The sequence below is a fragment of the Acinetobacter sp. ANC 4973 genome, assembly GCF_002135275.1.
Taxonomy (GTDB): domain Bacteria; phylum Pseudomonadota; class Gammaproteobacteria; order Pseudomonadales; family Moraxellaceae; genus Acinetobacter; species Acinetobacter kyonggiensis.
Map to the genome: position 1 here is coordinate 345,529 of NZ_NEGM01000001.1, position 115,343 is coordinate 460,871.

The following is a 115,343-nucleotide window of genomic DNA, read 5'->3' on the forward strand; positions in this document are numbered from 1 at the left end:
GGGAAACTCGTTTTTAGTGTGCCGTCATTCTGGCGTTTTACAATGACTCGTTCAGTTAAAGGAAAAGTAAGTGATAGATCCACCGTGTTGTTATTCAAAATAACGGTTTCAAACTTAAATGCATCTTTGCTTTTGTCCAAATTCATCAGCAGTTCAGATTGATTAACGCGCACCCAGTCCAGCAATGGAATCATAACGGCATCTAATTCCCCTGAATATTCAGTCAGAATAAAATTAAGGTCATAGACGTATTCAAAGGAAAGTCCTCTTGAACCGGTACAACGGACATTGCCTTTGTCAGTAAAAATCAGCATGCGGTCAGGATCCCGCTGCAGTTCCTTTACTGCAGCAAGAATATGGGTTCGAAGACTATCGGGCTTTTTCATGCTGCTTTTTTCTCACCATAAATTGGTTCCAAGTGATCCCATTCTTTCTGGAACTTCGCCTGGTAACCGAGTTTTTTATAGTTTGATCCATTATATAAAGTGAATACGGCCTCCCAATTTTCTGCACGCAATGCATCAATTAAAGCAACTTTTTTGCCGTTAAAAGTGCCAGTTTTCCATTCGATGAAACGGATAAAAGCTTCCAGCTGTAAAGATTCACTTGTCTGCATCTGTTCTACGAAATCAAATACCGATGGATAACCCAGCTCTTTCCAGTTTTCGCCCATGATCTGGAACTGTCCCCAACTGCAAGACATGAGTGCTGCTTCAGCACAAATATTCTTTGCCAAGCTTAAACGGACATATTCAGCTTCATTTCCTTTGTAACCGCCCGTGGCCGTGTTCACCAGATTTGGATATTGCTTCATCTGGGCGTTTGCAAATACTTTGCCTTTTAATTGCACCAGGTAGAAATTCATGCGATGACGTTCAAACAGGATTTTAGCCTTACCATTTTTAAGGAAACCAACACCACGACCTTCCGTCGCACCAAATACCCGGATTGCAAGTTCAGATACTTTTAGGCGTTTAGCTGCAGCAATATAGTCACTGTCTTTTAAAAATTTGGAAACACTTTGGCCAGCCAGTGATGCTCGTGTTTTGTCGCCCACTTTACCGTCGGCTAAAATGCCTACGCTTTTTTGAAACTGAAGTACTGCATATTCAGTACTTACACCAAAGTCACCATCGGGTTTTAATGCTTTGCCATCTTTGCCTTTGAAACCCAGGTTAATCAGTTGCTTTTGTATGATGATGACCGCATCACCACGTGAACCAAATTTAATAATCATGCTGGACTCCAGAGAAGTTTGGCCACATTGCCTTTTGTTTTATAAATAAGTACTGCAAGTAGAACAGCAAAGAATGCATCCCAAACGGTGACAGGATCCTTAAAGAACAGGATGTGGACTGCTTGACCAAGACATGAAGCAATAAGCATAGCTGCAAGCCATGCATAGCCACGATGAAAATCGGCACCATTGCGGTTATAGCAAATGATGCGAAATGCACAGAACAGGTATGCGACGAGGGCAATAGCCTGAAATAAATGTTCGATCATGATGTTCCCCCATTTTTAATCGCTTTCCAGATTTCGGATAACTTTGCTTTTTTGATCCAGTCCACGGCTTTTACCAAGATGAATAATGAAAATATTGATGCTAACAATGCTGCAGTTGCGTCACTGGTGATCATGGTTCGGCTGGTAATTTCAGGTGCAAGTAGATAGCCAATGCCGGTAGATAAAAGCATGCTGCGTAAACGCTGCCAGGCTGTTAAATCTTTTTCAGTCGTCGCAATGAAAGCTGCTCCAAGCACCGCCCCGAGTAATGCATTTCCGTTAATAAACGGAAGAAATGACATTGCACTTAGGGTTCCGACTGTTGCTGTAGTTGCGGTTGCTGGTTCTGCCATTTTTTATTAATCCCATAGCTGGATGGTTTGTTTAATTTGTTGTGCTGTTTCAATATCCGGCAGAAAAACTTCAGTTCCCATTGGAAGAAAAACTCCGAGTTCGGCAAGTTTTGGATTAGCTTCAAGTACTTTTTCAACTATTCCAGAGCTTCTGCCGTATTCTCTCCAGCAGATCGCATCCACTGTGTCGTATTGCAAGGCAATAATGGTTTTGGCCATTGTTTCTTATTCCTTACAATCTAAATTTTCAGTAATTAAAATTCGACAGGAATAAGTAGTGGGGTTTATTCCATTTGAATTAGAAGTGATTCTGGATTCGACTTGTAAATTGTTTTTCTCTAAATCTAGACCCAATTCTTTAGCCACTTCTGACAAAGCTAATCGCTCTAATTCCTTTTGATCAAAGGTATAACTATGCGAACGCTGATGTTTTTCGATTGAAGAAATATTCATTTTCATATCAGTTCCACCACGGAATGGTTTTCACCCAACAATTGCAGAATTGCCCATTGTTTGTTGCGTCTGTAATCATCGACTGTGTATTCCGCTTCTTCTGCTTTTTTGGCACCTGAATTGGAACTGTCATAATTTCGATAATTTTCATTGATCTTGGCTGCAACACCATTTGCCACAGCAGACAGATATAAATAATCGGTCTCTGGCTTATCATTAATTTCTGTGGTTGATAAATCTGAAAGTGCTGTCGCTTTGCCTTTCAAAACTTTTAGCAAGCGGTTGACATCAATGACTTCTTCAATGATGGCCTGTTGTAAGCGTAGGTTTGTGACGGCTCCGTCGATACGGACGATTTCTCGGATGTGATCCAAAGCAATAGACGGATAAAATAGGTCACTTTTGATGTTGATTTGACTTGGTGTGTTATTGCCATTTGCAATGAATCCCATAATGTCCCCTGCCTTTGTTTTTATTGAATATTTGGTGCATGGGTGGGAACAATGGTTTTAATGTGTATTACATTGTAATGACATCACCATTGTTCGCCCATGCGGTGCGTGGGCACTTGGTTAGGTCGTTTTGAACTGCAGGTCGCCCTGGTCATTTACGACTTGTGAACCATTTAAATTAAGCAATGGTTCAGCTTGTTTTGGTGTTTGTGGGGGGAACTTTTTCAACAATATTTCGACTGTTTTTAAGTCCTGTTTGCCACCACATTTGTCATCCAGTTCAATTGCTCGTTCAAGATAGGCTTGGGCATCTTGTGCGAAACCAATGTCTGACTGACTTGGTTCATCTTTACTTTGGATCTTTTTGATTGTTGCTTTGCCCAATGCAACTAAAAGTTTTGCTTTGACTTGGTCAGGCATGTCTAACACTTTTTCATCGAATTCAGTGTGTAGAACGAGCTGTTCAAGCTGCTGCAGTACTTCAATTTCAACTTCAGCATTGGTTTTAAGCTGCTTCAAAAATACGTTAGCAATTTCTTCAGTCACTAAGGTTGCCGTTTTACGTTCAAAGCGATCTGGCATGATCATGTTATGCGTAAGTGCAAATTCAGCCATTTCTAATGCTTTGGCATAGTTTTCAACATCGATGCACCAAACGAGTAGCGTCATGAATACGTCATCTTGAACTGATTTATTGGCTTCAATAATTCCGTCCACATACGGTAAATAAGTGGGTACTAATGCTTTTTTAAGCTGAATTTTCGCTTCAGTAGATTGGATCTGCTTTAAGCGATGGCGGTCATTGTTAAGCTGGGCAAGTTGCAATTCATAAAATGATTGATCTTGCATAGTGCCGAATTCAGCAGCCGTTTCAGCTGCTGCTTTAGCACTGTATTTTTGAAAATGTTGACGTGCTAATGACATAGGCTTATACCAATTCGATTTTTTCTGCTAATGCAGCAAGACCCAAATCTTCAATGTAGTAATCTTCATTCGAAGATTCATAATTTTCGATTTGGTCACGTTTTGGATTGTCGATGACGGTACGACGACGAGCACCTTCTTGTACGTAAATTGATAAGTTATCAAAAGTCGTTACAAGGATGGCGTCTTCTGGGAAGAACGGCACCGCATAGACAGGTAAGTTACCCATGCGTTTCTGGCTGATAATAATGTCAGCTGCCAATTTTTCAGAGTTGTCCTGATCTTTGTTGACCAATGGGAAGTACTTGTCTGCAACCGTTTTTCGATTACACAGCACAACTAGATCCGGATTGTCTTGGTGAACTTCATCAATCATTTCATTGGTCAACTCCATCACCAATGCATCAACGTTTTTATAGTCCCCAGCTGCACCGATTGTGATTTTTCCAACTGTTGCACCAGAAGACAAAACACGTGCAGGATTTTCTTCACGCATTTTTTGCAGCCAGCCTTTGTTGACATCCTGCAATTTAGGGTTGGCCACAATGTCTGTTGTTGTTGCAATTGATGTGCCGTTAAAGCCGATCATGATGCGGTCAAGACCTTGACGTTTTTGGATTTGACCAGAAAAACGTGCATAGAAATCTTTGAACTTCGCCCACTGATCTAATTTTGCATATTTGATGGCTGTATCAAAGTCTGTTTTACGGCAGAAATAAAAACGTTCATCCATAGATGTCGGATCTGTTGCCTGACGATCAGTAGTACTTGTATTAGTACGTGATGCAGTCGGACGAGAAATACCAAGACCCACTGCAGAACCTGATTGTTCCGGAACGTGGAAAACATTGATTTTTTGTAAGAATGCAGAAGATAGTTGAATTTTATCTTCAAGCTTTTGTTGAACGGATGGTGCAACATTGAACTTTTGGGAAACTTTTTCAACGTTGTTTAATTTAGCCAGTTGCTTCATTACGGCATTATATTTTAAACGTGTTTCGTTACGCATGATGTGTACTCTTTTTAATTCTGGAATGGATTAGCGAACTGAATTAGCAGTCAACCACTTCATTGAAATTTGAATTACCAGATTTAGGACGAGGATCTGAATCAGGTTCACCATCCAGTTTGGTTTTCAATTCATTAAAATCGGTTTTCAGCTGCTCATGTGCTGTATTCAAATCGGTGAAATCAGTCTCAAGTTTTGAAACTACCTGACCTTGATTTGCTGTTTCTTGCGCAATTTCAACAATGGCTTGTTCTTGATCAGAAAAAGATTCCACAGACTTTTTTTCTTGTGTTTTAAACATATTTTTGACTTTATCGAGTAAGCCTGCGGAATAGGATTGCGGTTCTTTGATTTCTTCAAATTCAAGAGCCACTTCTTGAGCAGCAGTAAACAGATTTTCTGGACGCTGTTTTTTGTCAGAAAATGGATTCACTTTTGCACCAGCAGCAAATTGCAACATTTCAGTACCCAGTGATGCTGGGCTATCAGTTACAGCCAAACCGATTAAATATGCTGAACCTTTATTTGCAAAGTTTTCATCAACTTCAATGGATGTATAAACTTTTTGTTTTTTCTGATTCAGTGCAATCAGACTTTGTGTCGGTTCGATCTGAGCAAACAGTGCATCTTTTTCTTCACCATCAATGGTAACTTTTTCAGTTTTTAATGCCAGAACATCGCCATAAGCACCAAAAACACCATCTGGATAAATACTGCGGAAATGCTCGATATTGATGCGCGCACCGTATTTTTTCGGATCATAACTCTGCGCCATCTGGATAATCCAATCGGCTTGAATTTCACGACCATCAGTGGTGTCACCAGCTACAGCTATACGAAACCATTTTGATTTGTATTTTTTATCTTCTTTGCTCATTTGCAAACCTATTCGTTAATTATGAACGGATATAAATCACGATTTTGAATAAGTGCAGAATGGGCAATCTAGCGCATTCCCTGCAATTGAATAGGCTTGTATATGAGCTATATACAAATAGGGTCGACTGATAATTAAGTCTTGTACTGCCAATGTTTGCACATTAAATCAAGCAACCTCTGGCAATGAATGACTTATCCCCTATAGCAAATTTGCACCTCATTATGGACAACAAACTTAAAGCCAAATTTCTGTACTGGCTTGGGTGGAAGATTGTCGATATTGCAGAAGTTCTGAATGAAAATGAAAGAACAGTCCAAGCTTGGAAAACACGAGAAGATTGGGAAAAAGAAAAGCCCGAAAATCGGGTAGAAAATGCTTTAACTGTCCGTTTGATGGTGCTCATTCTTAAAAATAAAAAGACATCGGGCGATATTAAAGAAATTGATATGTTGATGCGGGCTTATAAAGAATTTGCCCGGATTGAAAAATATCGTAACGATGGTACTGAAGCTGACCTAAACCCAGAGATCCGTAAACGTAATTCTGCGCCACGTAAAAAAACCCCCAACCATTTCACTGAAGAACAGATTGAAGAACTGGTTCTGGCATTTGAAGAAAACCTATTTGATTATCAATGGACTTGGTATCGTGCAAGCGATCAGCGTTCACGAGTAATTTTAAAAAGCCGTCAGATTGGTGCGACATATTACTTTGCACGTGAAGCATTGATTGATGCCCTAAAGACAGGACGAAATCAGGTTTTCTTATCTGCATCCAAAGCTCAGGCACATATTTTCAAACACTATATAAAAGCCTTTGCAGCGGATGTATGTGGGGTTGAACTAACTGGCGACCCGATTGTTCTTTCCAATGGTGCAGAACTTTTATTCTTAGGTACTAATTACCGTACTGCCCAAGGTCACCACGGTAACTTTTATTTCGATGAATTCTTTTGGACCCATGGCTTCAATGAACTTGAAAAAGTTGCATCGGCAATGGCTCTGCAGAAAAAATGGCGTAAAACCTATTTTTCTACACCATCAACAATTACACATGAAGCTCATCCTTTCTGGACTGGCAGCCGTTTTAATAAAGGTCGTCCAAAGAACAAGCAAGTCACTATCGATGTCAGTCATGATTCTTTAAAAAATGGTCGTGTTTGTGAGGACAAGATTTGGCGACAGATTGTCACCATTTTAGATGCAGAGGCTGGTGGCTGCGATCTGTTTAATATTGATGATTTACGTTTTGAATATTCTGCAGATGATTTTGAAAATCTGTTGATGTGTGAATTTGTTGACGATGGCCAATCCATGTTCCCACTTAATATGCTTATGCATTGTATGGTGGATAGCTTAGAGCTTTGGTCTGACTTCAAAGTTTGGCATGCTCGTCCTTTTGCGAATAAACCTGTTTGGGTTGGTTATGATCCGGCTTTAAGTGGTGATAATGCCGGTCTGGTAGTAGTTGCACCTCCAGCTGTAGCCGGAGGCAAGTTCCGAGTACTTGAACGCCATCAATTCAAAGGTGATGACTTTGCCCAACAAGCTGAACATATCAGAAGCATCACGAAAAGGTACAACGTAACTTATATCGGTATTGATACAACGGGTATGGGGGTTGGTGTTGCAGAATTGGTACGTCAATTCTTCCCTGCAGTACATTCCTTCAAATATTCACCAGAAGTTAAATCACAGCTCGTATATAAAACTTTAGATGTGGTCCGCAATGGACGACTTGAATATGACGCTGGCGATAAAGACCTGACTCAATCATTGATGAGTATTAAGAAAACTATTACTTCAAGTCAAAAACAAATCACTTTCACTGCTGGACGTTCAGAAGAAATTGGCCATGCGGATCTGGCATGGGCACTTATGCATGCAATTTATAACGAACCTTTGGCCGGCATAACAGAAACAAATACATCTGTATTGGAGATTTATTCATGAACCCTTTTTCAACAGCTAAAAGTTTGATGAACTCGGCTTTAAGCTATTTACCTCAAACACAGCAAGTACTTTCACAAAAAACTGAAGCCTTTTCATTTGGTGATGCAGTACCTGTGCTTGATGGAAATGATTTAGCAAATTATATGGAATGTTGGTTCAATGGTCGTTGGTATGAACCGCAAGTGAGTATGGAAGGATTATCTAAAAGCTGGGGATCCACACCATATTTGAGTAGCGGAATTATTTTTAAACGAAACTTTCTGGCCAACTTATTTATTCCACATCCTCGTTTAAGTCGTAAAGCATTTGAACAAGTTTCTTTAGACTTCATTTGGTGTGGAAATACTTATGTTGAGGACATTAAATCTAGACTAAAAAATACAATCGAGTATAAGCCGGCATTGGCAAAGTACACCCGTGCTGGGGAACATGCAGGTCAGTACTTTTATTTAAACCATGGTAACCGTGGGTATGAAGAATATGAATTTGCTCAAGACCGTATTTGTCATATTAGAGAAACGGATATTAATCAGGAAATTTATGGCACACCAGAATATATGTCTGCACTTCAATCTGCATGGCTGAATGAATCTGCCACTCTATTCCGTCGTAAATATTACAACAATGGATCTCATGCCGGTTTTATCTTATATGTGAACGATCCAGCCAGTGATCCAAAAGATATTGATGCTTTACGAACTGCATTGAAAGAAAGTAAAGGACCAGGGAATTTTAGGAACTTATTCTATTACAGCCCAAATGGGAAAAAAGATGGTATCCAAATCATTCCAACTTCTGAAATTGCAGCAAAGGATGATTTTACAAATATCAAATCTATTACTCGGGATGACATACTTGCTGCATTGCGGGTTCCACCTCAGCTCATGGGTATTGTTCCAAGTAATGCTGGTGGTTTTGGTGATATTAAATCTGCCACTGAAGTTTTTTATCACAATGAAATTGTTCCCCTTCAATCACGTCTACTTCAGTTTAATGAATGGGCCGAAGATGAAGTTATTAAGTTCAAAGAGTATAGATTAATACAATCAAAATAAAATTAACTTGGTCGCGTTTCAAACGCGACCAAGCCAAACTCTTGAAAATTTGAAAATAAAGCCTGCAATTGCAGGCTTTTTTATCGGATTAAGTACAAATGAGAATAATTACCACCTACTCCACCCATGCCCTAGCCACGCGCAGTTGCCCCACCCCACCTGCCCGCTCTAAATGTGGCTGATTTACTGCAGGGACAAGCAAAAGAAAAATTCGAGGAAATGTGTGCCGTTATTAGGATGTTTCAAGGCTTAGGCTAATTTTCTAATACTACATTTCACTGCAAAACTGCACATTTGCATCATTTGCCTAAAAATCAGTCTTAAACAACTCAGAATAATTATTTCACCGTATTTATTTACAGCACATTATTCGATGCGTTCCCAACTTTGAATCACATAAAAATGTATTTTCTAGGTAATGGCTTTCATTTTAAGTAATAAAGTAATAAGTTTTTGCAAGTGACTGAATTTAAATAATTAAATACATTACTTTCAAAGGTAATTTTTTGTAATTTTTGAAGTAATATTTTATAAGTTATTGATTTAATTAGATGCGTAAATAAATAAAAATCACTTTTTTACACAGTAATTTATTACTTAAATATTACCCTTAAATTACTTTTTAAAAACTACATAAGTTATTGTATTAAATATGATTATAGAAAAATATTACTTTATTACCTCAAAAAAACGCTAGTCCCCAAATATTTTTTATTTCCACAAATAAGGGGTTTTTAATGTTTTTCACTCAATTCTTTTTATTTACGTGGGAACAACTTGGGAATTTTTCTTATCAAAAACCCATTTAAAAACACTTGTATATAAATTTAAGTTATTGATAATTAACAATAAATTGGTACGGCCAGCGGGACTCGAACCCACGCCACAGGCTTCGGAGACCTGTACTCTATCCAGTTGAGCTATGGCCGCTTCTTTCGGATTGCGCACATCATAACAAAAAAAACCATAAGGTAAAGCAACTATCTCTAAGTCATCATTTTTTGTGCTCATACTTTAAACAATGTTCCATAATTGCAACACAGAATTCCTCCTTATTGACTTGGTTTATTACCCAAGATCACTCACAATACTCATACTATTCACCATGTGAGAATTTCATGACTGATGCATTGACCTTGAGAGACGTATCTAAAACTTATCGAAATGGTTTTCAAGCGCTAAAAGGGATTAACTTGAGCGTACCTGAAGGTGAGTTTTACGCCCTCCTTGGACCCAATGGCGCAGGTAAATCAACCACCATCAGCATCATTAGTTCACTCACAAAAAAAACTTCAGGTACTGTTGAAATTTTTGGGCACAATCTAGACACTCACCCTTCAGAAGCAAAACAATGCTTAGGTGTTGTGCCGCAAGAGTTTAACTTTGGGCAATTTGAAAAAACATTTGATATTCTAGTCACTCAAGCGGGTTATTACGGTATTCCCAAAAAAATTGCAGAACAACGTGCTGAACAATATTTAGAAAAATTGGGGCTTTGGGACAAACGCGCGGTTCAAGCTCGTATGCTATCTGGTGGTATGAAACGCCGTTTAATGATTGCTCGCGCCATGATGCATCAGCCGAAACTGCTCATTTTAGATGAACCGACTGCGGGTGTAGATATTGAATTGCGTCGTTCAATGTGGGATTTCCTCACTGAAATGAATGAACAAGGCACTTCCATTATCCTCACAACCCATTATTTAGAAGAAGCTGAAATGCTCTGTCGCCGCATTGCCATTATTGACCGCGGCGTGATTAAAGAAGATACCACCATGAAGTCTTTCTTAAATCAGCTTAGTGAAGAATCCTTTATTTTCGATTTGGTCGAACCGATTCAGCCTATTCATATCGACATTATTGGTGTACGTTTCAATTTAATCGATCCCGTTACCTTAGAAGTGACGATGGACAAAGCCCACACCCTAAATGAACTGTTTCAGCTTTTACAATCACAAGGCATTCAAGTCGCGAGTATGCGTAATAAATCGAATCGTCTAGAAGAACTGTTTGTGAAAATGGTGGAAAAAAATCTTGAAGGGGCTGCGCAATGAACTTTAATCAATTATGCGTTGCACTCTATACGCTTGTGCATAAAGAAGTACGTCGCTTTATGCGCATTTGGCCACAAACATTATTGCCCCCTGCCATCACCATGAGTTTATATTTCGTGATTTTTGGAAATTTGGTCGGTTCGCGTATTGGTCAAATGGGCGGCTTCAGCTATATGCAATTTATTGTGCCAGGCTTAATCATGATGGCGGTCATTACCAATAGTTATGCCAACGTCTCTTCGAGTTTCTTTAGTGCTAAATTTCAAAAAAGCATTGAAGAATTGATTATGAGTCCAGTGCCTTTACATATGATTCTTTGGGGCTATGTGATTGGTGGCGTGTGCCGTGGTGTTTTGGTCGGCATTATTGTCACCAGCATGAGCATGTTCTTTACTGACTTATATATCACTAACTGGTTTGTGACTATATATACAGTATTAATTACCTCCCTCTTATTTTCGCTTGGGGGACTTATTAATGCAGTGTATGCCAAATCTTTTGATGATATTTCAATTATTCCAACATTTGTACTTACACCACTGACATATTTAGGTGGGGTATTCTATGCGATTAGCGCTTTAAGCCCTTTTTGGCAAAATCTCTCTTTAATTAACCCAATCGTATATATGGTAAATGCCTTCCGCTTCGGCATTTTAGGGCATAGTGATGTCAATGTTTCCGTTTCATTAAGCATCATTACCTTATGCTGCGTTGCGCTTTACGGCATAGCTTACTATTTACTTTCTCGTGGTTCAGGAATGCGTGAATAATGACTGTAGAACTCTCCTTATTAGGTAAAGACACCAATTATCCAACAGAATATCAACCCGATATTCTGTTTCCTATTGCACGTGCACCAGCACGTGAACACTATGCCCATGTTGAAGGCATTCAACAAGGGCAGGATTGGTGGCATGTTTTTGAAATATCTTGGTTAAATGCTGTAGGCATTCCACAAGTTGCCATTGGTCGTATTGCTCTACCCGCATCATCACCCAATTTAATCGAATCAAAATCTTTAAAGCTCTACTTTAATAGCATGAACTTCACTTCATTCGAATCAAAAGAAGCTTTTATTGCTACTGTAGAAAAGGATTTATCCGCAGCCGCAGGTGCACCTGTCACCCTCAGCCTATTCCAAGCCGACGATTTAGATATTGCCAAACCTGAGGGCATTTGTGTTGATGACTTCAGCCCTGAGCGCTTAGAAACGCATCCAGATGCAACTTTATTAAAGTTAGACACAGAAAATACTGGAACTGTCGATATTCAACTGTATTCACATTTACTACGCAGTAATTGTCCCGTCACAGGACAACCCGATTGGGGCACAGTTTTTATTCGCTATCAGGGTAAAAAACCTTGTTATCGCAGTATTTTAGCTTATATTATTTCTTACCGTCAGCATAATGGGTTCCATGAACAATGTGTGGAACAAATGTTCGCCGACATCTGGCAAAATTTTGCCCCAGAAAAACTGATGGTCTATGCAACCTATACACGTCGGGGTGGATTAGATATTAATCCTTGTCGTGTGTCGGATCTCACATGGATGCCCCGCCCCATTCGTTTGGCGCGACAATAAAATGAAAAATATTGAGGTTTTTTGACATGCCATTTTTTGGTTTTATTCCTTCTGCAGAATTATTAACAAGCATTCAGACAGGTCAGGAAAAGAAAAATTCGAGCGAGCCGCTTTACCCTTTACGTGACAAAACAGCACTACTGATTAATGATGAAATCATTGATGGGATTTTGACTGAACTTGTCCGTCGTTTTCCACCTAGCGATAAACGCGATACAGCAGAGAAACTTGCGGGTTATATCAAATCGACTGTTGCTGTTTTATTAAAACAGCTCATGGGTAAATCCTCAAATGACGTTGTTAAGCAATCCATTGAGTTTTCTGAAAAAAGTTTATTTAAAGATGCAGAAGGCAACTTCCGCGTTGGTGAACTTCTAGATGCAACTTTGGTGACAAATCTCAAAAATAGTTATGCTGAAATTAAAGCGGGCAATGAAGTCAATAAAGCAGCGCTAGCTGAACTTTATAAACAATTTGCAGACGCCACAGTCCATCATTTTATGAATGACTTTAATAAGACGCTAGATCTAGGCATGATCAAACGTAAAGCTGCGGATTTCGGTTCTGCTGCTGTCATTAAAGCGGTGCATATTGCTGCGGATAAAATCATCCCCAATCTCAATAAAGATGAGCTGCTGGCACTCGCGGAATATCATGATACTTTATTTCATGTTTAAGCTTTTTTAAAATGCTCAAAAACCTAGCTTTTGCTAGGTTTTTTTATTGCAAAATATTGATATATATTGTCTAAATGCAAGTTTATGTTAGCATCGCCTTTGCATTTATCCACCCCAAAAAGTCATGTCAACCAACCTGCATTCTAGATTTCTTAGTCAAACTCCACACAATGCTGCAAGCACAGCAAGATTGCCCTCTAAATGACAACCTTTACATTGTATTGATCCTGATTATTTTATGTTTCGTCATTATTCTTAAAACGATGCCAATTAGACTGAATTGTTTTTATCAGTCTGGTCACTTACTGGTGGGCGGTCTAGGTTTGTCGTTTTTTGTATATGTATTTGTTAACGCTGGCATGGTCAGTGTTATCTTAGCTATTACAGCACTTCTTTTTGTAAGTTATAGCGGTACTGCAATAATTGCTTTAATGGCTGCTTTTAGCGTTGTGATGTCTACCCATACACACAAATGATATTTTTTGGAACTTTGAGCAATATGTTAAACATCCACTTTTATAACAAAATGAAACGTCTCCCTTTACTTATTGGTGCGCTTTCCATCACCAGCTTCTGCCAAGCCAATGATTTTTACAACCATCCTGGTTATAGCAGTTTTAAACAGAAAACCATGCAAACCTATGGTTTAAGTGCAGAACAAATCGATTGGGCCATGAATGGTTCAAAAAACCTGCCGAATATTATTAACATTATGAATCGCCCCGGGGAAAGTAAACCGTGGTACGAATATAAAACCAATTTTATGGCTGAAAGTACCATTCAACGTGGCGTGCGTTTTAAAAACCAATATGCCGACACCTTAAACCGTGCCGAACAACAGTTTGGTGTCCCTCAATCGGTGATCTTAGGCATTTTAGGTGTGGAAACAGGTTTTGGTGCCAATAAAGGCAATTTCGTCACGCGTGATGCATTAGCAACCCTAGGGTTTGGTTACGAACGACGCGCACAATATTTCCAAGATGAACTTGCCGCACTCATTGCATGGTCATACAAAGATGGCGTTCCAACCCATTCAGTGGTTGGTTCTTATGCTGGTGCAATTGGCTACCCTCAATTTATGCCAAGCAACATTCCTAAACTCGGTGTGGACTACGATGGAAATGGACATATTGACCTGAGAAATTCTGCGGTCGATGCCATAGGTTCAATTGCGAACTATTTAGCTCAACATGGATGGCAACGCAATCAACCTATCGGTTTTGCGGCTCGCTATACAGGAAACAATCCTGAATCCATTATTGCCAAAAATTTGGAACAACCAACACCCTACGGAGCCCTAAAGAATCAAGGGATTACACCAACAAATCCGATTGTTAAAATAGATGACTTAGATCTGGTCAATGTGATTCAACTTCAAGAAAGTTATGCACCAATCTATTATATTACTTACCCTAATTTCCAAGTGATTACGACTTATAATAAGAGCCGTATGTATGCGACTGCCGTATGGCAATTGGGCACTGAAATCGCTAGTCGTTGAGACTAGCTTTTACCACAAATATAAAAAGTCAAGATTTTATTTTACAAAATAGTGTACAAAACACACTTTTTAAATAATATGTTACAATATTGATTATTTTTTAATCAAAAATTGATATATTTTCACCCTTTTTGTAATTATTTCAATTAAAGAGTAGACAGCTTTAGCCTAGCATGAATATTATCCATCTCGTCAAATGTAGTTGCAAAAGAGAATTAACAGACTTGATTGCCGATATTTCAATCGTTTAGATGAAGTTAAGCACATGGTCTTTAGGAGTTTAATAATGCAGTCTTCGCTTAAGTATATTTTAGCTTTAACCACCACTTTTGCCCTGAGCCAGTCTCAAGCAGAAATGGTTCAGTCATCATTCAATACCGATAATGACAACACTCGCCTAGCTACGCGTGTGTTAAACAAAGATGCTCAAAAGTTTAATTCACACTTTTCAAATTTAAATAGCCTTTCAATCACTGAGCGTTCTGGCGATAAAATCCGTCGTGAAACGATTGCAGCAAAAATTGAAATCCCTGAAGACGAGCCTTCAGTGATTGAAAAGTTAAACACTGTTGCATCCAATACTGTTCGTAAGTTCAGTCAGACTGGTGCAGCATCATGGTACGGTCGCCAGTTTCATGGTCGTAAAACAGCAAGTGGTGAAACATTTGATATGAATGGATTAACTGCCGCTCACCGTAGCTTGCCATTGAACTGCTATATTCGCGTCACGAATAAAACCAATGGTAAAAGTGTGGTCGTAAAAGTAAATGATCGTGGTCCATTCCATGGTAACCGAGTTCTAGACTTGTCTTACGGTGCTGCTAAACAATTGGGTATTACCAACGCTGGTACAGCCAAGGTTAATATTGAACGTGTAGATGGCCCAAGTTCATAAACACATGCAAAACTTCTAATACGTTTGACTTAAAAAGCCACTTAATGTGGCTTTTTTAATACCTTAAAAAACTTTGTTTTAAGCATCATCTTAGTGTTTAATAAATACAGCATATAAATTATAAAGAATGATAAGCATTGAGGATGAACATCATGCTAAAAACCCAAAAAACTTATACATCGAACTTGATAGCCAAATGCATCGTTTCATCACTACCCTTCACTTTACTTGTTGCCTGTTCTAATTTACCCACATCACAACATGATTCACTTCAAACAAAAGCCTCAAATACACTATTAATTTATGGCGGCCCCATTTTGACTATGGAGGGAATGCAACCTAACTATGTCGAAGCATTATTGATTCAAGCAGGTCATATCGAATTTAGTGGGAAACTTGAACAAGCGCGAAAAATTGCCCCGCGCGCACAGCAGCTTAATTTAGAACAACGCACAGTCATTCCCGGTATCATTGATGCACATAGTCATGTCAACAGTGTCGGCTTACAACAAACGGTTGCGAATCTTTATTCTCCCCCAGATGGAACAGTGACAGATATTAATTCTCTAATTGCTGCCATGAAAAGCTGGCAGCAGAAAAACCCCGAATTTATTCAGGCAACATCAGGCTGGATTATGGGCAACGGTTATGATGATGCTCAACTCAAAGAAAAACGCCATCCAACAGCAACAGAACTCGATCAAATCTCTAAAGATCAGCCAGTCTTAATTCTTCATCAATCTGGACATCTAGCATCGGTAAATCATAAAGCTTTAGAAATACTCAACATCAATGCAAAAACACCCAATCCATCTGGTGGCGTGATTCGTCGGATGAACAACTCCATGGAGCCAAACGGTGTACTTGAAGAAAGTGTTGTTTTTAGTGCCATGATGCAGGCTTTTAAAAGTGTTCCACCCGATATTATGCAGAAAATGGCGCTCACGGCTATTCAAACTTATATCCAAAATGGCTACACCACCGTTCAAGAAGGTCGTGCGGATGCTGGAACCAGTGAATTATGGCGAAATTTAGCCAAACAAGGAAAATTACCCATTGATCTAGTGTCCTATCCAGACATCATTAATGAAAAAGCATACATGCTTAAGCAGGGTACGAGTCGAAACTATGATCATCATTTTCGCATAGGTGGCGTTAAAATGAGTTTGGATGGCTCACCTCAAGGCAAAACAGCTTGGCTGACTCAACCGTATTTAATTCCACCAGAAGGCAAAGCAAAGACCTATTCAGGCTACCCCGCCTTTCCTGAAAACAAAACGGTACAAGATGCAATTAATTTAGCCTTTGAACAGAAATGGCAAATACTGGCCCATGCCAATGGTGATGCTGCAATTGACCAATATTTAAATGATATTGATACCGCAACCAAGCACTATCCAAAATTAGACCGACGTAATGTCATTATTCATGCACAAACTATGCGTGAAGATCAGTTAGACAAAGCTAAATCTCTCGAACTCATTCCATCCTTCTTTTCATTGCATACCTATTATTGGGGCGACTGGCATCGGGAAGAAACCTTGGGCGTAGAACGAGCAAATCGTATTTCGCCAACTGGCTCCGCTTTACGCAAAGGCATTTTATTTACCGAACATCATGATGCGCCTGTAATTCCACCCCGTAGCATGATGACTCTAGATACCACTGTAAATCGCGTCACACGCAGTGGCAAAATACTGGGGGCTGAACAACGCGTCAGCCCTTATATTGCATTAAAGTCGCTCACAGACTGGGCTGCTTATCAATATTTTGAAGAAAATAGCAAAGGAACCCTAAGCAAAGGAAAACTGGCTGATTTTGTTATACTAAGTGACAACCCACTGACCATCCCAAGCAACAAAATTAAAGATATAAAAATATTAGCCACCTACAAAGAAGGTCAGCAAATTTATCAAAACCCAAACCTAAAAAACATAGAACTCAAAACATCACCATGAACTTATGGTATCGCGAGTTCTTTAATGGGTCATTCAGCCGATTTAAAGTGAATGACTCAAATCGACTACGGGATACTTTGCCCCATAACTGCTTCTGGTTTATATTTTCAGCATATAAAAATAAACACATGAATCAACATCCAACAGGAGTGATGATGAAAACAATGAACCAATGGTTTGATGAATATAGCGAAAGCCATCAAAATAAAACCAATAAAGCAATTCACTGGGCTTGTGTACCTGCAATCCTTTTTGCCATTATCGGTATACTTGCTCATTTCAGTGCCTTATTGACCGCTTTGCTTCTCGTGCTCAGCTTCGTTTTTTATGCTCGACTTGATTTGGTTCTCGCTGTAGCGATGGCTGCACTTTTAGTGGTCATGGCATGGTTGATTTACACATTACCTGTAGGTGTTGGGTTTTATCTGGGTGTTTTTGTTTTAGCTTGGATTGGTCAATTTTATGGTCACAAAGTCGAAGGCAAAAAGCCTTCATTCTTTAAAGACCTCCAATTCCTCCTCATTGGCCCAGTATGGTGCATGGACGCCTATCTAGGTAAATTGATACCTAAATGGAAAACTCGCCAAAAACTCGCTTTTTAGCGCATTTTAGCGTGGGATCAATATTTCTGACATATTTTATCTATTTCTTAAGAACTAAAGATAAAAATAAGCAGATAAAAGCACAGCAAACTGACAATCAAATTCGGAAGAAGCCTTTTAAATAGTAAGGCCAAAACAATACATATGCCTGCTGCAATAAAATATGGATCTAAAGGAATTGATCTTAAAACCTCCCCTTGATAAAAAATGATAGGGGCACAAATTGCTGTCAATAAACAAGGAGCAGAATATTGCAGCATCTCTTCAACCCAATGAGGCAATTTGAGGCAAACTCGAGGCTCTAAGAACAAATAACGGTTTAAAAAAACAATCGCAGCTAAAGTCAATAACAATGCCCAAGTCATTTTTTCGCACCTTGCCATTTCTGTAAAAGCAGTGCTGTGATCATCCCCAATAAACCAGAAAGAATCATACCCATTTCAATTTGAAAATATTTGAATATCAAGGTCGCAATTAATGTGCTTATCACCCCCATCAAAGTCACTAAATTTTTAATCATTGGAACAATAATTAATATAAATATGGCGACAATAGAAAAATCTAAATGTAAACGCTCTAAGTTTGGAATGGCATTGGCTAAAAAAATTCCCAATAAACTAAAAAGACACCAAGCAAAATAGAAACAAATCCCTGCACCAAATAAATAAGCAAAACTGCGCTGAGCCTGATGAGTAACTCCTATTGCAAATAATTCATCCGTCAGTAAAAAACCAACTATCAATCTTTTATACACAGGTAAACAACGAATATCTTTACGAAAATTCAATGCATAGATCAAATGCTGGCTTGTTAAAAAAACTACAGTAATGACTATAGTAAATAGTGATGCACCAGACATGACCAACCCCAGACTAACCAATTGAGCCGCGCCTGCAAAAAAAATTGCAGACATCGCAAAAGACTGGGCAAAGCTTAATCCAGCATTAACGGCCATTGATCCCGCCAAAATCCCCCACGGCAAGACAGCAATAGAAAGCGGTAAAATATCAACAGCCCCTTTGAGAAAGGCCTGTTTATTGAGCGCGTTCTTTTGCGTTTTCTTTTCTAAATTAGATAAGGCGTTTATAGGTAAATTCATCATAAGCTCAGCGATATTGCTATTAATCGCACTATGAATGAATCATCGTCCTATGAATTGAACAAAATTGCGCAACTTTCATTTCAGATGAATAATATATTGTGATGGAGTGACTCCCATCGCTTTCTTAAAATGTCGAGTCAAATGACTTTGATCAGAAAAACCACAATTTTGTGCTGTCATGGCAATAGAATGGCCATATTTTAATAGCTGCCGTGCCTTATGTAATCGTATTTGTACCAACCAACTGTGCGGTGGCAATCCTGTACACTTTTTAAATTCACGGAGAAAGTGCCAAGGACTCAATCCTACATAATGAGCCAACTCCGTTAAAGAAAAATTCCTCTCAGGAAAACTTGCCAATAGCTCTTTTACAAGTTCAATTTTTTTACATGCTTCAGGCAAGTTTAAAGGCGTAACTTTTGCCCGACCATATTTACCAATTAAACGCGCTAAAGTAGACAAATACATACTTTCCTTTAACAGCGTATTTTCTTTTTGCTCTAATAAATCAAATAGTAAGCTAAGTTGTTGCGCCAGTCCGATATCGTGAATTACTGCGTTTGTAAACCACGGTACACTATTTTTAATGGTAAAAAAATCTTGGCTTATCTCCAATAGCATTTCAGGAGTCGGATAAATCGCACGATACCCCCATCCCGACTCTACAGCAGATGAGCCAGTGTGAATTTCATCTGCATTCACCAAAATAATGTCACCTTTGGGAGCCGTATGTAGCTGCCCTGTTCTGAAAAAACTTTGGGCACCCTCTTCAATCACACCAATACAATAGCCTTCATGAACATGTTTAGAAAATTGTTTTTGATGATAGCGTGCCTTGAGCAACTCCAAACCACCCAATTCTTGTAAATGAAGATAATCTGCCCACTCTTGCATATTTGATAAAGTCAAAATATAAACGCACTTCACCATAACATGATCAAAAAAAAGGGATAGAACAAAATTGCTATCCTCTATTTTTTAATTATGCTTTAATCATTTCCTCTTCAAACACTCATAATCCACGAACTAAAATTTAAACAATTCATAAAACGATAATCATCCAAAAATTTATTTTACTATTGCTTCTTCCTTTTGTTCTTTGACTTAAAAATAATATCACTCAATATTTTTAAGCTGATTGTGATTTGAACGATGAACCCCTTAAGCTTTCCATGGCTACACACCCTCTAATCGTCAAAATTTTATAATTTTTATTCACAATTTTATTTTCCTCTTCACAAGACAATGATTTATATTACCGCTGTATTTCTTTAGATTTATTCTTGCATGTTAGCTTGCCAACAGTTTCGTGATCATCTGATTGCCGTTTTCCCAGAACTCCAACCTACCGATTTTCCACCGATCAACCACTCTCAAGATATAGATACTTGGATTACAGATTGGTTATCTGAATACCCAGTTAGCCGAGAATACCTCTTAGAATGTGATTATGAAGACTGGTCAAATAGTTTAGATCTTAAACTTCATTTTTTAAAAGCCAATGAAAACAACCCTATTCCTATCGATAGCGTTCTTGATGACGTTTATGATTTCTTTGAACCAGCATTGGATTTTGACGAACTTAGCAACCTTGAAATGGATCATTTTGAAATAGATAATCTTGCAGTAGAAGATCTTGAAGTAAATGACCTTGAAGTAGAAAACTTTGAACAAGATGATGCTAATGAAGATGACTCTATCCTTGTAGAAGCTGAAAATATTCTGCTCGATAATATTCTAAATTGCATTCTAAGAAATGGTATTGATGTCATTTTTATTGATTTACCTGTTAAATTTCAGCTAATTTTAAGCCGCAATCCAGATCGCTCAGCCCTACAAGCACTGGCTGCTTATTTAACAGAACACAGCGATCCGAGCCACCCAGTCCGCTACTATTGCGCACGTAGCTATAGCCATCACCTTTTCCCATATCTGATTGGAAAACTTTAAAATACTCACATAAAAAAAGCCCCTAAAGGGGCTTTTTTCACACAATACTTTTACTTATACAGTAAAATTATTGAGCAGCAGCTTGAGCAGCAGCAACTTCTTCAGCGAAGCTCATTTCTGCTTTTTTCTCAATACCTTCACCTACTTCAAAGCGAACGAATTGAGCTACAACTGTAGCAGTTGCTTTTAATACATCAGCAACTTTTTTGTCGTTGTCAATAACGTACATTTGACGATCAAGAACAACTTCATTTAAGTATTTTTCAACTGAACCAGTCACCATTTTTTCAACGATGTTTGCTGGTTTACCTGATTCAATTGCTTTCGCTTCAGCAATTTCTTTCTCTTTAGCGATAAGATCAGCAGATACGCCTTCAGCATTTACAGCAACTGGATTGAATGCAGCAACGTGCATTGCAATACCTTTACCTGTAGCAGCATCACCAGTGTAAGATACAACTACACCAATTTTTAAACCGTGTTTGTAAACTGCAAGGTTTTCACCTTCAACAATTTTCGCACGACGAACTTGGATGTTTTCACCGATTTTTTGAACAAGTGCAATACGCGCTTCTTCTACAGTCGTACCATCTTCAAGTTTTAATTCAGCAATTTTAGCAGCATCAGTTTCGTTTGCAGCAAGTGCAGCAGCAGCAACTTTAGCAGAGAAACCAGCAAAGTTTTCGTCTTTAGCAACGAAGTCAGTTTGACAGTTTACTTCTAAAAGAAGTGCTTTGTTGCCTTCTTGAGCGATAGTGATCGCGCCATCAGCAGCAATGTTACCAGCTTTTTTAGCTGCTTTTGCTTGACCTGATTTACGAAGGTTATCAATCGCTAATTCAACATCACCATTCGATTCTGTTAATGCTTTTTTGCATTCCATCATCGCAAGACCAGTACGGTCACGTAATTCTTTTACCATGCTCGCTGTAACTGCAGTCATGTTGTTCTCCTAAATACGGTAGAAAATTCAATCTGTTCAACAAAAACGGCCCAAAGTGTTCTCTGGGCCGTTCTGCTTTCTTGACGCTTAATTTGCCACCATTACATGTCGCAAAAATGACAACCTTGCGTCAAAACGCATTAAGCCTCTGGAGCTTCTTTAGCAACTTCTTCAACTTTAGCTTGAGCGTTTGCTTGTGATTGAGCGTACTCTTTACCAGCAAGAATCGCATCAGCCATAGCAGAAGCGTAAAGTGTAACCGCACGGATTGCATCGTCATTACCCGGAATAACGTAGTCTACGTTGTCTGGGTTAGAGTTTGTATCAACGATACCGATTACAGGAATACCAAGGTTTTTAGCTTCTTTAATCGCGATTGATTCGTGGTCAACGTCAATTACGAATAATGCGTCAGGTAAACCACCCATGTTTTTAACGCCGCCTAAAGCACGTTCAAGTTTTTCCATCTCACGAGTACGCTCTAAAGCTTCACGTTTAGTAAGCTTAAGGAAAGTACCGTCTTGAGATTGAGTTTGAAGGTCTTTCAAACGGTTGATCGATTGACGAAGAGTTTTCCAGTTCGTCAACATACCACCTAACCAACGGTGATCAACATATGGTTGACCAGCACGTTGCGCTTGTTCACGGATGATGTTAGAAGCAGCACGTTTAGTACCAACGAACAATACTTTGTTCTTTTTGCTAGCAAGATTGTTAACAAAGTTCAAAGCATCATTTAACGCAGGAACAGTGTGTTCAAGGTTGATGATGTGAATTTTGTTACGCGCACCAAAGATGTATTCACGCATCTTTGGATTCCAGAAACGAGTTTGGTGACCAAAGTGCGCGCCTGCTTGAAGAAGGTCACGCATGCTTACGTTGTAATCTGCCATTTTCTTTATACCTTAAAGTTTGGGTTAGGCCTCCATATATCCGCATTCTCCACCCCAAAGGGCACCCAGAGAAATGTGTCGATATATGTGCGGATTTTGTTGCCCCATCCAACAAAGCCCGTGAAATATATTCACGAAAAAGCATTTGATAAAATGGGCGGCTATTTATACCATAGTCACATATAAATTTCCAAAAGTTTTTAGAGATCATGAACAGTACTTACCAAGCGCCACGTCGACTTATTAAAACCCCAGATGAAATTGAAAAAATGCGTGTGGCAGGACGACTGGCGGCTGAAGTTTTGGATATGATCAAACCGCATATCAAACCAGGTGTCACCACACTTGAGCTTGATACGATTTGTCACGACTATATTGTCAATGTTCAAGATGCCATTCCTGCATGTTTAGGTTATGGCGCAGCTCCTGGACGCCCTGCGTTCCAACATGTCATTTGCACATCGGTCAACCATGTGGTTTGCCACGGCATTCCTTCTGACAGTAAAAAACTGAAAAAAGGTGACATCCTCAATATTGATGTCACTGTGATTAAAGATGGTTATCATGGCGATACCAATATGATGTATATCGTCGGTGGCGAAACATCCATCTTGGCTGACCGTTTATGTAAAGTGGCTCAAGAAGCGATGTATCGCGGTATCGAAACCGTTAAACCAGGTTCAACCATTGGTGACATTGGTCATGCAATTCAACAATATGTTGAGTCGGAACGCTTTGGTGTGGTTCGTGAATACTGTGGTCATGGTATTGGTACAGTATTCCATGATGAACCACAGGTACTGCACTATGGTCAAGGCAATAGCGGCATGATCCTTGAAGAAGGTATGACTTTTACCATTGAACCTATGGTCAATGGTGGAGACTGGAAAACCAAACTTCTAGGTGATAAATGGACAGTCGTCACCAAAGACCATACTTTGTCTGCTCAATATGAACATACGCTTTTGGTCACAAAAACTGGGGTTGAAGTACTCACTGCTCGCCCTGAAGAAGATTTATCGCGCTTTATGAAATAAAAATTCAAGCATCTATTTTAAAATAGGCTACTTCAATGTGGCCTTTTTATTTTTTTACTTTTAATACGCAGTTTTTAGCTTACACCCATACAATTTCTCATTGATTTTTAAAACTTTTTAACCATACTGGCAGGTATCCCAATTCATTTTCAGTTCAGAGCCTTCTATGTCCGATTTTAGTAATGTCACAGTAACCCACAATGATGATGACTCTGTTTCATTGTTAATTGATCAAAAGCCTATTTCTGAACGTTATGGCATGAATTTTAGCGCAACGATTGTCGATGAACTAAAAGCACTCACTACAGGTCAAAGTCTCAAACTATTCGAGCAATTTGTCTTTTCACATACCGATTTAAACTTTGAACACAGCTATCGTTACGTGACCTGCGTAATTAACCAAGAATCTGGTTACATCACCTCATCTAATTTCGTTTATAAAATTACTGCTGTAGATCAACAACCGATAGAACATGTCATTACTAAGCAAGGACAAGCGATGACCGCAGAAGATGTTCGTGAATTCATTAATGCTCATCTACAAAAATCTCTAAGCGATTACACAGACTTAAAATACGCTTATTAAAGTTTAATTAAATTATTTCATCATGTTGGGCACAATCATTAGCACTATTTTTTCATTCAAATGCAGTGCCCACAACATCCTACAAATCTTTGCTTAAAACCTCAATTTTAGACCCGACTTATTGCCACAAACCATATTCCGATTTCACTACCAATAAAGCCATCAGCTTTTATAGCGCTATATAAACCATCAATTAAACAAAACAATGTACTTTTTCTATTGTTGGCGCATTCTGTCTCCCCTTTCTTGTGTTTTTTAGGCTAAAATAATCTGCTTTTTTATTTTCTAATCCCCATAAGAAGGAATACTGCCGTGGACGTACGTCTCTCTGATCGTGTAAATGCCATCAAACCGTCCCCTACACTTGCTGTTACCAACAAAGCTGCTGAACTTAAAGCTGCTGGTAAAAACGTAATTGGTTTGGGCGCAGGTGAACCAGATTTTGACACCCCACAACACATCAAAGATGCAGCAATTACAGCAATTAACAACGGTTTTACCAAATATACCGCTGTTGATGGTACGCCAGGTCTTAAAAAAGCGATTATCGCAAAATTTAAACGCGACAATAATCTTGATTATGCAGCAAACCAAATCTTGGTTTCTTGCGGTGGCAAACAATCCTTCTTTAACTTGGCACTTGCTTTGTTAAACAAAGGTGATGAAGTCATTATTCCTGCACCTTATTGGGTAAGCTACCCAGATATGGTGATCATCGCTGAAGGCGTTCCAGTTGTTGTAAAATGTGGTGAAGAACAACGTTTCAAAATCACACCTGCTCAATTAGAAGCTGCAATCACTGACAAAACGCGTTTAGTCGTGCTTAACAGCCCATCTAACCCAACAGGCATGATTTACACTAAAGCTGAATTAGAAGCTTTGGCTGAAGTCCTTCGTAAATACCCAGAAGTTTATATCGCTTCTGATGATATGTACGAGCCAATCCGTTGGGATGATGAGTTCTACAACATCGCAACTGTTGCGCCTGACCTTTATGACCGTACAATCGTATTAAACGGTGTGTCTAAAGCCTATGCAATGACTGGCTGGCGTATTGGCTATGCAGCGGGTCCTGCTAAATTGATTGGCGCAATGAAAAAAATCCAATCTCAATCAACTTCAAACCCAACGTCTATTTCGCAAGTTGCTGCTGAAGCTGCATTGAATGGCCCTCAAGATGTTCTTGAGCCAATGATTGAAGCATTCAAACGTCGTCATGACTTAGTGATGGCTGGTTTAAATGACATCAACGGTATTTCTTGCCTACCTGCTGATGGTGCGTTCTATGCTTACGCAAACATCAAACCACTTATTCGTGCGAAAGGCTTAAAATCTTGCACAGAGTTTTCTGAATGGTTATTGGAAGAAACGGGTGTTGCCGTGGTTCCTGGTGATGCATTCGGCTTAGGTGGTTTCATGCGCATTTCTTACGCAACTGCTGATGAAGTACTTGTAGATGCACTTGCTCGTATTAAGAAAGCTGCTGATTCAATCGAAGGCGTAGATGCTGCAATTGCTTCAATTGCTGCTGAAAAATAATCTGCTTTTTATAAAGCTAGATTAAAAAAACCCGCAATTTTCGCGGGTTTTTTTAATTAAAAATAAATACTTAATATAAGAAAGTGACTTACTTATTTTCTTCAACGCTATTTTTTCCTGCATAAATCACCAAGAAAATCCCCAATAAAACAATCACGGTTGATAAAACAAGACGTAGCCCAATGGTTTCACCAATAAAAAGTGAACCACCTAGAATTGCTAAACATGGCACACTCAACTGTACAGTGCTCGCATCTATACGGTCTATACGCTTAACAATGGAATACCACAGCACATAGGCTCCACCAGAGGTGACTCCACCTGAAAGCATGGCAAGAACAACGCCTTGAGTACTCATATTTGCACCTTGATGTAACATAAAATAGCTCAAGATCACAAAAGGAACAGCCAGCAAGAAATTCCCCAAACTGCTTGCTAAAGGACTCAGCATCTTCTTACCTAAAATACTATAAACAGCCCAAGCTAAACCGGAAATCATCATAATGATGGCATAACTCAAACTCGGTGCACTGGCCCCCGGTAAAAGTAAAATGACAATCCCCATTAATGCAAGGATTAAACCAAAACCACGTTTTAAATTTAGTTTTTCACCATGAAAAACAGCATAAAAAACCATTATCAATTGTACCATTCCAAAGAGTAAAAGCGCCCCAACACCCGCATCAATCTGGATATAAGCATATGAAAATGCCACAATATAAATTGCCAAAGCCAACGCACTGTATAAATTCCATTGTATTGCCTGTCGCGTTTGACTCAGCAACCACAGCATTAACAAGACCACAGCACCACTACAGACACGAATTACACTAAAACTTAACGGATCTATTTGCTGTCCAGCCAAAGCCAAACGACACAACACTGAATTCGCAGAAAAAGCGATCATTGCCAAAATTATTTTAAATAGCATTGTTGAGCATCCATATTCAACGACGTACCAATTCAACCTTTAAATCCAAAGTGACCCCATACTTAAACTTAATCACTTTTTTAAACTATCAAATTACTCTTACTTTCAAATTATTCTTGATTTCCTCCACCAAATAACGCGACAACATCTGCCTCTGTCAGTTTTTTAGTCTCATTTTTAAAACTATAAAATTCAGGTTTATTATCAATATAAATTTCCATATTAAAGTTAAGGTCTTCAGGCTGCTCATTTAATGCAAAGACATTAACATTACAATAACTTTGATCTTTAGTACGCCAAAATAAAGTTGTCGCACATTGATTACAAAATCCACGCTCACCCCATTCTGAAGATTGATATATAGACAAATAATCTTGCTTGATAAATTGCAAACTTCCTTGCTTAATATCAACAGTCATAATGACACCACTGGTTTGCCTACGACAAATAGAACAGTGACAGGCATGTACATCATGATTTTTTAGCTGCACATTAAAAGTCGTTTGACCACATACACATTGACCATTCATTTAAGTTTTCCATCATTTTTCTAATATTTATTACAAGCTTAATTATTCACAAACCAAAAGGTTCATTTCATTCATTGTACTATAGCGCTGTATTTTTACAGAATTCTACATACATATTTATGCTATACAAAAAATTTTAAACAAAAATAAAATAGTAAAATCAAGCAAATAATTTTACACTTTAATTAGACAATACATTAAATACTCTGATATTTATGCGCTATAAAATTATTGATGTCTATCCTCAACAGAATGTAAAAAGATATATTGCGAAATGTTTAAAACAGCAATCACCTCAATTTATTGTTATAGAAAGTGCCCGCACTTTATGTAAAGAACTCGATATTATTGATGTTAATCATCAATCTGCACAAGCAACATGGGCAACAGGTGAAAAAATTGCTCTGAATATTGTAGAAAGTTCAGATAGCTTAGATAAAATTTATGAATTAGACACCTAATTCATTTATTGCAATTTTCAATATTTATCATTAATTTATTAAACAATTTCCTATGTATAACTTAATAATTATTAAGGATAAAACATGAATCATCTTAAAGAAATGACAGGACTACAACTTTTACAAGCCATGTGCGCTGGAAAAATCCCAGCTGCAAGCATTAGTGAAACCATTCCTATGCAGCCATATGAAGTTTCTGAAGGAACAATCCGCTTCAAGGCTAAAGCAGATAGCCATCATTTAAACCCACTGGGTGGTGTTCATGGCGGTTTTGCAGCAACAGTACTCGATTCTGTCACAGGCTGCGCTGTACACAGCATGTTAGAGGCAGGTGTGGGGTACGGCACCATCGACCTAAACATTAAAATGTGCCGTCCTATCCCGCAAGATCAAGAACTTCTTGCAATTGGCACAGTCATTAACATCAGTAAAAACTTAGGTATTTCGGAAGGTAAAATCATAGATGAAAATGGCAAGTTATATGCACATGCCACTGCAACCTGCATGATTATTCGTTAATTTCTATACCTTAAACTGTTTAAGCCCAGTATTTTGGCAAACCAATCAAAGGTTTGCCATTACGACATACTTTTCTGTTTATATGGCTGTTTTAAAATTTTTAATCAGGCTGCCCTGAAAAATACTCGGACGATGTGTACCTTTAAAAATACACAAATACTTAAATACACTATCTAAAGATACGGAAAGCTTTTTTTGCTCAGACACAGACCAAACTTTCGAATTGTTTCGTCCTGATAAAGCACTGCCATTTAACTGATAAAGATATAAATCATGATCACGCTGTAACGGTTTTTTACGGCCATTAGAATAACTTTCTAGTAGCAGTTGACATGGCGAGTTAATCAACCATTTATCACTAAACCAAAGCTGTAATAAATCACCAAGATAAAGCTGTTCAGTGCCCACTGGCCACACTTGAATATAAGCGTCTTCTACCGCAGTTCGATACTTTACAGAATCTTGAATAATTGAAAGGTAGTTGTCTTGATAAAAAGATAAATTTGAAAAAATTTCGGCAATTGTCAGCGTATGCATTCGCTTTCTCCTGTTTAGCCATTTTAGTGCTGGCAAGTTGGTTTTAAATCCACACTGTTTGAATGTTCATTCAAACGCTCTGTTATGGATTTAATCTAGCAACTCATTTTTGGCTGTGCAAGTTTTTTTAACTATTTTGATTTATTTGTCTAAATAAAAAGCATACAGTGCAAAAATGAAGGAAAGGTGACAACTTTAGCTTGACCCTCTGAAAAATCCCCTTATAATCGCACTCAGATTCTCCAATAGCTCAGTCGGTAGAGCGACGGACTGTTAATCCGCAGGTCCCTGGTTCGAGCCCAGGTTGGAGAGCCAAATATTAAAAAGCCCAATCATTTTGAATTGGGCTTTTTTTATGCCTATATTTTAAATATACTGCGCCAAATCATTCTCTTAAAAATAAAAAATGCTGATTAAAACAGATTTAAAATCCAATCAAGCCGCATTGCTACGCGCTAAACTCGCCACTTTCGTACTTCTATTTTTAAGTATTCCCTTTGTCATTTACTTAGTGAGCTGCTCACCAAAAACTCAGCTTGAAAAACTAACCAATGCCGCACCACAGCTCTACGATAGTCAAACCAATCAAGCCATTCCCAGCACTCAACAATTGCTCATTCCCACTGATCAAATTCAGGATAATAAATTTCAGCCGAATAACAACCTTCCCGCACTTGAGCAGATATCAACAGAAAAACATTGGATAAGTCCAGCAGTCCCTTTCAACAACACTACGGGTCGCTTTTACCTGCACGTTGATTTTGCAGGGCAACAACACAACTGCAAAGATCTTGAAATTACAGTACTGCCAATCTGTGAGCTACAAGGCAAGTCAGCACCTTGCCGTAAAACCAATCTAAATAATCAGGGATATTTCTTTAATGTCTCAACCAATCAACAAACAGAATATCAAAGCCTAAAAGCCAATCAATCTTGGTTATTTTACGGACATGATTTTGAAGAAAGCTACAGTATTCCCCACAATACACCATCGTTAAAATTTATAGTGAAAGCCAATATTCCTGAGGGCCTAAGCATCAACTGGTTAAGATTAAGCATTAGTGAAAATCCTATCACCTTTACAACAGACCAGCATCATGTTAGGCAGCAAATATATACACTGGTTTAAATATGCCTTGATATTTCTTCCTGTGTTAGGCTTTTTGCTGTTTCATTTCAATCAAGGTTTTGAGAGCGGTAGAGCATTAACCATTGGCTTGCTCAGCAGCTTACTTTTTACAATACATACCGCTGTTTGGGACATCAATTACATGGTGTTCGGATGCCTACTCTTATCCTTGGCGAGCGTTTTATACTGCTTTGGCAATTCGCTCTATCGCCTGCTGTATTTAACAGGCTTTCTAGTTATTGCAGGGTATGCACAACAAAAATTTGGTGGCTTTAATCACGCATTTTTCACTCAAACCACACTGATTTTGATTATTGGTTTAGGTTTGTATTTTGCAGAATCCAAAGACCAATAAGCATCGCAACCAGAATAAAAATGAACGTGGATTACAGCACTTCAAATCACCTTAATAACAGCCATGAATTCGGCCAAATCTAAATAATCACTCTTAAGATAAATTCCCACATTTACCATTGTCTTATTATCAATACTTAAAAATGATCGTGCAAATAGATAGAAAATAAATCTCTATTGCACCTCATCTAAGAATCTAAAAAATAAAAAAGCGCATCGAAATGCGCTTTTTCTAGTCAAATTATCTAAATAAAAATCAGATTTTTTTTAACGCTTCGGTAAAGGAATATACTGTGAACTATTATTCTGCGCTTTACGCTCAGCCACAATCACATCAAGCATTAATGGTTTTTCATCTCGAATAACAGCAATTTTGATACTGCTATTTGGAGCCTGTAAAGCCACATAGTTAATCAGGTGAGAAGCTGAAGTAATCGGCTCACCATTAACCTGAATAATCTTATCGCCTTTTTTAATTCCTGCATTTGCCGCTGGCCCTTTAGGCAGTACATCTGCCACCACAACACCTGCTTGCTTAGGTTCAAGAAAATTTTCTTGTTGTACAGGCATCAGGCTGATCCCTAACCAACCCCGAACCACACGACCATCTTTTAAAATTGAATTCAATACTTGCTGACAAACCTTAGCAGGAATTGCGAAGCCGATACCCAATGAACCACCTGATTGAGAAAATATGGCCGTATTTACCCCAATCAAATTACCTGCAACATCAGTCAATGCACCACCAGAGTTACCCGGATTAATTGCAGCATCTGTTTGAATAAAGTCTTCATAGGTATTAATCCCCAAATCTGAACGATTGGTTGCAGAGATAATCCCTTGCGTTACTGTTTGCCCAACACCAAATGGGTTACCAATCGCAAGGACAACGTCTCCAACCTCATTACCACTCAACTTAAAAGGCAAAACAGGCAGCTTATCTAATTCAATTTTAATTACGGCAAGATCAGAATCTGGATCAGTACCAATAATTTTTGCAAGTGCACGACGACCATCATTTAACGCCACCACAATCTGATCTGCTTGCGCAATCACATGATTATTAGTCAAAATATAGCCATCAGAACGAACAATAACACCTGAACCTAAACTGTTTTCATTTTGTTCTTGACCCAGTTGATCTGGAATTTGATCACCAAAAAATTCACGAAAAGCAGGATCATTTAATAAAGGATGTTCGGCTTTGTTTACTTTTTGTGTGGTAAAAATATTCACTACTGCCGGAGCTGCAACTTTGACAGCAGCACTATAAGAATCAACCCCACCCGTTTTGGTCGTATTGACCAAAGACTCCACTTTCTCTGCTGGCATTTTTACACCATCAGCGGCAATAGGCGCTTTAGGTTTCTGATATTGTTGCCATGAAAGAAAACCGAGAGTCACTAGAATGAGTAAAACCCAAGGTAACCATGAAAATGTGCGACGCACTTTAATTTCCTCTAATAAATATTTTAATTCGTTGATGACTAAGTAATTTATGAATCATTGTAAGATGAAATACATCAAGAAACATAAAATAGTACAAGAGTTTTGTCATGCTTTAGTTACAATTTAAAATATGTGTTGTTGATGTTAAATATTTAGACTTTTGAGAAATTTATGGCAAAACTTAATGAAATTATTCAGTGGTGCAATCAAACCCTGAAATCACATGAATTTAAAGACTATGCACCAAATGGTTTACAAATTGAAGGGAAACTAGAGGTAAATAAAATTTTGTGTGCGGTCACTGCATCACAAGATGCCATTGATGCAGCGATTGAACAAGGTGCTGACCTACTCCTAGTGCATCATGGTTATTTTTGGAAAGGTGAACCCTACCCTATCACAGGAATGCGTGGTAAACGTATTAAGAGCCTCATTCAGCATGATATCTCCCTTGTAGGCTACCATTTACCGCTCGATTCGCACCCAAGCCTTGGCAATAATGCAGCCCTCGCGGAAATTTTAGGTTTACGCGATATCGAACCGCTAGATTCCAATGAACGCTACCCGATTGGTAATATTGGTTACTTAAACCAACCTATGTCTGCGGCAGCATTTAAACAGTATTGTACTGATCGTTTAGGTTTTAACACCATCCACTTACCTGCCGAAAAAATCAGCATCCAAAAAGTGGCATATTGTACTGGCGCTGCACAAGACTTTATCAGCAAAGCGGCTGAACGTGACTGTGATGCCTATATTTCTGGGGAAGTCAGCGAGCGTACTTATTATGAAGCACGCGAATTAAACGTGAATTACTACGCCTGCGGTCATCATGCAACTGAGCGTTATGGTGTTCAGCGCCTCGCTAAAGCTATTTCAGAACAGTTCAATATTGAGTATAGTTATTTCGAATTAAACAATCCGATTTAATTTTAAAATCGCTTGTGTTTGGCATTTTTCTTTATACATATAAATTCAGGCTTTATTCTGTATTGTTATTTATAAGCAATGCGCAATTTTCCCTAAGAATCTATTACAATAAAGCCACTTAATGTCAAAACCCAGCAAAATGCAAGGAATTGAAAACATGACAACGATTACTTTACCGGCACTTCCATACGGTTATGAAGATCTTGCTCCACACATCAGCAAAGAAACTTTAGAATACCATCACGACAAACATCACAACACTTACGTTGTGAACTTGAATAACCTGATCAAAGGTACTGACCTTGAAGGTAAAACTTTAGAAGAAATCATTACAGCGACTGCTGGTGATGCAACTAAAGCGGGTGTATTCAATAACTCGGCTCAAGTTTGGAACCATACATTCTACTGGAACTGTATGGCTAAAAATGGTGGTGGTAAAGCAACTGGCGCTTTGGCTGCTAAAATTGATGAAGCTTTCGGTTCTTTTGAAAAATTTGCTGAAGAATTTGCTGCGGCTGCAACAACTCAATTCGGTTCAGGTTGGGCTTGGTTAGTTGCTGATAAAGTAAATGGCAACCTTTCTATCCTTAAAACATCAAATGCAGACACTCCACTTGCTCACGGTCAAGTTGCAGTACTCACAATTGACGTTTGGGAACATGCTTACTACATCGATTTCCGTAATGCACGTCCTGTTTATATCAAAACTTTCCTTGATAGCCTAGTAAACTGGGATTATGCAAATGCTAAATATGCGGGTCAAGCTGCTGGCGTAGAAAAATAATTTATTATTTTTGCATAAAAAACCACCCATTATGGGTGGTTTTTTTATTTTTAAGACATTTCTGCATAATTATAAGGCAAATGATTCACTTCTTTATCTTTACATGTTGACGAGCCAGACTTTCATCCCTAAAATGCGCATCAGATTCTCCAATAGCTCAGTCGGTAGAGCGACGGACTGTTAATCCGCAGGTCCCTGGTTCGAGCCCAGGTTGGAGAGCCATCTATTCTTCCATAGCTCAGTTGGTAGAGCGACGGACTGTTAATCCGCAGGTCCCTGGTTCGAGCCCAGGTGGAAGAGCCAGATTCTAAAAAGCCCACTCATAATGAAGTGGGCTTTTTTATATCCGTATTTATGAGCTATTCAATAAATAATATCCACGCGCTCAACTTATCAAAACATAAGCATCAAAAGCACCAAATTTGACCAGAATGATGATAAAAAAAGCAGTTAAATCAACATTTAGCTTTTTTTATCAAAACTAACTTGACCAAAGCACTTTAGGTCAATAGAATCCGTTTCAGATTCTCCAATAGCTCAGTCGGTAGAGCGACGGACTGTTAATCCGCAGGTCCCTGGTTCGAGCCCAGGTTGGAGAGCCAAAATTCTAAAAACCCACTCTTTTGAGTGGGTTTTTTCTTATCTCATTGAAAGACAAATATTGTGGTTAATTTAAGCCAAATTACATTTTTAATTATTGGGTGTATCGCAAGCCTTGCCATACTCATCATCATCAATCTTGAAAAAATTAAATTTAAACGTGACACTCAAATTAGCAGTACTAAAAAAGAATATTACGCTAAGCCTGTCATTAGTAATTTTGAAATTAAAATGTTTGAACGCTTAAAAAAAGCTTGCCCAGAGCATCATGTTTTAGCACAGGTCGCCTTTAGTGCATTAATGACCAGTAACTACATGGCAACACGAAATAAATTTAATCGGAAAGTAACTGATTTTGTCATCTTAAACCACCATCTTGATGTGGTGTGTATTATCGAATTAGATGATCCAAGTCATGTGGGCAAAGAAAATGAAGATGCAAAACGTGATGCAATGCTACAAGAAGCTGGCTACACCGTAATCAGATACACCAGTATCCCCACTGTTCGCCAACTTCAAAAAGATATTCATTGAAAAAGGAGCCGAAGCTCCTTTTTTAATTCATATTTATTTTGCTGGCATATATTGCTGAATAAATGCCACCAACTCTGGGTTCTTTTTAACAATCGCTTGAGTATGTGTTGCATCAACAACAGGTAAAAATTTCACGTTTGTCCCTTGCGCTAACATCGCTTTATACATTGCTTCAGTCACAGGATATGGAACACTCATATCCGCAGTGCCCTGAATAATCAAAATTGGTTTATCAATTTTCACTGTCGCAGGCTGACTATCCTTTAAAAATTTTTGTATTGAAGTACTTGCATAGAACTTATCCTTATTCAAACCAGGATAATCTAATAAACCCTTAGTTGGATTCTCCGTCAGGAATGCCACAATGTCTTTGGTAAAGCGGTAGCGTAAACTATCTTCAGGATGGTTAGTTGGATCAGAACTACTTAAACACAAACCATTGTCACCTGTTGTTCCTTCTGCCAGTGCCGCAATATTTTGTGAACGTACATCGTTAAAAATTTCGCGATAATCAAAACGAGGGTCAGAAGCTTTAATCCCGACAGCAGCAAATGCAGCATAGCTTAATAGCGTTGCATAGGCTCCAATTGAACCCTGTTCGCGTTCAGCCAGTGTCGCACCAGCTTTCAGCTCTTGATTTTCAACAGCTAACAAAGCAGGCGGTGCAATATCAAATATAATTTTATCCAAACTTGATGCTGGTGCCCCTGCTACTGCACCTTTATAGTTTAAGTCTGTATTCGCATATTGTGCTGTTCCTAATGATGCTTGCCCACCTTGTGATTGACCAGCAGACATCCATTGTTTATTCAAAGTATTACCATAATGATCTTGTGCTGCCTTAACTGCGGATATTGCAGATTTAGCTTCACTTTCAAGATGTAAATACGGATGAATACCAGATGCACCCATCCCCTCATAATCAGGCGCAATAATGACATAACCAGCAGCTAAAAGACTTTTGGCTAAAGGATCTTTAAAATTAGTACCTAAAATATTATTTGTTGGCGCACAACCATCTGCAACACCTAGTGTTCCATGCTCCCATACTACAACTCGATAACCATCTTTCGGTTGTGCAATAATAGGAAATAAGACCATCGCAGTTGCTTTTGCGGTCTTACCTTGTACATTCACCATGTTATAAGTCATAACTTTGATAGATGCCGCTTCTTGCAAACTTTTATCAAATACGTAATTTTTTTCAGAAATAAACGTCTGAGTTGGTGTTACTCCAACGTAATCATCACCACCATCATTACACGCTGTTAAAAAGAAAATTGCAGAACAACTGATGGCCAATAATGATCGTTTAAGTACATACTTCATTTCAACATCCTATTTTTGTTAGTTTTATGCTCTCTCCTTGAGAGCCATGTAATAAAAACACAATTCAACACATAAGACTATATTGAAGCTAAGTTATTAAATTAAAATATTTTTATTTAATAATTTTTATTCTGTGAATAGTTACAAATATTAAGAAAATTGATTGATGAATTGCTCATTTTAATTCGCAAGATGCTCTAACGCTAAGACAATTTCAAAAATATAAAAGAAATAAAAAAAAGCATCTGACTAGGATGCTTTTTACCAAAGATTAAAATTTATAGAAATGAAACGAATATACCTAAAAAAATAATTACACCAATCCAACGGTTATGACGGAATGCCCAAAAACAACGTTGTGGATCTCGGTCATTGGTTTTTATCCATTGGTAGATAAAATCAGCAATAGCCACAAATAAGGCAATTAACCCATAAGGAAATAATAAATTTTCTAAATACAATGCACAACCAATCAATAACACACTCACCGCTTGTAACATTGAAATAATTTCAATGTCATATCGACCAAATAAAATCGCTGTAGATTTCACACCAATTTTTAAATCATATTCACGGTCAGTAATAGCATATTGAGTGTCATAAGCCACAGTCCACGCCAAATTACCAAAATAGAGTAACCAACAGGTTAAATCTAGGGGCTTGCCCATGGCCGTAAATGACATCGGAATTCCCCAAGAAAAGGCCATACCCAATACCACCTGTGGCAAATGCGTATAACGCTTCATAAATGGGTAAATAAATGCAAGTAATAAGCCACCCAGAGCACAATAAAATGTTGCGATAGGTAGAAAAAATAAGGTACAAGCACTTGCTGCAATTAATGCTATAAATACCCAGACAGCCTCTTTAGCTGAAATAACCCCTGTCGCCAATGGACGATTTTTAGTTCTTTCTACTTGCCCATCTACTTTACGATCAGCAAAATCATTAATAGCACAACCAGCAGCGCGCATGAAGATAGTACCCAATACCATCGCAATCAATATGGTGAGATTTGGAATCCCTTCTGCCGCAATCCATAATGCCCACATGGTTGGCCAAAAAACCAATTCCGTTCCAATCGGCTTATCAAAACGACATAAATAATAATATGCTGCTAAACGCTCACGCCATGTAGTTTGTTGCGCAATGTCCATGACTATCCTTAACTTACGTTACTGTTTAATATTTTGCTGAATAAATTGCTCAAATGCAGACAAAAAAGTTTCTTGAACAATAAATTTACAACCATGCCAAGTATAGCAACTTTGCCGCGTCCAACCATCTTCAAGCAGAATGACACGACGTTGACACTGCGGATTAGTGCGTTGAAATAGGAACCATCCTATGGGCTTTTTACCAATATGCTGAAATATCCGTGCTTTTGCTTGCAGACTTAAAATAGGAAAGATACTTTTTGCTTTGACCCAAGGCTGCGCTTCAGAGCCATACAGATAGCTTTCACGTACCCATGACGTATGCCAATGTGGCATTTGCATCCATTGTGCATCGCTAAAATTAAGACGTTTAAAATGTTCTTTAATAGGTTTAACCCTAAACTCACCATCCGCTAAATCTGTAAGCTGTTGTGTTAACGAACCTGATGCATATAACCATGTTTTTAATTCAGGAGAAAGTTGCGCCTTCTGTACGTTACATGCCTGCTTATTTCGCATATACCCACTACTCTTTGAAGATGATTTTTTTGAATCTCATTTACTGTAACTGAATTGATTCATGCTTTTGTCACGGCTTCGCCTAAATACACCCTGTTGCATTTACCTAGAGCGACAAAATACCAAAGCATCAGCACTTATCCGTTTTTGCAATCACTTCAAATTTACCACTGGCCGTTTTGTGTAAAATCAAACCATCAGAACTTAGAAAAAAATGTTCAGGATAAGCATAATCTAAAGCCAATGCTGGATTTTTCAAACCAATGAATTCAGCCTGCTTATACCCTTCAGTTGTACGCCCAAGCTCCAAGTAAATGACCGTGGAAAAATTCATTTTAAAACCTTTACCATGATCTTTAACATCAACCCAAGGATAAAAGCTGGTTTCTTTTTTACGTTGTGCCATAAGTTTTCATAAAATTTTCTAATTCAAAAGCAATGATACAAAAAAACCCGCTACATGAGCGGGTTTCTTTTTGCTTAAATTCGCGTACGAATTACAAGCTGTAGTACATATCAAATTCAACTGGGTGAGTTGTCGTGTTCAAACGACGAACTTCTTCAGTTTTAACTTCGATATACGCATTAAGCATATCTTTAGTGAACACACCACCTTTTAATAGGTAATCATGGTCAGCTTCAAGCGCTTCAAGTGCCATATCTAAGCTGTGTGCAACTGTAGGGATTTTCGCTTCTTCTTCAGGAGGAAGATCATACAAGTTTTTATCAGCAGCTTCACCCGGATGGATTTTATTTTGAATGCCATCTAGACCAGCCATCAACAATGCCGCAAAACCTAAGTACGGGTTCATCATTGGATCTGGGAAACGCGCCTCAATACGTTTGCCTTTAGGGCTAGAAACGTAAGGAATACGAATAGACGCTGAACGGTTACGAGCCGAATATGCAAGCATAATTGGCGCTTCGTAATGTGGCACTAAACGCTTGTACGAGTTAGTAGATGGATTGGTAATTGCATTTAGCGAGCGAGCATGCTTAATCACACCACCAATGAAGTACAACGCCATTTCTGAAAGGCCTGCATATTCATCACCAGCAAACAAGTTCTTGCCATCTTTAGAGATCGACATATGAACATGCATACCAGAACCATTATCGCCAACCATTGGTTTAGGCATAAACGTAGCAGTTTTAGCATATTGATGTGCAACGTTCCAAACAGCATATTTAAACTGTTGTACTTCGTCAGCTTTACGAACCATCGTGTTGAAGCTCACACCAATTTCTAATTGGCAAGATGCAACTTCATGGTGATGTACTTCTACACGACCAGGGCCCATGATGTCTTCGATTTTTGCACACATTTCTGCACGCATATCATGTGAAGAATCTACTGGTGGAACTGGGAAGTAACCGCCTTTAACACGTGGACGGTGACCAGAGTTACCGCCTTCGTAGTCTTTGTTTGTTGACCAAGCAGCTTCTTCTGCGATTAATGTATGGCGAGCGCCAGACATATCGATTTCCCATTTAACTTCGTCAAATACGAAGAATTCTGGTTCAGGACCGAAGAATGCAGTATCACCAATACCTGTTGATTTTAAGTATTCTTCTGCACGGCGAGCGATTGAGCGTGGATCACGTTCATAACCTTGACCAGTAGATGGCTCGATTACATCACAAGTTACAACAACTGTCGCTTCAGCAAAGAACGGGTCAAGGAAACATGTTTCAGCATCTGGACGTAAAATCATGTCCGAAGCTTCAATGCCTTTCCAACCTGTAATTGAAGAACCGTCAAACATTTTACCGTCTTCAAATGTATCTTCGTCAATCGTATCTGCTGGGTAAGTTACGTGCTGCTCTTTACCCTTAGTATCAGTAAAGCGAAAATCGACCCATTTTGCGCCACTTTCTTGGATGAGTTGAAGGACCTTGTTCGCCATGCTCATTTTGCTCCGATGATTTTTTGTTGCACCTGCTAAGTGCGTGTTAGTAGTTGGTATCTATTAAGCAATTCTCATACCAACTTTTAAAAACAAAGATAAAATATTGAATTCTTTATCAGAATAGAAGATTTAACCACTTTGATTTGAAGCTATTATACTGTGTGAAAATGTAAATGCACCATATTCAAACACTCTTCATTACTTTTGATTAAAAAGTTTCTCTCATTGTATCAAAATGGTGCAAATTTATTTTTAAACCGTGTAAAAGATCCTTTTTTCGAACTATTTAACTTTAAAGTAGCCTCTTTATTTCAAAATCAATTTTTAAAATTTATTTTTATGCCATGTTAATGATTTAATTGCTGAATATTTCAGCCATTCAATATAAATTAATAAAAATAAATTTACTTTGATCAAATTATTAGCGGGTTATTGTGGTGCTATTTTATGCTTTTACATTAAATATGCAAATATTTCACTCGACCAAATAATTCAAACTCTATGCGCTATTTTGGTGACAAGAGTTCTAACCCTCATTCCATCTGATAAATGTACACTGATAAAGCCAATCTTCAACCATTTAAATTCCAATATAAAACCTTACTTATAGTTAGTCTATTACTTAAAGTTAAAAATATTTTATTCTAAACTGCCTTTTAAACCTGAATAAAACCCTTATATTATTTAAGCTTATTTTAGGTTTTAGCAATCTAAATAATTAAAACTGATGCAGCATAACATGCAAATAAATCAGCTTATTCCTCTGCTGAGATCCCTCTAAAATCATTATCATGGAAATAGTTCAGCCGAAAATGCTTATTTTTTGCTATGATTATTCACACTCCATTTTTTACTTATTTTAAAGCCCCTCATTTATATTAGGTCAGCTCTAAAAAAATAAGCACAATGTGAGTATTCTTGGACTATTCGAGCACATACACGTGCGTAAATTTCAACAGGTTAGCTCATGCTTTTAATGATCGACAACTATGACTCTTTTACCTACAACATCGTGCAATATTTTGGCGAGTTAAATCAGGAAGTAAAAGTCGTCCGTAATGATGCCGTGACCTTGGAAGATATTGAGCGATGGCAACCAAAGTACCTCGTGATTGGTCCTGGTCCTTGTTCCCCTTCTGAAGCGGGTATTTCTATTCCTGCTATTCAGCATTTTGCAGGGAAAATTCCATTACTGGGTGTGTGTTTAGGTCATCAAGCGATTGGTCAAGCTTTTGGCGGTGACATTGTTCGCGCAAAAACCGTTATGCACGGTCGTTTGTCTGACATGTATCACAGTAACAAAGGTATTTTTAGCAATCTGCCTTCTCCATTTTCTGCAACGCGCTATCACTCCTTGGTGATTGATCAAGCGACTTTGCCAGAATGTTTAGAAGTCACCTGCTGGACCAATGAAGCCAATGGCGCAATGGAAGAAATCATGGGTGTAAAGCATAAGACATTGCCTGTAGAAGGCGTGCAGTTTCATCCTGAATCAATTTTGAGCCAACATGGTCATCAAATCTTCCAAAACTTCTTAGAAATTTATGCATAGTGAACACAATGAATATTCAACAAGCTTTAAATAATATTACCAAGCAAATTCACCTGACTCAGCCACAAATGGAAGATGTGATGCGAGCAATCATGTCAGGTGAAGCAACGGATGCACAAATTGGCGCACTAATGATGGGCTTACGTCTTAAAGGCGAAAGTATTGATGAAATTACCGCTGCTGCCCGTATTATGCGTGAATTTGCCATTAAAATTGATGTCAGCGATATTCCATATTTAGTTGATATTGTGGGTACAGGTGGCGATGGTCAAAACCTATTTAATGTCTCAACAGCATCTAGTTTTGTAATTGCAGCGGCTGGTGCAACCATTGCCAAGCATGGTAATCGCGGTGTATCGACTAAATCAGGTTCATCTGACCTATTAGAAAAGGCGGGTATTAATCTTGATTTAAATATGCAGCAAACTGAACGCTGTATCCGTGAAATGGGGGTTGGTTTCTTATTTGCACCGAACCATCATAAAGCCATGAAATATGCCGTTGGCCCTCGTCGTGAATTAGGTATTCGCAGTATTTTCAATTTACTTGGCCCGCTTACGAATCCGGCTGGAGTAAAACGCTTTGTGATTGGTGTGTTCTCGAATGAACTTTGTCGCCCGATTGCTGAAGTCATGAAACAACTCGGTGCTGAACATGTCATGGTGGTTCATTCTAAAGATGGACTAGATGAAATCAGTCTTGCATCGCCAACCTATGTTGCCGAACTTAAAAATGGTGAAATCACGGAATGGATGATTACACCAGAAGAAGTTGATATTGAATCCCAAACATTAACCGGTTTAATTGTCGATGGTTCTGCTGAAAGCCTAGCTTTAATTAAAGATGCTTTAGGTAAAAAGAAATCAGCCCTTGGTGAGAAAGCAGCAAATATGCTGGCGCTCAATGCTGGCGCAGGGATTTACGTTTCTGGTCTAACCAATGACTATAAACAGGGTGTTGCTTTAGCCCATGATATTATTTATGGCGGACAAGCTTTAGAAAAAATGAGCGTTTTGTCTGAATTCACCAAAACACTCAAAGAATATGAAGCTTAAACAGATACAGGAATAACAATCATGGTAGATATCGCAAATACAATTTTAGGTAAAATTGTTGACCGTAAATACGAAGAGTTTGCTGCACGTTTAAAACAACGTAGCTTAAAAGATGTCGAAGAGCTGGCAAAGGCTGCGACACCTGTACGTGGTTTTGCCAATGCTTTAAATGCTAAACGCCCAGGGGTGATTGCAGAAATTAAAAAAGCATCACCGTCTAAAGGCATTATTCGTGAAAACTTTAATCCTGCTGAAATTGCTCAGCAATATGAACAAGCAGGTGCAGCCTGTTTATCTGTTCTGACGGATGTGGATTTTTTCCAAGGTGCCGATGAAAACGTTGCGATTGCCCGTCAACATTGTGCCCTTCCTGCACTGCGTAAAGACTTCTTAATTGATCCTTATGGTGTGATTGAAGCACGTGCATTGCATGCGGACTGTGTGCTTTTAATTGTGGCCAGCCTTTCAGATCAACAACTTGAAGAAATGTCGAAAACGGCTTTTGAACACAATTTAGATGTACTGGTTGAAGTGCATGATGAAGCTGAACTTGAACGTGCCATGAGACTTTCAGAGCGCTGTTTATTGGGTGTGAATAACCGTAATTTAAAAACGTTTGAAGTCGATCTAAATATATCGCTACGTTTGAAAAAATTACTAGAGCCTTCACGCCTTTTAGTGACTGAAAGCGGTATTGCAACACCAGAAGATGTTCGCATAATGCAGGAAAATGATATTCATGCTTTCCTTGTTGGTGAAAGCTTCATGAAACAACCCCGTCCAGATCATGCATTTACTGCATTATTTGGTCAGCCACAAACCGTATAAAAGTTATAGATGTTATGAGTAAACATGATTCTTCGCTTTCTAAAGATCAGTTTAATCTACTGAAAGCCTTTAAAAAACAAATTAGCCATCCTCATTCAAGTGCGATTGCAAAGCAAGCTGAAGTGAAAGCTCCAGCTGTACAAGAAGAATTGGATGATTTCGATTTGTTCCAAAAGTCGATGCAAGGTGTCCAGAAAATGGATAGCAGTAATATTGCACCGATTGAAAAGAACAAAAAGAAAAAGCTCGATAGCCAAACTTTGGCAAAGCGTGCGGCTGCCACTGGCCCGATGGAAATGGACAATGCAGAGCTTTCGGATACGCAAGCCATGCTCAATCCCGTTGCCAGTCAAGCCACCCTAAACTATCGCATTGCGACTTTGCAGCATAAGGTTTTTGAAGATTTAAAAGCAGGTAATTTACGTTGGTTTGAAGCGGTTGACCTGCATGGTTGTACCGTTGAAGATGCACGTTTTGCCGTATTACAGATCATTCAAATGGCAAAAGATGAAAATCAAAATGTCATTAAAATTGTGCATGGCAAAGGGCCTGAAGCCATTTTGAAAACCTATGTGAACAGCTGGCTGCGTCAACATCGTGATGTTTTAGCTTTTGTCAGTGCGCCAGAGAAACAAGGTGGTACAGGTGCTGTTTTAGTTTTACTCAAACGCAGCGAAAAAAACCCTAAATTTAAACAGTAATCGGATTTTTTCCCGAAAACAGGGCATTGTAACGGTTTTCTGCTACAATGCCGTCCTTGTTCAATATCAGTGTAAGTGAACACGTCTTATGTCTATGCAGCAATCCTACGCCAATATTTTAACTGCCGTTGGTGAAGATCTTAATCGTCCAGGTCTGAAAGACACACCTATGCGTGCTGCTAAAGCTTTTTCGTATTTAACGTCTGGTTATAGCAAAACTCTAGAAGAAGTGACCAATAATGCGGTCTTCCCTTCCGATAACCATGAAATGGTGTTAGTGAAAAACATTGAGTTTTATTCACTTTGTGAACACCATTTACTGCCATTTTATGGCCGTGTGCATATTGCTTATTTACCAGAAGGTAATGTTTTAGGCTTGTCTAAATTTGCCCGTATTACCGAAATGTTTGCCCGTCGTTTGCAAATTCAGGAACAGTTAACGCAGCAAATTGCTGAAGCTGTGGCTGAAGTAACCAAAGCGCGTGGAGTCGCAGTCGTGATTGATTCTGCACATATGTGTATGATGATGCGCGGTGTCGGTAAACAAGAATCTACAACACGTACTGTTTCTTTTGTTGGTGACTTTAAAACCAACAAAGAAGAGCGTCGTGAATTCTTAAGTGCAGTGCCTGAAAATTATTGATCGCAATACATAACCAAGCTTCGCCTAAGCTTGGTTATTCTAACGCCATATTCTTGATTAAATATACTCACTTTGCCCCCCTTTCAACTTTCATCATCATTTACTGTATATATAGATTTTCTATTATAATAAAACTCAAATTTAAGCATCTGTACCAGCACATCTATGTCATCTATTCCAGTATCCCAAGCAATTTTACTGTCTAGCTCAGAGTTAACACAATACGAAGTCACTATAGATTACCCTCGCCCTGATCGTTTAGTCACAGGAAATCCCGAGCGTTTAACCTATAGTCAGTATGAACACCCTCATATGAGTTGTGGGATTTGGCACTGTCAAGTAGGTGCATGGAATATTCAATTTGCTGAAAATAAACAGGAGTTTTTTCAAGTAATTGAAGGCATTGTACGTATCCATGATGCAAAAACGAGTTCATTCATTGAAGTCGTTGCGGGAAATGCAGGCATTATTCCACCTGCATTTGTAGGAACATTTGAAGTGATTGAAGCCGTGAAAAAATATTATGTGATTGTTGAAGTTTGATCAGTAAAACTTGTTTTGGTTGGATAGATTGGGCTGATCAAGCCTAGAAAAATCGCACATAACCCAAACTGGCTTTATTCCAATCCTTGCCGTCTTGTTGCTGATATTGCCAACCGATGCGCAAGGCATTTTGATTGTTGAGTATATATTGAAATTGTGTATTCAACTTTAATTGCCATTGGTGTGAGTCTTGCCAATACGGTAATTCAACTTGCAACAAACTATTGATTTTATCCGTCCAAATATTTTGGCAACCTAGAGTTGGCCCCATACCTATACGCCAGCCTTGCTCTAAAGCTTTACCTGCCTGAATGTGATTTTGCAGTTGGGCATAACACAAATGTTCACGCTCTTTGTCCGCATAGCTATAGCCCATTTGAACTTTTAAATTACTCACGCCATGTTGTTCATGTTCGCTAAACTCACCTGCTTGGTTCAGTGCTTCTTGCTGCCAGCCCAAATTAAAACCCCAAGTCAGTGGCATTTTAAACGGGGTGATCGGGTTATAAGAATTCACTGACAGAAAGTCAAAATGATTCAACTTCAATTCATCATTACGATATTGAATAGAACCATCCCAAAACAATAACTGCGTACCCACGCGGAAGCCTGCTTGCGGATCAAGCAGATCGTGATAGGCTTGACGGTGCCCAATCTCGATGAATTTCTCACCTTGAATCTCACCAACATTGACTGAAAAATTACGCGCATCATGTGCCTGTGTCGGATCATCTTTAGGTCGTTTAGGTTGTTGGCGTTGTTTTTCTAAATCAATTTGACTACGTAAACTCAATAACTGGCGCAATCGCGGCTGGGCAAAACTAGGCTCCACTTTGCGCCCTGTAAATTGCAAATATAAGTCGTCATAAGCCATTTCTAGAATTTTAGCTTGTTCTAAAGCTGGATATTTTTCCAAAACCACGGGCATATCTTTCGTTTCAGAAAAAGCAACTTCATGTGCTGCTTGAGCAAGAATATGACCATGCTGTTTCGCTTGCGCCAATAACTGTGTTTCTAAAGCAGGACGATAAACAATCTCTTTGACCAAAGCTTGCTGTTCAATGGCTTTAATGGTTTCAATGGGTATTGCCGCCACATTAAAATGTTCAGATAAATTAAGCTCTGGACGAACCAAATCAATTAAGCCCAATAAACGATAAGCACAATTATCACTGACGAAATAATAGGGAAAACTGACATGTTTCATTTCCCAAATATGTTCAACTAAAAACCGCGTTTCTTGCGGGCTTAAATTTAATTCATACTCCCATAAATCACGGCTTTCCAAATCACCATATTCTTTCACTTTACGATAATACGGCATTAAGGAATATTCACCAGGATACTGCCCCGTTAAACCTTTCCATGCAAAAGACCAGCCTTCGCTATCTGTCACCGTTGCTGCATAATTCACAGCATAAGAGACTAAATTGAGTTGTTTTTGATCTTTAGGATCTAAACGCAATAAAGTGTGTCCAAACATGGAACTAGGATTACCCATAAAATCGGTTGCATAGATGAGCGTGGCTTTATAAGGTTTAATTTGCCCCATCCAATCATCTAATTCTGGACACACAACTGTAGGTAAGTCTTGTTGTTGAATATGAAGCTGTTGCATTAACCAATGACTACGTGCAGGAAAGCGACAACGTACCGATTGATTGGCTTCAGCGGGTTGAAATAGGGCTTGAATATTGGCCTGTAACTCTTGCTTGAGCTGTGTTTGACCTTCAGGTGCCAGAAAATACCCTGAATAACCCACGTCGCTTTGACCTTTTTCATTGACATACATCAGCCTTTGCCAAGTGATGTTCTGCTGTAATTTTTGCTGTTCTGCTTGATCTAAATAAGGTTGAACGATTTGAGAGGTCGTTGCTGAATAAGCAACCGTTGAAGAAACTAAAGTAAACAATAACGCGATGGATTTCATTCAAATCTTTTATTTATGATTTATTTAAAGTTAAGAAGAAAAACCCCATCTAAGTGACAGGGTTTAAATATTCAACAATTATACGTAGGCTTTAAGCACGTCGTCTTTTGCCATTACCGCTTGTAAAGCAGCCAAAACTTGTAAAGAGTCCTGATTATTGGCTGAATAAATTTCAGAGAAATTTTGTTTAGATACAGCAAAGAAACGTGATTTGTCTTGTGATTGAATGTTAAGAAGTTCAGCCAATACATTTAAGCTTTCGCCCTGACCTACGGCCATGTCACGCGCTAAAGATTCAGCATTTTCATTGGTAAACGTCACCGCTTGTGCAGTTACTGTACCTGTACCACTACAGCCGAGTGTACCAAAAGTGATACCGAATAATTGGTTTGCAAATAAACCATTTGTCGTTGCAGCCAGAATTTTAGGTACTTTACCAGATTGACCTGCCCAAACTTGTGAACCAATACCACAACCCACATCTTTATCTGCAAATGCAGCGCTGGAACCGAGTGCGACAACTGCAACTAAAGCTAATTTTTTCAACATGGTTATTTCTCCAGAAATTATTATCCGAGTATTTTTAATTATTTCTAATTGCGTAATTTTTATTACACCTTTGTAAGATAGCCATATCTTTCTCATAACGCAAAACAATTTATACTAAAGTTAATGATTGCTTATTAAGCACTTAAAATTCATCATTTTTTAACTTCCATACCCCTTCTGCACTACGCTGACCTAATATCTTTAACACTAAAACCAGACTTAAAAGCAACAATAAATACCATGAACCTAACTTACCCCAACCCACCATATGCCATGCATCGACCTGACTCGGATACAACCAAATTTTATAAAAAGTACTGATATTTTCAGCAATCCAAATAATAAAAGCCAAAATTGCCAGCACAGGTAACATTGGAAGTTTGATCTGATGCTGTTGTAATTGAAAGTGAATTTTGGTTTTCCAAAAAATGATGACACTCCATGCGAATAACAGGAAGCGAATATCAGCAACAAAAAACTTACTCATAAAATTAATATAAGAAAGCACCGCCAAGCAGATCATATTGAAAAAACTCGGAAGCTTTTCAAATGACACCTGATATAACCGTAATGAACGCGCAAAAAAACTGCCGACTGCCGAATACATAAATCCTGCAAATAATGGAACAGTCAAAATTTTAAAGATGGCTGGTTGTGGATACTGCCATGAAGCAATCTGTGGGTGGGTCAAAAAAATTTCCATGACCATGGCCATAATATGAAACAAAGCAATCACTTTCGCTTCTGCCCATGATTCTAACTTCAAATACAATAAGCAAACTTGAATCATTAAGGCATAGAACAATAAGTAGTCATAGCGAAAAAAACCATAAAAATCTTGGCTGCCCATAGATGCAGTAAATGCAAATGCAACAAGAAGTAAAATCCCAAATAAGGCAGCCGAAGCTGCCTTAAATGAGAACTCAAAACATGATTTAAACAGACTGATCAAGGGTGAATCCTAAAAAATGAGTTGACTCATATGTCATTAAAGATATTTGGCACTATATTCATGCACTGTATCAATAAATACTTTAGGATTTGCAGGATCGACCCACTGGGTAATACCATGACCTAAGTTGGCAATATAACCCGTTTTTTCACCACCAGCATAAGCATCATCCAGCATGGCTTTAGTCGCTTTTTCAATCGATGCTGGGGTGCCATATAAAGTGGCTGGGTCTAAGTTACCTTGTAAAGCTACACGACCATTTACCGTTTGACGCGCCACATGCAGCGGTGTCGTCCAATCTAAACCTAAGGCATCTGCACCAATTGCAACCATTGGCTCTAGCCACTGACCGCCACCTTTGGTGAATAAAATCACGGGAACTTTGCGACCCTCTTTTTCACGTTGTAAACCTGCAACAATTTTTTGCATATAGTTGAGTGAAAATTCAATATATTCACGGTGTGCCAAAGCCCCCCCCCAACTGTCAAAAATTTGTACCGCTTGTGCGCCAGCATCAATTTGCGCATTTAAATAATCAATCACAGCAATCGCCAATCGATCAAGCAAAGCATGTAACACTTCTGGCTGGCTATACATCATATGTTTGGTATAACGGAAATCCTTACTTGAACCACCTTCAACCATATACGTTGCAAGTGTCCACGGACTGCCTGAAAAACCAATCAGTGGCACTTGTCCACCCAATGCAGAACGAATTGTTGTTACCGCATTCATGACATAATCGAGATCCGATTTGGCATTAAAGTTCGGTAAATTCGCTACATCTTGTTCTGTACGAATGGTTTTGTGAAATTTCGGTCCTTCACCTGCCTCAAAATATAAGCCCAAACCCAATGCATCAGGCACGGTTAAAATATCTGAAAATAAAATAGCAGCGTCCAAGTCATAACGGCGCAAAGGCTGTAACGTCACTTCACAGGCAAAGTCATTATTTTTACATAAGGAAAGAAAATCGCCTGCTTTGGCACGTGTTTCACGATATTCAGGCAAATAACGCCCTGCTTGACGCATCATCCAAACTGGTGTGGTATCTACTGGTTCACGTAATAAAGCACGTAGAAAACGATCATTTTTTAGAGCCGTCATTTCTTTCCCATCTCATTTTTAATCTTCGAACCATCATAACAAAAAGGTCGAAAATTTAATAACTTCTAACGCATCTAAAAATCAATCATGCTTAAGGTAAAATAATTTTTAAACAAAAGAACTACTGCATCTCCTCATTTTTTCTGCAATACTTGTGTCGTTTTATCAAATTGTTAATGAATAATTCTTAAGGTTGAATTACATGTTCGTTCGCACATTACTCGCTATGAGTTTAAGTTGCATTATTGCGGGTACAGCATTTGCCGCACCTATCGCGGAACAACCATTAAATCCTAAAAAGATTGCTGATACTGCGGTTCAAGACCCGATTGATCCACTTGCGACTAATGCCGCATCAAGCGCTCAAAGCACGGCTGAAACCCAGATTACACAACAAGAACAACAAGACTTAAATAAGGCTTCAAAAACCTTACAAGATCTTGAAAAATCTGAAGATGATACAGCTGCCATCGGTACAGCACCGAGTGCAAGTACAGCAACGCCTTCTAATACCACAGTGGCTAAAGCATCTTGGACACTTGATGGTTTAAACAATGCCAGCTGGTATGAAAATATTGGTAAAGGTCAATTCCCTGTTTATGCACGTGCGCATGTCATGCTCAACAATGCACATGCTTCACCTGGTGCTATTGATGGCTCAAGTGGTAAAAACACCCTAAAAGCAATTGCGTCGTTCCAACAAATCAATGGCATTAAACCAACAGGAACATTAACGCAAGAAACTTGGAATGCATTAATTGCTAAACAAGGATCTAAACCTGCATTTATTGAATACACCATTACCGATGCTGACTTAAAAGGTCCTTATGCAGCCTCGATTCCTCATGATTATGCCTTACAAGCCAAAATGAAAGGCTTGTACTACACGCGTGTAACCGAGATGCTCGGTGAAAAGTTCCATATGGATGAAGACTTTTTGAAAAAGTTAAATCCAAAAGCGACTTTCAAAAAAGCGGGTGAAAAAATTATTGTTGCCAACATCCGTAACGAAGTTCCTGAAGATATTCATCTGATTGTTGCGCATAAAGGTGCTAAACAGCTGTATTTGTTTAACAGCCGTAATCAAATGATTGGCTCGTTCCCTGCGACCATTGGTAGTTCTGACACGCCATCACCAACAGGTACTTATAAAGTTACTGGTGTAGCACCAAACCCATGGTATAGCTATTCACCAAGCAACTTTATTCAAGGCAACAACAAAAAACCACTATCCTTACCACCGGGCCCTAATGCTCCTGTAGGTAATATCTGGATTGGTTTAAGCAAAAAATCATTCGGTATTCATGGTACACCGAACCCATCGGCAATCTCTAAAACGGCTTCACATGGTTGTATCCGTTTAACCAACTGGGATGCCAACGATTTGGGTAAAAAAGTAAAATCTGGGGTAACAGTTAAGTTCTTAGAATAAATTTAGCTTTATTTTCAGCTTTCAGTATAAAAAACCTACTTTAGAGTAGGTTTTTTTATGCGCTGATCTTTAATCAATTCATTTACAAGCATCGTTCCAAAAACAAAACAATATGTTGCTTTTTCAGTATTTCATCCCACCTATCCAAAGATTAAAATTACGCCATTGAAGCAATAATAATTCGGAGATTGAGCATGACAACTTATTTACATCGTAGTGAAGATCGTGGGCATGTCAAAGCAGGCTGGTTAGAATCGAAACATAGCTTTTCTTTTGGCAGTTGGTATAACCCTGAGTTGATGGGAATCGGATCTTTACGCGTCATTAATGATGACATTATTGCAGCGCATAATGGCTTTGGCACACATCCACATGACAATATGGAAATATTAACCTGTGTACTCAAAGGTACGATTTCTCATAAAGATAGTATGGGCAATAAGAGCCAAATTCATGCGGGTGAATGGCAACTCATGAGTGCGGGCACAGGCATTCAACACAGTGAAATGAACCAAGGCAATGAAGCAGTCCATCTATTGCAAATTTGGATTATTCCCAATGTGCAAAATGCAGAACCAACTTATCAACAGATTGAACGTGATCCGAAACTAACACCGAATGAATGGCAGTTAATCGTTGGCCCGAATGCCAATGCTCCAATGCACATTCGTCAAAATGTAGAAGTAAAAACTGCATTTTTACAACAAGGTCATACGCTCGATGTAGAAGCAAGCCAAAAATTTAACTATGTCCATGTGATTGAGGGCGAAATCGATATTGCAGGACAAACCGTTAAAGCGGGTGATGCCTTATTTTTTGATGATCTGGCGACGATTAAAGCCCATACAGATAGTCAATTCATTTGGTTTGATTTAAACAATTAAAGCATTTTCATCTTAGTTCCCTTGTTATTTAAGCTATGTTGCTCAAGTAAGCGGGAACTTTGATGACTTGTCGAATTCAAATCATTCACACGAGACTTAAAAACTAAAAAGCATTAAAGCCGCGGCTTTATAGTTTCTAAAAATAAAACAAAAATTAGACTTTTTCATGCATTTAAATGTGTAGCTCAACTGAATAAATAGATAACATGAAATGAAACCTTTAAATATTACACCTCGGCTACATTTATTGTCTCGCTGATTACACGAGGCTGTACCTTCCTGCTTTCTAATTTTATTTAAGCTTTTATGAGTACTCTTATGAATTCTGATCAACTCAATCAACTTATTGCGCGACATCCTATTGTTAAGGATCTGATCGCACTCAAAGAAACAGCTTGGTTTAATCCTAATTTCACCACACTTGCAGAAGGCTTACCTTATGTGGGACTCAAGCAAACAGATATTGATGATGCTCGTGACCGCTTAGCACGTTTTGCGCCCTATCTCATGGCAGTTTTCCCAGAAACAGTAGCAACTGGCGGTATTATCGAATCTGAACTTGCTGCCATTCCAAATATGCAACAGCAACTTGAACAGCACTTTGGACAAACCATTCGCGGTAAACTGTGGCTGAAAAAAGACAGTCACCTCCCAATATCGGGTTCGATTAAAGCCCGTGGCGGTATCTATGAAGTGCTCTGCCATGCTGAAAAACTTGCGTTGCAAGCAGGCTTATTAAGCCTTGAAGATGATTATGCAAAACTCAATAGCCCCGAATTTAAACAATTCTTTAATCAATATAGTATTGCCGTTGGTTCTACAGGAAATTTAGGACTTTCAATTGGCATTATGAGCGCACAATTGGGCTTCGATGTCACAGTGCATATGTCAGCCGATGCACGTCAATGGAAAAAAGATAAATTACGCTCCCACGGCGTAACAGTCGTTGAATACGCTGAAGATTATGGCGTGGCTGTGGAACAAGGTCGTAAAGCAGCACTGCAAAATCCAAATTGTTTTTTCATTGATGATGAAAATTCACGAACTTTATTTTTAGGCTATTCAGTCGCTGGAGAGCGCTTAAAAACCCAATTAGAGCAACAAAATATCATCGTGGATCAAGCACATCCCTTATTTGTTTATTTGCCTTGTGGTGTGGGTGGTGGCCCCGGTGGCGTTGCATTTGGTTTGAAAATGGCATTTGGCGATCACGTACATTGTATCTTTGCAGAGCCAACGCATTCGCCATGTATGCTCCTTGGGGTGGCGACTGGCTTGCATGATGAAATTTCAGTACAAGAAATTGGTATAGACAACATTACAGCAGCAGATGGTTTAGCTGTTGGGCGTGCTTCAGGCTTTGTCGGTCGAGCAATGCAAAGACTGTTAGACGGTTTTTATACCTTAGATGATCAAACCATGTATTTATTACTGGGTATGCTCAATCAGTCTGAACATCTCAAGTTAGAGCCTTCTGCGCTCGCTGGAATGTTAGGCCCTGTCATCGTCAATCAGCATCCAGAGTACGCAGTGCTACATCAGTTTACTGAGCAACAATTACAGCATTCAAATCATATTGTTTGGGGCACGGGTGGCGGCATGGTGCCTACCGAGGAAATGGAGCAGTACTTAGCTAAATCGAACATTGAGCAGTTTTAAAAATAAATCACCATAATTAAGGCAAATGAAGTTTGATCTCATCTGCCTTAATGGTTTTAAATTACTGCGGTTCTTGTCGTTGGGTTGAATTCATCTCATGTCTAACTTGGCTAATACGGTCATAAATCACCTTGCGCATCCTATTTATTGCCCCGAGCGGTTTATGTTCAGGTAAAGTATGCCATGGTGTAAACGAAAGATTTTCACAAAATTTATTCTGATCAGGGCTGTCAAAAACCTGTTGAGGAATACGAATCGTTGCCACCTGATAAAAAGGGGCTTGTGTTTCTTTCCATTCGGTCATGGCATCTTCAACAAGCAATGTATTTGATGTTCTCGGTTGCACCAGAAACTCCATACAGGCATCGCCCTTTTGTAGGCTATTTCGTAGAGCATCACGCAGAAAGTCATGACTCGGATTGTTTGGCAAAGCGTCTTTTACTGTCGAGCAAGAACGAACAGAATACTTTACCGCCTGACGGTCAGAACCCATGCCTAACTGATAGGGAACCATAGACCAATATCGAGTTTGCAACGGATTTGCAATGGTTGTTCTGAGATTTAAAGCAATCCGTGTTCCCTTAAAACCAAGTGCAAAAGGAATATGTAGCTTTCTAAAAAAATGATCGCTATTGATATCCTGCATAAACGATAGATAACGGCTAGGATCGTTCACGAAAAATACAGGATGGTTGATCATAATAAAGTCTTGGGTCGTCACTTCATCCTCTAAGTGTTTCCCTCCCGATACCCCTAAAACTTTGATTGCCATCCCACGTGCATCTTTCTTTGTGTCTGCCTGCGTGGCATCTGGGGAACCATTTGAAAAACGAATCCATGCTTGATATTTTTTATCGGGAATAAAAATACCTTGAGCCAGATTCTTTGGCAGCATTTTCAACACATGAAACTCCGCTCGTACACAACCATGTGCTTTTGGATGTGCATCACGACGCGCACTGCCTAAGGCATATTGTTTACGAATCGACTTTTCAATCACCTCAGCAATCTCTTCGGCTACCATCTGTTCATTGGGATATAATTTTTCACTTAAACCAGAATCAATACTCGGGTAAACAATGCTCTTCGGTTTGGTCAGCGTTGTAGCAGAAGTATTTTTCGGTGGCTGCGCACTGCAACCACCAATTGCAAAGACTAGCGGTGTCAGCGTAAACAGCAAACTCAAATGTAGCGGCCGCATAAAATTTGGCATTGACCTTCTCCTTGCTGTAAAGATCACATTAGGCTCATCTTCAGTTTTTTGGTCGTTATTCTATTCAATAAATTTCTTTCATAAATCAAAAAGTGATCATTCATCGGTAGTAAAATGAATATTGAAAGTTCCTTATCTTGCGCCATATATGGCTCAGAGAACAGGTTAGGATGAGTGGATTCTTTAATAACATCCTCACCCTGAGCAGTATGCTGCGCAAACCTCCTTAAAAAGAGAGGAAATTTTCATTATGAATTAAATATTGTTCAAAAAATGACTTATTCAAGATGCCTAATGTATCAAACTGCAAAACCACCAGTTGATTATTAAACATCCTAAAAGATTATTATATCTCTTTTCATATTTGCCGTATCCCCCACTTTTATTTGATCAGGGGCTTATAATTAAAATAAGGGTATTCCTTCGTAAAGAAAAAAGGAGAAACCAACAAGACCCTTGTTGATTCCTCCTTTTAGGATGCTTAACTGTTCAGCGATGCCTTGCTTGATGAACCCAAACAACATAAATCAGGCATAAAACGTAAGTAAACTTTGATTATCCGCCTTAACCTTGCATCGGACTTTTATCAATTAATCTCTCGTATTTCGCTCATTTAACCAGCGATATAACACAGGTAAGATCAACAACGTCAGAAACGTAGAAGAAATAATGCCGCCAATCACCACCGTTGCTAAAGGTCTCTGCACTTCTGCACCTGTTCCCGTAGCCAGTGCCATCGGAATAAAACCTAAAGAAGCGACACAAGCCGTCATTAATACTGGACGTAAACGTAAAACTGCGCCTGACCATGTTGCTGTATGGACATCAAACTTTTCTCTGAGCTCTTTAATAAAAGTCAGCATGACCAAACCATTTAAAACAGCCACACCTGACAGCGCAATAAAACCAATGCCTGCTGACATGGAAATTGGAATATCTCTTAACCATAACGCCATTAATCCACCAGACAGTGCAAATGGCACACCACTGAAAACCAGCAAACTATCCTTAACGTTGTTAAACACAGCCATAAGTAAAACAAAAATGATGATGAATGCCATCGGGATGACGATTTGCATTCTGGCTTTTGCTGAAGCTAGGTTTTCAAACTGACCACCATAACCCAACCAATAGCCCGCAGGTAACACCTGTTGTTTTAGCTCTTGTTGCATTTCTTGCACAAAAGAACCTAAATCACGATCACGCACATTGGCGGTGACCACAACACGGCGCTTACCATTTTCTCGACTGACTTGGCTAATCCCCAAAATATTCTCAACTTTGGCCACATCTTGTAATTGAATCAATCCACCATTTGGCAGTTGAATCGGTAACATTGCCAATTGCTGTGGCGTGCGCATGCTTTCATCTAATCGAATCACAAAATCGAAACGTCGATCCCCTTGTAAGATGCTCCCCACATTTTGACCACCAATACTCGTCGCCACTAAATCTTGTATGGACTTCACCGATAAACCATATTGTGCTGCCAAAGCATGATCAATATCGACATTTAAGACAGGTAAACCATCGGTTTGCTCGACTTTAACTTCACTCGCACCCTCAATCTTTTTCAGTTTTTCCGCAATCTTTTCCGCTTCTTGATTCAGCGTCTGCATATCATCACCAAAAATTTTGATGCCGACATCACTGCGAATGCCCGAAATCAGCTCATTAAAACGGAGTTCAATCGGTTGCGAAAATTCACTGTTATTGCCGGGAATTTTCTCCACAAATGCCAGCATTCGTGCTCGCAAATCATCAATCGTTTCATCTTGATTCGACCATTGATCATGCGGTTTTAACAACACAACACTATCGGAAATATTCGGAGGCATGACATCTGTTGCCACTTCTGCCGTACCTGTACGAGAAAAAATCGCCTTAATTTCAGGAAATTCTTTTAAAAGCTGTTTTTCTAGCCCTTCTTGTATTCTTAAGGATTCTTCAATCCCTGTACTTGGTGCGCGCAGTAATTGCAGTGCAAAATCACCTTCGCTCAAAGTCGGAGAAAACTCAGTCCCCACACGTGTCGATAATGCAGCCGTAAGAAGTAAAATACTGATTGCTGCTGTCACCACCACATATTTAAAAGCATAGGCTTGATCTAAAAGTTTTGCATAGCCATTTTTTAACGAACTCATCCAACGACTTTCTGTTTCTTTTACATCGCCTGTTAGGAACAAAGCGATGGCTGCTGGTACAAAAGTAATGGATAAAATAATCGCGCCCACAAGTGCAAGAACCACGGTCATTGCCATGGGATGGAACATTTTCGCTTCAACGCCTTCCAGTGCAAAAATTGGGAAATACACCACCATAATGATGATTTGCCCAAATATAAGCGGACGTCTTGCTTGTTTTGCAGCTAAAAAGACTTCCGTAAAACGTTCAGAGCGCGTTAATTTTCTGCCTTTATGCTGCTGAGCTTCCGCTAAGCGACGGATACAGTTTTCCACAATCACCACTGCACCATCAACGATAATGCCAAAATCCAAAGCACCTAAACTCATCAGATTGGCACTAATTTTCTGCTCTGCCATGCCTGTCAAAGTAAACAACATTGACAGTGGAATCACACATGCGGTAATCAGTGCTGCTCTAAAATTGCCCAGAAAAATAAACAGGATCACAATAACAAGGATGGCACCTTCGACAAGATTTTTGGCAACCGTCTTAATTGCCTTATCCACCAAATGACTACGATCATAAACAGTTTCAATCAGCACACCTTTGGGTAATGACTGTTGAATTACCTGAACTTTTTGATCCACAGCTTGAGCAACGGCCTTACTATTTTCACCCATCATCATCATGGCCGTACCCAATACGGTTTCTTCACCGTTATAGGTCGCACCACCTGTACGTAAATCATGACCAATGGAGACTGAAGCCACATCACTGACCCGAATAGGTAAGCCATTTTTGGTGCTAATGCTGACATTTTCGATATCTTGAACAGAAGACAATAAACCTGGCACACGTACGGTCAGTTGTTGCCCATTATCTTCAATAAAACCAGCACCGCGATTTGCATTGTTATCTTGAAGTGCTTGCTCCAACTCTGCCACTGAAATTTGGATCTGTTGTAAGCGTGTTAAATCTGGAGCAACAATATAGGTTTTTTCATAGCCCCCTATACTATTGACTTCTGCAACCCCTTCAACCCGTTGTAACTGAGGACGAACAATCCAGTCTTGAATTTCCCTTAAATCCATTGCTGTATAAAGTGTTCCATCTGGCTTTTTGGCATTGGGCTGTGCTTTGATTACCCACTGATAGATTTCCCCCAAACCTGTCGAGATAGGCGACATTTGTGGCTCAACAGCTTCAGGTAACGCACTTTTGGCTTCTTGCAAGCGTTGATTAATCAGTTGTCTTGCCCAGTAAATATCCGTCCCATCTTTAAAAATAATGGTAACTTGCGAAAGTCCGTAACGAGAAATCGAGCGTGTCTGCTCTAGATTTGACATACCAGACATTGCATTTTCAATCGGATAGGTAATCCGTTGCTCAACCTCAAGTGCGGTAAAACCATTGGCTTGACTATTAATTTGCACTTGAACATTGGTGATGTCAGGTACAGCATCTATTGTCAGTTTTTGATAACTATATATTCCGATACCAATCCATGCGACGACAAACAACAGCACCCAAATGGCATTACGAATAGAAAATTGAATGATTCGATCAAACAGTCCTTGACTCGGAAAAAGCTCATCTTGAGAATTAATGGGCATGTTCAGCCTCTCCCTTCTCCATTTCCGATTTCAACAGAAAACTGCCCTGACTGACATACTGCTGTTTCGCAGTTAAACCCGATTTAATCTCGACCCACTGACCATCACTTGAATAGTTGCCAAGTTGTACAGGGCTTGCCGTCAGATGAATTTGCTCTTTTTCAGTCTTGGCAACAAACACAATCTGTTGACCATCAATCTGTTGAATCGCGGCTTTAGCAACACGCAATACAGGTTGTCGCGTTGCTTCACCTGTTAATAAAACATTGACCATTAAATTGGGACGTAGTTCTTGGGCTGGCGTTAAGACTTTCGCACGAACTTGTAAACGTCCTGTTTGACTATCCGCTTCAGTGGTTAAGGCCTGCACTCGCGCTTTAAATAAATTATTGGTTTGCAAAGATTTAAATTCAATTTGCTGATTCGGTTGAACATGAATATTTGCAGCACTCGGCAAAATAAACTCCACCCATAATTGATCTAGCTGATCAATGATGAACAATTGCTTATCCGCAGAAATATTTTCACCCACAACAATATCTTTTTTCGTAATCACCCCATTAAAAGGTGCCTGAATTACATAACGCCCTTGACTGCCACTGCTTGCACCCAGTGCGGATAAACGACTCCGAGCCGCTTGAACTTGAATCTCCGCTTGTCGATAAGTGTTATATGCACGTTGATAATCCTGTCTGGCAGAAATCCCTTGATCAAAGAGCTGTTTTTCTCTGTGATAATCTTGCGAAGCTAAAGTGAAAGCTTCCTGAGCAATACTCAAGTTGGCTTGTTGGTCCACAAGGTCAGGAATAAAAAGCGTGGCTAAAGCCTGTCCTTTTTTAACGTCCTGTCCTAAGGTTACCGCGACACTTTCAACTCGTCCTGCAAAACTCGCCTCCACATGGGCTTGTTGGTCAGTATTCACCACCAGTTTGGCAGGATATTGTTGTTTTTGTTCAACATCGCCCAATTCAACTTGGGCTAATTTCACACCAAACTCAATCAATTGTTTTGAAGTAAAGTTTAACGATTCAGCATCAGCCTCCTCAGCTTCATCATGTCCATGCTGTTCATCTGCATGTGCATCTTCATCGGCAGCTTTACTTGCTTTCTCTTTACCACCGAATAATAAAAAGGCACTCAAAACGATACTCATCGTGATAATGGCAATGATCCAAACCCATTGTTTTTTTGCTTGATCTATAGACACGCTTATTCTCCTACCACTGGGCTTAGGTCATTTGTGGATTGCCATAAATTTTGATTAATTTTCATCAGGGCATCGGGCGACATAAGCGCATTTGCATCTACCCCCAAGGCTAAACTTTCAGCTTGCAAAGATTTTTGCCATGCCTGTTTTAACGTTTGTATTTTATTTAAGCGTTGTTCCTGAAGCTGAATGCTGGCTTGATGTACATCAGTAATGGAGTATTTACCCACTTTAAAACCCAATAAAGTTTTTTGATGTACCGACTCCGATAGCGGAATTTGTTGCTCATTGATCAAGTCGTATTGCCATTTCAAACCCTTTAACTCAACCAATAAAGTGTCCAGTTGAGTCCGATTCTGCTGTTGGTAATACTGCTGTTGCTGATCCAATAAATCTTGTTTTGCTTGGGCGATTTGCATGCCATATTGCTGACGATCAAAGATATTTAAAGGTATTTCAACCCCTAAGCGTATTTGACTTTCAGTATTGTTTAAATTGGCTTGCTTACTATTGCTGATCCCCAAAAGTACATTCGGATTGGGTCTGGCTTGTGCTCTTAAATATGCTAAATGGGCTTGCTGTTTGGCTTTTTGCAGTTGAATACTTTGTGCCAATAAATTTTCATTGACTGCCTGTTGCACAAAGGCAGTTGTATCTGTTGGCCATAATTGCGCACGGCTTATACTCAGATCATGATCAAGTTCAGCTGCCCCCCATAAATTTGCCAATTGTCTTTTCACCGTGGTTAAAGACAACGCCATTTCTTGTGTCCGTCGCTGATTTTCAATGTGAGCAAGCAAAGTACGATCCAAATCTAATCTGGAAACACTTCCAGCACGATAGCGTAATCGTGTGGCATCCACATTTGCTTGACTGTCTGCTAATTGAGTTTTGCTAATTTTAAGCTCTTCTTGTAAAACAAGAACTTGAGACCATAAATATTTCACAGCCAAGCGGGTTTCTGCTTTATATAATTTTTGATTTAAATCGACTTGAGATAATTCAACTTTTGCTAAATTTTTTCGGCTACGACGTTGACCAAAAATATCTAAAGGTTGACTAATCTCGACATCTAACTCTTGATCCTGATCAGATTTAAAGCCCGTTTTTTGCACAGATAAACTTGGATTCGCCCACAGTTGGCTGTGTTTCAGTTTAGCTGTCGCAATGTCCTGTTGAGTCTGCAAGGCATGAATTTGGTTTTGATGACCTTCCACACGCATTAATATTTGATTGAAATCTGAATCTTGCTGATTTTTAGATGCTATTGAATGATCAGCAAAAATGCTCGCTGAAATAGATATCCCGAGGATGAATGCAACAAACTGATATTGTTTTACCTGAACAATCGTTTTCTCATTCAAACCCATACCATGAGTTGAAACTTTTTTTGACATGAAGATGTCCCACAAACATTAATAGAATGATGGTGGGTTGTTTTAGGCTACCCCACCGCGAGCGGGGATAATTCGGGAGGTGGAGCTAAACGAGGGAGATAGGGCGATTGGTAAAAATTTACCCAAGGTCGAGCGTGTAGAATATCGACTTGAAAATTGGGTTCATCGTTATAATAAGACTGTGTGTCTAGCTCAAGTGCAATATGATTCGATAAGTGGCTACACCTGTCGTTAAAACATATTTTTTGACAGTAATCATAAATTTTTTGATCATCGACCAGACTTTTTTTATTGTCATTACTTTGTGCATTGGGCTGAGCAAAAGAGGGATCATTGAAAAATGAAGGCACATTTGGCATTTCATGCAGACACGCCGCTTCCGCCACACTCCAAATACTTTGGAATGTGAACAATAGCAGGAAGATCTGTAGCAGAAATGTCTTTTTCTTCATAGCATCATCTTAAACTTTAAGCCCGCATTATAGCGACCATTTGGATTGAAAGCACTTAGATTTAGAAGATACAAATTAATCTCGCCAATAAAGTAGCACCGATACATTCAATGCCACCTTGCATAAAGTGAATCATCTAGAAAAAAATCAAGCTTAAAATTCTTTGCAATAAAGCTTTCACCCCACAATTTGATTCCCCCATTTTAGATGCAACTCAACTTTTTTTGGGTGATAACTTGACCATTTTCTTTCCAAAGGGTTCTGGCTAAATATTTAACAGTTTTGAACAAGTCATTACAATCTTAAGCATATACTTTTAAATCTATCCATGATCTCGCCTTATTTCAGACATAAGCTAATGACTCATAAGCCTTTCATATAGGAATTACTCCCTTATTAATATACTTTTTGATAAAAAATTAGTACGCTATGGTTAATGAATAGATTGAATAAAAAAGATAATGTATGAAATTACCATTTTGCGCTCTCTTGACCTGTATTTTGGTGGGTGCATCGGCACTGATTTATGCAGCAAACCAACAATCAACTCAGTTTAACGTGAGTATTAGCATTAAAGAAACTTGCAATATTACGGCAGCCAATAGCGCAGATCTCAATTTTGGCAGCATTAACCGCGCATCAAAAGGCTCAAATCAAAGTAATCATTTAGCAGTAACGTGTACCCAAGGAACGCCTTATCGTATTGCACTACAAAGCCAAAGAGCGATGGCAAATGCGACTTCAAATAACACTAAAATTCCTTATACCCTGTATCAGGATGCCAATCGGACAACACTCTGGGGCGCAGATACTCAAAATGCTTATAGCAATACAGGCACTGGAAATACCCAAAAAATTCCAGTTTGGGGACAAGTCAACCAAGCAGACACCAATGTTCCTACGGGTCAATATACAGACAAAGTAACCGCTGTCATTACTTACTAGCTGTCATTACTTACTAATAGGTTAGCGTCACTGTAATGGTGTCCTGATATTCTCCCGCAGGTACAGCCGCTGAACTTGGCCCAGCCTTTCCATAAATAGGAATCGTCTGTGTGCCATTGTTGCCCGTACCCTGTGATGCACCGCTATTGTTCCACAGATGACTGTACTGCGCATCGCGATATAATTCATAGGCAATATAGTCTGAACCTTTGCGCATACGACGTGTCGTGCCGTCATAGTTCATTCCCTGATCTAAATTCACTTTCCAAGACGTATTCAAGGGGCAAGACAAAGTTACCGTTGTCGAACTAGTCACTGCCTGAGATAAATCATTCATGTGACCAAAATTCAGATCGGATGCAGAAATCAAATTACAACTGTTTTCATAGTTTGTCGTGACACTCAAACTGTTGCTGCTTGGATTTTTAGACTGAGATGCCAATACATCTTCTGTAGTTGGCTGTTTGTCCTGACTAAAGGCATATAATAGACTGACTTGCGTATCATTATTATTTTTATAATCTGCAGCTCTAACATTTTGCCCCGCATAAATATAACCATAAATGGGGAGATCGAAAACTTTCTGGTTTTCATTCACCGTAAAAGTTTTATAGGTACATGTTAATGTCGATAAATTGGCTTGCGTATCCATCCGCTGGGTCAAAGCGGGATCATAAAACAAGTCATAACTAATATAGGAGTGTGTTGCCCCATAAGAAACCATTTGGCGACGGTTATTGGACAAACCTAAACCACCCGCGGTCGCATAAGGACACAAAGCCACATTGACCGTTTTAGTATGACCATATTGATTACACGTCACTTGCCAATTGGTATAGCTGGTTTTTCCTTTACCCGATACCGAACCGAAATTCAAAGCGGGGCCAGACAACCAACACGAACCAGATGCTTGAGCAGATGAACTAACACTCATCAGGGCAAAAGGCAGCATTAGGGCAAAAATCCAATATGCCAGTAACAGCCCTGAACGCTGCGTATGGTGAATATTCATTATTATTGGCACGTTAAATTCCCCAAGTCTAGAAAACCATATTGCGCTGAAAAATCAGGCAAGTCTATACGGCAAACCTGCCCCATTTGCTCGACAAAAACTGTTGATGCAGCTGGATTTTCTAAATAAATCATGCCATCTCGCCCAACAATCGTATGTTCAACATTGTCTAAATTAGGCGCAGTTTTCTGTACCCACACTCGGCTTCCCATTTTTAAAGGCTGATTCTGTTTATCGACTGCAACCCATTGTACCGAACGCATTTTATACACTGGAAAATTCACATACACGCCACTAGAGCTATAAGGAACTGCATCTATTTGTGTCGATTCAATTTTATATTCCAGTGGTAAATCTAACGTATCTATAGACACCACATTATGCTGATATGGATTTAATGAATCGATTAATAACAGTCCCTTTCGATTGGTTTTACCCACGAGACGATTTTCCAGCCGTACAGGAATATCGGCCACACCTTCGGTAGACACCACAGCAAATGAATTCAGCGATTGACGCATGGCAAAAAGATTGCGGTTCATCATCACCAAACTGCCACGTGCTGACCCAATGACAGTGCTATAATCTTCATCGTTAATCTTGGCATTTTGAAAACCTAGATCCCATTGTCCAACTGAAGTTTCCCGCTGCAACTGTCCCTGTAAACTATAATTACTTGAATCACTATATTCGATGTTGCTTTGCCAGCCCCAATCTGCTTGATTTTGCAAAGCCGTTTTACGCACACTTGCCGACACCTTATTACGTTCCGTATTTTTTTGCGCATTCATGGTGGCATTGGTCTGACGGTCTAACGGAATATTCAGTGACATAAAAAAAGTATTACTTTTTTCATTTAAATCACGCGTCATATTCAAGGTTAAATAACTCTTGGAAGGAAAATAATAAGACCAATTAAAGATCAGATATTCATTATCAATCCCTTGATATTGCTGCGCTGCATAACTGCTGCCAAATTGACCAAAAGGCGTATTCACCCCGAAGAAAATATGATCAGAGCGGTCAATATAGGTATAGCCCAAACCACTCGCCAAATCACCAAAATTACCGTCACTTTGCTGATGATGCATAGAAAAGTTGATCAAGCGGTTATTCCACTCATAACCTGCTGAAAAAGCCTGCCCTGCCTGTTGATTTAATTCGCTATAACTATAAGAGCCATTTAACACCCCCAAAGTATTTGGCAAGCGGTGTACAATACCAAATCCTGCTAAAGCCACATCATTTGAATATTCAGTATGACTTTCCAATGTCGTATTATTGCTTAAACCGTGCCGAAAAGTGGCATTCATTAAAAGATCATGCCCATAGCTAAATGACTTGACCGCATAATTCAGTTTATTCACCCCCAGACTCACATCCCAGTCGGATAAACCTTGCTGCAATAACTGTGAAGTGCCAAATAAGGAAAAGTTGACAATCCGTTGCTGTCCATTCAAATCGGTAATTAATAACTGCGCTGTTCCCGCACCTGTAATTGACGGTGCAGTCTGAATATTGAACTGCCCTGGAAGCACTTCACTGCTGCTTTGCTGAATACCATTAATTAATAAATCTACCGTTGACGGCAATAGCACTGAATCTTTAAATGAGGCTAATGGTGAAGTCACTTGGTACGGCTGTAAATTATAGTTTTTTGCCAGTTTAATGCCTGAAATGCGGGTCGAGCGACTCCAATCTAAAGCGCGCGACTGACTATCGCCTAATGTTAATGTCAGCGCCCGATTAGTAAAATCCTTTTGCCAATAAGTATCTAAAATCTGGCTATTCAGTTCTTCCGATGTCTTTGACTCGGTATAAGCATGGTTAGCAGAAATACTTAAAACACTGCCCGCTCCAAAACCAAAAAAACGTAGCTCATTCCAGCCGCTTAAAGACCAAACATCTTCAGTGGCTTGGGCATAAAAATCGTAATTGAAAAGCACACCCGGTTTAATCTGCTGAGCATTGACTTTGGCGGCTTCAATCGGAATAAATCCTGCTACAGTATTGTTCTGCAAAAAAGAGACAGCTACATCCAAATGGATACTTTGCGCAGCGGCATTGTAATTGTAGCTTAAACCAGAAATTTGAGACAAACTGATAAAACCTGCATGCTGGGGAGCATCAGGTACACTGACTTTTAATTGCAGTTCTTGCAGGGTCGTCCGTGAAATCAGTAAATCGTGTGGTGTTTGAATAAAGTGCCCAAAAGTTGAGCTAGATGCCTGATTCAACACAATACTTAAATACAGCTCCTGCTGCTTAATACCATCATCTTCTAAACTGACGGTTTCGCTGGCAATGACCAAAGTACTGGATAAACAATACGTACACAGCAATGCTTGAAATAATGGGCCACAGTCAGCGAACTTTTTTCTCATTACAGTTTATTGGATGGGAAGCATCTGTGCTAAACCATCACTATTGATTCTGGCTTCAAACTTACCATTTGGGAGTATTTTTTTAGACTCAGGAATATCCCAGCGCATAGTCTGACCAGCAAGTGCATAGCCCACCAGACCATTGATTAACGGTATTCTTTCGCCATTTGGATTGATATAGGTTAACTCACTCATCCGAATATGGCTTTTCGCATTGTTCTGCACAATCAGCTGTTGATTCTGATATTGAAAACTCACCTGATTTAACAGCGTTAAACCATTGCGCATAGCAATACTGTCAGTAGGCTGGATAAAAACTGGAATAGAATACTGTAATAATAACTGCAAGCCGGTCTGTGCATCGGCTTGTCCTGAACTTGGCAGTTCATCAATCAATAAGCGGTAAGTCTGTTCTACCGCGGTATTTTGTGAGGCAATACGAATAATTCGGATCAGCTGCTGCTCACCCGCTTTAATTTCTGTAATCGATGGGCTGGCAACCAAGTCTCGTGTAGGATTCACTTGATCCTGACCTGAAACTTGCGACCAAATCAGCACGCGAGTTTGCGCCCGAATAGGTCGTTCACTGGTATTGGTCAGCCATATTTCTTTGGCTTTTTCCTGCGGAGAGAATGAAACAGAAATTGGAGCAACTTGCAGACTGGCTGCCAAACTGCTCAGCGAATAAAGTGAAACGATAGAAGTACAAATGAATTGTCTCAATTTGTTCATATACTGCGTCACTCTATTCGTACAGCTCTAACCCATTAGTAAGTTACAGTTGCAACTACTGTATCTACATAATTACCAGCTTCAACGTTGGTATCACCCGCTAACTTAGCATAGACAGGAATTGCTTGGTCTTTACCATTACCTGTTTTTGATAATAAGTTGATAGCATCCCACTCTGTTGTACGGGTAGAGTCTTGATACAATTTATATGGAACTTTACTGGTTGAAGCAGTATTGGTATTACTCATTTCACCATTACCTGCCAAAGCAATTTTATAGGGTGTATTTAAAGTACAAGTAACATTTAACTGGCCTTTCGCATTGCTTGCAGATTTAGTAGAACGATCAACAGAAGCAAATTCCACGTCTTGAGCCGCAGTAAACTTACATGATTCATTTACTGTAAGTTTAACCTCAAATTGAGTAGAATCAGTGCCTGCTGCATACGCTACTGTAAAAAGAGAAGAAAAACCTAGAACTGCCGAAACAATGACTTTTTTCATGAAATGCCCCATATAATGTGAAGGATGACACATTAAATTAAAATATGGGGTGGATTATAGGCTTTTTTTTGATCTTGTAAAGCACTTAAGTAAAAATTTAATTATAAAATTCATCCTATTATTTTAGATATTCATCCCCCTTATTTAACCTTGTCCCCACATGATGTGTGCTGAGTTTATGCAAGAATCTCGTGCCTAGACTTTTAAGCAAAAATTCTACTTTTAGATTCTTTTATTTTTAGGGGGAGTTACCGTAAGTTGTAAGGGAAATTACAGACAAAAAAAGATCCTTGATCATCAAGAGTCTTTTTAGATATTTGGCGGAAGCGGTGACAGTCATATTTACAACTTAAATAATTGATATATTTTTTATAAATTTAATTTCTTACTACTATTTTTTAATGCTTTATATTTTATTATTTTTTTAATTATTTCTTATAGATGATTATACGTTACTCGTTAGTAACGTTTAGTTTTAATTATAAATCATCACAATTTTCTATTACACCATAGCAATGGAATATTTTATCAATCATAGTTCTGCTGACTTATTGAATCGACTCAAGTTGAGACCCAAGTTCAAAACCATATCGTTTCAGCACCTTTTCAGAGTGACATACTTTCCAATATGTCTTTGACTGATTTAATTAAATGTATGCACGAACAGAAGCCTAAATAAAATTGCTTAGGCTATATTAATCTAAAACAAAATTGTGTCATTACTATTCATGGTTTCTGCTCTACATTTCGTGACTAGTCTGCTAATAAAACTGATTACCCACATGAAGTTTGTGAACATGTACTTACACATAAGTTACCAGATGAGTTTTGAAGCAGCTTATTTAGAAAAAATGTAAAAGATTAATGACTGATTACGCTATGTTATGTGATGAATAAGTTACTTATTTGAATAAACAGCATATTATTAAACTTCTGCCTTAACGAGCAGAAGACTTTTATAATATGCTGTTTAGGATATTCCAAGTAAAAGTCTTCAGTATTTGCAACACAATTCACTTTTTATGTTGCATATTTTATGCTTACCTTTTTTAATTCATCAAACTTTTTGAGTTCATAAGGAAGTCCAACATAGTTTTCAGCTAAAGTCGTTTGCCCTGCTTCTGAGCCCAGAATATAAGCAAGCTCAGCTTGTTTGATTTTAATATCAAACTCACTTTCAGTTTCAAAACGGTGCAATAAATGGGTCATCCACCAAGAGAAACGTTCAGCTTTCCATACCCGTTTTAGGCATTTTTCAGAATATTCATCAATGCCTTGCTTAGAACCATTTAAGTAATATTCTATTAATGCACTAGATAAATATGCAATATCAGAGGCTGCCAAATTCAGGCCTTTAGCACCAGTTGGAGGAACAATATGTGCGGCATCACCTGCTAAGAATAAGTTTCCAAAACGCATCGGCTCGGTTACAAAACTGCGTAAAGGTGCAATACTTTTTTCAATTGAAGGCCCTGTAACTAAATGCTCACAGCTTTCTTTATCTAGACGGTTTCTTAGTTCATCCCAGAAACGTTCATCTGACCAATCCTCTACTTTATCAGTTAAAGGCACTTGTAAATAATAACGGCTCCGTGTACTTGATCGCATGCTGCAAAGCGCAAAGCCACGTTCAGACTGCACATAAATCAACTCATCAGATACTGGTGGCACATCCGCCAAAATACCTAACCAGCCAAATGGATATACTTTTTCAAATGTTTTAATTTTATCTGTTGGCACACTGGCACGACATACACCATGATATCCATCACACCCTGCAATAAAGTCACAATTGACGCGATATTCTTGCCCATCTTTGTTAAAAGTCACATAAGGTAGATCATAAAATTCATGTACTTTGACATTATTCACTTCATAAAATGAAGTTAGCTTGGCTTCATCACGTGCATGCATTAAATCTTTAGTGACTTCAGTTTGACCATAAACTGTCACCTGTTTTCCATGCGTTAAAGCGGATAAATCAATACGATGTTTTTCACCATTGGTTAAAATCTCTATTCCATGATGAGGTAAACCTAATTCATTTAACTGTTGGTCTACACCTGCTTGTTTAAGTAAATCAACCGAAACTTGTTCAAGAATACCAGCACGAATACGTGCAGAAACATAATCTGCACTGCGTTGTTCAATAATAATATGTTCAATGCCCGCTTTATAAAGAAGCTGTCCCAGCAATAATCCTGCCGGTCCTGAACCAATAATTGCAACTTTAGTGTTTAAAATTTCCATCATTTATCTTCCCTGTCCTATCTACTTAAACTAAATTTTTTATAAAATTTCAGCTATAGTAAAACGTGAATATTCACCGTATTGCGGTGATATTGACCGTATAACGGACAAAACATCATAAATTGATGCTTTATCAGCAAGGATGCTTCATGCGCTATGATTTAATTAAAAATAAGACTTCAGGTGAAACAATCACAAATGATGATTATATTTCTGGGCTTGCCAAAGGCTTAGCTTTGTTAGAAGCCTTTGGGATTGATCGGCAAAAGCTCAATGCAACTCAAATTGCTGAACGTACAGGAATTAGCCGTACCGCAGCAAGACGTTACTTACGAACTTTAAAGTTTTTAGGTTATTTAGAAACGGACGAACATTCTTTTTGGTTAACCCATAAAGTTCTACGCTTTTCGAGTTCTTATTTAAGTTCTGCACATTTACCCAAAGTTGCCCAGCCTATTTTAAATATTTTGTGTATGCAAACCACGCTGACATTTTCAATTGTCGTTTTAGATGATGATGAAATCGTGCCTATTGCACGAAGTTTTTTACCCCAGCAAGATAATATGCGTGCCAGTCCTGATGGTATGCATTTAGGCAATCGTTTGCCTGCTCATGCAACATCTACGGGTAAAGTTTTACTTGCAGCATTAAATCAAGAAGAACAAAAAAATTGGTTCAGTAAATATGGTTTAAAACGTCTAACGCCTTTTACGCTCCAATATGAATCGGCATTTTATCAAGTGCTTAATCAAGTGGCTCAGCAAAATTATTGCCTATCAAAAGAAGAACACGAACTTGGGGTTATTGCAATTGCTGTACCAGTATTGAACCGTCAAGGTAAAACCATTGCAGCTTTGAACTGTATGTCACAAGTTAACCGTGTTACAGAGGAATACCTCATTCAGAGTATTTTACCTTTACTTCAAAATACAGCTTATGAAATTAGAGCAATGATTTAATAGAGTGATTAATCATCAAAAAATGCCTGCCAGTATTAAACCAGAATGCCATTACCATTGCCCTAAACGCCGTACACCAGCAAACAGATCTTGTTAACCCATCTGGACTACATTTAAGAAACCATTTACCTGCACATGCAACATCAGCAGGTAAAACTTTACTCGCCTATCTAGATTTAGAAGAGCAAAAAAATGGTTAGAAAAATATTCATTACAACGGTTAACTAAATTTAGCTGTACAGACAACAATACCTTTCTAAAAATTCTTAAGGAAATTAAAGAACAAGATTGGTGTTATTCCAGTCAAGAACATGAATTAGGTGTTCATGCACTTGCTGTACCGATATACGGGCCAAAAGGTAATGTTGTCGTGACATTGAATATTGTTTCCCCTATTAGTAAAAAAACGAAAGAATATTTGGTTCAATAAATTATGCCGTGACTCTTAGAAACCGAGCGGAAATTAAGGAATGTGATTTAAATCCACCAAAAACAATATCTCCATTACTATTCTATTATTGTGTGACATATCAACCATCAATGGCATAATTCCCTCCTGTAACAAATGAGGCATCCTCAAACGGCTTTGTTGCACAAACCTATTCAGATACAGCGATTCAATGCTGCCTAATGATCAGATCCTTATTTCGATTATCTTTACGTATGGTCACTGGTGTTTTTCAAAGCCTGATAAATTATCTGGATTAGATTGGACGGCTCCGAATATCAGTGATATTCGTCCTCAATCATATGTAAAAGACAGAAGCATATTGATATTTCGATAAACTATCAAAAAAATAGTGGTGGATTACATCTACTTGTAGACATGAGAAGCACTGCTTCGCAAAGTTTAAAATTTCTAGGCGAACGAGAATGGCAGCGTAAGAGGCATCAGCCTGAATATCGCTGACAATGGCATAAACTGCACATCGGTATAGATGCTGAAACCCTGCAAATACGGGCAGTTTACCCCACCACAAACAATGTCTGTGATTCATAAGTACTTGGTGTTTGCTCGATTAGATTCCACAAGAAGAACAAATTGATTCAGTCTATACAAATGAGCTTATGATACTAGGCAATACCGTCATGAGATTACAGGTCGGCAAGCACATGCGGTGATTCCGCCACGAAAGAATGCCAAGCCATGGAAAGACTCAAGGGCAAGCTCCTTAGAGCGTAATCAATTACTCGAAATAGTGCCGTACTTAGGCAGGACTATTGGGGAAAATAGGTCTAGTTACCATCGTCGAAGTTTGGTAGAAAACAAGATGTATTGTATTAATGCTATTAGGAGATAAATTGAATTCAAAAAGCTTTCAAAGTCAGGGAAATGAAATTCATGCACGTGTAGCAGTGTTGAATAGATTCACTGAACTAGGCAGACCTCACACCCCTTGCAAAGCAGTGCTTCTCATGTCTTAAATTTGAATAGTTTAGAGCAGTGTTAACTTTTAAATCTTTGTGCAACAAAGCTCTTACTCTACGATGTTTCCAGTTTGGATTATTTCAAATTATTGACCATAATTTCTAAATTATTTCGAATCAGTAAGGCTAAATTAATATCGACACCTTTTAGCATTTTTTGCTCTAGAGCTTCCACAATCAAATTACATTCAGCAATTTTATTCTGACCACTTGCAGTGAGCTGAATTAAGATTCTTCGACCATGTGTTGGATCAGAATGCTTTTCAATCCAGCCCAAACTTAATAAATCTTGCAAAATTTTATTGGCTGACTGAGGTTTTATAAATGAACGCTCTGCCAATTTAGCATTTGACAGACTTCCTCTAGCTGCAAGTACTGACAACGCAGTGTACTGCGGTAACGTTATATTGAGCTGTTTAAGTTGTTCTGTTAATAATTTACTAATAATCCGATCCACTCGAGCAATCATATAACTGAGTTTAGGTGATTGATTTTCATTTGATTTCATTAAGTTGTTGGGCATATCTACTCTGGATTAAATATGATGAAGTATGACCTATTAGATCATACTTCAAATCAAATAATTAAGTGGAACTGCTTAATACTTGCGTTTGTTGCTTAGGTTTACCTACCAGCATTAACGCAGCTATTGCAGCAAGTAAAATCATTGGAATACTCGCCCCGATTACCATTCCAGCGCTTGAACCAAAAGACAACAGCATTCCTGCCAATAATGGCCCTGCAAAGGAACCAATACGACCCACTGCAACAGCAGCACCTACGCCAGTCCCACGCATTTCTGTTGGATAAAATCTGGCAGCTAAGCCATAAAGTGCCGATTGCCCACCCACAATAAATAATCCACAACCAATTGCTGATAGTGAAAGTAATGCAACTGTTGGAGAAATAGCAAGACAACATAATGCAACCAAAATTCCAGCGTAAATCAGCTTAATCACAAAACTCATGCGTAGCTTATCTAGCAAGAATCCCATGAGTATTGAACCAAATATTCCACCAATGTTGTAACCAATTTGCACATAATTGGCTTCATTTTTTGATAAACCTTGCGCACCCATCAATAGCGGTAACCAGTTTAATAAGAAATATAAAACCACCAAGGTACAGAAAAAACTAATCCAAATTTGTACCGTAGAGAAACGGCGTTCTTTGGCAAAAAGCACCTGCATAAATGGTACTGTCGCTTGAGAGCCTTTAACCAAATACGCATTCGATTCGGGTAAAAACTTCAGTAATAACGGAATCATGAATACTGGAGCCAATCCTCCAATGTAAAAAATATGACGCCATTCACTGTCCCCAGCTAAAGCCATTGCCACAAATGATGTCAGCATACCGCCAAAAGGAATACCACTGTACATAATACTGACAGCCGTTCCTTTGTATTTATCTGAGACCGCTTCCGAAGCCAAAGTAATCATCATGGGTAAGGCTCCGCCCATGCCTAATCCTGTTAAGAAACGAATTAGAATCAATACGCTATATTGACTTGCAAAAGCAGTTAAAATCGACATAATTCCAAAAAGTAAGATACTGAACATTAATACTTTTTTTCGTCCAATTTTATCTGCAAAACGACCACCTAATAAAGCTCCGGGCAATGTTCCCAACGTTGCTGCGCTAAATGCCCATGCCATTTGAGCATTATCCAAACCAAATTCTGCTCGCATACGCGGTGCTGCTACGCCCATTGATTGCAGGTCAAAACCCTCAAAAATTGCGATAGCAAAACACAGAGCAAGCGTTAATGTGGCTTTCCCTGAATGGCTTACACTTTTTTCCATTCGCATTATCCTTGTCTTCAATTTTAATTAATACACATCCTGTATAGCTATTTTTCTTTGCAAAAAATAACGTTAAAAATATCACCTAAACTTATATAAAAAACAACCATTATTTTTGTAAAAATTAAATAATGTTTATTAAAATGAATAAATACAGTAGTTTATAAAATAAATACAAAATAAGTTAAAAAAGACTTGAATGTAAGTTTAACTGATATTAAATTAAAACCCATGTAGCAACCCTCAGTCATCATGGAGAAACAAAAATGACTTATGAAAATCGTTGGAAAACAGTGGATGTCAAAGTAGAAGCTGGTATTGCTTGGGTGACGTTAAACCGCCCAGAAAAGAAAAATGCAATGAGTCCTACTCTCAATAAAGAAATGATTGATGTTTTAGAAACATTAGAATTAGATCAAGAAGCCGGTGTTGTTGTACTTACTGGTGCAGGCGATTCTTGGACAGCGGGAATGGACTTAAAAGAATACTTCCGTGAGGTAGATTCACAGCCTGAAATCTACAATGAGCGTATTCGTCGTGACTCATGTCGTTGGCAGTGGCAATTACTTCGTATGTACTCTAAACCAACCATTGCGATGGTCAATGGCTGGTGTTTTGGTGGTGGTTTTTCACCTTTAGTAGCCTGTGACTTGGCCATTTCAGCTGATGAAGCCACATTTGGTCTGTCTGAAATTAACTGGGGGATTCCACCCGGAAATTTGGTGAGTAAAGCTATGGCAGACACTGTAGGCCATCGTACTGCACTTTATTACATTATGACCGGTAAAACATTTACAGGCCAAGAAGCTGAAAAAATGGGTCTAGTAAATAAAAGTGTTCCACTCGAACAGTTAAAAGCAGAAGTTACTGAACTGGCCAATATTCTGCTGGAGAAAAACCCTGTTGTACTGCGTACTGCTAAAAATGGCTTCAAGCGCTGTCGTGAACTGACTTGGGATCAAAATGAAGATTATTTATACGCAAAACTTGATCAGTGTATTCACCGTGATACCGAAGGTGGCCGTGAAGAAGGTTTAAAACAGTTCTTAGATGAAAAAACCATTAAACCAGGGTTACAAAGCTATAAACGTACTGGCTAATTCCACACTCATTAATGGACATGTAAGGAAACATTACCCATGCAAAATGTACAGTTACTGATTCACGGACAATCTGTAAATTCAAGTTCAGCACAAACTTTTGAGCGAATTAGCCCAATTGATGGCACGGTAGCATCAGTTGCTTCAGCAGCAACGCTTGAAGATGTCGATAAAGCAATTGAATCAGCACATCGGGCATTTGATGTCTGGTCTAAATTGTCACCGACTGAACGTCGCTTAAGATTATTAAAAGCTGCTGATCTGATGGATCAAAAGACTGAACAATTTATCCAGATTGGTATGCGTGAAACAGGTTCAACTGCCACATGGTATGGGTTTAATGTTCACCTTGCAGCCAATATGCTTAGAGAAGCCGCAGCCATGACCACACAGATTGATGGCAGTATTATTCCATCTGATGTACCAGGTAACTTGGCTATGGGTATTCGTGTACCCTGTGGTGTTATTGTCGGTATGGCACCTTGGAATGCTCCCGTTATTTTGGCCACACGGGCACTAGCAATGCCTTTGGCTTGTGGCAACACTGTGGTATTAAAAGCGTCAGAAGCCTGCCCTGCCACGCATCGCCTCATTGGCGAAGTATTACTTGAAGCGGGATTAGGCGAAGGTGTTGTGAATGTAATCACGCATTCTGCCGCCGATGCGCCTCAAATTGTAGAGCGCTTAATTTCACACCCTCTTACCAAACGGATTAACTTTACAGGTTCGACGCATGTCGGAAAGATTATTGCTGAGACTGCGGCAAAATATTTAAAACCCGTATTACTTGAACTCGGTGGTAAAGCACCAGTACTGGTTCTTGATAAAGCTAATCTTGAAGATGCAGTAAATGCAGTTGCATTTGGCGCCTTTTTTAACCAAGGGCAAATTTGTATGTCGACGGAACGTGTTTTAGTTGATGACCAAATTGCCGACCAATTTATTGAAAAATTAATTGAAAAAACCAAAACTATTGAGGCTGCTAATCCACTTCAAGGGAATTACCCTTTGGGTGTATTAGAAAGTGAAAAAGCTGCAAATCGATTACGTCTTTTATTAGAAGATGCTCAAGAAAAAGGGGCGGATTTGCCACTCGGAATTCATATTCAGGGTGCTATGATGCAGCCGACTATCATTGTGAATATTACTCAAGAAATGAAGCTCTATCGTGAAGAATCATTTGCACCTGTATGCACGATTCAACGCTTTAAAACGGATGAAGAAGCCATTCAACTTGCCAATGACAGTGAATTTGGTTTGTCTTCCGCAGTATTTAGTCAAGATATTGTTCAAGCTTTAGCAGTAGCAAAACAAATCGAATCAGGGATTTGTCATATTAATGGTGCAACGGTTCATGATGAAGCGCAAATGCCATTTGGTGGTGTAAAACAAAGTGGTTATGGTCGCTTTGGTAGCAAAGTATCGATTGCCGAATTTACTGAGCTGCGTTGGATTACCATTCAAACAACCCCAAGACACTATCCAATTTAAATATAGATAGGGATCAAGAGTAAGAAAAATAGACTCTTGATTCAAATGGACTAAAAATAGTTATAAAAAAATTGATATGGAGTAAGGCAATGGCGCAAATGAATGCTGCCCCACAAAACTATCCAGAGCGTTTAGTCAGACTTGGTGGGCATGAAATTAATTTTCATTATGATAATGAAACGCTCTATATATCTCCAAAAGAACAATTGAAAGATTATCCGCAAAAACTGACGGATCGCTTACTCCAGTATGCTGAATCACATCCCGATCGAACCTTTGCTGCAAAACGAAATGCTCAAGGTGAATGGACGAAACTCAGTTATTCAGATACGGTACAAAAAGCATGGCATATTGCACAAGCTTTACATAACCGCAGTGATTTATCGGCCGAACGTCCGCTGCTGATTTTGTCTGGGAATGATTTAGAGCATCTATTACTGTCAATGGGTGCCATGCTAGCAGGTGTACCCTTCTCTGCTATTTCTCCTGCTTATTCCTTAATTTCTCAAGATTTTGACAAGCTTAAACATGTTTTCAATGTTTTAACACCGGGATTAGTTTTTGCAAATGATGGAAAAGCTTTCGCAAATGCAATTCAAAGCTGTGCCAAGCCAGATGTAGAAGTTATTACAAACTCTGGAATTCTAGGCAATATGGCATGCACACCATTTCAAAGTTTACTTGATACGCCAGTGCATAATGTTCAAGATCATTATGAATGTCTAGATGAGCATCAAATTGCCAAATTCTTATTTACTTCAGGCTCCACAAAACTACCCAAAGCTGTTCCGACGACACATCTAATGTTGTGTTCAAATCAACAGATGCTTTTACAAACATTTCCTGAATTTGAAGATACACCGCCGATATTATTGGACTGGCTATCTTGGCATCATACTTTTGGCGGAAGCCATAATGTCGGCATTGCACTCTACAACGGCGGAACCATTTATATTGATGATGGTAAACCTGTTACGGGCAAGTTTGATGAAACCATCAAAAATTTAAAAGAGATTTCTCCAACCGTATATTTAAATGTGCCCAAAGGTTGGGAAGAACTGACTGAAGCTTTAGAAAAAGATAAAGCGTTAAGAAATACCTTTTTTGCTCAAGTTAAAATTTTATTTTTTGCAGGTGCAGCACTCTCAGAAGCTGGATGGAACCGTTTAGATCGTATTGCCCAAGAACATTGCGGTGAACGTATTCGCATTATGTGTGGTTTGGGGATGACCGAGACTGCACCATCCTGCACATTTTCTACGGGGCCTCATGTAAAAGCAGGTTTTATTGGCTACCCTGCACCTGGCTGTGAAATTAAACTTGTTCCCAGCCATGACAAATTAGAATTTTGTGTGCGTGGCCAAAATGTCATGCGGGGCTACTGGCGTTTAACTGAAAATCAACAAAATCAAGTTTTTGATGAAGAAGGTTTCTACCGTACTGGCGATGCAGTCCGTTTGGTGGATGAATCTGACCCAAGTCAAGGCCTCATGTACGATGGCAGAATTGCCGAAGATTTCAAGTTAAATACAGGTACTTTTGTCAATGTCGGAACATTACGCAATAAAGTTCTGATCCAAGGCAATCAACTCATTCATGATGTTTGTGTTACGGGTTCTAATTTAAATGCGATTGGTTTTTTAATCTTCCCGAAATTACAAGCGTGCGCGGCTTATGCAGGTTTGAAATTAACAGAACATTCAGCTGAAGAAATTTTACAACACCCCAAAATCCAACATTGGTTTAAACAATTCTTGATTGAATTTAATAAAGATGCCACGGGCAGTTCTAATCGTGTGGCCATGTTGTATTTGATGACCGAAGCACCACAGTTAGATCTGGGCGAAGTGACCGATAAAGGTAATCTAAATCAAAGCAATATTTTAAAAAGACGTAGCAATCTCGTCGATGCCTTATATAGCAAAGTTACTGAGCATTCGCTGATCATTAGAATTCCCACCCTGAATAATTAGCCTTAAGCACAAGAAAAACAACTCTATTTTATAGAGTTGTTGATCCCTCTTTGTCTTTAACTTTTTACCCAATAGGTAAAACTATGCAATTAGATAGCGAATTTGAACTGTTTAGAGATAATTTTCGACGGTTTTTAAATGAATACGTTGCCCCATATTATGAGCAATGGGAAGAACAAGGATTAATTCCGCGTGAAATTTGGAACAAACTTGGTGAAAATGGTTTTCTTTGTGTCGATGTACCAGAACAGTATGGTGGATATGGCGCACCAGTCCACTATTCACTGATGTTGGTTCAAGAAACTGCTCAAGCAGGTTTTACTTCACTGGCTGTAGCCATCGGTGGACAAAGTGAACTGGTTTCCCCTTATATTCAAAATATAGGGTCAGAACAACAAAAAAACTTTTGGCTACCCAAAATGGTGACGGGTGAAGTCGTTAGCGCGATTGCCATGACAGAAGCCAATGCTGGCTCAGACTTACAAGCCATTCGAACTCAAGCGATTTTGCACAATGAACATTATCTTGTCGATGGTTCTAAAACATTTATATCAAATGGTCATCATGCAGATCTGATTGTATTGGTGGCAAAAACAGATCCTCAAGCACGCGCCAAAGGCATTTCAATTTTATTGGTCGATGCACAGCTTGAAGGTGTGAAAAAAGGTCGCTGTCTTAAAAAAATTGGTTTACATGCCCAAGACACTGCCGAACTTTTTTTTGATCAAGTTCACGTTCCCACCAGCCAACTCTTAGGTGAAACAGGCAAAGGTTTTAGCTACCTGATGCAAGAATTACCTCGAGAAAGACTCAGTATTTCCATGATGGCGCTTGGTTCCATTTTAGGTGCAATTGAACTGACCAAAGGCTATGTCCAAGAACGTAAAGCCTTTGGTCAAGCACTAAGTCAATTTCAAAATACCCGATTTGTCCTTGCACAGGCTCAAATTAAAGCAAAGGCTGCGCAAGCTTTTGTGCAGCAATGTGCCACTTTATATAGTCAAGAGCAACTTACCGTCTCTGAAGTCGCGGCACTGAAATGTTTTATTACCGATACCCAGTGCGAAATTATGGATCAATTACTCCAGTTGTTTGGTGGCTACGGCTATATGCAGGAATACCCAATTTCACGCTTTTTTGTCGATGCACGTGTGCAAAAAATCTATGGCGGCACTAACGAAATTATGAAAGAAATCGTGGCTCGCGAGCTACTAGGAAAATAGGTCTAAAGATAGGCAAATTCGAGTAATACGGGGGTCGTATTACTTTTAGAACAAGAAAGTCGTTTCAGGAAGAAATGCTATGCACAAAATTTGGATTACCTCATCAATGCTTTTATCTACACAAGTATTTGCAAGTCATTTTATTGACAACAGCAGTGTAGAATTAACCACGCGAAATTTTTATTTTGATCGAGATTATCAAGAACAATCTGCTTATCCAGCTGCAAAAGACTGGTCTCAAGGATTTATCTTGAAAGCAAATTCTGGCTATACCGAAGGGAAAGTTGGTTTTGGTTTAGATATTTTAGCAACGGCAGGATTTAAGCTAAATGCTGATGCCGAGTATGCTGGCACTGGAAATTTACCGCGTGATCCCCGTACCAATGAACCAGCCAGTAGCTATGGTGAAATTGGGGTAACAGCGAAAGCTAAAATGAGTCAGACGGAAGTTAAAGTTGGCACACTCATGCCAATGAACCCAGTTTTAGTGGCTTCCCCTGCACGCTTATTGCCTCAAACTTATCGGGGTATTTCCGTTCAGTCAAAGGATATTCAAAAGCTTGACCTACAGGCAGCCTATATTGATCAAGTCAATCATCGTGATTCGACCAACTACGAAAACATTAAAATTTCTGGGGTAAATGGACGCTTTATACCTGCGGAAACGGATGGACTTTATTACGCAGGTGGTCATTACGATTTGAACAAAGCTTTTAAATTCACTTCATTTTATTTGGATGTCGAGGATTTATACAATCAAGCCTTAGTTGGTATACAGCATAAATATATGCTGAATGAGCAGACTAACCTTACTTCACAACTACGCTACTACCGAAGCCGTGATGAAGGCCAAGCCAAAGCTGGATTGGTCAATAATGATCTACTGCATGCACATTTTGAATTAAAGCATGATCAGCATAAATTTATTTTTAGCACATTTCAACATCATGGTGAAACCGCATTTCCTTATTTATCAGGCGGTGAAACAGGTCTACTTATTGACACATGGCCGGGTGAGTTCTTAAATCCAAAAGAAAAAGTATATAGCTTTCGCTATGAATATGACTTTAAAAACACCATACCTGGTCTTCGTTTTATGACACGCTACACGACTGGACATAATATTTATGCACCGAATTTAGGCGGCACAGACTTAAAAGAGGATGAACTCGATTTTGATCTGGGTTATACCGTTCAAAGTGGCTTGCTTAAAAATTTAGGCCTACGCGCACGTTATGCCATTTACGATAACAACATGCTACCTACCGCTAATATTAAACCAGTCAATGAAACAAGAATTAATATTGATTACACATGGAAATTTAAATAACTATTTCTATAAACCCTATTTCTTTGTGACTAGGGTTTATTTTTTAAGGAAAATCAGAATGATAAATATAAAAAACTTACCTCCCATTCATCATTTATTAAATGGACACGACTTGAATTGGGATGAAAATTTAGCTCAAATTCATGTGAAATATACAGCCTTAGAAAGCTTTACCAATCCAAGGGGTAACGTCGAGGGCGGTATGATTTGTGCAATGTTAGATGATGCAATGGGACTTTTAGCAACAATGAATACATCCCAAAAGCCAGCGGCAACAATTAATCTCACCATGGATTTCTTTAGACCATGTGACATTGGGGTCATCGAAGTAAAAGCATGCTTTATAAAACAAGGCAATAAAATCTTAAATATTGAAAGTGAAGCTTGGCAACATAAAAAGTTGGTCGCAAAAAGCTCAGCTGCATTTATGGTTCTATAAATACCGTATTCATTTGGCGAATGATCAAGCACTTTAAAAAAACAAACTGATTGCAGCAGCCTAATCAACAGGAAATAGCACCCTTATTTTATTCAGCAATTCATTCAAAATATTTAAAGCCACAAATTCTAAGCCAGTCATTTAGACCTTTGAAACACCTTGCATAATTTAGTCATTAATTTATGCCACATCAATTTTTATTCGACACAAACGTTGACGTAAACGGAAATAACCAACATAAGGAATATGTATGCAAAAAAATTTGCGCTCCATTTTTACCATGAGCAGTAGCATATTGGGCATGAGCCTACTTTTAGCCAGTTGTGGAAGTGATAATGAAACATCCCCAATAACACAACAAACGATTCCACAACTGTCCCCTGCTGTTGGAACCTCAATAAAAGGGAGTTGTGCTGATTTAAAATCTTTCTCATTTGAACACACGACCATTACTACCGCAACGTTACAAGATGCAGGCAGTTTGAGTGTGGCAAACAAACCGATAAGAGCACATTGCTTAGTCACAGGACACATGTATTCGCGTATAAGTCCTGTAGACGGCCAACAATATCAAATTGGATTTGAAATGCGCTTACCCGTGGACTGGAATGGTCGTTTTCTTTATCAAGGTAATGGAGGTACGGATGGTAATATTGCGCAAGCTGTAGGTAATGTGGGTAGCGGTGGCCCATTAACAAATGCCTTATATGATGGCTTTGCGGTCATTTCATCTGATGCAGGACACTCCGCACAGCAAAATCCGACATTTGGAATAGATCCTCAAGCTCGAATTGATTATGGCTATGGCGCAATTACCAAACTAACACCAATGGCAAAAGATTTAATCAAGTTCGCTTATGGAAAACGACCTGATCGCTCATATGCTGGCGGTACATCAAACGGTGGAAGACATGCCATGATTGCAGCTACTCGTTTAGCCAATGAGTATGATGGTATTTTAGCCAGCTCACCTGGATTTCATTTACCACGTGCAGCAGCAGCACAGCTCTATACCGCACAGCAATTACGCACCGTTGCGACTGATGAAAATGATCTCAGTACTGCCTTTACGATGTTTGAACGACAAACAGTTGCTAATTCTATTTTGGCGCGTTGTGATCAACTTGATGGAATCACTGATGGATTAGTTCAGGATGTTGAAGCATGTCGCTCTGCATTCGATATTCACGAACACGTGCCTGTATGCCAAAATGAAAGAAATGGAAGCTGTCTAACTACAGAACAAATTCAGGCTATTTCTAATATTTTTACTGGACCTGTTAATTCTAAAGGTGAAGCACTATATGCAACTCAACCTTATGATCCGGGTTTACTCGGAAGCAATTGGGCAAGTTGGAAATTTGAATCATCTGTAGGCACAGCACGAGACCCTGTTGCAGTCGGTATTATTTTTCAGGTTCCACCTGATTTAAGCATTATTCAAAATTCTAGACAGTTTGCATTCGACTTTAATTTTGATACCGATTATCCAAAATTATCAGCATCCAATGAAATCTACCAAGAAAGTGCAATGTCCTTTATGTTGCCACCGAATGAGCTGAATTTAGATACACTCCTTTATCGTGGTGGAAAAATGCTGATTGTGCAGGGAACTGCGGATGGTGTTTTTTCTGTAGATGACACTCAAAATTGGTATGACAAGCTCGTACAAACATACGCGACAAACACCTCAGCAAAAACCACTGATTTTGCACGTTTTTTCCGTGTTCCTGGCATGAATCATTCACGTGCAGGAATTGCAACAGATCAATTTGATGCACTTCATGGTTTAGTACGATGGGTTGAATATGGTGAAAAACCTGAACGTATTATTGCTGCTGCAAGAGGTGTGGGAAATATGAGTGGTCAAATCAATACTGAGTTACCATCTGATTGGGCACCTGATCGCACTCGTCCTCTCTGCGCTTACCCACTGATTGCACGTTATAGTGGTCAAGGTGATAGTGAAAAAGCCGAGAACTTCAATTGTAGTTAATCAAGGCTTTGTTATACACATCTATCACTAGGCTTATTCAACTCTATAATTCTCCAATGAATAAGCCTGCACCTGATATCAGTACTCGACTCTAAGTCATCGTCAAAAATACATTAATATTGAAATTAGTTACCAAAAAAGTGATGGTAGGCTTCATCTCTTAATTAACAGTACAAGTTTAAAACTTCTTGGTGAAGGAAATGGAAGCGTAAGAAGCATCAACCTGAATATCGTCGACAATGGTGTAAGCTACATATTGGAATTGATGCTGAAATACTGCATCAAATTATTAGGCGATAAACTCAGTTCAAGAAGCTTTCAAAGTCAGGTCAATGAAATTCATGCAAGTCTAGCAGTGTTGAATAGATTCGCTGAACTAGGCAGACCTCACACCCCTTGCAAAGCAGTGCTTCTCATATCTTAAATTTGAGGAAGTTAAGAGTACTTTTACTTTTAAATATTTGTGCAACAAAGTCAAATTTAAACAAAATCTTCAGTAATAAAAACACTTTCTTCTAAATGGCACACTTTATCGTCAATAAGAACAACTTTTGTAAATTCCCCCAAACGTCCACAATAAAGAGTATCTAGAACAAGTCGATGTAAGCCAGCGTTTTGTAATTGGCATGAATAACTTCGCAGCAGTCTGATTTTAATGCTCTCAACTAAAAAAACACCACTTTATGTGATGTTTTTTATCTAACTGGGAGAGTTCAATGCTTAGAAAGAATTCTTCTGCTCAGTTGGAATAAGCGTTTGAACCAAAACTGTCTCGCTTTCCTCTGCTTTATGACTTTCAGTTTTAGCAATGACTGCCGTTGCAACACTATTACCAATAATATTCGTTGCTGTACGTCCCATGTCTAAGAAGTGATCTACTGCAAGAATTAGCAAAATACCCGCTTCTGGAAGTTTAAACATCGCTAATGTTGCAGCAATCACCACCAACGATGCACGAGAAACACCTGCAATACCCTTACTAGTGATCATCAGTGTGAGCAACATCAATATTTGTTGTGAGATACTTAAATCAATGTTATAAGCTTGAGCAATAAATAGCACTGCAAAAGACATGTAAATCATTGAACCATCGAGGTTAAATGAGTAGCCTAATGGCAGTACAAAGCTGATAATACGCTTTGGTACACCAAATTTTTCCAATGCTACCATTAGTTTTGGATAAGCAGATTCACTACTTGCTGTTGCAAAACCTAATACCGCAGGTTCACGAATGGTCTTAAGCAAACGGAATACATCTTTTTTCAGGAAGATATAGCCAACGCTAATAATCACAGCCCAAAGAATGAAAAGACTGGCATAAAAGTCGCCTATAAAAATACTATAGTCGATAATGATTTGTGGCCCTTTTAAGGTAATCGCAGAAGCGATTGCCGAGAAAACAGCAATAGGAGAAAACATCATAACGTAATCAGTAATACGGAACATGACACGGCACAATTCATCAATAATTTTCGCAATGACCGTACCTTCATCTTGTTGATGATGCACGTAGGCTAAGGCTGAACCAAAGAAAATAGAGAAGATTAGAATCTGTAAGATTTCATTATTTGCCATCGCCTCGGCGAAGCTTTTTGGAAAAATATGCGTAATAAAGGCTTGTATATTTAAACTGGTTGCACTGACACCTACATCAACAGGTGCTGTAGGAATTGGAAGATTCATTCCTGCACCAGGTTGTAATAAGTTTGCCATGCCCATGCCTAAAAGCAAAGAGATGAGAGATGCACCAATAAACCAGCTCATGGCTTTAAGCGTAATCGAGCCCAATGATGATGATTTACCCATTGAGATTAGCCCAGAAACAATTGTTGCAAAGACCAATGGGGCAATAATCATTTTAATTAATCTTAAGAATACATCTGTAAGAATTTTAAAATATGAAGCGATATTTTCAGCTTGAGTAGTACTCAAATTACTATGAAAAAGCCAACCAATTAGTATTCCAGAAACCATAGCAACTAGAATAAATTTTAATAGTTTTTTCTGATCCATAAAAACTTCCTTTTAATACCCTAAAATCGATAAAAACATCTTATTGTTTTATAAAATGTTTTGATTTTTTTCCATCCAAGCCAAATATCCATTTAACTTAGGGGTGTTGGCAGAATCTATCGAAAGTTGATCAGAATTGAAAATGCAAAAAAGTATTTTTCTATGCAAAATTTGCATGGAGATTATTAAGAAAATATACAAAATGCCAATGACAGTATTCATTAAAGGAACTTAAATATTGTCAATGTTTGCACAAATCAAACATTGTTGTTAATGGAATTTAAGAACTAGGATCTGGTTAATGATAAGTAAAACTCTCCAATCATGCGGCTTGGCACTCACCCTTTTAGCATCATCCATGGCACTTTACGCAAAAAATAATGTCGTAGTGGTTGCTACTGGCGGAACGATTGCTGGTGCAGGTGCAAGTTCAACCAATAGTGCAACTTATAGCGCGGCTAAAGTTCCAGTTGATGCACTGATCAAAGCTGTACCACAAGTAAATGATCTGGCGAATGTAACGGGAATACAGGCACTGCAAGTTGCATCTGAAAGTATTACTGACAAAGAATTGTTATCTTTAGCGCGTCAAGTCAGTGATTTAGTAAAGAAACCTTCTGTGAATGGTGTAGTCATTACTCATGGTACGGATACCATGGAAGAAACTGCTTTTTTCCTAAATTTAGTGGTACATACTGATAAACCGATTGTGCTGGTTGGCTCTATGCGACCTTCGACTGCAATGTCGGCAGATGGTCCACTAAATCTATATAGCGCTGTTGCTTTGGCTTCTTCGGATGAAGCTAAAAACAAAGGCGTGATGGTCTTAATGAATGATTCGATTTTTGCCGCACGAGATGTGACCAAAGGCATTAATATTCATACCAATGCTTTTGTAAGCCAATGGGGAGCTTTGGGTACTTTAGTTGAAGGTAAGCCTTATTGGTTCAGAAGTTCAGTGAAAAAGCATACCAATAATTCCGAGTTTCATATTGATAAAATTCAGGGTGATGCGTTACCTAGCGTTCAAATTGTCTATGGTTCAGATTCTATGATCCCTGATGCATACCAAGCATTTGCCAAAGCTGGTGTAAAAGCGATTATTCATGCAGGAACTGGCAATGGTTCTATGGCGAATTATCTGGTGCCAGAAGTAAGAAAATTGCACGATGAGCAAGGTATTCAAATTGTCCGTTCATCACGTGTAGCACAAGGTTTTATCATTCGGAATGCCGAACAGCCTGATGATAAATATGGTTGGATTGCTGCACATGATTTAAACCCACAAAAAGCCCGAATTTTGACTGCTTTAGCACTAACCAAAACCAATGATGCTAAGCAAATTCAGGAGATGTTCTGGAAATATTAAGCGTTGAAACAAATCTATCAGCGTTGAAAAGCCCGATTCTAGCGATTACATCTAGAATCGGGCTTTTTATTTAAATAAAAACTAGCGAGCCTATAATTTTTTTGTGTAAGTTCCATTTTTTATAGTAGGTAAGCGTATAGATAAAGATGGAAAACTAAAACCCCATCACCGTGATATTGGTCTTGATCCCCTACCCTGAGGTTTCTTTAGCTGAATCAAGGATCAAGCTATGTCTAAGAGCGTTGGTGGAAATAGCTCTAAAATTCACTTAGCTGTGGATGCCACTGGAAACCTTATCGAATTTATTATTGGTGATGGCACAACTCATGATGTGAAAATTGCACCTGATTTAATTGATTGTTTGGATTTTAAAGAAACAGAAATATTGTGTGCAGATAAAGGTTATGACTCAGCACCACTTAGAAAGAAAATAGAAAACACTCAAACTAAAGCTAATATTCCTAAGAAATCCAACTCTAAGTCTACTAATGAGTATATGGATTGGTATTTATATAAAATCAGACACTTAGTTGAAAATACATTTGCACGATTGAAGCATTTTAGAGGGATTGCAACTCGTTATGACAAGCTAAAACGAAACTATGAAAATTCAGTTGCTTTAGCCTGCATCTTTATTTGGTTACCATTATGAAATGTCAACAGACCCTAATATTGAAAGAATAATATCAATATAAAATCAGACTTCGATAACATGAAAGCACATCAAACCAAATAAAGTAACTGTCCCAACCTGTCTTATATCGTTGGTTTTAGTTTGATCCAATCCAAATTTTTATGAGGGGTAGGTTGTGGGGTAAAACTACAGACAAGAAAAAGCCCTTGCAAATACAAGGGCTTAATTCAAAATTTGGCGGAAGCGGTGAGATTCGAACTCACGGAGGACTCACACCCTCGTCGGTTTTCAAGACCGGTGCATTAAACCGCTCTGCCACGCTTCCATGTGCGCCATAATACGGATCTTTTTAAAAACTGACAAGTAAAAATTACAAGCAAAGCATTCAAATGAATATTGTTTCACCAAATCAACTTAAAAAATCATAATTTGGCTGCTAATTCAGCACCTTCACGAATTGCACGCTTCGCATCAAGCTCTGCCGCCAGTTTTGCACCACCAATAATATGGTAATTTGCCAAAGTATTTTCACCTTCATTTGGCATAATGTCTTTTACTGACTCTTGCCCCGCACAAACCACGACAGTATCGACACGTAAAAGTTGGTCATAGCCGTTGGTTTCAATCCATAAACCTTCATCGGTAATGGATTTATATTGCACACCACGCAACATTTTAACCGCATGTTTTTTAAGTTGTGCGCGATGCACCCAACCCGATGTTTTTCCTAAACCAGCACCTAAAGGTGTAGTTTTACGTTGCAATAAATAGATTTCACGCACAGGATGATCGACTTGTGAGGGCTGCAAACCACCTTCGGAAATATAGTTCGGATTTGGATCAATACCCCACTCTCGTTGCCAGTCTACTAACGGCTGTGGTTGAGGCTGATGTTCTGGTTTCAATAAAAATTCGGAAACATCAAATCCTATACCGCCTGCACCAATCACTGCAACACGATTGCCAACGGCAGCACCCCGTAATACTTCTGCATACGACAACACTTGTGGCGCATGACTGCCTTCAATTTTTAAACCACGCGGCACAACACCCGTTGCAACAATGACCTCATCAAAACCTTCACGTTCTAATTGCTCACGGTTCACTTTGGTATTTAAACGCAGTTCTACCCCTGTTTTTTCAATTTGGACTTTAAAGTAGCGAATGGTTTCATGGAACTCTTCTTTACCCGGAACAACTTTGGCTAAATTAAACTGCCCGCCAATTTCTTGCGCGGCTTCAAATAAAGTCACCTGATGACCACGACTCGCAGCCACTGTTGCAGCAGACATACCCGCTACACCACCACCGACAACTGCAATTTTTTTCGGTGCTTTGGTCTTTAAATAAACCAATTCAGTTTCATACGCTGCACGAGGATTGACTAAACAAGTGGCACGTTGATTTTTAAAAGTATGATCTAAACACGCTTGATTACACGCAATACAGGTATTAATTTCATCAACACGATTGGTTGCGGTTTTACTCACCCAAAATGCATCTGCCAACAACGGACGTGCCATCTGAACCATATCTGCTTTTCCAGCAGCTAAAATAGCTTCAGCTGTTTCAGGCATATTAATACGGTTTGAAGCGATCACAGGAATAGAGACATGCTTTTTCACTTCTGCCGTATAATCAGCAAATGCTGCTCGTGGTACAGACGTGACAATAGTAGGAATACGTGCTTCGTGCCAGCCAATACCTGTATTCAACAATGTTATCCCTGCTTTTTCCAAAGCTTGAGCAACGATAATCACTTCATCCATGGTATTACCATCATGAACCAAATCAAGCATCGATAAACGGAAGCAGATAATAAATTTCTCACCGACTTTCTCACGAATCGCTCTGACAATCTCAACTGCAAAACGCATCCGATTCTGAATATCACCACCCCAACGATCATCACGCTGATTGACATGGCGACTTAAAAACTGGTTCAGTAAGTAGCCTTCAGAACCCATGATTTCTACACCATCATAGCCTGCTTTTTTAGCAATACTGGCAGTATGTGCATAATCATCAATGGTATCTAAAATCTGCTTTTCACTCATTTGACGCGGTTTAAAAGGTGAAATGGGTGACTTAATTGGACTTGCAGACATTACAAAAGGTTGATAACCATAACGTCCTGCATGCAAAATTTGCATCAAAATTTTTGCGCCATGTTTATGCACAGCATGTGTCACTAAACGGTGTGGTGCAACATCGCCCAAGGTATTCATAGTACCGCCCGCAGGAAGTAACCAACCTGAACGGTTGGGTGAAATTCCCCCAGTAATAATTAAACCAACACCACCTTTTGCACGTTCCCCAAAATATGCCGCCAGTTTAGGGTAGTTGTAAAAACGATCTTCCAGACCTGTGTGCATTGACCCCATCACGACACGGTTTTTAATGGTCGTAAAGCCTAAATGAAGTGGTTTTAATATATTTGCATAGCGAGTTGTCATCATGAATCCTTTAAGGTTGGCTTTGCAACTTGTTGCATACTACTTTACCGACTTTTCATATTTTGTTTATGGCTTTTTAAATAATTTGTCTGCAAGAAACTGTCAATTTGACATAAAAAAAGTGTAGCTATTTAGACTACACTTAAAGTATTACACCTGATGATTATTTACCTCAATTTATGAAGATTTCCAGTTTTTTAATTTCGTTGTATGCCCAATACCGACATTGAAACTATTGGTTGGATCTAGTTTTTGATAATGTTTTTTAAGTGCTGGCTTCGCCACATATAAATGCCCCACATTATGTTCCGCAGGATATTCCGCACCACGCTCATCCAACAAATGCCACATTTGATGCTCTATTGCTAAAGGATCAACCCCTTTTTTGACGATATAGTCTTGATGAAAGACATGACACAGAAAATGACCGTAATAAAGTTTATGAATCATTAAATCATCGATGTCTTTGGGTAAAGTTTCTAACCATTCACGGTCATTACGGCGTAAAGCAATATCCAGCGCCACAATATCTTCAACCTCACTGCGATGGGTATCTCGATAACGAATCGCAGCACCAGCAACCGCAAAACGATGTAAAAAAGCTTTCCGTCCTTCTTCCTCTGTACACAAAAAATAATGACCTGAAGTATTTGAAGCAAAATATTGTTTTAAAAATTGCTCAACCTGTCCAACATCCTGATTTTCTATACGCAAAACCAAATGATGTTCATATAAGTCACGGAATTCATTCATACGTTGCGGTAAATGGTTGGGCATAAACTTAGTGACCAATTGCAAAACTTTGTCCGAAAGTCCTTTCATGCCAAATTTTTCTAAATAACCATCGATCTTATCTTTCATGGCAAAAGCGGCTGGCACTTTGGCTGTACCAAACTTTTCAATAAACATGAAAGTATCTTTGCCATATTCAGCACCAATATCATAAGCAACACGGTGGATATATTCGCCTGCTATCGGCAAACGTGCTAAATCTTTCAATAAAAAACGACGGATTTCAGTTAAATCATTCTGTGAATTTGTGCCGACATAGAACACTTGGCTTGGGATTTTCTCAAAAGTATCCAGACGTACTGCAAATACACACACTTTACCTGCCGAACCCGATGCTTCAAATAAACGCGATGGATCTGCATTAAATCGTGCAGGCGTATTTTCATCTACTTGGGTTACATCGTGTGCATAATGCTGATCTGAAGCACAGCAATTTGCATCATTTTGGATATCATCTATTTGATAGTGTTGCTTTTGCAATTTAGATAAAATTTCTTCAGGCGTTGTACCTAAGTCCACACCTAAATGATTCACCAGTTCTAACTCACCTACTTCATTTACGCGGGCATAAAGTGCCAGCTCAGTATAAGCAGGTCCACGACGTACCAATGCGCCGCCCGAGTTATTACATACCCCACCTAACACAGATGCACCTATACACGATGAACCAATTACCGAATGTGGTTCACGGTTAAAGGGTGCCAATTCTTTTTCGAGTCGATCCAGTGTTGCACCCGGCAAACAAATCACTTGCTTACCGTCATTAATTACTTGAATCCCCGCTAAACGGCGAGTACTGATTAAAACAACTGGACGATCATAATCATCACCAAACGGTGTAGAACCACCCGTCAATCCTGTATTGGCAGCTTGCATAATCACAATACAATCTGCATCGACTGCGGTTTGTAAAACATGCCATTGCTCAATTAAAGAACCCGGGGTAACAACAGCCAAAACTTGACCAGAACCATAACGTCGACCCTGACGATATAAGCGTGTGGCATTATCATCGGTTAAAACGTGTGCTTTACCCACGATGCTGATGAGTTTATGAATGGTTTGCTGTGAATCTGATTGGGATTGCATATTCCATATCCTGTTTACGAATCCTTATTCAATATCAATCAACAAGGCATTCATTACGACGGAGTCTTTTCAATATTATTTATACTTCTGGATAAACCTTCGGTTCGACCTACTTTTCTTTCGGGAAAAGTAGGCAAAACCATTGTCATCCGCAAAACTCGGCAAAGACCGCCTTTTCAATACATTCTTCGCAGAAACATTATTTTTAATAATGTAGTCCTGCCTCAAACAATTGCAGATGACACTTTCGTGTATCAAACTTAGCGATTAAATTTATATTCCATTTTCATTCAAAATATAAATCACCCAGCCAATTCTCGATCCAATTTCACCAAACAATCAGAAGTAATATCTGCAATGGTTTTTGCACCTGTTAACGTCATTGCAACACGCATCTCTTTATCAATTAAATCTAATAAATTAGATACACCTGCTCCACCCGCAGCACCCAATGCATAAACAAATGCACGACCAAGCATACAAGTATCTGCACCCATCGCCAGCATACGGACCACATCTAAACCATTACGAATGCCTGAATCGGCTAGAATTTTAATCTCACCTTTTACCGCATCTGCAATTGGAGGCAATGCACGAGCACTGGATAAAACCCCATCCAACTGACGACCACCATGGTTTGAAACCACGATTCCATCTGCACCAAAACGAACAGCATCTTTAGCATCTTCAGGATCTAAAATACCCTTGATGACCATTGGGCCATCCCAAAACTCACGAATCCACTCTAAGTCTTTCCATGAAATAGACGGGTCAAAGTTATTCCCCAACCAACCAATATAATCTTCAAGCCCTGTAGGTTTACCTAAATATTTTGAAATATTACCCAAGTCATGTGGACGACCATGTAAACCCACATCCCAAGCCCATTGAGGATGAAGTACCGATTGTAAATAACGACGCATTGCTGCATTTGGACCACTCATACCCGAATGTGCATCACGATAACGCGCACCAGGTACGGGCATATCTACAGTAAAAACCAAGGTCGAACAGCCCGCAGCTTTAGCACGCTCTAAGGCATTTTTCATAAAGCCACGGTCGCGTAACACGTATAACTGAAACCACATTGGACGTTGAATCGCGGGGGCAACTTCTTCAATCGGGCACACTGAAACCGTAGATAAAGTAAAGGGAATGCCTTTCTTATCTGCCGCGACTGCTGCCTGTACTTCACCACGACGCGCATACATCCCTGTTAACCCTACAGGTGACAAAGCCACAGGCATCGATAAGGTTTCATTAAATAGCTTAGTTTCAAGACTTAAGGAAGACATATCATTCAAAACACGCTGTCTTAAGGCAATTTTGGATAAATCTTCTACATTGCGCTTTAGCGTATGTTCCGCATATGCACCACCATCGATGTAATGAAATAAAAACGGCGGTAAGCGACGTTTTGCAGCTTCACGGTAATCATTAGTAGAAGAAATAATCATAGCTATATCCTGTTTAATCGACTTGCACGCTGACGACGAGCTTCTTCTTCATCAATCGAGCGTACTTGTTGAACTACAAACTCAATATGTCCACACACTGCTTGTCGAGCAGCTTCTGGATCTCTACGTTCAATTGCAGCCATCACGCGAAAATGTTGGTCATGCAATTGATCAAAACGGTGTGATTCTGAATAGACTTTTCGACGGCCTAAAACCACGTTAAATTGCAACAAATCAAATAAGCCACGCATCATCTGAATGAGCACCAAATTATGTGATGCCTCAGCAATCGCAAGATGAAATTTAGCATCGGCTTTTGCGGCCTGATCATCATCACCAAGCGACTGAAAATAAGCAATTTTATCGTACCATTGACGAATATTTTGCAGGTCTTCTGGCGTGGCACGCTCTGCGGCATACCAAGCCGTCCCCCCTTCTAAAATCGTTCGTGCTTCCTGCACATCAAAACGATAAGCAGGATCTTGATCAATCAAATTAATTAAAGGCTGCACAATTTGATGTTGCGACCAATTGGTCGGCAACTGCTGCAAAAAAGTACCCGCCCCAACTTTACTTAACAACATGCCCATACTGCTCAGTTGCTGAATGGCTTCACGTAAAGAAGAACGGGAAACACCTAACTGCTCACATAATTTTCGTTCAGCAGGCAAACGATCTCCAACTTGCATATTATTTTGTTCAATCAATATACGAAGGCTTTGTACCACTTTGTCGGAGACTTTCATTTGCTGTCCTGAATTGCGTGTTATGGAATCATCCATGGGAACACATAAGCTTGTAAGGTAATAATAATACCCATCATTACAGTGAAAACGATACTGTGTTTCACTGTAAAACGGAACAGGTCTGATTCTTTACCTACTAATCCTACCGCAGCACATGCAATGGCAATCGATTGTGGAGAAATCATTTTTCCTGTCACCCCACCACTGGTATTGGCTGCAACCAATAACACTTCAGGCACTCCAATTTGACGTGCTGTCGTTGCTTGCAGTGCGCCAAACAATGCATTCGCTGACGTATCTGAACCGGTTAAGAACACCCCAACCCAGCCCAAGAATGGCGAGAAGAATGTAAAAGCTTTACCCGTATGCGCCAGTGCCAATGCCAAGGTTGCTGACATACCCGAATAATTGGCAATAAAGGCAAAGGCCAACACCATACCAATCGAATAAATCGGTGTTTTCAATTCATAAATAGTTTCACCAAAAGTCACCACAGCTTCTTTTGGCTTCATTTTCAAGAAAAGAATGGTAATAACCGCAGCAATAAAAATGGCTGTACCTGTTGCAGAGAACCAGTCAAATTTAAAAATAGCATCATAGTTTTTGATTTCAGGTACAACGGGTGGCATTTTTTGCACCAATTGATGCAAATATGGCACTTTGATTGAAATCACTAAATCATGCAATGCACCGTCTTTGGTAAACAAATCTTTAAAAGGTTTGACACTCCAAATCGTCACCATTACGGTTAAAATCATAAATGGAGACCAAGCTTTGGCAATTTGTCCAATGCTGTATTTCTGTTGCTTTTGAGCCTCTAGATTTTCATCAACATTTGCATCCTGATCAGCAAAGCGGAAGATATGCTTTGGTTTCCAGTATTTAAGTAAAATCGTCAAAGTCACTAAAGATGCAATTGCAGCGGTAATATCGGGTAATTCTGGGCCAACAAAGTTAGAGGTTAAATATTGTGCAATCGCGAATGATCCACCCGCCACAATAACTGCTGGCCATGTTTCTTTAATCCCACGCCAGCCATCCATAATCCCCATGATCCAGAACAGAACGATAGGCACCATAAACGGTAATTGACGACCCACCATCTGGCTGATTTCCATGGTATCGACCCCAGAAACCTGTCCTGCAACAATAATTGGAATACCCATGGCACCAAATGCAACAGGTGCAGTGTTCACAATTAAGCAAAGTCCTGCTGCATATAATGGTTTAAAACCTAAACCAACCAATAACGCAGCGGTAATTGCCACTGGTGCACCAAAACCTGCCGCACCTTCAAGGAAAGTACCAAATGCAAATCCCACCAACAGCATTTGTAAACGCTGGTCTTCAGTAATGGATAAAATTGAAGAACGGATAATATTAAATTGACCCGTTTTTACTGAAATTTTATATAAAAAGACTGCGCCAATAATGATCCAAGCAATCGGCCATAAACCGTAGAAAAAGCCATAAATCATTGATGCAAATGCGATTGTTACAGGAACCTGATAAGCAAAAAGTGAAACCAGTAATGCTAAAACAACGGTAATTGTTCCCGCCACACTACCTTTTAAGCGAAAAACAGCCAGTGCGAGGAAGAAAAAAATAATAGGAATAAGTGCAATAAAACTGGAGATCCAAATATTGCCAAGAGGATCATAAATCTGTTGCCAAGATTGAAGCATTGTCATCTCCTTGAAATGCTTACTGGTACATGAATAATGGAATAGTGGTCTGAACACTGATAAGATTACTTAATAATTGGTATGACCAATATTAAATAAAATAAAAAAATATTCCGTATTTACACAAATATAGTAAATTTTGTTTAATTAAAGATCAATATCGGTCTAACATATTTTATATTGGTCAGACCAATATTTGGTAAATTTCCGTCATAAAATCTACTTATCCAACAAGCTCTAAAATCATAAAAATGGACAGTAGCTTTGTTTTTATTTAATTTTTTAGCATAAAATACGAAAACATCTCCCAGTCTAAAACTTTAGTCTAATAGTCTATTTTTTATTGTTTACGCTGTACTTTAAAGCAGCAAAATTAAGTTCAAGAGATCCAAATCAAGATATTATTTTGCAAAAAAACCGATTATTTTTTAAAATTCAGCCTTAAAAAAAGCTCATCATAAAATCACTTTTTCGATATAAATCATTTCCAATAAAATGACATTTGCAACAGGAATTGCCCATTTCAAGCCCTTTATTTTCATCAATCTCTGCCTCGAAAGCATTTCTGCCCAGCCAAAAATAATGCTCCCACTGACACAGTTCCCAATACGATACATGGTAATTTTTGAATATTGAGTTAACTTCAGCTGCTGTCTTTTTAAGTTAAAAAAATCAATCATCATTTTCCAAAATCGTTATCCCCTTAAAAATTGCAGATATTTTTTTGATTGGTTATTTTTACGAAAAAAAATTTCCCTAAGAGTGCTATAATTAAGCCAACTATAGATTCTCCTCGGCTACCAATTATCGTGGTGCCTATTTTATATCGTTAGGACTAACAATGACTGATAATGCAACGATCTTGCAGAATGTACCAGTAGGTAAAAAAGTTGGGATTGCCTTCTCTGGTGGCCTTGATACTTCAGCTGCTCTATTGTGGATGAAACAAAAAGGTGCTGAACCTTATGCCTATACCGCAAATTTAGGTCAGCCAGATGAAGATGACTATGATGCGATTCCAAAGAAAGCTGAAGCTTATGGCGCAGTAAAAGCACGTTTAGTGGACTGCCGTTTACAGCTTGCACTTGAAGGTATTGCTGCAATTCAATGTGGCGCATTCCATATCAGTACCGGTGGTGTTCCTTACTTCAATACAACACCTCTTGGTCGTGCAGTTACAGGTACTATGCTTGTTACCGCAATGAAAGAAGATGATGTCAACATTTGGGGTGATGGTTCAACGTATAAAGGTAACGACATTGAACGTTTTTACCGTTATGGTTTGTTGACTAACCCTGCGCTTAAAATCTATAAACCATGGTTAGACCAGACGTTTATTGATGAATTAGGCGGCCGTGCCGAAATGTCACAATTCTTAATCGACAATGGTTTTGATTACAAAATGTCGAAAGAGAAAGCTTACTCAACTGATTCAAATATGTTGGGTGCAACGCACGAAGCAAAAGATCTTGAATACCTCAATGCTGGTATCAAAATCGTTGACCCAATTATGGGCGTTGCTTTTTGGAAAGATGACGTAGCGGTTAAAGCTGAAGAAGTCACGGTTACTTTTGAAGAAGGTATGCCTGTTGCTTTAAATGGCCAACGTATCGAAGATCCAGTTGAGTTGATTCTTGAAGCGAACCGTATCGGTGGTCGTCATGGTCTAGGTATGTCGGATCAAATTGAAAACCGTATCATTGAAGCGAAATCTCGTGGTATTTATGAAGCGCCGGGTATGGCTCTACTTCATATCGCTTATGAACGTCTGGTCACAGGGATTCATAACGAAGATACCATTGAACAATACCGCATCAACGGTTTACGTTTAGGTCGTCTACTTTATCAAGGTCGTTGGTTTGACTCTCAAGCGCTTATGCTGCGTGAAACTGCACAGCGTTGGGTTGCTAAAGCCATTAGCGGTACTGTGACGTTAGAACTGCGTCGTGGTAATGACTACACCATTATGAACACTGAATCTGAAAACCTCACTTATGAAGCTGAGCGTTTAACCATGGAGAAAGGTGATTCAATGTTCTCTCCGATGGATCGTATTGGTCAACTCACCATGCGTAATTTAGATATCACAGATACACGTGCTAAATTAAGCATTTATACCAACACTGGCTTACTTGCAGTGGGTACGGGTTCTGCTGTTCCGCAATTAAAAGACAAAAACAAATAAGTTTGTTTAAAGTCAAAAAACCGCCTCATAAGGCGGTTTTTTTTATATCTCATTCTAAAGTTTGATTTAAAATTTTAAGCGACTTGTGTTGTACGAATAGATTGATAATAAATTTGATTTCGTCCCAGTTCCTTCGCTCGATATAAAGCCTGATCTGCAATGCTGAGTAATTCTTCTTTACCTAACTCTATTTCCCCCCGATACACGGTAACCCCTAAACTAATCGTAATATGATTTGAGACTAAAGATTTGATGTGCGGAATTTCTAAACGATCAATGGCTTTATATATATTGGATGCCACGGCATAAGCACCATGCGCGTCGGTTTCAGGTAATAACACCACAAATTCTTCGCCACCATATCGCGCAACAAAGTCCATATGTCGTATGGCATTTTTAACTGATTTTGCAATAGAGGAAATCACATCATCCCCTTTTTGATGACCATAAAAATCATTATATTTCTTAAAAAAATCGACATCAATAAACAAAACAGACAAAGGCGTTTGATCACGACGGGATTGTTCGTAAAATACATCCATCATTTCATCAAATGTTCGACGATTTGAAATTTTAGTCAGTTCATCATGCTGACTTAAATGGAGTAATTCTGAATTATAAATACGGTGAATTTTTTCACTTACTTTGGAACGCATTGAATATAAATAAATCATTCGTTCACGGGCAAAAATCATCTGGCTAATCACATAGCCGAGCATACAGCTGCCAAACAGAATACGTGCTAACACCATCGCATCAAAATTAACATTCAGTCCGACAAAAATAAAAACTGTGACTGTTGCTGCGGATAAACCCGTCATCAACATATAAAAGGGTTTCACCCCAGTCAGAATATAAGCCAGTATATAAATAATACAGACGATTGCCATCGCTTGATTTTGTAAGGCAACCGTTTCAACCGTAATGGTCAGCCATGAAATTGAAACAATTGCCCAAAACATGATAACCATGGAAGCATGAGAAAAATATGGACGCGCTTTAGGAGAAGAAGCAAAAAAGAATAACGCCAACAAACATAGAGCGCCATTTAGTAATCCAAGCATACATTGCAAAAAATCATGCACAAAATATTGCTTATCGATAATCCAATAATCACTGGGCACCATGACGACAGTAAAAATAAAATAAGCTAAAATACCACCCCAAACATATTTTTCCACATGCTTTCGGGCACGTTCTAAGTTTTTTGACCAAAACTCTTGTTCCATTTTTTTTGGAAAAACTTGACCTACACGACGACTTTGCCGCGTAATCAGTTCTTCTATTTTTTCTTTATCGTACTGTAATTTAGCCAGATTATACTTATATTCCATTGCTAGGCATTATGTAATTCTTTTAGTTACTTAAAATAACATAATTTTATTGTTTATAATTATATATATCTCACCATTTGTCTTTAATTCCCGTTACCATTTTCACACTTTATGGATTATCATTTGTTTTATTTCTTTGATTGAAATGACCTTGAATACGATCACTCTTCTCCAGCCAGATGATTGGCATGCTCACCTTCGCGATGGTCTCTCATTACAACGCACGGTTCCTGATTTAGCTCAGCAGTTTGCTCGCGCAATCTGTATGCCCAATACTGTTCCTCCTGTAAAAACAGTTGAAGAAGCAATTGCGTATCGTGAACGCATTATGGCACATGTACCAGAAGGCATCGCCTTTGACCCACGTATGGTGCTTTATTTCACTGACCACACTGCGCCAAGTGAAGTCAAAAAAATTAAAGAATCTGAACATGTAAATGCCATCAAGCTATATCCTGCTGGTGCAACCACAAACTCAGACAACGGTGTCAGCGATATTCGTAAAGTTTATGCGGTGATTGAACAACTTGAAGAACACCAAGTGCCTTTACTGCTACATGGCGAAGTCACTCACAGCCATGTCGATATCTTTGATCGTGAAAAACGCTTTGTAGATGAAATTTTAGCGCCATTACTTAAACAATTTCCAAAGCTAAAATTGGTTTTGGAACATATCACCACCAGTGAAGCTGCACATTTTGTCCTTGAACAAGACCGCAATGTAGCTGCTACAATTACGCCACAGCATTTATTGTTTAATCGCAATGATATGTTGGTCGGTGGTATCAAGCCGCATTTCTATTGTTTGCCTATTTTAAAACGTCAAACCCATCAGCAAACTTTACTTGAAGTTGCAACCAGCTCGAATCCTAAGTTTTTCTTAGGTACAGACAGTGCGCCTCATTCAAAAAATGCCAAAGAAAATGCATGTGGTTGTGCAGGTTGTTATAGTGCACCGACCGCAATTGAATTATATGCTCAAGCTTTTGACCAAGTTGGTAAAATTGACCGTCTAGAAGGTTTTGCCAGCCATTTTGGTGCTGACTTCTATGGTCTTCCACGTAATACCAACACCATTACCTTGGTCAAAGAAGATCAAATTATTCCGACCAGTTTAGACTATTTGGATGGTGAACAAATTATCCCTCTGTATGCGGGTAAAACCATTCAATGGAGAAAAGTGTGACAGATGAAACCCAACCAATAATTGGTCAACGTTTCCGTGGATTTTTACCTGTTGTTGTGGATGTCGAAACAGCAGGTTTTAACTCACAGACCGATGCCTTATTGGAAATTGCAGCAATCCCAATCATTTATAATGAAGCAGGTCAGTTTGTGCCAGGTGAAGCTTACCATGCACATATCAACCCTTTCCAAGGGGCTAACTTAGACCGTCGTTCCTTAGATTTTATTGGTATTGATCCGTCCAATCCAATGCGTATGGCCATGGCTGAAGATGAAAAGACCGCATTAAAGCGTATTTTTAAAGCCGTGAATGAGGTACGTCGTCAGCAAAACTGTACCCATGCCGTATTGGTTGGACATAATGCCCATTTTGATTTAGGTTTTGTACAAGCTGCTATTGCGCGTACTGGAACTAAAAATCAAAATCCTTTTCACAGTTTTTCTGTATTCGATACAGTGACTTTAAGTGCTGTGATGTTTGGTCAAACGGTACTAGCAAAATCTTGTATTCAAGCTGGAATTGAGTTCGATGGCAAAGAAGCACACTCTGCTTTATACGATACTCAAAAGACTGCGGAACTATTCTGTTATATTTTGAACAAACTCGCACCTTACCTACTTGACACTTTGGCGGCGGATCAATAAGATACCGCCATCTTCTAAACGTCCCTATCGTCTAGAGGCCTAGGACATCGCCCTTTCACGGCGGTAACCGGGGTTCGAATCCCCGTAGGGACGCCATCTATTATTTCTGCTTTATTCGATTTCTAAATATTGCTCTATATATTTAGCCATAAGTTTATTTATAATTGATCGATACTCTTATTTATCAATTTCATTAAAAATAATCCTTATTTCTGTTTTTTAATACACAATACTTAACAATAATTTTTTGTTTTTATTTTCCCTACCTTTACCCTAAGACTTGCTTACTCATTCACTTAGTTTTGTAGCCCCTTGCATTTTAAGTTCAACTGCATACAGCATCATAAAAATGTACCTTTGATTAAGCCATGCATAAGCACTATTTAAAAACTGCGCTTTTTTTATTTTGAATTTGTTATTTTTTATGCAATCAATTCAATCTTATAAAAATAATGCCATTACAGGTTTGACAGCCTGATCAAAAATCCATACTATACCCATCACCTCATTACGACCCTATCGTCTAGAGGCCTAGGACATCGCCCTTTCACGGCGGTAACCGGGGTTCGAATCCCCGTAGGGTCGCCATATATCGTGCTATACGATCATTCAAGCTCCAACATTCATCATTATTGCATTGCAGATTTGTAGTTTTTCACTACAATAGCTCGCTTCATCTATATCTTTCCTTTTCTCTTATGCAGCCATCTCATACTCCGAATGATGCTTCGCATCAGGGCAATTCTGCGCCATTAAAACGCGCTATGAGTACCCGACACCTAGTCATGATTTCGCTTGGTGGCGCAATCGGGACAGGGTTATTTTTAGGTTCGGGTGAAGTCATTGCACAAACGGGGCCTGTGGGTGCCATTTTTTCTTATCTTTTAGGCGGTTTAATTGCCTACGCTGTGATGCTTTGCTTAGGCGAGCTTGCCGTACATATGCCTGAATCTGGCTCTTTTGGTAGCTATGCACAAAAATTCATTGGTCCTGGTACAGGCTATACCATTACATGGTTGTATTGGCTCACTTGGACTGCCACCCTTGGAACTGAATTTACTGCTGCCGCACTACTGATGCAAGAATGGTTTCCTCAAATTTCAGTCTGGATTTGGACGATTGCTTTTGCTGCAATTGTTTTTGGGCTGAATATGACATCAACCAAACTGTTTGCTGAATCTGAATTCTGGCTGTCTTTAGTCAAAGTTGTGACTGTGATTGTCTTCATTATTTTAGGTCTTTTGGCCATCTTTGGCATACTTTCTTTCCAAGGTCACTCATCTGCGCCTTTATTTAGCAATCTCACAGCTCAAGGTTGGTTCCCTCAAGGTTTATTCCCTATTTTTGCCACCATGCTGATTGTGAATTTTGCCTTTTCAGGGACAGAATTGATTGGTGTTGCCGCAGGTGAAACAGAAGATCCAGCGAAGAATGTACCGAAAGCTATTAATGCCGCAATTTGGCGACTGTTAATCTTCTTTGTCGGGACAATTGTCGTCATTAGCGCACTCTTGCCACATCAAATGGCAGGCTTAAATGCTGAAGGGGTCAGTAGTAGTCCATTCGTGACCGTGTTTACCTATATTGGTATTCCATATTCAGAAGATATTATTCGCTTTGTCATTATCACTGCGCTGTTATCCGCGGCAAATTCTGGCTTGTATGCTGCTTCGCGTATGATGTGGTCTTTATCGGATAAAAAACAATTACCTGCTGTATTTTCTACAGTCAATCATCGTGGTATTCCATTTGTTGCCATTATTGTCACCATGTTTGGCGCACTTCCGGGCTTATTATCAGAACAATTTGCACCTGAAACAATTTTTAAAAATTTACTCGGAATAGCCGCATTTACCATGGTGATTGTATGGATGAGCATTTGCTTAAGCCAATTCAATTTCCGTCGCCAGTGGTACAAAGCGGGTCATACAGCGAAAGAGTTAGGCTTTGCTGCACCACTCTTTCCAATCGTCCCCATTCTTGGTTTTGTTTTCTGTTTGATCACTGGTATTAGTATGGCAACTGATCCAGAAATGTTACCGGGCTTTATTGGTTGTCTAATCTTTATTGCAGGTTGTTATCTGAGTTATTATATTTTCTACCGAAAGCAAAACTAACACACAAAAAGAGTGGCCAAGTACCACTCTTTTTTTTAAGCTAAATACAGACAATGTCCTCTATAAAAAATCTGAGCCTGTATGAAAATCATTTTTATTCACGGCATGAATCAACAAAATTATGATGAAAATGCTTTAAAACAACATTGGTTAAATGTATTTAAAACTGGCTTAAATCATGCAGAGCAAAATATTGAGCTTAAATCACTGGATATTAAACTGCCCTTTTATGGCGACTTACTGAGCAAACACCAGCTCTATAACATTTTAGATTTAGCCACACTACTCCCTAAGTCACTTTTACATTTACACCTTCCCTTTCACCTCAGACAGAACACATCTATTATTCAAGAACATAGACCATGTGTCACCCCCTTACCCTGTTTCAATCCTGAGCAATCTGAATCGCTCACTCAGCGTTTATCCGTCATTTCAGCGTTAACCAAAGACCATGCTTTTAGAGAATTAAGCATGTTTCTCAACCACTACCCAAAACTACACGAAACACTGATTCATAAATTTTTAATCGAAACCTATTTGTACTTGTCCAATCCGGACTTTATGCATGAAGTTCACCAAAGAATTATGTCCCATATCCATCCGACTAAAGATCATATTATTGTGGCGCATTCATTAGGAACCGTCATTGCCTACAACTTGTTGCATCAATTTACCCATTTTAGAGTGCATCGGTTTATTACCCTCGGTTCACCACTTGCATTTAAAGTGGTTCAAGAAAAACTTAACTTACCTATTTCTCGACCACCTCAACTGCATGGCGATTGGTTTAATTTTTATTCGCCCGATGATTTCCTAACCGCATTCCCTTTATCCGAAGCACCTTTCAATTTCGAACCGCCGATTATTAATCAAGCAATCACTACGCTTGTGAATAATCCACATCAAATTACCGGTTATTTACAACACCCAGCGGTCATCAAAAGCATTGTGGATGTCTTAAAGCTCAAAAAATAAGCCACTTCAAAGTATATCCCACAGATTTGTTTTATTTTTATTCATTTGATTCTATTTTTAAAGATTATGCTCGAAAAAGGTTTGACAGCTTTTCATATCCACCCTATTATACGCCCACCTCTGAAACGACCCTATCGTCTAGAGGCCTAGGACATCGCCCTTTCACGGCGGTAACCGGGGTTCGAATCCCCGTAGGGTCGCCATTTAATTTATGGTTTTGTTTTCAGAAGTATGCCTCACCTATTGACCCTATCGTCTAGAGGCCTAGGACATCGCCCTTTCACGGCGGTAACCGGGGTTCGAATCCCCGTAGGGTCGCCACATTCGAGATTGAAAAATCTCATAAAAAAGCCTGATTAATAATAATCAGGCTTTTTTATTTTCAGCAGTATCATCTTCAAAATCGCATTGTGTTTTATACTCAAGTCCAACAAAACAATAAATTATTACTTCATGCAGATTCGTCTATTTCATAAAACCAATTCGCGCTCTCAACGCATCGTATGGTTATTAGCAGAATTAAAACTCGATTATGAATTGGTTTTTTGTGATAACAATCCATCGGATCAAAACTCAGCGCACATTAAACATCCGCACCTACTGGCTAAATTTCCAACTGTGCAAATTTGTGAAAATGATGGTTCAGATGTGATTACCCTTGCTGAGACAGCTGCAATTGCAGATTATTTTAGCTATTTATGTAATGACTTAGGCATAGTTCAACTTACTCATCAAGAAATACAGCTTTATTATTATTGGAAAAATTTTGCTGAAGCGACGTTGATGCCTGATTTGGCACTCAAACAAATTTTTGCTGCTATTGTGGCAAGAACACCTTGGGCAGTACGTCTTGTCAGTCAATTGCTAAAGTTGGGATTTGATCGAGGCTATTTAAATCATACCTTGCATCAACATCTGCAAATGATTGATGGACATCTAAAAAACCACAGCTATGTTGCAGGTCAGCAGTTCACCATTGCAGATCTTTTATTATGGTTTCCCTTGCTGGCTTGCACACAATCCAACCCAGCGTTTGAATCATTACCGCATATCCAGCGTTATTTATTACTCATCCAAAGCAGACCCGCCTTTCAACGTGCATTGGAGAAAGGACAATGGTCTGCTGTGGAGTTTCAATCGTATTGGTCTAAAGCATGGTAATCAATACCTATGCACTACGACGTGAATTGACGCGACCTTTAATCATAGCGGTAATATTGCCTTTGGCGTATTTTAAGAATACTTTAAGCGGGGACAATTTAGGATTTGGACGTTTACCCTGCGCAATATCTTTAAACTGTGCGGCATACCAAATAATTTCCATAATCGCCATTTTATCGACCATCGGAATACCTGTTTTAATATTATTGACTGCGTAACGCACATCTTGCCCCGCAATCAGACGATCTGTTAAATCGGTTTCGACGGCCAAAGGACGTGCAATACCAATAAATTCACAAGCACCACTGTCTAAGGCTGCATTCATTCCTTCTACGGTACGGAAACCACCCGTCACCATTAAATGGCATTTTACTTCTTTGCGAATGTTCTCTGCAAAATCGAGGAAATATGCTTCGCGGGCAATAGTACTGACTTTACGTTTATCGGCTTTAGCCCCAGCCATTGCCGGTGCTTCATAGGTTCCGCCTGAAATCTCAATTAAATCAATACCCGCCTCATCAATGGCTTTAAAGACAGTAATCACTTCTTCTTCCGTAATACCGCCACGCTGGAAGTCTGCTGAATTTAGCTTTACTGAAATAATAAATTGCTCTGAAGTCGCTGCGCGTACAGCTTGATAAATTTCCAATAAGAAGCGCATACGATTTTCAATTGAACCGCCCCATTGATCTTGACGTTTATTGGTCAATGGCGATAAAAATTGACTGATCAGATAACCATGTGCGCCATGTAACTGTACGCCTTCAAAGCCCGCTTTTTCACAAATTTTTGCCGATGTTGCAAAGCGCTGAATAATGTCCAAAATTTCATCTTCACGTAATTCACGCGGTGTACCAAAAGTTGTCGCCAGCATCGGACTAAACGGCACAGCCGAAGGGGCAACAGTTTCTTTATTGAGTCCTTTGGGGCACTGGCGCCCCGGATGCGACAATTGAATCAATTGCACCATGCCATATTGCTTACCAATTGCTGCCCAGCGTTGCAATTGAGCGAGATCACGCTCTGATTCAATCACCACAACACCCGGTTCATTTTTGGCACGAAAGTCCACCATCACATTGCCGGTAATTGCACAACCTAAGCCACCTTTTGCCCATGCTTCATATAAACCCCAGTGTAATTGGCTCGGCTGACCTGCATAATTGGCTAAGGCTTCACTCATCGCACCCTTAATAATGCGGTTTTTAAAGTTAATATTTCGAATACTGGCTGTTTCAGCAAGATGACTCATACTCATACCCTAATTTATTTGTCGTTATGTAGAGCTAAAACTCTAAACTTTTTATATTATCCGTCAATGACTATTCTGACAATATGACTTGTCAGTAAACTTATACATACTGGCTTGCGGCAATCAATTGTTGGGTATATTCCGTTTGCGGATTTAAAAATAATTGCTCTGTGGTCTGAAATTCCATCACTTTGGCACGACGTAAAACCAAAACTTTTTGACAAAGTGCTTTCACAACCTGTAAATCATGGCTGATAAATAAATAACTAATTTGGTGTTCTTGCTGCAAATGCCTTAACAGCTTCACAATCGCCCGTTGTGTGGTGCGATCCAGTGCCGAAGTCGGTTCATCCAGTACCAGTAATTTAGGGTCAAGCACCAACGCTCGTGCCAAAGCCACACGCTGCCGCTGTCCCCCCGAAAGCTCATGTGGGTAACGCGTTCTAAAGCGAATGGGTAATTCTACTTTTACTAAAGCTTCATCAATGCGCTGTGATATTTCAGAATTAGAAAGTTTTTTTAAACCCAAACCCTCCCCAATGGTCTGCTCCACATTCAAACGTGGATTTAAGCTGCTAAATGGGTCTTGAAAAACGATTTGAAATTCAGCACGTAAAGGACGTAATTGTGTTTCATTGCATCGGTTTAAATCTGTACCAAGCAAAACAATTTCACCCTCACTTTTAATGAGTCGGGTAATCGCCAAAGCCAGTGAACTTTTACCTGAACCACTTTCCCCAACAATGCCAATCGACTCACCCTGTGCCAACTGTAAATCTAAAGGTTCAACAGCGACAAAGTAATCTTTGACTCGGTTTAACCAACCCTGCTTAATTGGAAACTTCACCGCAACATTGTGTAAAGTCAATATATGAGGACGATCTGCAATCGCGATGGCTTGACCAAAATCATGATTCAATAAATCTTGGGTATATACCTGCTTTGGATGTTTAAATATTTCGTCAACACTGCCCTGTTCTGCAACCAGACCTTTATTCATCACAATCACCTGATCGGCATAGCGATGAACCAAATTTAAGTCATGGCTAATCAAGATCATAGCCATATTGCGGCTTTGTTGTAATGATTTAAGCAGCGCTAAAATTTGCGCCTGTAAAGTCACATCCAAAGCCGTCGTTGGCTCATCCGCAATTAAAATATCGGGATCTAAGGCCAAAGCCATGGCAATCATCACACGTTGACGCTGACCACCCGACAGCTCATGCGGATAACGGCGTAATTTATCCTCTGGATCGGTCATGCCAACATCGTTGAGTAATTCGATAATTCGTGCTTGGGTCTTTGCTTTTGACCAGCCTTGCAGCAACAATGTTTCACCAATAATCTTTTCCACCCGATGTAATGGGTTTAATGCCGTCATCGGTTCTTGGAAAATCATCGCCATTTTCTGACCACGAATTTGTCGCAGTTGTTCCGACTTGAGGGTCAACACATCTTGTTGCCCCAACCAGACCTGACCTTTTATGCTTAACGTACTGGGTAAAAGTCCCAGTAAAGCCAAACTACTGATAGACTTACCCGAACCACTTTCACCGACAATGGCAATGGTTTCACCAGCATGCAGCTGAAAATTTAAATCATCCACCAACAGCTGTTGCTCATGCTGAATATTTAAATGTTCTACAGCCAATACCACTTTTGAATTATTGACGTCTTGGATCGAATGCATCACGTGTCGCCTCCCCAATATAAATCAATAAAGATAAAACAATGGCCAAGGTAAAAAAGCCTGACAGTGCCAACCACGGTGCATTTAGGTTCGACTTGCCTTGTAATAACAATTCACCTAAGGATGCCGCATCTGGAGGCAAACCATATCCTAAGAAGTCTAAAGCCGTCAGTGCGGTAATATTGGCCGTCAACATAAATGGCAGTTGTGACAAACTTGAACTCATGGCATTAGGTAAAATATGCCGAAACATAATGGTTCGATCACTAACTCCCAGACCACGTGCTGCACGAACATAGTCCAAATTACGGGCTTTCAAAAATTCTGCGCGTACCAACCCCACCAGTGTCGTCCAACCAAAACAGAGCATAATCAGAAACAGCCAATACACATTTGGGGTAAACATACTGACCAGAATCATCACCATAAATAATGTCGGCAAGCCACCCCAAACCTCAAGAATACGCTGCCCCAGTAAATCGACCCATCCACCATAATAGCCCTGAATTGCGCCCACCATAATTCCCAGAATGGCTGAAGCAAAGGTTAAGGCAAAGCCAAAAAGCAGCGACACGCGCAAACCATAGAGAATACGTGCCAACACATCACGTCCTTGGTCATCGGTTCCTAACCAGTTTTGCGCAGTTGGTGCAGAAGGTACAGGCACTGCTAGTTCTAAATTTGGTGTTTGGTAGGAATATTGAATCAGGGGCCAAAGCGCCCACCCTTGATCATCAATCAGCTGTTGTACTACGGGATCTTTATAATCGGCTTCTGTTTCAAATACACCGCCAAAGGTGGTTTCGGGATAGGATTTAAAAACAGGGAGATAAAATGAATCATCATATTTCACTAACAACGGTTTATCGTTGGCAATCAATTCCGAAGCCAGCGACACAATAAAAATCAGCGCAAATAAAATCAAACAAGCAAAACCGAGTTTATTTTCCTTAAAGCGTTTTAAGCGCATATGCATTAAAGGTGACATTACTCTGCACCTCGCGAATCAAAATTAATACGCGGATCAATCACCTGATACAGTACGTCACTGATTAAACGTAAAAGCAAACCGAGCAAGGTGAATAAAAATAATGTACCAAAAATGACAGGATAATCACGCTGTTGAATCGCTTCAAAACCAAGCAAACCTAAACCATCTAAATTAAAGATGATTTCAATAAATAAATTACCAACAAAGAAAATACCAATCAATGCTTCGGGTAAACCCGCAATCACAATCAACATCGCATTTCGGAACACGTGACCATATAACACGCGTGATTCACTTAAACCTTTAGAACGCGCAGCCAAGACATATTGTTTGTTTAACTCTTCCATAAAGGAATATTTGGTTAAATAGGTCAGTCCCGCAAAACCACCAATCACCATGGCCAATAACGGCAAAGTCATATGCCAAAAATAATCTTTAATTTTACTCAGCCAACTTAAGCTGTGAAAATTTTCAGACACTAAGCCCTGCAAGGGAAACCATTGAAAATAGGAGCCACCAGCAAAAAAGACTATCAGTAACACGGCAAAAACAAAAGATGGGATGGCATAGCCAATCGCCAATAACATTGAGGTCGATTTATCAAACAGCATGCCATGTTGGCGCGCCTTTTTAATCCCCAAAGGAATCGAAATCAGATAAATCAACAAGGTGCTCCATAAGCCTAAAGACAAGGACACTGGCATTTTTTCCCAGAGTAATTGGGTAACAGGTTTATCTTTAAAAAAACTGGTGCCAAAATCAAAGCTGGCATAACTTTTCAGCATAGTCCAAAAGCGTTCATGTGCAGGTCGATCAAAACCATATTGGGCTTTAATCTTCTCCACCATTTCCTCACTTAAACCTTTTGCACCCTGATAATTACTTTTGCTATGCGCAGTTTCACCACCCGTTGCACCCATGCCTTGAAAAGTTTCCGCTTGTTGAATCGCTTGCTCAACGGGCCCTCCCGGTGCAATTTGAATCACCACAAAGTTAATCAGTAAAATGAAAAACAGGGTCGGAATAATCAGCAGCAGTCTTTTTAATATATATATGCCCATCGAAACAATGTTCCTTGTGCCTTGGTGATTGCTTATTGTTGACGTAAATAATGCGTGATTTTTTGGGCTTGCTTGGCATCACTCCACCAATAGTCAATCCCCGATGATAACTTTGGTTTGACTTTAGGCTGATGATACATATTCCAATAGGCAAACCAGTTTTCACCTTTACCATAAGTCGGAATTTGATAATAACCAGCACGTAATAATCGATCGAGCACCTTGGTTCTCAGCACCAATTGTTCGCGATCTGGTGCCTGAATGACCTGCTGAATGACAGCATCAATCACCGCATTTTTAATGCCCGAATAATTATAATTCCCCGGCTGATCTGCCGATGCACTGCCCCAAAACTGCGCCTGCTCATTGCCCGGATTAAGTGACTGTGGCATCACGCTGGTGGTCATGTCAAAATCTTTACTTCGCATTCGTTCAATGTACTGTGGCACATCGACTTGTCGAATAGCAACATCAATACCCAAACGCTTCATATTGCGGATAAATGGCATGAGGGTACGCTGCAAACCCTCTTGATGAATGAGAAATTCAATCTGAATGGGCTGGGCTTTGCTGTCCAGTAATCGTCCATTTTGGAAGGTATAACCTGCTTTTAATAACTGTTGCCGTGCAATGAGCAAATTATTACGATTAAAACCACTGGCATCAGAAATTGGATATTGCCAAGCTTTAAGCACACCCTGACGTTGAATCGGATTTAATCGTGCCAAATACGGCTTTAAAATGGCCATTTCTGCCTGACTAGGAACACCTTTCGCTTCAAGTTCACTGTTGGAAAAATAGCTCTGCAAGCGTTGATATTGCCCATAAAACAAAGCTTTATTTTGCCATTCAAAATCATAAGCATTGCTGATGGCTTGACGAAATTGAATGTCATTAAAAGGGGCACGGCGCGTATTAAAGACAAAACTTTGTGTCGCAATCGGATTGTGGTGCTGAAATCTATATTTCACCACCATCCCCGATTTCACAGCAGGAAAATTGTATTCCGTAACCCATTTACGCGCAGTCATTTCTTCATGCAAGGTATATTGACCCGACTTAAAACCTTCAAAAGCAATGTCTAAGCTACGGTAATAGACATACTTCAAACGCGCAAAATTATAACGCCCTTTATTCACCGCTAAGTCTTTGCCCCAATAATTGGGATTCAATTTATAGGTAATACTGCGACCCGCATCAATGCGATCAATTAAATAAGGCCCTGAACCCAAAATAGGTTGCAAAGTGACACGGGTAAAATCTTTATGCAGCCAATCCTTTTTTGAATAAATCGGCATTTGCGACAAAATCAGCGGCATTTCCGTGTTCTTGTCCGATTTAAAACTCATCTTGACCACATATTTGGACAAGACTTCAGTTTTATCCAAATCAGCCAAATACATTTGCAAACCCGGATTGGATTTGGTCTGATAAGCATCAAAACTGAACTTGACATCTTGTGCTGTCACGGCACTGCCATCGCTAAAACGTGCTTTAGGATTTAAATGAAAAATGACATATTGGGTTTTTTGAGGATCAAAGGTGACTTTTTCTGCCAGCAAAGGATACATCACCCCAGGCTCATCTAGTGAACTTGACATCAACGAGTCAAACAGATGTTCAACTCCATCTGTGGAACTGCCTTTACCATTCATACTATTTAAGTTATCGAACGTGCCATTACTGGCGGTACTTAAATAGCCTCCTTTCGGTGCATGGGCATTGGCATAAGGCATGACAGACAAGCCAGCATATTTCGGCTGACTATGTACGGCAATATACGGTGTAGTCTGCACAGCAGCCCACACCCCTTGAGTCAGAAGACCCAGTCCACAGGCAAAACCAAAGTGTTTTGCACTAGCCAATAACATGTAAAAGCACTCCCTGTCTTTGCATGTTTTATAAGTTTGGAACTTTAATCACTTCACCAATACGCAATTGAGTATTCGTTTGAATATCATTCATTTCAGCGAGTTTTCCAGTATCCACACCATAACGGTTTGCCAAACCAATCAAGGTATCACCGCGTTTAATTTTATAGTCAGCCACTGTTTTAGGAACCACAATCTGTTGACCTACCCGTAAACTTGCACGGGCATTTAAATCATTTAGCGCAGCCAATTCAGCCACCGACACTCCAGACCGACTCGCAATGGCATTTAAAGACTCACCGGGTTTTACCGTATAGGCTTCAGTATTGCGCGATGGTTTCGCGGCTTTGGTGCTTGGTGCATCCACCTTTATTTCAGGCTTTGGCAGATCACCTTCAATTTTTAAGCGTTGCCCGACCCGTACATTTGAAGTCCGCGACAAACCATTTAAAGTCGCTAAATAGTCCAACTGTAAGTGATATTTTTTCGCAATGCTGCTGAGTGTTTCACCCGATTTCACCACATGGGTATCACTCTGTTTTTCAGTACTCTGCTTTTCTGCACTGGCTTTTTCAATTTTTGCTTCGATCTTACTTACGACAGGTTCTTCACCGCTCAGTTTTAAACGCTGCCCCACACGTAGTCCCGTATTACGATTAATACCATTGATATTAGCAATATAGTCCATGCCTAAATTATATTTCGCAGAAATGGCAGATAAACTATCACCCGATTGCACCGTGTAACTCTCGGGAACCGTTGAACCCGCAGGAATTTTAATGGTTTGCCCGACTTGTAAACCACGGCTATTAGAAAGTTTATTAAGCTGTGCCAATTCAGTTAAAGACATTTTTGATTGTGCTGCAATGCTATACAAAGTATCGCCACGTTGTACCTGATAATTTTCAGTTTTATACGATGGTTCTACAATTGCTGCATCCACTTTAACAGGGGTAGATTTTTCTTCCTGTTTACTGTCTACCTTGGTATCTACTTCCTGTAATGGAACATTAATTTTTTGTCCCACCATTAAATGACTGCCCGAAGTTAAACCCGTGGTTAAGTCTGCCAATTCTTGATTAGACAAGGCATAACGGTCTGCAATCAGTTTTAAGTATTCACCGCGTTTAACCACATAGGGCTTGGTCTTTACTTTAGAAACTGGGCTTGCACTGCTTGCCTTATTTTCTGTTTTATTCGAATTTGCCGAAGCGGTTTCTTTTAATGCTAATTTTTGCCCAACACGCACGCCACTATTTACAGCCAAATCATTGTAATCCGCCAGTTGTTTGACCGACAGACCAAATTGGCTCGCAATGCCCGTTAAGCTATCATTGGCTTGCACCACATAGGTTTCAGGTGCTGCTTTGGTCTTAGGCGGTGTAGATGATTCTGTATTTTGTGGCTTCGCATCGTATAAATAAATACTGGTTCCGACATAGAGCGGTGAACTTGGGTCAATCTGATTCCACTTCGCCACATCACGCCAATTCAAACCATTTTTCATGGCAATCACTGCCAGCGTATCCCCCGGAAGCACCGTATAGGTACTGCGCTTGCCTTTAGGCGGCACGACAACAATTTCTGAATCCGTCTTCACGTAATTTTTACCTTGGTTACGTTTGGCTTCGTCAGAATCCGCTTTGGTATTTTCAGCTACGCCTTTTGGATACGAGAATCCTTTGGTTAATTCCTTCCCTTGTTGCTCGGCAACAGACTGACTGGTTTGAATCGCAGTTAATTTGATTTTACCGTCAAAAGGATCAGTAATTTCTGTACCTTGCGGTGCGATTGCTTTAATTTCTTCGACCACTTTGTCTTGTTCAGCTTTACTGGCGACGGGCTGAAGCACTTGCTCTACGGTTTTATTTTCACCTTCAGCTTTGACTGCTGCCAAAATCTGTTCACGCTCACGTGCAGATAACGGTGGCTCAACGCTCACAAGTTTAACATTGGCAACTTGAGTGACCGCAACAGGAATACGTGGTGCACTTGGAATATCACTATTTGCAGCAAAAGATGCCAATGCTGCCGAACCTTGAGGGGTAGATATCCGCTTAGTTGAGCTTTGTGTTGCCACCACAGGACTCACAGGTTTCACTGTGGTCGCGGCGACAGGCTGAGATGCTTTGGTTGTATTGGTCACTAACATTGGTGGTGCTGTTTTCACCGGATTAATCACTTGCGTATTCAGTTCAGGCGGATTACTTCTTTCTGGGGTAAAGGGCTGTGCTGCACTTGCCCATAAACTGCCCGAACTTGATTGTAATTTTTTGAGTTTTGTATCAATTGATGGACTTAAATCGGCAGGAATAATAATGCGCATTGGGCTTTCACTATCAATACGATCACCACGATGTCCCGGATTTAACTGATAGAGCTCTGCACGGCTTAAACCCGTAATCGCAGCAACCTCATTTAAACTGACTGCCCCAATCGCGACTTCCCTAAAATGCGGACGATTGGCAATCGGTGGCAATGACACACCATAAGCATTTGGATTTTTAATAATTTGCGCCACAGCCAAGAAACGCGGTACATAATTCATGGTTTCTTGCGGCAGTTTCAGTGACCAATAATCGGTTGGTAAACCTGCGGCTTTATTACGATTAATCGCTTGTTGGATACGACCAGGACCTGCATTGTATGCGGCTAAAGCCAGCTCCCATGAGCCAAACTGGTTATACAGCCCACCTAAAAACTCATACGCCGCACGGGTTGATTCAACCACATCTCGACGACCATCGTATAAACTGGTTTGTTTTAAACCATAAATACGTCCCGTACTGGGAATAAACTGCCACATCCCTGCGGCGGCTGCACTACTGGTCGCAGCGGGATCATACGAACTTTCAATAATCGGTAACAAAGCCAGTTCTGTTGGCAAACCGCGACGTTCAGCTTCTTTCACTGTGTGATAAAGATAGCGCGAAGCACGTGCGCTCAAACGATCTAAATATGGTTGACGCGAAATAAACCAACCACGTTGCGCCTCAATACGCGAGTCCCAATGCGTTTGATCCATTTTAAAACCGACCGTCATACGCTTCCAAACGTCACCGTGTTTTAAAATTAATAGACGATCACCCTCTACTGCACGCATATCGGTTGCAGAAAGTAAATCTTCTAAAGAATCCAAGCTATTGGCATCTAGATATCCAGAACCCACCAATTTTGATTTTGATCCTTGCGTTGCATTTTGGCTTGAGGAACAGCCCGTCAAACCTAAAGCAGCTAAGGCTGAACCCAATACAGTAATTTTTAAAAACTGAGGTAATGAAGGCTGATACAAAATCGCGGTTGGTTTATACATAAAGGAATCCAAACAACTCGTATAAAATTTATTTTTTAGATATGCCATTGTAGTGAAGCATGTCGTAGACACAAGGCTGTAATTTAGCGCTATTTCAGTATAAATGTTACAAGAAATTAAAAATTAACCATGTTAGACGGTTCTAAACTGCAATTGCGTTATACAATATACCACTCACTTTGTTTAATTTGACTCTCACTTGTTCGGATTTGGTTATATGACTCAAACAATTACACTCTATGTCGATGGTGCTTGCCGCGGCAATCCTGGTTTAGGCGGTTGGGGTGCATATGTCATTACTGAATCTGAAGAACACAAACTTTATGGTG

Annotated in this window: 102 protein-coding genes, 10 tRNA genes and 5 pseudogenes (2 of these 117 only partly in view); 61 read left to right on the forward strand and 56 right to left on the reverse strand. The window is 39.3% G+C overall.

All coding sequences use genetic code 11. From position 1 onward, the window contains the following. From B9T30_RS01735 to B9T30_RS01780, 10 genes are all read right to left on the reverse strand, one after another. On the reverse strand, window positions 1–386 hold the 5' portion of the coding sequence (locus tag B9T30_RS01735) for a phage tail protein (protein WP_086183506.1). It extends 109 nt beyond the left edge of the window; only the first 386 of its 495 coding nucleotides appear in the window; its start codon is at window positions 384–386; its stop codon lies off the left edge, out of view. Then, window positions 383–1,237 (reverse strand): N-acetylmuramidase domain-containing protein, encoded by an 855-nt coding sequence (locus B9T30_RS01740; protein WP_086183507.1) that lies wholly within the window; start codon window positions 1,235–1,237, stop codon window positions 383–385. Before B9T30_RS01740 ends, B9T30_RS01735 begins: the two co-directional genes overlap by 4 nt. After that, window positions 1,234–1,506 carry a phage holin family protein gene (locus B9T30_RS01745; RefSeq protein WP_086183508.1) on the reverse strand — a complete coding sequence of 91 codons (273 nt, stop codon included), beginning with the start codon at window positions 1,504–1,506 and terminating at the stop codon, window positions 1,234–1,236. Before B9T30_RS01745 ends, B9T30_RS01740 begins: the two co-directional genes overlap by 4 nt. Next, entirely contained in the window at window positions 1,503–1,859 is a 357-nt protein-coding gene (locus B9T30_RS01750; RefSeq protein ID WP_086183509.1) for a putative holin, read from the reverse strand. Before B9T30_RS01750 ends, B9T30_RS01745 begins: the two co-directional genes overlap by 4 nt. A gap of 6 nt (window positions 1,860–1,865) precedes the next feature. Then, the gene (locus B9T30_RS01755) at window positions 1,866–2,078 is read right to left on the reverse strand and encodes a tail protein X (RefSeq protein WP_086183510.1); all 213 of its coding nucleotides are present in this window, start codon (window positions 2,076–2,078) and stop codon (window positions 1,866–1,868) included. Between the two features lie 6 nt (window positions 2,079–2,084). After that, on the reverse strand, window positions 2,085–2,318 hold the full coding sequence (locus B9T30_RS01760) for a hypothetical protein (protein ID WP_086183511.1): 234 nt from the start codon (window positions 2,316–2,318) through the stop codon (window positions 2,085–2,087). Further along, a complete protein-coding gene (locus B9T30_RS01765) occupies window positions 2,315–2,764 on the reverse strand; it encodes a head completion/stabilization protein (RefSeq protein WP_086183512.1) in 450 nt (149 codons plus the stop codon). The genes B9T30_RS01760 and B9T30_RS01765 overlap by 4 nt, the downstream gene beginning before the upstream one ends. A gap of 120 nt (window positions 2,765–2,884) precedes the next feature. Further along, the gene (gpM, locus tag B9T30_RS01770; protein ID WP_086183513.1) at window positions 2,885–3,688 is read right to left on the reverse strand and encodes a phage terminase small subunit; all 804 of its coding nucleotides are present in this window, start codon (window positions 3,686–3,688) and stop codon (window positions 2,885–2,887) included. Window positions 3,689–3,692: 4 nt separating this feature from the next. Then, window positions 3,693–4,697 carry a phage major capsid protein, P2 family gene (locus B9T30_RS01775; RefSeq protein ID WP_086183514.1) on the reverse strand — a complete coding sequence of 335 codons (1,005 nt, stop codon included), beginning with the start codon at window positions 4,695–4,697 and terminating at the stop codon, window positions 3,693–3,695. A gap of 43 nt (window positions 4,698–4,740) precedes the next feature. Beyond that, window positions 4,741–5,574 carry a GPO family capsid scaffolding protein gene (locus B9T30_RS01780; protein WP_086183515.1) on the reverse strand — a complete coding sequence of 278 codons (834 nt, stop codon included), beginning with the start codon at window positions 5,572–5,574 and terminating at the stop codon, window positions 4,741–4,743. A 185-nt stretch (window positions 5,575–5,759) separates the two neighbouring features. On the opposite strand from B9T30_RS01780, the gene B9T30_RS01785 reads away from it, so the two are divergent. Beyond that, a complete protein-coding gene (locus B9T30_RS01785; protein ID WP_086183516.1) occupies window positions 5,760–7,529 on the forward strand; it encodes a terminase large subunit domain-containing protein in 1,770 nt (589 codons plus the stop codon). Further along, complete coding sequence (locus B9T30_RS01790) at window positions 7,526–8,584, forward strand: phage portal protein (protein WP_086183517.1); 1,059 nt, start codon at window positions 7,526–7,528, stop codon at window positions 8,582–8,584. The genes B9T30_RS01785 and B9T30_RS01790 overlap by 4 nt, the downstream gene beginning before the upstream one ends. Window positions 8,585–9,438: 854 nt before the next feature. On the opposite strand, the gene B9T30_RS01795 is transcribed toward B9T30_RS01790, so the two are convergent. Next, window positions 9,439–9,514, reverse strand: a tRNA-Arg gene (locus tag B9T30_RS01795). A 188-nt stretch (window positions 9,515–9,702) separates the two neighbouring features. Here B9T30_RS01795 and B9T30_RS01800 point away from each other — a divergent pair. The 9 genes from B9T30_RS01800 (at window position 9,703) to B9T30_RS01840 (ending at window position 17,856) form a co-directional block, all read left to right on the forward strand. Continuing rightward, a complete protein-coding gene (locus B9T30_RS01800) occupies window positions 9,703–10,638 on the forward strand; it encodes an ABC transporter ATP-binding protein (RefSeq protein WP_086183518.1) in 936 nt (311 codons plus the stop codon). Beyond that, window positions 10,635–11,408 carry an ABC transporter permease gene (locus B9T30_RS01805; RefSeq protein ID WP_086164162.1) on the forward strand — a complete coding sequence of 258 codons (774 nt, stop codon included), beginning with the start codon at window positions 10,635–10,637 and terminating at the stop codon, window positions 11,406–11,408. Before B9T30_RS01800 ends, B9T30_RS01805 begins: the two co-directional genes overlap by 4 nt. Next, the gene (gene queF, locus B9T30_RS01810; protein ID WP_086183519.1) at window positions 11,408–12,223 is read left to right on the forward strand and encodes an NADPH-dependent 7-cyano-7-deazaguanine reductase QueF; all 816 of its coding nucleotides are present in this window, start codon (window positions 11,408–11,410) and stop codon (window positions 12,221–12,223) included. The genes B9T30_RS01805 and queF overlap by 1 nt, the downstream gene beginning before the upstream one ends. 26 nt (window positions 12,224–12,249) lie before the next feature. Further along, a complete protein-coding gene (locus tag B9T30_RS01815; RefSeq protein ID WP_086183520.1) occupies window positions 12,250–12,900 on the forward strand; it encodes a hypothetical protein in 651 nt (216 codons plus the stop codon). 170 nt (window positions 12,901–13,070) lie between these two features. Beyond that, complete coding sequence (locus B9T30_RS16845; RefSeq protein ID WP_167356287.1) at window positions 13,071–13,376, forward strand: FtsW/RodA/SpoVE family cell cycle protein; 306 nt, start codon at window positions 13,071–13,073, stop codon at window positions 13,374–13,376. A gap of 23 nt (window positions 13,377–13,399) precedes the next feature. After that, window positions 13,400–14,401 carry a lytic murein transglycosylase B gene (gene mltB, locus B9T30_RS01825; RefSeq protein WP_086183522.1) on the forward strand — a complete coding sequence of 334 codons (1,002 nt, stop codon included), beginning with the start codon at window positions 13,400–13,402 and terminating at the stop codon, window positions 14,399–14,401. Between the two features lie 286 nt (window positions 14,402–14,687). Continuing rightward, entirely contained in the window at window positions 14,688–15,296 is a 609-nt protein-coding gene (locus tag B9T30_RS01830; RefSeq protein ID WP_086183523.1) for a septal ring lytic transglycosylase RlpA family protein, read from the forward strand. 152 nt (window positions 15,297–15,448) lie between these two features. Further along, window positions 15,449–17,254, forward strand: coding sequence for an amidohydrolase (locus tag B9T30_RS01835; protein WP_413772546.1), 1,806 nt, complete (start codon window positions 15,449–15,451; stop codon window positions 17,252–17,254). Between the two features lie 155 nt (window positions 17,255–17,409). Further along, entirely contained in the window at window positions 17,410–17,856 is a 447-nt protein-coding gene (locus B9T30_RS01840; RefSeq protein ID WP_086183525.1) for a DUF962 domain-containing protein, read from the forward strand. 47 nt (window positions 17,857–17,903) lie between these two features. Here B9T30_RS01840 and B9T30_RS01845 read toward each other — a convergent pair whose 3' ends face one another. The 3 genes from B9T30_RS01845 to B9T30_RS01855 all read right to left on the reverse strand — a co-directional run bounded on the left by B9T30_RS01845 (window position 17,904) and on the right by B9T30_RS01855 (window position 19,852). After that, window positions 17,904–18,221 carry an AzlD domain-containing protein gene (locus tag B9T30_RS01845; RefSeq protein ID WP_086183526.1) on the reverse strand — a complete coding sequence of 106 codons (318 nt, stop codon included), beginning with the start codon at window positions 18,219–18,221 and terminating at the stop codon, window positions 17,904–17,906. After that, window positions 18,218–18,955, reverse strand: a complete 738-nt coding sequence (locus B9T30_RS01850) for an AzlC family ABC transporter permease (RefSeq protein ID WP_086183527.1) — start codon at window positions 18,953–18,955, stop codon at window positions 18,218–18,220. The genes B9T30_RS01845 and B9T30_RS01850 overlap by 4 nt, the downstream gene beginning before the upstream one ends. A 78-nt stretch (window positions 18,956–19,033) precedes the next feature. Next, entirely contained in the window at window positions 19,034–19,852 is an 819-nt protein-coding gene (locus B9T30_RS01855; RefSeq protein WP_086183706.1) for an AraC family transcriptional regulator, read from the reverse strand. A gap of 393 nt (window positions 19,853–20,245) precedes the next feature. Here B9T30_RS01855 and B9T30_RS01860 point away from each other — a divergent pair, with 393 nt between their 5' ends. Further along, a complete protein-coding gene (locus B9T30_RS01860) occupies window positions 20,246–20,908 on the forward strand; it encodes a hypothetical protein (protein WP_086183528.1) in 663 nt (220 codons plus the stop codon). Window positions 20,909–20,975: 67 nt separating this feature from the next. Here B9T30_RS01860 and tsf read toward each other — a convergent pair whose 3' ends face one another. Next, window positions 20,976–21,851 carry a translation elongation factor Ts gene (gene tsf / locus B9T30_RS01865; RefSeq protein ID WP_086183529.1) on the reverse strand — a complete coding sequence of 292 codons (876 nt, stop codon included), beginning with the start codon at window positions 21,849–21,851 and terminating at the stop codon, window positions 20,976–20,978. Between the two features lie 140 nt (window positions 21,852–21,991). Then, complete coding sequence (rpsB, locus tag B9T30_RS01870) at window positions 21,992–22,744, reverse strand: 30S ribosomal protein S2 (protein WP_067867857.1); 753 nt, start codon at window positions 22,742–22,744, stop codon at window positions 21,992–21,994. A 209-nt stretch (window positions 22,745–22,953) separates the two neighbouring features. Here rpsB and map point away from each other — a divergent pair, with 209 nt between their 5' ends. The 3 genes from map to B9T30_RS01885 all read left to right on the forward strand — a co-directional run bounded on the left by map (window position 22,954) and on the right by B9T30_RS01885 (window position 25,906). Continuing rightward, the gene (gene map / locus B9T30_RS01875; protein WP_086183530.1) at window positions 22,954–23,781 is read left to right on the forward strand and encodes a type I methionyl aminopeptidase; all 828 of its coding nucleotides are present in this window, start codon (window positions 22,954–22,956) and stop codon (window positions 23,779–23,781) included. Between the two features lie 166 nt (window positions 23,782–23,947). Then, the gene (locus B9T30_RS01880; RefSeq protein ID WP_086183531.1) at window positions 23,948–24,367 is read left to right on the forward strand and encodes a hypothetical protein; all 420 of its coding nucleotides are present in this window, start codon (window positions 23,948–23,950) and stop codon (window positions 24,365–24,367) included. A 312-nt stretch (window positions 24,368–24,679) separates the two neighbouring features. Beyond that, entirely contained in the window at window positions 24,680–25,906 is a 1,227-nt protein-coding gene (locus tag B9T30_RS01885; RefSeq protein ID WP_086183532.1) for a pyridoxal phosphate-dependent aminotransferase, read from the forward strand. Between the two features lie 88 nt (window positions 25,907–25,994). On the opposite strand, the gene B9T30_RS01890 is transcribed toward B9T30_RS01885, so the two are convergent. Together B9T30_RS01890 and B9T30_RS01895 are read right to left on the reverse strand one after the other, a co-directional pair. After that, the gene (locus B9T30_RS01890; protein ID WP_086183533.1) at window positions 25,995–26,837 is read right to left on the reverse strand and encodes a DMT family transporter; all 843 of its coding nucleotides are present in this window, start codon (window positions 26,835–26,837) and stop codon (window positions 25,995–25,997) included. Between the two features lie 110 nt (window positions 26,838–26,947). Beyond that, the gene (locus tag B9T30_RS01895) at window positions 26,948–27,367 is read right to left on the reverse strand and encodes a GFA family protein (protein ID WP_086183534.1); all 420 of its coding nucleotides are present in this window, start codon (window positions 27,365–27,367) and stop codon (window positions 26,948–26,950) included. 215 nt (window positions 27,368–27,582) lie between these two features. On the opposite strand from B9T30_RS01895, the gene B9T30_RS01900 reads away from it, so the two are divergent. Together B9T30_RS01900 and B9T30_RS01905 are read left to right on the forward strand one after the other, a co-directional pair. Then, complete coding sequence (locus B9T30_RS01900; protein WP_086183535.1) at window positions 27,583–27,828, forward strand: hypothetical protein; 246 nt, start codon at window positions 27,583–27,585, stop codon at window positions 27,826–27,828. A gap of 84 nt (window positions 27,829–27,912) precedes the next feature. Further along, window positions 27,913–28,347 (forward strand): PaaI family thioesterase, encoded by a 435-nt coding sequence (locus tag B9T30_RS01905; RefSeq protein ID WP_086183536.1) that lies wholly within the window; start codon window positions 27,913–27,915, stop codon window positions 28,345–28,347. 78 nt (window positions 28,348–28,425) lie between these two features. Here B9T30_RS01905 and B9T30_RS01910 read toward each other — a convergent pair whose 3' ends face one another. Next, entirely contained in the window at window positions 28,426–28,884 is a 459-nt protein-coding gene (locus B9T30_RS01910; RefSeq protein ID WP_086183537.1) for a hypothetical protein, read from the reverse strand. Between the two features lie 239 nt (window positions 28,885–29,123). Between B9T30_RS01910 and B9T30_RS01915 the strand changes: the two genes are divergently transcribed. The 3 genes from B9T30_RS01915 (at window position 29,124) to B9T30_RS01925 (ending at window position 30,368) form a co-directional block, all read left to right on the forward strand. Next, a tRNA-Asn gene (locus tag B9T30_RS01915) sits at window positions 29,124–29,199 on the forward strand. Between the two features lie 91 nt (window positions 29,200–29,290). Continuing rightward, window positions 29,291–30,013: a hypothetical protein gene (locus tag B9T30_RS01920; protein ID WP_086183538.1), complete on the forward strand. Its 723-nt coding sequence runs from the start codon at window positions 29,291–29,293 to the stop codon at window positions 30,011–30,013. Window positions 30,014–30,035: 22 nt separating this feature from the next. Then, on the forward strand, window positions 30,036–30,368 hold the full coding sequence (locus tag B9T30_RS01925; protein WP_171264099.1) for a hypothetical protein: 333 nt from the start codon (window positions 30,036–30,038) through the stop codon (window positions 30,366–30,368). Between the two features lie 266 nt (window positions 30,369–30,634). On the opposite strand, the gene B9T30_RS01930 is transcribed toward B9T30_RS01925, so the two are convergent. Then, window positions 30,635–31,816 carry a trypsin-like peptidase domain-containing protein gene (locus B9T30_RS01930; RefSeq protein WP_086183540.1) on the reverse strand — a complete coding sequence of 394 codons (1,182 nt, stop codon included), beginning with the start codon at window positions 31,814–31,816 and terminating at the stop codon, window positions 30,635–30,637. A gap of 171 nt (window positions 31,817–31,987) precedes the next feature. Between B9T30_RS01930 and B9T30_RS01935 the strand changes: the two genes are divergently transcribed. The 6 genes from B9T30_RS01935 to B9T30_RS01960 all read left to right on the forward strand — a co-directional run bounded on the left by B9T30_RS01935 (window position 31,988) and on the right by B9T30_RS01960 (window position 34,664). After that, a complete protein-coding gene (locus tag B9T30_RS01935; protein WP_086183541.1) occupies window positions 31,988–32,746 on the forward strand; it encodes a Nif3-like dinuclear metal center hexameric protein in 759 nt (252 codons plus the stop codon). 157 nt (window positions 32,747–32,903) lie between these two features. Further along, window positions 32,904–33,530, forward strand: a complete 627-nt coding sequence (locus B9T30_RS01940; protein ID WP_004651484.1) for a superoxide dismutase — start codon at window positions 32,904–32,906, stop codon at window positions 33,528–33,530. Between the two features lie 146 nt (window positions 33,531–33,676). Next, window positions 33,677–33,752: transfer RNA gene (locus B9T30_RS01945), tRNA-Asn, on the forward strand. Between the two features lie 5 nt (window positions 33,753–33,757). Further along, a tRNA-Asn gene (locus B9T30_RS01950) sits at window positions 33,758–33,833 on the forward strand. Window positions 33,834–34,056: 223 nt separating this feature from the next. Beyond that, a tRNA-Asn gene (locus tag B9T30_RS01955) sits at window positions 34,057–34,132 on the forward strand. Window positions 34,133–34,277: 145 nt separating this feature from the next. Further along, window positions 34,278–34,664, forward strand: coding sequence for a DUF2726 domain-containing protein (locus B9T30_RS01960; protein ID WP_413772549.1), 387 nt, complete (start codon window positions 34,278–34,280; stop codon window positions 34,662–34,664). Window positions 34,665–34,697: 33 nt separating this feature from the next. On the opposite strand, the gene B9T30_RS01965 is transcribed toward B9T30_RS01960, so the two are convergent. The 5 genes from B9T30_RS01965 to glnA form a co-directional block, all read right to left on the reverse strand. Further along, a complete protein-coding gene (locus B9T30_RS01965; protein ID WP_086183543.1) occupies window positions 34,698–35,993 on the reverse strand; it encodes a prolyl oligopeptidase family serine peptidase in 1,296 nt (431 codons plus the stop codon). A gap of 278 nt (window positions 35,994–36,271) precedes the next feature. Continuing rightward, window positions 36,272–37,150 (reverse strand): 4-hydroxybenzoate octaprenyltransferase, encoded by an 879-nt coding sequence (gene ubiA / locus B9T30_RS01970; protein WP_086183544.1) that lies wholly within the window; start codon window positions 37,148–37,150, stop codon window positions 36,272–36,274. A gap of 18 nt (window positions 37,151–37,168) precedes the next feature. Then, entirely contained in the window at window positions 37,169–37,669 is a 501-nt protein-coding gene (locus tag B9T30_RS01975; RefSeq protein WP_086183545.1) for a chorismate--pyruvate lyase family protein, read from the reverse strand. A gap of 130 nt (window positions 37,670–37,799) precedes the next feature. After that, a complete protein-coding gene (locus tag B9T30_RS01980; protein WP_086183546.1) occupies window positions 37,800–38,075 on the reverse strand; it encodes a hypothetical protein in 276 nt (91 codons plus the stop codon). 91 nt (window positions 38,076–38,166) lie between these two features. Further along, window positions 38,167–39,582: a type I glutamate--ammonia ligase gene (gene glnA / locus B9T30_RS01985; RefSeq protein ID WP_171065353.1), complete on the reverse strand. Its 1,416-nt coding sequence runs from the start codon at window positions 39,580–39,582 to the stop codon at window positions 38,167–38,169. Between the two features lie 964 nt (window positions 39,583–40,546). On the opposite strand from glnA, the gene B9T30_RS01990 reads away from it, so the two are divergent. From B9T30_RS01990 to B9T30_RS02015, 6 genes are all read left to right on the forward strand, one after another. Further along, the gene (locus B9T30_RS01990; RefSeq protein WP_086183547.1) at window positions 40,547–41,131 is read left to right on the forward strand and encodes an anthranilate synthase component II; all 585 of its coding nucleotides are present in this window, start codon (window positions 40,547–40,549) and stop codon (window positions 41,129–41,131) included. Between the two features lie 8 nt (window positions 41,132–41,139). Further along, a complete protein-coding gene (trpD, locus tag B9T30_RS01995) occupies window positions 41,140–42,186 on the forward strand; it encodes an anthranilate phosphoribosyltransferase (RefSeq protein ID WP_086183548.1) in 1,047 nt (348 codons plus the stop codon). 21 nt (window positions 42,187–42,207) lie between these two features. Next, window positions 42,208–43,014, forward strand: coding sequence for an indole-3-glycerol phosphate synthase TrpC (gene trpC, locus B9T30_RS02000; protein WP_086183549.1), 807 nt, complete (start codon window positions 42,208–42,210; stop codon window positions 43,012–43,014). A gap of 14 nt (window positions 43,015–43,028) precedes the next feature. Beyond that, entirely contained in the window at window positions 43,029–43,715 is a 687-nt protein-coding gene (locus tag B9T30_RS02005; protein ID WP_086183550.1) for a Smr/MutS family protein, read from the forward strand. Window positions 43,716–43,809: 94 nt separating this feature from the next. Continuing rightward, window positions 43,810–44,358, forward strand: coding sequence for a GTP cyclohydrolase I FolE (gene folE, locus B9T30_RS02010; protein WP_171065360.1), 549 nt, complete (start codon window positions 43,810–43,812; stop codon window positions 44,356–44,358). Between the two features lie 165 nt (window positions 44,359–44,523). Continuing rightward, on the forward strand, window positions 44,524–44,901 hold the full coding sequence (locus B9T30_RS02015) for a cupin domain-containing protein (protein ID WP_086183551.1): 378 nt from the start codon (window positions 44,524–44,526) through the stop codon (window positions 44,899–44,901). 43 nt (window positions 44,902–44,944) lie between these two features. Here the strand turns inward: B9T30_RS02015 and B9T30_RS02020 are convergent, their stop codons facing one another. From B9T30_RS02020 to hemE, 4 genes are all read right to left on the reverse strand, one after another. Then, window positions 44,945–46,831 (reverse strand): DUF4105 domain-containing protein, encoded by a 1,887-nt coding sequence (locus B9T30_RS02020; RefSeq protein ID WP_086183552.1) that lies wholly within the window; start codon window positions 46,829–46,831, stop codon window positions 44,945–44,947. Window positions 46,832–46,909: 78 nt separating this feature from the next. Next, window positions 46,910–47,380, reverse strand: a complete 471-nt coding sequence (locus B9T30_RS02025; RefSeq protein WP_086164192.1) for a DUF3015 family protein — start codon at window positions 47,378–47,380, stop codon at window positions 46,910–46,912. A 142-nt stretch (window positions 47,381–47,522) separates the two neighbouring features. Beyond that, window positions 47,523–48,329 carry a DUF817 family protein gene (locus B9T30_RS02030; RefSeq protein ID WP_171264112.1) on the reverse strand — a complete coding sequence of 269 codons (807 nt, stop codon included), beginning with the start codon at window positions 48,327–48,329 and terminating at the stop codon, window positions 47,523–47,525. Window positions 48,330–48,368: 39 nt separating this feature from the next. Further along, on the reverse strand, window positions 48,369–49,439 hold the full coding sequence (gene hemE / locus B9T30_RS02035) for a uroporphyrinogen decarboxylase (RefSeq protein WP_086164194.1): 1,071 nt from the start codon (window positions 49,437–49,439) through the stop codon (window positions 48,369–48,371). 202 nt (window positions 49,440–49,641) lie between these two features. Here hemE and B9T30_RS02040 point away from each other — a divergent pair, with 202 nt between their 5' ends. The 3 genes from B9T30_RS02040 to dsdA all read left to right on the forward strand — a co-directional run bounded on the left by B9T30_RS02040 (window position 49,642) and on the right by dsdA (window position 53,414). Then, entirely contained in the window at window positions 49,642–50,871 is a 1,230-nt protein-coding gene (locus tag B9T30_RS02040) for a L,D-transpeptidase family protein (protein ID WP_086183554.1), read from the forward strand. Between the two features lie 194 nt (window positions 50,872–51,065). Continuing rightward, window positions 51,066–51,755, forward strand: coding sequence for a pirin family protein (locus B9T30_RS02045; protein WP_086183555.1), 690 nt, complete (start codon window positions 51,066–51,068; stop codon window positions 51,753–51,755). Between the two features lie 318 nt (window positions 51,756–52,073). Next, window positions 52,074–53,414 (forward strand): D-serine ammonia-lyase, encoded by a 1,341-nt coding sequence (dsdA, locus tag B9T30_RS02050; protein WP_086183556.1) that lies wholly within the window; start codon window positions 52,074–52,076, stop codon window positions 53,412–53,414. Between the two features lie 61 nt (window positions 53,415–53,475). Here the strand turns inward: dsdA and B9T30_RS02055 are convergent, their stop codons facing one another. From B9T30_RS02055 to B9T30_RS02075, 5 genes are all read right to left on the reverse strand, one after another. Further along, window positions 53,476–54,627 carry a catalase family protein gene (locus B9T30_RS02055; RefSeq protein ID WP_086183557.1) on the reverse strand — a complete coding sequence of 384 codons (1,152 nt, stop codon included), beginning with the start codon at window positions 54,625–54,627 and terminating at the stop codon, window positions 53,476–53,478. A gap of 590 nt (window positions 54,628–55,217) precedes the next feature. Next, entirely contained in the window at window positions 55,218–58,367 is a 3,150-nt protein-coding gene (locus B9T30_RS02060; protein ID WP_086183558.1) for an efflux RND transporter permease subunit, read from the reverse strand. Beyond that, the gene (locus B9T30_RS02065) at window positions 58,357–59,574 is read right to left on the reverse strand and encodes an efflux RND transporter periplasmic adaptor subunit (protein WP_086183559.1); all 1,218 of its coding nucleotides are present in this window, start codon (window positions 59,572–59,574) and stop codon (window positions 58,357–58,359) included. Before B9T30_RS02065 ends, B9T30_RS02060 begins: the two co-directional genes overlap by 11 nt. A 2-nt stretch (window positions 59,575–59,576) precedes the next feature. Next, the gene (locus B9T30_RS02070; RefSeq protein WP_086183560.1) at window positions 59,577–60,971 is read right to left on the reverse strand and encodes a TolC family protein; all 1,395 of its coding nucleotides are present in this window, start codon (window positions 60,969–60,971) and stop codon (window positions 59,577–59,579) included. Between the two features lie 47 nt (window positions 60,972–61,018). Further along, window positions 61,019–61,423 (reverse strand): hypothetical protein, encoded by a 405-nt coding sequence (locus B9T30_RS02075; protein WP_086183561.1) that lies wholly within the window; start codon window positions 61,421–61,423, stop codon window positions 61,019–61,021. Window positions 61,424–61,888: 465 nt separating this feature from the next. Between B9T30_RS02075 and B9T30_RS02080 the strand changes: the two genes are divergently transcribed. After that, the gene (locus tag B9T30_RS02080; RefSeq protein WP_086183562.1) at window positions 61,889–62,368 is read left to right on the forward strand and encodes a spore coat U domain-containing protein; all 480 of its coding nucleotides are present in this window, start codon (window positions 61,889–61,891) and stop codon (window positions 62,366–62,368) included. 13 nt (window positions 62,369–62,381) lie between these two features. Here B9T30_RS02080 and B9T30_RS02085 read toward each other — a convergent pair whose 3' ends face one another. From B9T30_RS02085 to B9T30_RS02100, 4 genes are read right to left on the reverse strand one after another with little or no spacing between them, the layout of a single operon-like run. Further along, window positions 62,382–63,392, reverse strand: a complete 1,011-nt coding sequence (locus B9T30_RS02085) for a spore coat protein U domain-containing protein (RefSeq protein WP_143223184.1) — start codon at window positions 63,390–63,392, stop codon at window positions 62,382–62,384. Next, a complete protein-coding gene (locus B9T30_RS02090; RefSeq protein WP_086183564.1) occupies window positions 63,383–65,764 on the reverse strand; it encodes a fimbria/pilus outer membrane usher protein in 2,382 nt (793 codons plus the stop codon). The genes B9T30_RS02085 and B9T30_RS02090 overlap by 10 nt, the downstream gene beginning before the upstream one ends. Window positions 65,765–65,770: 6 nt before the next feature. Then, window positions 65,771–66,496, reverse strand: coding sequence for a molecular chaperone (locus B9T30_RS02095; protein ID WP_086183565.1), 726 nt, complete (start codon window positions 66,494–66,496; stop codon window positions 65,771–65,773). A gap of 35 nt (window positions 66,497–66,531) precedes the next feature. After that, on the reverse strand, window positions 66,532–66,999 hold the full coding sequence (locus B9T30_RS02100) for a spore coat U domain-containing protein (protein WP_227518931.1): 468 nt from the start codon (window positions 66,997–66,999) through the stop codon (window positions 66,532–66,534). A gap of 547 nt (window positions 67,000–67,546) precedes the next feature. On the opposite strand from B9T30_RS02100, the pseudogene B9T30_RS16625 reads away from it, so the two are divergent. Beyond that, window positions 67,547–67,896, forward strand: a pseudogene (locus tag B9T30_RS16625) (integrase); the annotation flags it as partial. A gap of 123 nt (window positions 67,897–68,019) precedes the next feature. On the opposite strand, the gene pobA reads toward B9T30_RS16625, so the two are convergent. Further along, a complete protein-coding gene (gene pobA, locus B9T30_RS02110) occupies window positions 68,020–69,249 on the reverse strand; it encodes a 4-hydroxybenzoate 3-monooxygenase (protein WP_086183707.1) in 1,230 nt (409 codons plus the stop codon). Between the two features lie 149 nt (window positions 69,250–69,398). Here pobA and B9T30_RS02115 point away from each other — a divergent pair, with 149 nt between their 5' ends. The 3 genes and pseudogenes from B9T30_RS02115 to B9T30_RS02125 form a co-directional block, all read left to right on the forward strand. Next, complete coding sequence (locus B9T30_RS02115) at window positions 69,399–70,208, forward strand: IclR family transcriptional regulator C-terminal domain-containing protein (protein WP_086183567.1); 810 nt, start codon at window positions 69,399–69,401, stop codon at window positions 70,206–70,208. Between the two features lie 47 nt (window positions 70,209–70,255). Then, a pseudogene (locus B9T30_RS02120) lies at window positions 70,256–70,638 on the forward strand (IclR family transcriptional regulator C-terminal domain-containing protein); the annotation flags it as partial. Between the two features lie 164 nt (window positions 70,639–70,802). Next, window positions 70,803–71,633: pseudogene (locus B9T30_RS02125) on the forward strand (IS5 family transposase); the annotation flags it as partial. A gap of 79 nt (window positions 71,634–71,712) precedes the next feature. On the opposite strand, the gene B9T30_RS02130 reads toward B9T30_RS02125, so the two are convergent. Both B9T30_RS02130 and mhpT read right to left on the reverse strand, forming a co-directional pair. Continuing rightward, entirely contained in the window at window positions 71,713–72,159 is a 447-nt protein-coding gene (locus B9T30_RS02130; RefSeq protein ID WP_086183568.1) for a MarR family winged helix-turn-helix transcriptional regulator, read from the reverse strand. 61 nt (window positions 72,160–72,220) lie between these two features. After that, a complete protein-coding gene (gene mhpT / locus B9T30_RS02135) occupies window positions 72,221–73,441 on the reverse strand; it encodes a 3-(3-hydroxy-phenyl)propionate transporter MhpT (RefSeq protein ID WP_086183569.1) in 1,221 nt (406 codons plus the stop codon). A gap of 266 nt (window positions 73,442–73,707) precedes the next feature. Here mhpT and B9T30_RS02140 point away from each other — a divergent pair, with 266 nt between their 5' ends. From B9T30_RS02140 to B9T30_RS02175, 8 genes and pseudogenes are all read left to right on the forward strand, one after another. Then, complete coding sequence (locus B9T30_RS02140) at window positions 73,708–74,541, forward strand: p-hydroxycinnamoyl CoA hydratase/lyase (RefSeq protein ID WP_086183570.1); 834 nt, start codon at window positions 73,708–73,710, stop codon at window positions 74,539–74,541. 39 nt (window positions 74,542–74,580) lie between these two features. Next, entirely contained in the window at window positions 74,581–76,032 is a 1,452-nt protein-coding gene (locus B9T30_RS02145) for an aldehyde dehydrogenase (RefSeq protein ID WP_086183571.1), read from the forward strand. An 89-nt stretch (window positions 76,033–76,121) separates the two neighbouring features. Further along, window positions 76,122–78,005 (forward strand): feruloyl-CoA synthase, encoded by a 1,884-nt coding sequence (locus B9T30_RS02150; protein ID WP_171264100.1) that lies wholly within the window; start codon window positions 76,122–76,124, stop codon window positions 78,003–78,005. A gap of 83 nt (window positions 78,006–78,088) precedes the next feature. Continuing rightward, entirely contained in the window at window positions 78,089–79,228 is a 1,140-nt protein-coding gene (locus B9T30_RS02155) for an acyl-CoA dehydrogenase family protein (protein WP_086183572.1), read from the forward strand. A 79-nt stretch (window positions 79,229–79,307) separates the two neighbouring features. Further along, the gene (locus B9T30_RS02160) at window positions 79,308–80,558 is read left to right on the forward strand and encodes an OprD family porin (RefSeq protein WP_086183573.1); all 1,251 of its coding nucleotides are present in this window, start codon (window positions 79,308–79,310) and stop codon (window positions 80,556–80,558) included. Window positions 80,559–80,616: 58 nt separating this feature from the next. Further along, complete coding sequence (locus tag B9T30_RS02165; protein ID WP_086183574.1) at window positions 80,617–80,997, forward strand: PaaI family thioesterase; 381 nt, start codon at window positions 80,617–80,619, stop codon at window positions 80,995–80,997. Window positions 80,998–81,247: 250 nt separating this feature from the next. Continuing rightward, on the forward strand, window positions 81,248–82,993 hold the full coding sequence (locus B9T30_RS02170; protein ID WP_086183575.1) for a tannase/feruloyl esterase family alpha/beta hydrolase: 1,746 nt from the start codon (window positions 81,248–81,250) through the stop codon (window positions 82,991–82,993). 82 nt (window positions 82,994–83,075) lie between these two features. Further along, window positions 83,076–83,417 (forward strand): annotated as a pseudogene (locus B9T30_RS02175) (transposase); the annotation flags it as partial. Between the two features lie 296 nt (window positions 83,418–83,713). On the opposite strand, the gene B9T30_RS02180 reads toward B9T30_RS02175, so the two are convergent. Next, a complete protein-coding gene (locus B9T30_RS02180) occupies window positions 83,714–85,006 on the reverse strand; it encodes a dicarboxylate/amino acid:cation symporter (protein WP_086183576.1) in 1,293 nt (430 codons plus the stop codon). A 301-nt stretch (window positions 85,007–85,307) separates the two neighbouring features. Here B9T30_RS02180 and B9T30_RS02185 point away from each other — a divergent pair, with 301 nt between their 5' ends. Together B9T30_RS02185 and B9T30_RS02190 are read left to right on the forward strand one after the other, a co-directional pair. Beyond that, window positions 85,308–86,375: an asparaginase gene (locus B9T30_RS02185; RefSeq protein WP_086183577.1), complete on the forward strand. Its 1,068-nt coding sequence runs from the start codon at window positions 85,308–85,310 to the stop codon at window positions 86,373–86,375. Between the two features lie 214 nt (window positions 86,376–86,589). Next, window positions 86,590–87,027, forward strand: a pseudogene (locus tag B9T30_RS02190) (IS5 family transposase); the annotation flags it as partial. Window positions 87,028–87,244: 217 nt separating this feature from the next. Here the strand turns inward: B9T30_RS02190 and B9T30_RS02195 are convergent. From B9T30_RS02195 to B9T30_RS02230, 7 genes are all read right to left on the reverse strand, one after another. After that, window positions 87,245–87,334, reverse strand: a tRNA-Ser gene (locus B9T30_RS02195). A gap of 97 nt (window positions 87,335–87,431) precedes the next feature. Then, complete coding sequence (locus tag B9T30_RS02200) at window positions 87,432–89,468, reverse strand: NADPH-dependent 2,4-dienoyl-CoA reductase (RefSeq protein WP_171264101.1); 2,037 nt, start codon at window positions 89,466–89,468, stop codon at window positions 87,432–87,434. A 174-nt stretch (window positions 89,469–89,642) separates the two neighbouring features. Next, a complete protein-coding gene (gene dld, locus B9T30_RS02205; RefSeq protein WP_086183579.1) occupies window positions 89,643–91,346 on the reverse strand; it encodes a D-lactate dehydrogenase in 1,704 nt (567 codons plus the stop codon). A 302-nt stretch (window positions 91,347–91,648) separates the two neighbouring features. After that, a complete protein-coding gene (lldD, locus tag B9T30_RS02215) occupies window positions 91,649–92,803 on the reverse strand; it encodes an FMN-dependent L-lactate dehydrogenase LldD (RefSeq protein WP_086183580.1) in 1,155 nt (384 codons plus the stop codon). Between the two features lie 2 nt (window positions 92,804–92,805). Beyond that, window positions 92,806–93,549: a transcriptional regulator LldR gene (gene lldR / locus B9T30_RS02220; RefSeq protein ID WP_086164216.1), complete on the reverse strand. Its 744-nt coding sequence runs from the start codon at window positions 93,547–93,549 to the stop codon at window positions 92,806–92,808. 20 nt (window positions 93,550–93,569) lie between these two features. Further along, window positions 93,570–95,240, reverse strand: coding sequence for an L-lactate permease (gene lldP, locus B9T30_RS02225; protein ID WP_171264102.1), 1,671 nt, complete (start codon window positions 95,238–95,240; stop codon window positions 93,570–93,572). Window positions 95,241–95,689: 449 nt separating this feature from the next. Continuing rightward, the gene (locus tag B9T30_RS02230; protein WP_143223185.1) at window positions 95,690–95,914 is read right to left on the reverse strand and encodes a hypothetical protein; all 225 of its coding nucleotides are present in this window, start codon (window positions 95,912–95,914) and stop codon (window positions 95,690–95,692) included. A 161-nt stretch (window positions 95,915–96,075) separates the two neighbouring features. Between B9T30_RS02230 and argG the strand changes: the two genes are divergently transcribed. Then, window positions 96,076–97,419: an argininosuccinate synthase gene (gene argG, locus B9T30_RS02235; RefSeq protein ID WP_086183583.1), complete on the forward strand. Its 1,344-nt coding sequence runs from the start codon at window positions 96,076–96,078 to the stop codon at window positions 97,417–97,419. Between the two features lie 74 nt (window positions 97,420–97,493). On the opposite strand, the gene B9T30_RS02240 is transcribed toward argG, so the two are convergent. Beyond that, a complete protein-coding gene (locus B9T30_RS02240; protein ID WP_086183584.1) occupies window positions 97,494–98,753 on the reverse strand; it encodes a GGDEF domain-containing protein in 1,260 nt (419 codons plus the stop codon). 151 nt (window positions 98,754–98,904) lie between these two features. Between B9T30_RS02240 and pyrC the strand changes: the two genes are divergently transcribed. The 9 genes from pyrC (at window position 98,905) to B9T30_RS02285 (ending at window position 104,836) form a co-directional block, all read left to right on the forward strand. After that, on the forward strand, window positions 98,905–99,939 hold the full coding sequence (pyrC, locus tag B9T30_RS02245) for a dihydroorotase (RefSeq protein ID WP_086164566.1): 1,035 nt from the start codon (window positions 98,905–98,907) through the stop codon (window positions 99,937–99,939). Then, complete coding sequence (gene rnt, locus B9T30_RS02250) at window positions 99,924–100,583, forward strand: ribonuclease T (RefSeq protein WP_086164221.1); 660 nt, start codon at window positions 99,924–99,926, stop codon at window positions 100,581–100,583. The genes pyrC and rnt overlap by 16 nt, the downstream gene beginning before the upstream one ends. Window positions 100,584–100,603: 20 nt before the next feature. Next, window positions 100,604–100,679: transfer RNA gene (locus tag B9T30_RS02255), tRNA-Glu, on the forward strand. A gap of 416 nt (window positions 100,680–101,095) precedes the next feature. Continuing rightward, a tRNA-Glu gene (locus B9T30_RS02260) sits at window positions 101,096–101,171 on the forward strand. 110 nt (window positions 101,172–101,281) lie between these two features. Continuing rightward, complete coding sequence (locus B9T30_RS02265) at window positions 101,282–102,700, forward strand: amino acid permease (protein WP_086183585.1); 1,419 nt, start codon at window positions 101,282–101,284, stop codon at window positions 102,698–102,700. Window positions 102,701–102,781: 81 nt separating this feature from the next. Continuing rightward, on the forward strand, window positions 102,782–103,675 hold the full coding sequence (locus B9T30_RS02270) for a hypothetical protein (protein ID WP_086183586.1): 894 nt from the start codon (window positions 102,782–102,784) through the stop codon (window positions 103,673–103,675). A gap of 127 nt (window positions 103,676–103,802) precedes the next feature. Then, window positions 103,803–103,878: transfer RNA gene (locus tag B9T30_RS02275), tRNA-Glu, on the forward strand. Between the two features lie 42 nt (window positions 103,879–103,920). Further along, window positions 103,921–103,996, forward strand: a tRNA-Glu gene (locus B9T30_RS02280). Window positions 103,997–104,128: 132 nt separating this feature from the next. Beyond that, window positions 104,129–104,836, forward strand: a complete 708-nt coding sequence (locus B9T30_RS02285) for a glutathione binding-like protein (RefSeq protein WP_086183587.1) — start codon at window positions 104,129–104,131, stop codon at window positions 104,834–104,836. 7 nt (window positions 104,837–104,843) lie between these two features. Here the strand turns inward: B9T30_RS02285 and B9T30_RS02290 are convergent, their stop codons facing one another. The 6 genes from B9T30_RS02290 to B9T30_RS02315 form a co-directional block, all read right to left on the reverse strand. Next, window positions 104,844–106,088: an NADH:flavin oxidoreductase/NADH oxidase family protein gene (locus B9T30_RS02290; protein WP_086183588.1), complete on the reverse strand. Its 1,245-nt coding sequence runs from the start codon at window positions 106,086–106,088 to the stop codon at window positions 104,844–104,846. A 100-nt stretch (window positions 106,089–106,188) separates the two neighbouring features. Then, window positions 106,189–107,778, reverse strand: a complete 1,590-nt coding sequence (locus B9T30_RS02295) for an ABC transporter ATP-binding protein (RefSeq protein ID WP_086183589.1) — start codon at window positions 107,776–107,778, stop codon at window positions 106,189–106,191. Then, the gene (locus tag B9T30_RS02300; protein WP_086183590.1) at window positions 107,753–108,766 is read right to left on the reverse strand and encodes an ABC transporter permease; all 1,014 of its coding nucleotides are present in this window, start codon (window positions 108,764–108,766) and stop codon (window positions 107,753–107,755) included. Before B9T30_RS02300 ends, B9T30_RS02295 begins: the two co-directional genes overlap by 26 nt. After that, window positions 108,766–109,830, reverse strand: a complete 1,065-nt coding sequence (locus B9T30_RS02305; RefSeq protein WP_086183591.1) for a microcin C ABC transporter permease YejB — start codon at window positions 109,828–109,830, stop codon at window positions 108,766–108,768. Before B9T30_RS02305 ends, B9T30_RS02300 begins: the two co-directional genes overlap by 1 nt. 32 nt (window positions 109,831–109,862) lie before the next feature. Next, window positions 109,863–111,701, reverse strand: a complete 1,839-nt coding sequence (locus B9T30_RS02310; RefSeq protein WP_086183592.1) for an extracellular solute-binding protein — start codon at window positions 111,699–111,701, stop codon at window positions 109,863–109,865. Between the two features lie 28 nt (window positions 111,702–111,729). Beyond that, complete coding sequence (locus B9T30_RS02315) at window positions 111,730–115,014, reverse strand: lytic transglycosylase (protein ID WP_086183593.1); 3,285 nt, start codon at window positions 115,012–115,014, stop codon at window positions 111,730–111,732. A 217-nt stretch (window positions 115,015–115,231) separates the two neighbouring features. Between B9T30_RS02315 and dnaQ the strand changes: the two genes are divergently transcribed. Next, a protein-coding gene (dnaQ, locus tag B9T30_RS02320) for a DNA polymerase III subunit epsilon (RefSeq protein ID WP_086183594.1) crosses the window boundary here: on the forward strand, window positions 115,232–115,343 show its 5' end (the start). It continues 1,322 nt past the right edge of the window; only the first 112 of its 1,434 coding nucleotides appear in the window; its start codon is at window positions 115,232–115,234; its stop codon lies off the right edge, out of view.

Coding starts and splice junctions, on each gene's coding strand:
- B9T30_RS01740 (WP_086183507.1), bottom strand. CDS start 1,237: ATGATTATTAAATTTGGTTCACGTGGTGATGCGGTCATCATCATACAA.
- B9T30_RS01745 (WP_086183508.1), bottom strand. CDS start 1,506: ATGATCGAACATTTATTTCAGGCTATTGCCCTCGTCGCATACCTGTTC.
- B9T30_RS01750 (WP_086183509.1), bottom strand. CDS start 1,859: ATGGCAGAACCAGCAACCGCAACTACAGCAACAGTCGGAACCCTAAGT.
- B9T30_RS01755 (WP_086183510.1), bottom strand. CDS start 2,078: ATGGCCAAAACCATTATTGCCTTGCAATACGACACAGTGGATGCGATC.
- B9T30_RS01760 (WP_086183511.1), bottom strand. CDS start 2,318: ATGAAAATGAATATTTCTTCAATCGAAAAACATCAGCGTTCGCATAGT.
- B9T30_RS01765 (WP_086183512.1), bottom strand. CDS start 2,764: ATGGGATTCATTGCAAATGGCAATAACACACCAAGTCAAATCAACATC.
- gpM (WP_086183513.1), bottom strand. CDS start 3,688: ATGTCATTAGCACGTCAACATTTTCAAAAATACAGTGCTAAAGCAGCA.
- B9T30_RS01775 (WP_086183514.1), bottom strand. CDS start 4,697: ATGCGTAACGAAACACGTTTAAAATATAATGCCGTAATGAAGCAACTG.
- B9T30_RS01780 (WP_086183515.1), bottom strand. CDS start 5,574: ATGAGCAAAGAAGATAAAAAATACAAATCAAAATGGTTTCGTATAGCT.
- B9T30_RS01785 (WP_086183516.1), top strand. CDS start 5,760: ATGAATGACTTATCCCCTATAGCAAATTTGCACCTCATTATGGACAAC.
- B9T30_RS01790 (WP_086183517.1), top strand. CDS start 7,526: ATGAACCCTTTTTCAACAGCTAAAAGTTTGATGAACTCGGCTTTAAGC.
- B9T30_RS01800 (WP_086183518.1), top strand. CDS start 9,703: ATGACTGATGCATTGACCTTGAGAGACGTATCTAAAACTTATCGAAAT.
- B9T30_RS01805 (WP_086164162.1), top strand. CDS start 10,635: ATGAACTTTAATCAATTATGCGTTGCACTCTATACGCTTGTGCATAAA.
- queF (WP_086183519.1), top strand. CDS start 11,408: ATGACTGTAGAACTCTCCTTATTAGGTAAAGACACCAATTATCCAACA.
- B9T30_RS01815 (WP_086183520.1), top strand. CDS start 12,250: ATGCCATTTTTTGGTTTTATTCCTTCTGCAGAATTATTAACAAGCATT.
- B9T30_RS16845 (WP_167356287.1), top strand. CDS start 13,071: ATGCTGCAAGCACAGCAAGATTGCCCTCTAAATGACAACCTTTACATT.
- mltB (WP_086183522.1), top strand. CDS start 13,400: ATGTTAAACATCCACTTTTATAACAAAATGAAACGTCTCCCTTTACTT.
- B9T30_RS01830 (WP_086183523.1), top strand. CDS start 14,688: ATGCAGTCTTCGCTTAAGTATATTTTAGCTTTAACCACCACTTTTGCC.
- B9T30_RS01835 (WP_413772546.1), top strand. CDS start 15,449: ATGCTAAAAACCCAAAAAACTTATACATCGAACTTGATAGCCAAATGC.
- B9T30_RS01840 (WP_086183525.1), top strand. CDS start 17,410: ATGAAAACAATGAACCAATGGTTTGATGAATATAGCGAAAGCCATCAA.
- B9T30_RS01845 (WP_086183526.1), bottom strand. CDS start 18,221: ATGACTTGGGCATTGTTATTGACTTTAGCTGCGATTGTTTTTTTAAAC.
- B9T30_RS01850 (WP_086183527.1), bottom strand. CDS start 18,955: ATGAATTTACCTATAAACGCCTTATCTAATTTAGAAAAGAAAACGCAA.
- B9T30_RS01855 (WP_086183706.1), bottom strand. CDS start 19,852: ATGCAAGAGTGGGCAGATTATCTTCATTTACAAGAATTGGGTGGTTTG.
- B9T30_RS01860 (WP_086183528.1), top strand. CDS start 20,246: ATGTTAGCTTGCCAACAGTTTCGTGATCATCTGATTGCCGTTTTCCCA.
- tsf (WP_086183529.1), bottom strand. CDS start 21,851: ATGACTGCAGTTACAGCGAGCATGGTAAAAGAATTACGTGACCGTACT.
- rpsB (WP_067867857.1), bottom strand. CDS start 22,744: ATGGCAGATTACAACGTAAGCATGCGTGACCTTCTTCAAGCAGGCGCG.
- map (WP_086183530.1), top strand. CDS start 22,954: ATGAACAGTACTTACCAAGCGCCACGTCGACTTATTAAAACCCCAGAT.
- B9T30_RS01880 (WP_086183531.1), top strand. CDS start 23,948: ATGTCCGATTTTAGTAATGTCACAGTAACCCACAATGATGATGACTCT.
- B9T30_RS01890 (WP_086183533.1), bottom strand. CDS start 26,837: ATGCTATTTAAAATAATTTTGGCAATGATCGCTTTTTCTGCGAATTCA.
- B9T30_RS01895 (WP_086183534.1), bottom strand. CDS start 27,367: ATGAATGGTCAATGTGTATGTGGTCAAACGACTTTTAATGTGCAGCTA.
- B9T30_RS01900 (WP_086183535.1), top strand. CDS start 27,583: ATGCGCTATAAAATTATTGATGTCTATCCTCAACAGAATGTAAAAAGA.
- B9T30_RS01905 (WP_086183536.1), top strand. CDS start 27,913: ATGAATCATCTTAAAGAAATGACAGGACTACAACTTTTACAAGCCATG.
- B9T30_RS01910 (WP_086183537.1), bottom strand. CDS start 28,884: ATGCATACGCTGACAATTGCCGAAATTTTTTCAAATTTATCTTTTTAT.
- B9T30_RS01920 (WP_086183538.1), top strand. CDS start 29,291: ATGCTGATTAAAACAGATTTAAAATCCAATCAAGCCGCATTGCTACGC.
- B9T30_RS01935 (WP_086183541.1), top strand. CDS start 31,988: ATGGCAAAACTTAATGAAATTATTCAGTGGTGCAATCAAACCCTGAAA.
- B9T30_RS01940 (WP_004651484.1), top strand. CDS start 32,904: ATGACAACGATTACTTTACCGGCACTTCCATACGGTTATGAAGATCTT.
- B9T30_RS01965 (WP_086183543.1), bottom strand. CDS start 35,993: ATGAAGTATGTACTTAAACGATCATTATTGGCCATCAGTTGTTCTGCA.
- ubiA (WP_086183544.1), bottom strand. CDS start 37,150: ATGGACATTGCGCAACAAACTACATGGCGTGAGCGTTTAGCAGCATAT.
- B9T30_RS01975 (WP_086183545.1), bottom strand. CDS start 37,669: ATGCGAAATAAGCAGGCATGTAACGTACAGAAGGCGCAACTTTCTCCT.
- B9T30_RS01980 (WP_086183546.1), bottom strand. CDS start 38,075: ATGGCACAACGTAAAAAAGAAACCAGCTTTTATCCTTGGGTTGATGTT.
- glnA (WP_171065353.1), bottom strand. CDS start 39,582: ATGAGCATGGCGAACAAGGTCCTTCAACTCATCCAAGAAAGTGGCGCA.
- B9T30_RS01990 (WP_086183547.1), top strand. CDS start 40,547: ATGCTTTTAATGATCGACAACTATGACTCTTTTACCTACAACATCGTG.
- trpD (WP_086183548.1), top strand. CDS start 41,140: ATGAATATTCAACAAGCTTTAAATAATATTACCAAGCAAATTCACCTG.
- trpC (WP_086183549.1), top strand. CDS start 42,208: ATGGTAGATATCGCAAATACAATTTTAGGTAAAATTGTTGACCGTAAA.
- B9T30_RS02005 (WP_086183550.1), top strand. CDS start 43,029: ATGAGTAAACATGATTCTTCGCTTTCTAAAGATCAGTTTAATCTACTG.
- folE (WP_171065360.1), top strand. CDS start 43,810: ATGCAGCAATCCTACGCCAATATTTTAACTGCCGTTGGTGAAGATCTT.
- B9T30_RS02015 (WP_086183551.1), top strand. CDS start 44,524: ATGTCATCTATTCCAGTATCCCAAGCAATTTTACTGTCTAGCTCAGAG.
- B9T30_RS02020 (WP_086183552.1), bottom strand. CDS start 46,831: ATGAAATCCATCGCGTTATTGTTTACTTTAGTTTCTTCAACGGTTGCT.
- B9T30_RS02025 (WP_086164192.1), bottom strand. CDS start 47,380: ATGTTGAAAAAATTAGCTTTAGTTGCAGTTGTCGCACTCGGTTCCAGC.
- hemE (WP_086164194.1), bottom strand. CDS start 49,439: ATGACGGCTCTAAAAAATGATCGTTTTCTACGTGCTTTATTACGTGAA.
- B9T30_RS02040 (WP_086183554.1), top strand. CDS start 49,642: ATGTTCGTTCGCACATTACTCGCTATGAGTTTAAGTTGCATTATTGCG.
- B9T30_RS02045 (WP_086183555.1), top strand. CDS start 51,066: ATGACAACTTATTTACATCGTAGTGAAGATCGTGGGCATGTCAAAGCA.
- dsdA (WP_086183556.1), top strand. CDS start 52,074: ATGAATTCTGATCAACTCAATCAACTTATTGCGCGACATCCTATTGTT.
- B9T30_RS02055 (WP_086183557.1), bottom strand. CDS start 54,627: ATGCCAAATTTTATGCGGCCGCTACATTTGAGTTTGCTGTTTACGCTG.
- B9T30_RS02060 (WP_086183558.1), bottom strand. CDS start 58,367: ATGCCCATTAATTCTCAAGATGAGCTTTTTCCGAGTCAAGGACTGTTT.
- B9T30_RS02070 (WP_086183560.1), bottom strand. CDS start 60,971: ATGTCAAAAAAAGTTTCAACTCATGGTATGGGTTTGAATGAGAAAACG.
- B9T30_RS02075 (WP_086183561.1), bottom strand. CDS start 61,423: ATGAAGAAAAAGACATTTCTGCTACAGATCTTCCTGCTATTGTTCACA.
- B9T30_RS02080 (WP_086183562.1), top strand. CDS start 61,889: ATGAAATTACCATTTTGCGCTCTCTTGACCTGTATTTTGGTGGGTGCA.
- B9T30_RS02090 (WP_086183564.1), bottom strand. CDS start 65,764: ATGAGAAAAAAGTTCGCTGACTGTGGCCCATTATTTCAAGCATTGCTG.
- B9T30_RS02095 (WP_086183565.1), bottom strand. CDS start 66,496: ATGAACAAATTGAGACAATTCATTTGTACTTCTATCGTTTCACTTTAT.
- B9T30_RS02100 (WP_227518931.1), bottom strand. CDS start 66,999: ATGAAAAAAGTCATTGTTTCGGCAGTTCTAGGTTTTTCTTCTCTTTTT.
- pobA (WP_086183707.1), bottom strand. CDS start 69,249: ATGGAAATTTTAAACACTAAAGTTGCAATTATTGGTTCAGGACCGGCA.
- B9T30_RS02115 (WP_086183567.1), top strand. CDS start 69,399: ATGCGCTATGATTTAATTAAAAATAAGACTTCAGGTGAAACAATCACA.
- B9T30_RS02130 (WP_086183568.1), bottom strand. CDS start 72,159: ATGCCCAACAACTTAATGAAATCAAATGAAAATCAATCACCTAAACTC.
- mhpT (WP_086183569.1), bottom strand. CDS start 73,441: ATGGAAAAAAGTGTAAGCCATTCAGGGAAAGCCACATTAACGCTTGCT.
- B9T30_RS02140 (WP_086183570.1), top strand. CDS start 73,708: ATGACTTATGAAAATCGTTGGAAAACAGTGGATGTCAAAGTAGAAGCT.
- B9T30_RS02145 (WP_086183571.1), top strand. CDS start 74,581: ATGCAAAATGTACAGTTACTGATTCACGGACAATCTGTAAATTCAAGT.
- B9T30_RS02150 (WP_171264100.1), top strand. CDS start 76,122: ATGGCGCAAATGAATGCTGCCCCACAAAACTATCCAGAGCGTTTAGTC.
- B9T30_RS02155 (WP_086183572.1), top strand. CDS start 78,089: ATGCAATTAGATAGCGAATTTGAACTGTTTAGAGATAATTTTCGACGG.
- B9T30_RS02160 (WP_086183573.1), top strand. CDS start 79,308: ATGCACAAAATTTGGATTACCTCATCAATGCTTTTATCTACACAAGTA.
- B9T30_RS02165 (WP_086183574.1), top strand. CDS start 80,617: ATGATAAATATAAAAAACTTACCTCCCATTCATCATTTATTAAATGGA.
- B9T30_RS02170 (WP_086183575.1), top strand. CDS start 81,248: ATGCAAAAAAATTTGCGCTCCATTTTTACCATGAGCAGTAGCATATTG.
- B9T30_RS02180 (WP_086183576.1), bottom strand. CDS start 85,006: ATGGATCAGAAAAAACTATTAAAATTTATTCTAGTTGCTATGGTTTCT.
- B9T30_RS02185 (WP_086183577.1), top strand. CDS start 85,308: ATGATAAGTAAAACTCTCCAATCATGCGGCTTGGCACTCACCCTTTTA.
- B9T30_RS02200 (WP_171264101.1), bottom strand. CDS start 89,468: ATGATGACAACTCGCTATGCAAATATATTAAAACCACTTCATTTAGGC.
- dld (WP_086183579.1), bottom strand. CDS start 91,346: ATGCAATCCCAATCAGATTCACAGCAAACCATTCATAAACTCATCAGC.
- lldD (WP_086183580.1), bottom strand. CDS start 92,803: ATGATTATTTCTTCTACTAATGATTACCGTGAAGCTGCAAAACGTCGC.
- lldR (WP_086164216.1), bottom strand. CDS start 93,549: ATGAAAGTCTCCGACAAAGTGGTACAAAGCCTTCGTATATTGATTGAA.
- lldP (WP_171264102.1), bottom strand. CDS start 95,240: ATGACAATGCTTCAATCTTGGCAACAGATTTATGATCCTCTTGGCAAT.
- B9T30_RS02230 (WP_143223185.1), bottom strand. CDS start 95,914: ATGATTGATTTTTTTAACTTAAAAAGACAGCAGCTGAAGTTAACTCAA.
- argG (WP_086183583.1), top strand. CDS start 96,076: ATGACTGATAATGCAACGATCTTGCAGAATGTACCAGTAGGTAAAAAA.
- B9T30_RS02240 (WP_086183584.1), bottom strand. CDS start 98,753: ATGGAATATAAGTATAATCTGGCTAAATTACAGTACGATAAAGAAAAA.
- rnt (WP_086164221.1), top strand. CDS start 99,924: ATGGAGAAAAGTGTGACAGATGAAACCCAACCAATAATTGGTCAACGT.
- B9T30_RS02265 (WP_086183585.1), top strand. CDS start 101,282: ATGCAGCCATCTCATACTCCGAATGATGCTTCGCATCAGGGCAATTCT.
- B9T30_RS02270 (WP_086183586.1), top strand. CDS start 102,782: ATGAAAATCATTTTTATTCACGGCATGAATCAACAAAATTATGATGAA.
- B9T30_RS02285 (WP_086183587.1), top strand. CDS start 104,129: ATGCAGATTCGTCTATTTCATAAAACCAATTCGCGCTCTCAACGCATC.
- B9T30_RS02290 (WP_086183588.1), bottom strand. CDS start 106,088: ATGAGTCATCTTGCTGAAACAGCCAGTATTCGAAATATTAACTTTAAA.
- B9T30_RS02295 (WP_086183589.1), bottom strand. CDS start 107,778: ATGCATTCGATCCAAGACGTCAATAATTCAAAAGTGGTATTGGCTGTA.
- B9T30_RS02300 (WP_086183590.1), bottom strand. CDS start 108,766: ATGTCACCTTTAATGCATATGCGCTTAAAACGCTTTAAGGAAAATAAA.
- B9T30_RS02305 (WP_086183591.1), bottom strand. CDS start 109,830: ATGGGCATATATATATTAAAAAGACTGCTGCTGATTATTCCGACCCTG.
- B9T30_RS02310 (WP_086183592.1), bottom strand. CDS start 111,701: ATGTTATTGGCTAGTGCAAAACACTTTGGTTTTGCCTGTGGACTGGGT.
- B9T30_RS02315 (WP_086183593.1), bottom strand. CDS start 115,014: ATGTATAAACCAACCGCGATTTTGTATCAGCCTTCATTACCTCAGTTT.